Consider the following 81,142-nt stretch of genomic DNA (forward strand, 5'->3'; position numbering starts at 1 on the left):
TCCTCTTTCAGAGTCAACCCTGAATTTCAGGATTTTTTCTCTTCAACCGACCGGGCTGTTTGTGAAGTGATTCACATCCGCCGTGTCGATGGAGGCGCATTATAGGGGGCCTCCGGGGAATGACAAGCGGAAATATGCATTTTTATTTCAACCGCTCATCTTTTCGCCAAAAAGCCTATTTTTGGTGCTTTTTGATCGCTTCAGGCAGCTCGGCCAGGCTATTAATCACCCAATCCGCTGCAGTCTCTGCTTCTGGCGTCACGGGTTTGCCGGTGCGAACTAATACTTTGGTACCCACACCCGCCGCGGTTGCCGCCTGCATATCTTCCATTTTATCGCCCACCATATAAGAAGCGGCCATATCAATATGCAGAAATTCCTGCGCCGAGATAAACATCCCCGGGTGCGGCTTACGACAATCACAGGTCTGGCGATACTCTTCTACCGTTCCCTGCGGGTGATGAGGACAATAATAGATGCCATCAAGATCAACACCGCGGTCGGCAAGAGACCAGTCCATCCATTCCGTCAGCGTTTCGAATTGCGCTTCGGTAAATTTGCCACGCGCGATACCAGACTGGTTGGTGACAACCACCAGCGCATAGCCCATCTCTTTTAGCTGGCGCATGGCATCGATAACGCCTTCGATAAATTCGAACTCGTCAATCTCGTGAACATAACCGTGATCCACATTAATAGTGCCATCACGATCGAGAAAAATTGCGGGTACTGATTTTGCCACCGGTTTGCTCCTGAAAAAGGCGTGTTCAGCTAGTATCTCATGAATCGCAGCGCAATAAAGTGCTCATCGCACAGAGTTGGATTGATTTAGACGTCTGGATGCCTTAACATCCGTTTTGTTTACGGGCATCACCCGTATCTGGCAGACGAAAATGCCACGGCTAACTTACATACGATAAAAATAATCTAATGATTAAACTTTCCAATATCACCAAAGTGTTCCAGCAGGGGAACCGAACCATTCAGGCGCTGAACAATGTCAGCCTGCATGTTCCTGCTGGTCAGATTTATGGCGTCATTGGCGCATCGGGTGCAGGTAAAAGTACACTGATCCGTTGTGTTAACCTGCTTGAGCGCCCAACCCAGGGCAGCGTAGAAGTTGGCGGACAAGAACTGACCGCGCTCTCAGAAAAAGAACTGACCAAAGCGCGTCGCCAGATTGGCATGATCTTCCAGCACTTTAACCTGCTGGCGTCACGCACGGTGTTCGGCAACGTCGCCTTACCGCTGGAGCTCGACAACACGCCTAAAGATGAGGTTAAGCGTCGCGTAACTGAGCTGCTGGATCTCGTGGGTCTGGGTGATAAACATGATAGCTACCCGGCCAATCTGTCTGGCGGACAAAAACAGCGTGTAGCCATTGCCCGTGCGCTGGCAAGCAATCCCAAAGTGCTGCTGTGCGATGAAGCCACCAGCGCATTAGACCCGGCCACCACCCGTTCTATTCTGGAACTGCTGAAAGACATTAACCGTCGTCTCGGCCTGACGATCCTCCTTATTACCCACGAGATGGATGTCGTAAAACGCATCTGTGACTGTGTTGCCGTGATCAGCAACGGTGAACTGATTGAGCAGGACACGGTAAGTGAAGTGTTTTCACATCCTAAGACCCCGCTGGCGCAGCAATTTATTCAGTCCACACTGCATCTGGATATTCCGGAAGATTATCTGGAACGTTTGAAAACCGAACCCACGACGGACAGCGTCCCGATGCTGCGAATGGAGTTCACCGGTCAGTCCGTTGATGCCCCGCTGCTTTCCGAAACCGCGCGCCGCTTCAATGTGAACAACAACATCATCAGCGCGCAGATGGATTACGCCGGTGGCGTGAAGTTCGGCATCATGCTGACGGAAATGCACGGCACACAAGAAGAAACCCAGGCGGCAATTGCCTGGCTGCAAGAACATCACGTAAAAATAGAGGTACTGGGTTATGTCTGAGCCGATGATGTGGCTGCTGGTTCGCGGCGTTTGGGAAACGCTGGCAATGACCTTTGTATCCGGTTTCTTTGGTTTTGTGATTGGCCTGCCGGTCGGCGTACTGCTGTACGTGACGCGTCCGGGTCAAATCATTGAGAACGCGAAGCTGTACCGTACGCTCTCTGCGCTGGTGAATATCTTCCGTTCTATCCCGTTTATTATTCTGCTGGTATGGATGATTCCATTCACCCGCGTGATTGTCGGCACCTCTATTGGTCTGCAGGCGGCCATTGTTCCCCTGACGGTCGGCGCCGCGCCGTTTATCGCGCGTATGGTGGAAAACGCCCTGCTTGAAATTCCAACCGGGTTGATCGAAGCTTCCCGCGCAATGGGCGCCACGCCGATGCAGATCGTGCGCAAGGTTCTGCTGCCGGAAGCACTGCCAGGCCTGGTGAATGCGGCAACTATTACGCTTATCACCCTGGTCGGTTATTCCGCGATGGGCGGTGCCGTTGGCGCTGGCGGTTTAGGCCAAATTGGTTACCAGTACGGCTATATTGGTTATAACGCTACCGTAATGAATACCGTTCTGGTATTGCTGGTTGTACTGGTTTATCTCATCCAGTTCTCTGGCGATCGCATCGTCCGGGCTGTTACGCACAAATAACGTTACACACAACACAAACTCGACGAGTTAAGGATAAAAACATGGCGTTTAAATTAAAGACCTTTGCTGCAGCAGGCGCGCTGATCGGCTCTCTGGCACTGGTGGGTTGTGGTCAGGACGAAAAAGATCCAAACCACATTAAAGTGGGCGTTATCGTGGGTGCAGAACAACAGGTTGCTGAAACCGCTCAGAAAGTGGCAAAAGAGAAGTATGGCCTTGATGTTGAGCTGGTGACCTTCAACGATTACGTTCTGCCGAACGAAGCGCTGAGCAAAGGCGATATTGACGCCAACGCCTTCCAGCACAAACCGTACCTGGATCAGCAGATTAAGGATCGCGGCTACAAACTGGTTGCGGTGGGTAACACCTTCGTTTACCCAATCGCGGGCTACTCCAAGAAGATTAAATCGCTGGACGAACTGCAGCCAGGCTCTCAGGTTGCTGTGCCAAACGATCCAACTAACCTGGGCCGCTCCCTGCTGCTGCTGCAGAAAGTGGGCCTGATTAAACTGAAAGACGGCGTTGGCCTGCTGCCGACCGTTCTCGACGTGACCGAGAACCCGAAAAATCTGAAAATTGTTGAGCTGGAAGCGCCACAGCTGCCACGCTCTCTGGACGATGCGCAGATCGCCCTGGCTGTTATCAACACTACCTACGCCAGCCAGATTGGCCTGACCCCGGCAAAAGACGGCATCTTTGTTGAAGACAAAGATTCCCCGTACGTTAACCTGATCGTGACCCGTGAAGACAACAAAGACGCGGAAAACGTGAAGAAATTCGTTCAGGCTTATCAGTCTGAAGAAGTTTACCAGGAAGCCAACAAAGTGTTTAACGGCGGCGCGGTTAAAGGCTGGTAATCTGACCTCAGTGTAATATCATCAAGACGGGCTTCTGCCCGTCTTGTCATTTGTGCAGTCAACTGATTCAATATCTGACGTTTTGATTATCCACTGAGGAATTATTATGCGTGCTTTACCGATCTGTCTTTTAGCACTGATGCTGAGCGGCTGTTCTATGCTAAGCAGATCTCCAGTTGAACCCGTTCAAAGCACTGCAACCCCGCCAAAAGCAGAGCCCGTTAAACCTAAAGCGCCTCGCCCTGCGCCGGTACGTATCATTACCAAAGCCGACGAACTTGTGGGCAAGCCTTTCCGTGAGCTCGGTGAGGTGAGCGGTGAATCCTGTCAGGCTACCAATCAGGACTCCCCACCCAACATTCCGACAGCCCGTAAACGTATGCAGATCAACGCGGCCAAAATGAAAGCTAACGCGGTACTGTTGCACAGCTGTGAAGTCACCAGCGGGACACCTGGCTGCTATCGTCAGGCGGTGTGTATTGGTTCGGCGCTGACCATTTCGGCGAAATGAGTGCCTTTCATTTCGAACAGATAGGCGTTATCCGCTCTCCTTACAAAGAGAAGTTTGCCGTGCCACGCCAGCCGGGTCTAGTCACCAGCGGCAGCGGTGAACTTCACTTGATTGCGCCCTATAATCAGGCCGATGCGGTGCGCGGGCTTGAGGCGTTCAGCCATTTATGGGTTGTTTTTGTGTTTCACCAGACGATGGACGGTGGCTGGCGTCCTACGGTGCGCCCTCCTCGTCTGGGCGGAAATGCCCGGATGGGGGTATTCGCGACCCGCTCAACCTTTCGTCCAAACCCGATCGGCATGTCGCTGGTTGAACTGAAAGGAATACGCTGTCAGAAAGATCAGGTGATACTGGAGTTAGGCAGCCTTGACCTGGTTGATGGCACCCCGGTTATCGACATTAAACCCTATCTGCCTTTTGCCGAAGCGTTGCCGGACGCCAGGGCCAGCTACGCCCAGCAAGCACCGCAGGCGGATATGCCTGTTCACTTTACGCCAGAACTGCTTACGCAAATTGGCCAACTGGAAAAGCGCTATCCCCGTTTGCGGGACTTTATCGTAGACGTTCTGGCGCAGGATCCGCGTCCAGCCTACCGTAAAGAAGAGGAAGCCGGGAAAACCTACGCCGTCTGGCTGCTGGATTTTAATGTCCGCTGGCGCGTGACAGAGACCGGTTTTGAAGTGTTTGCCCTGGAACCCAGGTAATTTTCTTCTCCTCTCTTTTGGCATCTTTGCCACACTGGTAAACTAAACCACTTTTTTTGTGTCAGGCTGGCGTTTCAGCCTGTTCCAATCGTCGAAATGGAACCGTAACAACATGCGTACTAGCCAATATCTGCTCTCCACACTGAAGGAGACACCTGCCGACGCCGAAGTCATCAGCCACCAGCTGATGCTGCGCGCCGGGATGATCCGCAAGCTGGCCTCCGGGTTGTACACCTGGCTGCCGACCGGCGTGCGCGTCCTGAAAAAAGTCGAAAACATCGTGCGTGAAGAGATGAATAACGCCGGTGCTATCGAGGTGTCCATGCCCGTGGTTCAGCCCGCTGACCTGTGGCAGGAGAGCGGCCGTTGGGAGCAATATGGCCCTGAACTGCTGCGCTTCGTTGACCGTGGCGAGCGTCCGTTCGTCCTCGGCCCGACGCATGAAGAAGTGATCACCGATCTGATTCGCAATGAGCTGAGCTCTTACAAACAGCTGCCGCTGAACTTCTTCCAGATCCAGACCAAGTTCCGTGACGAAGTTCGCCCGCGTTTCGGCGTTATGCGTTCTCGCGAATTCCTGATGAAAGATGCTTACTCTTTCCATACTTCTCAGGAATCTCTGCAAGAGACCTACGACAAAATGTACGAGGCTTACAGCAAAATCTTCTCCCGCATGGGTCTGGATTTCCGTGCTGTGCAAGCCGATACCGGCTCTATCGGTGGTAGCGCGTCCCATGAGTTCCAGGTTCTGGCGCAGAGTGGTGAAGACGATGTGATCTTCTCTGACTCCTCTGACTACGCGGCAAACATTGAATTTGCTGAAGCACTGGCACCAAAAGAACCACGCGGCGCGGCAACCCAGGAAATGACGCTGGTTGACACGCCAAATGCCAAAACCATTGCCGAGCTGGTTGAGCAGTTTGCGCTGCCGATCGAAAAAACCGTTAAAACGCTGCTGGTGAAATCTACTGAAGGCAGTGCATATCCGCTGGTTGCCCTGCTGGTACGTGGTGATCACGAGCTGAACGAAGTGAAAGCTGAGAAGCTGCCACAGGTTGCCAGCCCACTGACCTTCGCAACGGAAGCAGAAATCCGCGCCGTCGTAAACGCAGGCCCAGGCTCTCTGGGTCCGGTGAATATGACTGTGCCTGTTGTGATTGACCGCACGGTTGCGGCGATGAGCGACTTCGCTGCAGGCGCTAACATTGATGGTAAACACTACTTTGGCATCAACTGGGATCGCGATGTGGCAACGCCAGAAGTGGCGGATATCCGCAACGTCGTTGCAGGCGATCCAAGCCCGGATGGCCAGGGCACCCTGATGATTAAACGCGGCATCGAAGTGGGCCATATCTTCCAGCTGGGCGATAAATATTCCCGTGCGCTGAACGCTGCCGTTCAGGGTGAAGATGGCCGTAACCAGATCCTGACCATGGGTTGCTACGGTATCGGGGTCACGCGCGTGGTGGCTGCGGCGATTGAGCAGAACTACGACGAGCGTGGCATTGTCTGGCCGGATAACATCGCGCCGTTCCAGGTGGCGATCCTGCCAATGAACATGCACAAGTCTTACCGTGTGCAGGAGCTGGCTGAGAAACTGTACGCAGAGCTGCGCGAGCAGGGTATCGAAGTGCTGATGGACGACCGTAAAGAACGTCCGGGCGTGATGTTTGCTGATATGGAACTGATTGGTATTCCTCATACCATCGTTATCGGTGACCGTAACCTCGACAGCGACGAGATTGAATATAAATACCGTCGTAGCGGCGAAAAACAGATGATCAAGACCGGTGATATCCTTGATTACCTGGTAAAAGCCATCAAAGGTTAAATAAAAAACCCCGCTCAGGCGGGGTTTTTTCATGGCGCAAAGCCAGCGTTATTTACTGTTACAGTCTTTGCCTGCCGCGAACTTCGCGTCTTTATCTGCCACAAGGGTTTTCACCAACTCGCCGCTATCCGGGTTTGGCTCCAGCGTAAAGTGACCGTCGACCGTCAATAATACCGGCTTACTGTCATTTCCGCGTGCGACCGCATAATCTCGTTCCAGCTGGGCATTGTTCGCCACGCTCACTTTCTTACCCGTTGCGCAATCTGTAAAGATGGCCGCATCAGCCATATAGAAATACATGCCCCGCATCGGCATCGGCGTGGCCGGCAGCGCCGCTTTCACCGGAGCCAGCGTGTAGTTGAACTGGGATTCAATCGGGTTGCCTTCACGGTCGAGCATCTCCATCCCCTCGCCTTTGGCGCGGAAATACGTTTTATCGCCGCTCGTATCGGTCAACACCAGCTTCTCGGCCGTGCGTGCCCATGTCCCGTAAGTCGCAAAAGAGGAGGGTTCTTTCGCGCCCTGATACCGCTGATTCATGACCCACGTACCGTCTTTTTGCAGGAACAGCGACGTCTCAATGCCTTCACAGTCGGCACAAGGCAGGACGCCGCGCCAGCTCTGCTGCATTGGCTTTAATTCTTCATTTTGAGTGGGCTGCAGGACCTGCGTTTCCGAACGGTTGTTACATCCGAAAAGCGCAAAGAGCGTACTCACTGCCAACGCTGACCATAATGCTTTTTTCACAATGAATTCCTTATGAAATAGTGTTCCTTTTCGTCAATCCAAAGGGCGACGAACTTTACCGCGTAGTGCTTTCACTGTGGATTTCTGAGCCTTTGACGACAACCGACGCTCTTTCGATGCGCGGGTTGGCCGCGTTGCCCGACGGCTTTTTTGCACCGCAGTTAATTCTTTTATCACCGCCACCAGTCTGGCAATTGCCGCTTCCCGGTTTAACTCCTGGCTACGGTACTCCTGCGCCTTGATCACAATGACACCGTCGCTGGTGATCAGATGATGGCTGGCAGCGAGCAGACTTTCCTTATAATACTCTGGCAGGCTTGAGGCCCGAATGTCAAAGCGCAAATGGATAGCGGTTGAAGCCTTGTTAACGTGCTGTCCCCCCGCCCCCTGCGCACGGATGGCGGTGATCTCCAGCTCATTGTCCGGGATGCTGACGTTTCGGGACAACACGATCATGAAGCAGGCTGCCACGCCGTCAGATGAATTTCCAGATTATTCTGAGAGTCAGAAAGCCAGATTGCGCCGTCCTGGATCGTCGCCTGCAGAGTCATCGTCCGGCAGGCAAATTCGCTCAGCTGCGCCAGTTGTTCATCATCCAGATACCAGACCGTAAGGTTTTTAAACTGACCGCTCTTGCTCTTGTTTTGCTGCCACCAGATTTCCGCAGCGCGTTGGTTGTACGCGAATAGCGCCACTTCCGCAGACTGGGTACACGCCTTTTTAAGGCGGCGCTCATCCGGCAGACCAAGTTCAATCCATAAATCGATACCCAGATGATCGTTACGCAGCCAGGCTTCCGGCTCGTCTTCTGCGCTTAAGCCACGGGTAAACTGCAGACGCTCGTCGGCATATTTAATCCACGCCAGCAGGCGCAGCATCATGCGCTCCTGGGTTTCAGAGGGGTGACGCGCCAGCGTCAGTGACGCATCCAGAAACTGGTTGCGGTCAAGGTCAGCCACATTGACCACCGCTTTATAAATTGTCGCTTTCAGCGCCATGGGAGAACTCCTTTCGAATCAGGCGCACATTGTAGCGAAAACAGCAGCAAAAGGCTGTTACGCCGTGATGAATACGGCGCCATCAAGGCTCTGATATTGCTTAAATGAGTATGGTATAGTCACCTTGCTAAACCGAGTTTATCTTCGTAGGCTTAATGATATCTCACAGTAAGTCAGTGCGCTGGCGGGAGGGGATGTGAATAATTATTGTGAGCTAATTCGCAAACGGTATGCGGAAATCGCCAGCGGAGATCTGGGATATGTCCCGGATGCGTTGGGCTGTGTATTGAAAGTGCTTAATGAAGTGGCCTCTGATGAGAGCCTTTCAGAATCGGTCAGGGAAAAAGCAGCGTATGCTGCGGCGAATTTACTGGTGAGCGATTATGTCGATGAATGATACTTATCAACCCATCAATTGTGATGACTATGACAACCTCGAACTCGCCTGCCAGCATCATTTAATACTGACGCTGGAGTTAAAAGATGGCGAAGTGTTGAAAGCGAAAGCCAGCGACCTGGTTTCACGTAAGAATGTGGAATATCTGATAGTGGAAGACGCCGGTGCGACGCGTGAGCTACGCCTGGACAAAATTGCCAGCTTCAGCCACCCGCAAATCGGCACCGTCGTGGTGAGCGAATCCTGATGACACTAACGGGCAGCCTGGCTGCCCGTTACGCTTTCCACTCCAGACCCACGCCCGATTCTGCCCAGCCCTCTTCTGTAATGAATACCCCTGCCGCAGCAATCAGCGTTTCACCGTAAAAAAGTAACGGCGTGGTATCGCGCAACCAGGGCGGCACATTGCACTCCTGCCAGATTTTTTTGAGCTTCCTTCCACCGTTACGTCCGACAATGTGCAGCATACCGCTGGCCTTAAAGCGCACGGTGACCGGTTCATCGGCTTTCGGTAAACGCACATGGCCTGGCGTCTCCAGAGACAAGCTTCCCATATCCCAGGGCAACAGCAGCGGTTTCACAGGCGATGGCCAGCCGAGCACCACATCTGCAAGCGAGGGGGTTGATTTCACCCACCACAGCTGGCCTTTATAGCGCCTGACGTCAAAACCGTTCAGGTGCACGCACGGCGTTGCATCCTCCCGCGCCTGGGCGACTTCGTCCCAGATACGTCCCAGCATGGCACGCGATGGCATCGTGGCACGGTGAGAGGCCAGCCAACGGCGCAGCAGCGCGGCCCGACGAACCGGACTCATCGCCTCCAGCGGTGCGATCGCCAACGCCCCGTTAACCGAAATCAGTTCAGCCAGTTCTTCACTCAGCAGTTCATCCAGCAGGCTCTCCTGTTCGGCACACAGCAGGGCGCTTCGTGCTGTTGCGTCTGCAAAGTGCGGCCAGCGTGCGGTCAGTAACGGCAAAACACGCAGACGCAGGAAATTACGATCGTAGCCATCGTCCTGATTGCTTTCATCTTCAATCCAGCTCAGCTGATATTGCTGCGCCCAGGCTTCCAGCGATGCGCGCGACTCGCCAAGCAGCGGACGCAATAATTGCGTCCCGGCAAAATCAGAGCGTTCAGGCATGGCGGAGAGCCCCGCCGGGCCACTTCCCCGTTTTAACGCCAGCAAAAAGGTTTCGCACTGGTCGTCAAGGTGCTGTGCCGTGACCAGCGCTTCACCGGGCTGTAATGCCGCGGTAAATGCGGCATAGCGCGCTTTACGCGCGTGCGCTTCAATACCGAGCCCCTCATCTCTGAGCACAACCCGTTTAATCTCAAGCGGGATCGCCCATGCGGAACACACCGCTTCACAGTGCGCAACCCAGGCGTCGGCGTGAGGACTCAGCCCATGATGGATATGCATCGCCCGGAGCTGAACGTCAGGTTGCTGATCGCGCCAGAGCTTGAGGCGATGGAGCAACACCGTGGAATCCAGGCCACCGCTAAATCCCACCAGCAGCTGGCGATACGGTGAAACGGCTTGCGCAATAGCGGGTAGGGTCATAGAGAATTACACATAAAAAATGCCCGAACAGAGCGGGCATTATCACACAGGATGGCGCTTACTGCTGGTAAAGCTCCAGCGGAAGACCGTCCGGATCGTTGAAAAAAGTAAAACGCTTGTCGGTAAACGGATCGACACGAATCGCTTCGCACTTCACGCCATGCTCTTCAAGATGTTTTACCGCACGGTCAAGATCATCCACGCTAAAAGCCAGATGGCGCAGGCCGCAGGCTTCCGGACGGGACGGACGCGCAGGCGGGAAAGGAAAAGAGAACAGTTCAATGACATACTGCCCGTTTAACGCCAGATCGCCTTTCCAGGAGTCGCGCTCCACACGATAGGCCTCACTTAACAGCGTAAAGCCCAGAATGTCGCAATAAAAGGCCTTACTTTTGGCGTAATCGGTGGCAATGATCGCAATATGATGAACCTGTTTTAAACCCAGCATAGCTTCTCCTTTTTATGATGCCTGAACGTTACAACCGAAAACCCGCACCTGGCAAGCAGCCACCTTTATTTTAGGACTCGCACCCAGTAAACCCCATTTTCATCACGTTTCGCACCGTGGATATCCGTCTCGAAGCCCGGGTAGTGACGCCCCACAGAACAGAGCATCAGCAGAAAATCGAGCACCGCACGGCTCTCTTCGGTGATCATCTCTCCCGGCATCAGCAGCGGTACGCCCGGCGGATAAGGCAGGATCATATTGGCCGAGACGCGTCCCACCAGATTTTCCAGCTCAACGGTTTCTACCTCCCCTTTCACCTGTCGCTGCCAGGCTTTGTGCGGCGTCAGTTTCATCTCAGGCAAGACGTCAAACGCCTGCAGCATCAGGCGCGGCAGATCGTGCTGGCGGATCAGTTTGTGGATCCCCTGGGCCAGATCCTGTATACGCATATTGCGATAAAAATCAGGATCCTCCGCATAGAGATCCGGCAGCATGTTCTTCACGCGCAGGTTCAGATCGTACGCACGCTTAAACTCCATCAGCCCACGTAGCAGACCCATCGCGCGGGTTTTATCAATCCCAATGCTGAACAGGAACAACAGGTTATACGGTCCGGTTTTCTCCACCACCACGCCGCGCTCATCAAGGAATTTCGCCACCAGCGCGGCCGGAATACCTTCGTCGCTCATGTTACCCTGTTCATCCATGCCCGGCGTCAGGATGGTCACTTTTACCGGGTCGAGGAACATGTGGTCGGCATCGGCATCACGGAAGCCGTGCCACTCTTCACCCGGCGCGACCGGCCAGCACTCCGCCTCGTCAATCTCTTCCGGCTGCCAGATATCAAAGAACCAGCCCTCAGCCTCATCTTTTAACCGCTGAACCTCTTTGCGGAAATGCAGCGCGCGCTCTACAGAACGATTAATAAGACGTTTACCCGGATTGCCGCGCAGCATCGCCGCAGCCGTTTCAATGGAGGCCACCAGCGGATAACTTGGTGAGGTGGTGGTGTGCATCATAAACGCTTCGTTAAACGTCTCTTCGTCGTACTCACCTTTGATATGGATAAGCGAGGCCTGGGAAAACGCAGCCAGCATTTTGTGCGTCGATTGCGTTTCGAAAAACACTTTGCCCGGCACACGTTCGCCACTCATTCCACTTTTACCCGCGTAGATGGGGTGAAAATTGGTATAAGGCACCCACGCGGAATCAAAGTGGATCGAGGGGACATCCAGCGTCTGTTTGATCCAGTTGGTGTTATACAGCAATCCGTCATAGGTGGAGTTGGTGATCACCGCGTGGATCGGCCAGCTTGCGCCGGGGATCGCCGCCACCTTATTTTCTATGGCTGAATGGGTGAATTCACGGCGCGGAATTCCCCCCAGGATCCCCAGCGCGTTACGCGTGGGTGACAGCCAGAGCGGTACGACATCGCTCATCATAAGCAGATGCGCCAGCGACTTATGGCAGTTACGGTCGATGAGTAACGTACTTCCGGCCGGGGCGGCATACATGCCGACGATTTTGTTTGACGTCGACGTACCGTTGGTCACCATATAGCTCTGCTCGGCCCCAAAGGTGCGGGCAATGTACTCTTCGGCTTCCAGATGTGGACCGGTGTGATCCAGCAATGAGCCAAGCTCGGTAACCGAAATCGACACATCCGCTTTCAGGGTGTTGCCGCCGAAGAAATCATAAAACAGACAGCCAACAGGGCTTTTTTGATAAGCCGTCCCCGCCATATGACCAGGCGTGCAAAAGGTGTACTTTCCTTCCTTCACATAGGTAAACAGCGCCCGGGTAAACGGTGGCGTGATGTTATCCAGATACTCGCCGGTATATTGCTGAATGCGGGCCGCAATATCTTCGGCCACGCCGAGTGAGTATTCGAAAAACCACAGCGCCATCCGCATATCCTGGGCACTGACGTCCATGGTCGAGTGGGTATTGATAAACGCATACAGCGGGAGATATTCATTCAGCTTGTTGATATCGCTGCACAGCTCCAGGTCGTACTCATCCCAGTCGAAGATCACGCCACAGATCCGCGGGTTGTGCTCAATGAACTTCAGCAGGTCAGCGCTGTTGTGCGGCCAGATCAGCTGATAGCCACGTGACTGCAGGGCCTGCTCCAGCTCCTTGATGGGCTCATCTTTATAAAAGACGCCGTGTGGCCCCATAATGGCAATAATATTCACGGGCTTCCTCCTTAAAAAACATTAGCTAAGCATAGCCAGGGTAAACCGCACGTATAAAAAAAGCCGCAACAGTGTGCGGCTTTTCAGATAATTGTGAAGCTTACGCGTAACCGTAGGTCATCAGACGCTGGTAACGACGATTGAGCAGGTCTTCTTTGCTCAGCACATCCAGGTCCGCCAAATCGGCCAGCAGTTGCGCTTTCAGGGAAGCGGCCATCACTTCCGGCTTACGATGCGCACCACCCAGAGGTTCAGGGATGACGGTATCGATCAGCTTCAGCTCTTTCAGGCGTGGGGCAATGATGCCCATCGCTTCTGCAGCCAGCGGCGCTTTATCGGCGCTCTTCCACAGGATAGAGGCACACCCTTCCGGAGAGATAACGGAATAGGTGCTGTACTGCAGCATATTCACTTTATCGCCCACGCCAATCGCCAGCGCACCACCGGAACCACCTTCACCGATGACGGTACAGATGACAGGCACCTTCAGGCGAGACATCTCACGCAGGTTACGTGCGATGGCTTCAGACTGACCGCGCTCTTCCGCGCCCACGCCAGGGTAAGCACCCGGGGTGTCGATAAAGGTGATGATGGGCATATTGAAACGCTCAGCCATCTCCATCAGACGCAGGGCTTTACGGTAGCCTTCTGGTGCCGGCATACCAAAGTTACGACGGATCTTCTCTTTGGTTTCACGGCCTTTCTGATGGCCAATGATCATCACCGGACGTCCATCCAGACGAGCGATACCGCCGACGATAGCTTTATCGTCAGCGTAAGCGCGGTCGCCTGCCAGTTCGTCAAATTCGTCAAACGCCAGGCGGACATAATCCAGGGTGTACGGACGCTGTGGGTGACGCGCCAACTGGGCGATCTGCCATGCGCCGAGATCGGCAAAGATTTTGCGCGTCAGTTCTACGCTTTTCTCGCGCAGACGATGCACTTCTTCGTCGATGTTAATATCCAGTTTTTCATCCTGACGGCTTACCGCTGTCAGAGAATCGATTTTCGCTTCCAGCTCAGCAATCGGCTGTTCGAAATCAAGGAAATTCAGACTCATAGTATTCCTGTATTAGTCAAACTCCAGTTCCACCTGCTCCGAACCAATGAGGCCACGGAGATCGTTCAGTAAACGATCGCTCGGAGAGACACGCCACGTTGCACCAAAGCGCAACCGCGCACGTGCATCCGCCCTCTGATAGTAGAGATGTACTGGAATTGTCCCCGAGCGGTGGGGTTCCAGAGACTGACGGAGTCGGTTTAAAAGCTGGTCATCAATTTGCCTGTCCGTCAGCGAGATAGCAAGCCCGCGAGCATATTTTTCCCGGGCTTCGTCAATGTCCATCACTTCGCGGGCGGTCATTTTAAGCCCCCCGCTGAAGTCATCAAAGCTGACCTGTCCGCTGACGATGAGTATGCGGTCTTTTTCCAGCAATTGCTGGTATTTATCCAGCGCGTCGGTGAATAACATCACCTCCAGACGCCCGGAACGGTCATCCAGGGTACAGATGCCGATACGATTGCCGCGCTTGGTGACCATAACCCTTGCAGCAATCACGAGCCCCGCAGCCGTGGTGATTTTACCACGTTCTGTCGGATGCATGTCTTTCAGCCTGTAGCCTCCGACATAGCGCTCAATTTCTTTGATGTACTGATTGATCGGGTGCCCCGTCAGGTACAAGCCTAACGTTTCACGCTCACCATCCAGCACCACCTGTTCTGGCCATGGCAGACAGCTGGCGTAAGACTGCTCGATCTGCTCTGGCTCTTCCGCCAGCACGCCGAACATGTCCGCCTGGCCAATGGCTTCCGCTTTTGCATGCTGATCCGCGGCTTTCAGCGCGTCGCCAAGCGAGTTCATCAGCGCGGCGCGGTGCGGCCCCAGCCTGTCGAACGCACCGGACATGATCAGTTTTTCCAGCACGCGGCGGTTCAGTTTTTTGGTATCGGTACGGGCGCACAGATCAAACAGCTCGCGGAAATAACCACCGTTATTACGCGCTTCGATGATTGCCTCGATCGGCCCTTCACCTACGCCTTTGATCGCGCCGATCCCGTACACGATCTCCCCGTCGTCGTTAACGTGGAAATGGTAAAGACCCGAGTTAATATCCGGCGGCAGGATCTTCAGTCCCATGCGCCAGCACTCATCCACCAGGCCAACCACCTTCTCGGTGTTGTCCATATCGGCGGTCATTACCGCCGCCATAAATTCAGCGGGATAGTGCGCCTTCAGCCACAGGGTTTGATACGACACCAAAGCATAGGCGGCAGAGTGCGATTTGTTAAATCCGTACCCGGCGAATTTCTCCACCAGGTCGAAGATTTTCATTGCCAGCTCGCCGTCAATGCCGTTTTTCTTCGCGCCATCTTCAAAAATAGAGCGCTGCTTGGCCATCTCCTCCGGCTTTTTCTTACCCATTGCACGACGCAGCATATCCGCGCCGCCGAGGGTATAGCCGGAGAGCACCTGAGCAATCTGCATGACCTGTTCCTGATACAGGATGATGCCGTAGGTTGGCTCCAGGACCGGCTTCAGGCTTTCGTGCTGCCACTGAACGTCCGGGTAGGAAATCTCTTCCCGACCATGCTTACGGTCGATAAAGTTATCTACCATCCCTGACTGCAGCGGTCCCGGACGGAACAGCGCCACCAGTGCGATCATATCTTCGAAGCAGTCAGGCTGCAGACGTTTAATCAGATCTTTCATGCCACGGGATTCAAGCTGGAAGACCGCGGTGGTCTCCGAGCGCTGCAGCATGTCGAAACTTTTCTTGTCATCCAGTGGGATGGCCGCGATATCCAGCGGCGGCTCGCCGTTCTTCTCGCGGCGGGCGTTGATCATCTCCAGCGCCCAGTTGATGATGGTAAGCGTACGCAGACCAAGGAAGTCGAACTTCACCAGCCCGGCGTATTCAACGTCGTTCTTATCAAACTGGGTAACCGGGTGCTGCCCCGCTTCGTCACAATAGAGCGGCGCAAAGTCGGTAATTTTGGTCGGGGCGATAACCACACCACCCGCGTGTTTACCGGCGTTACGCGTGACGCCTTCCAGCTTACGCGCCATGTCAATCAGCGCTTTGACTTCTTCGTCAGCTTCGTAGATTTCCGGCAGCTGCGGCTCGGCTTCAAACGCTTTTGCCAGCGTCATCCCCGGATCGGGCGGCACCAGCTTAGAGATGCGATCGACGAAGCCGTACGGATGCCCCAGCACGCGGCCCACGTCGCGGATAACCGCTTTCGCCGCCATCGTACCGAAGGTAATGATCTGCGAAACCGCGTCACGGCCATACATATCCGCCACGTGCTCAATAACCTGGTCACGTTTTTCCATACAGAAGTCGACGTCGAAGTCGGGCATGGAGACACGTTCCGGGTTAAGGAAACGTTCGAATAGCAGGTCAAATTCCAGCGGATCGAGGTCAGTGATCTTAAGCGCATAGGCCACCAGTGACCCGGCACCGGAACCACGTCCTGGACCAACCGGCACGCCGTTATCCTTCGACCACTGGATAAACTCCATTACGATCAGGAAGTAGCCCGGGAAGCCCATCTGGTTGATAACCTGAAGTTCGATATCCAGGCGCTCGTCATACTCCGGACGGCGTTTTTTACGCTCTTCTTCATCCGGGAAAAGGAATTCAAGACGTTCTTCCAGACCTTCTTTGGATTTCATGACCAGGAAGTCTTCCGTGGTCATTTCCCCGGTCGGGAACTGCGGCAGGAAATACTCACCCAAACGCACGGTAACGTTACAGCGCTTGGCGATTTCAACGCTGTTTTCCAGCGCTTCCGGGATGTCAGAGAAGAGTTCACACATCTCCTCTTCGCTGCGCATGTACTGCTGAGCAGAATAATTACGCGGGCGCTTGGGATCGTCGAGGGTGAAGCCATCATGGATCGCCACGCGAATCTCGTGAGCGTCGAAATCCCCGGCCTCAAGGAAGCGTACATCGTTGGTTGCCACCACGGGCAGCCCGCGCGCTTCCGCAAGCGCGACAGCGGCATGGAGATAACTCTCTTCATCCGGGCGACCGGTGCGGATCAGCTCCAGATAATAACGATCCGGGAAGTACTCTTCATAGAATGATACGCACTGATCCACCAGCGCACTATTGCCGCGCAGCAGGCATTTGCCCACATCACCCATGCGGCCGCCGGAGATCAGCAATAGCCCTTCGTTCAGCTCCGCCAGCCAGTCCCGGTCAATCCATGGCCCCAGGGCGCCGTAGCCTCGCTGGTAGGCTTTGGAGATAAGCAGGGTGAGATTCTGATAACCCGTGTTGTTCATCGCTAACACGGAAATTTGCGTCATTTCGTCGCCGAGCAGTTCGCTCTGCACATGAAAATCAGCTCCGACGATGGGTTTCATCCCCGCGCCATGCGCCGTTCCGTAGAACTTCACCAGACCACACAGGTTGGTAAAATCGGTGATCGCCAGCGCAGGCATACCCAGTGAGGCCGCCTTTTTTACCAGCGGCCCGGTTTTCGCCAGCCCATCGATCATGGAGTAGTCGCTATGCACCCGCAGGTGTACGAAACGTGGTTCAGCCATCTTCAGATTCCGCGTTACTTAATTGCTTGCGTATTGATTCAGGACACCAGTCCCAGCGCGCGTTTCACCGGGCCAAAACTGCGCCGGTGATGCTCGGTTGCGCCATGTTCAGCCAGCTTTTCCAGGTGGAAGGCTGTAGGATACCCTTTATGCTGAGCGAAGCCATACTGAGGGTAAGTGAGATCCAGCGCGGCCATTTCAGCATCGCGAGTCACTTTGGCAATAATAGAAGCCGCACTGATTTCCGCGACCCGGCTATCCCCTTTTACTACTGCCATGGAAGGCACTGGTAATGCAGGGCAACGGTTGCCGTCAATAAGAACATACTCCGGGGCAATTTTCAGCCCCGCCACCGCACGCTGCATCGCCAGCATTGTGGCATGCAGGATGTTTAGCTCGTCAATTTCATGCGGCTCAGCACGCCCAAGGCTCCAGGCTAATGCTTTTTCCTGAATCTCATCAAATAACGCCAGTCGGCGCTTTTCTGAAAGCTTTTTGGAGTCATTCAACCCGATAATCGGACGGGCAGGATCGAGGATCACCGCCGCGGTCACGACAGCGCCCACTAACGGGCCACGGCCCACTTCGTCCACACCCGCAACAAGGTGGGTGTGAGGATAAATAAATTCCATCATCTTGCTAACTCCAGCACCGCATCAGCCGCTTGCTCATCGGCATTACAGCGGATCTGCTGATGCAGTTCGCGGAACGTATCATGCATCTGGTGGCTGGTCTTGCCGTTGGCAAGCAGCGGTAGCAGCGCATCGGCCAGCGCCTGAGGCTGACATTCGTCCTGCAGAAGCTCTTTCACCAGTTCACGCCCGGCGAGCAGGTTTGGCAGCGAAACGTACTCCGTCTTCACCAGGCGTTTGGCCAGCCAGAAGGTGAACGGCTTCATGCGATAGCCTACCACCATCGGACATTTCGCCAGCATGCACTCCAGGGCTGCCGTACCGGAGGCCAGCAGCGCGGCGTCGCTCGCAACCATCGCCTCACGGCCTTTTCCATCCAGCAGATGGATGTGAAGATCCGGTGCAACCTCGGCTTTGATACGCTCAAACTGCTCCCGGCGCTTGGCGTTCACCAGCGGCACAACCACTTCGAGATCGGGATAGGTATCGCGCAGAATTTGCGCGGTTTTCAGGAAGTCCGCGCTAAGCATCTCTACTTCTGCGCCACGGCTACCCGGCAGAAGAGCCAGACAGTGCGCATCGTGAGGGATCCCCAGCACGTCACGCGCTGCGTTTTTATCCGGATCCAGCGGCATCGCATCCGCCATGGTATGCCCGATAAAACGGCACGGAACGTTAAATTTGTCGTAAAACGCTTTTTCGAAAGGCAGGAAAGCCAGCACCAGATTGGTTGACCGTCCGATTTTGAAAACGCGTTTCTGTCGCCACGCCCAGACGGACGGACTGACGTAGTGAATTGTTTTAATGCCCTGCTTTTTCAGATTCCCTTCGAGGGTAATGTTGAAGTCAGGCGCATCAATACCGACAAAGACATCGGGTTTGAGCTCGGTGAAGCGGCGGGTAAGATCGGCGCGGATATGCAGCAGACGACGCAGTCGCCCCAGCACCTCAACAATGCCCATCACGGCCAGCTCTTCCATTTCGTACCAGGCTTCGCAGCCTTCAGCCTGCATTAGCGGGCCTGCAACGCCAACAAAGCGAGCATCAGGTACGCGAGCCTTAAGCGCGCGGATAAGACCGGCACCAAGAATATCGCCGGAGGTTTCTCCGGCGACCAGGGCTATCGTAAGCGGACGACTGTCGACCATTAACGAATCAGACCCCTTGTGGAACGGTCAAAGAATTCCATGAACGCGTTCACTTCAGGGTGCTTTTCCGCCAGTTCGGCAATTTCCGGCTTCGCCTCTTCCAGCGTTTTGCCGCTACGGTACAGTAACTTATACGCGTTGCGGATAGCCGTAATCGCTTCGCGACTAAAGCCACGACGCTTGAGGCCTTCGATGTTCACGCCGAATGGCGTGGCATGGTTGCCCTGCGCAATTACATACGGTGGGACGTCCTGCGCCACACCGGAGCATCCGCCGACCATCACGTGTGCACCAATGATGCAGAACTGATGGACTGCGGTCATACCGCCAATAATTGCGAAATCATCAACCGATACGTGTCCTGCCAGCGTTGCGTTGTTGGCAAGAATACAGCGGTCACCTACGGTACAGTCGTGCGCGATGTGCGCATTAACCATAAACAGGTTATCGCTGCCCACCTTCGTCAACCCACCACCCTGTACTGTTCCACGATGAATGGTGACGCTTTCGCGGATACGGTTACGATCGCCAATTTCCAGACGGGTCGACTCACCAGCATATTTTAAATCCTGGTTAACTTCGCCGATGGAGGCGAACTGATAGATCTCATTGTTGCTGCCAATGGTCGTATGACCATTCACGACAACGTGAGATTTCAGTACTGTACCCTCACCAATTTCGACATGGGGACCAACAATACAGAACGGGCCAATGTGGACATTAGCACCAATAATGGCGCCGGTTTCCACAATAGCGGTAGGATGAATAAAGGCAGATTTATCAATCACGTATCAGGACTCCCGGCTACGAGCACACATCATCGTCGCTTCGCAAACAACTTTGCCGTCAACCAGCGCTACGCCTTTAAAGCGAGTCAGGCCACGACGCGTTTTTTCAAAAGTGACTTCCATGATCATCTGATCACCAGGCACGACAGGACGCTTGAAGCGCGCTTCATCGATACCCGCGAAGTAGTACAGTTCACCCGGCTCCAGTTTGCCTACGCTTTTAAACGCAAGAATACCGGTTGCTTGTGCCATCGCTTCCAGGATCAACACACCCGGGAAGATGGGTTTACCAGGGAAGTGCCCCTGGAAGAATGGCTCGTTAACGGAGACATTTTTCACTGCGCGCAGAAAACGACCTTCTTCAAAATCCAGCACACGGTCTACCAGCAAAAACGGGTAGCGGTGCGGCAGAAGTTCTAAAATCTCTTCAATATGCAGAGTATGAGTGTCGGTAGTCAAAATACTCTTCCTGTCAAAATGTACTGATTAGCAATAATAACACGGCCTGCCGGTTTAAAAGAAAGCCGACAGGCCGGGAAATTAAGCGTTAAAAAGATGAACGCTTAGTCTTGTTGATCGATCTTACGCTCAAGGGACTTGAGTCGCTTGCTCATATCATCAATATTCATCACCAGAGCTGCTGTTTTACGCCATACCTTGTTAGGTTGCAGTGGGATGCCGGAGGAATAGACGCCTGGCTCAGTGATAGGACGCATTACCATGCCCATTCCCGTCACGGTGACCTTGTCGCATATTTCCATATGACCATTGATCACGCTGGCACCGCCAATCATGCAGTAACGGCCAATTTTCAGGCTGCCTGCCATGATGACGCCACCTGCAACCGCGGTATTGTCGCCAATCACAACGTTATGCGCAATCTGGCACTGATTATCTATAATAACACCGTTGCCGATAATGGTGTCGTCAAGCGCACCACGGTCAATGGTGGTACAGGCTCCGATCTCAACGCGATCGCCAATGATAACGCGACCAAGTTGCGGGATCTTAACCCAATTACCACGATCGTTAGCGTAGCCAAAACCGTCAGAACCAATCACTGTGCTGGACTGAACGAGGCAATTTTCGCCGATTTCAACTTCGTGGTAGACGGACACATTGGCCCACAAACGTGTCCCGGCGCCGATTTTTGTGTTTTTCCCAACGAAGCAGCCCGGGCCGATGACGACGTTATCGCCCAGTACGACGCCAGACTCGATCACGGCATTTGCGCCGACTGCTACGTTGTTACCCAGCTGAGCCGTCGGATCGATTGCTGCACTGGCAGCAATGTTTTGCGCCGGCTGCGGCGTGGTATCAAGAATTTGTGCCATGCGAGCATACGTCAGGTAGGGATTTTTCACTACCAGTGCCGCACCAGTGGCAAACGGAAGATCGTCCTGCGTCAGAACAACAGCCGACGCCTGGCATTGAGCCAGATGTTCACGGTACTTAGGGCTTACCATGAAGGTAATATTGCCAGCTTTAGCAGATTGCATGGACGCAACAGCGGTGATGACGATATCGCCATCACCGTGTAATTCTGCATCCAACTGCTGAGCTAAATCAGCCAGTCGAATTGAAGGCATTACTTATTTAACCTGTTTCAGAACATCAGCGGTGATGTCTTTAACATCGCTGCTGTTGAAAGCAACGGCGTTCGCATCAACAACCAGATCGATGTTCTGATCGGCAGCAACTGCTTTAACAGCAGTCTGAATGCGAGTCACCAGCTTGCCACGCTCTTCGTTAGAACGACGCTGACGATCCTGCTCGAAAGCCTGTGCTTTCTGGGAGAACGTCTGGCGCTGAGCCATTACGTCTTTTTCCAGTTTGCTGCGCTCGCTTGATTTCATGGTAGAACCATCACGCTGCAGACGCTGCATTTTGGACTGAAGATCGTTTTCCATACCCTGCAGTTCGCTTGCACGGCCTTTGAATTCGTTTTCCAGAGTCGCAGAAACGCCAGTTTTCTGTGCAACCTGCTGGAACAAATTACCCATGTTGACGATTGCAATTTTGTCTGCTGCCTGAGCAGAAGTTGCCATCGCTAAACCGAGACCTGCAGCTAATAACCACTTTTTCACAATTAACTCCTTACCATCCCATTGGCACCAGAAGGTACCGTTCTTTGCGTGGCAAGGCGATCGTTTTACCGATCGCCGGTTGTCAGCGCTACACTGCCAACGCATTCCTTTGCCGCGGAGAATTACCAGGTTTTACCAATGTTAAACTGGAATTGCTCCGACTTATCTCCATCATATTTCTTAAACGGCTGGGCGTAAGAGAAGACCAACGGCCCCAGCGGTGACATCCATTGTAATGCGATACCTGCAGACATGCGAATATTGCCCGGATCGCTGTAGTCTGGAACACCTGCCGCACGCATCTGGGCAGTGTTCTCCCAGTTGGTATCCCACACGGTACCGGCATCCCAGAAGAAGGACGTACGGACTGAGTTGGCGTATTTATCACTGATAAATGGCGTTGGCGTGATGAACTCAAGGCTCGCCACGGCCATGGCGTTACCGCCTACCGCATCATCAGAGCTACAAACCTGTTTTGGATCCCGGCTTGCGCAGTTATCTTCGTCATTACCGCCGTAATAAACCGCTTTCGGACCAATGTTGTTGGACTGGAAGCCACGAACGGTACTGGAACCACCGGCGTAGAAGTTCTCATAGAACGGCATCTCTTTGCCGCCTAAACCATCGCCATAGCCCCAACGGGTACGACCCAGAACCACCCACTTATGATCGTCATCGATCGGGAAGTACGAGGCAGTATCGAGCGTTAACTTGTAGAACTCGTTATCAGAACCAGGAATAGTCACTTTACCATTCAGGTTGACACGTGAACCTTCCGTTGGGAAGTACCCACGGTCAAGGCGGTTATACGTCCAGCCGTAGTTGAAGGTGAAGTCATCCGCCGCAAAACCGTTGTTATCGCTGGAGGTGCTCGCCGACTGGCCGATAGAGTCGAGATAACGCCACATTGCCACCTGCGGTTGCATATTGGACAGGTCGTTATGCACGTAACCTAAGCCCGCACGCAGGGTGTTGTATTCGTTAACCGGGAATCCAAGCGTACCGTCTACACCGTAGCTCTTGTTGGTGTACGAGGACAGATCCGCGTCGTCTGCTTTAAAGTCGTTATAGAAGATACGACCACCCAGGCTCACACCGTCAACGGTGAAGTATGGGTTAGTGACAGAGAACTCAGAATAGGTCTGGTAGTCGTTTTTGGTACCGTTGATACCCACCGAGTAACCCGTACCCAGCCAGTTATCCTGCTGAACGCCAACCTGGAAGCTCACGCCGCTTTCAGTACCGTAGCCCACACCGAAGTTAAAGCTACCGGTATTACGCTCTTTCACTTTGTACACGACATCAACCTGGTCCGGGCTGCCTGGCACACGCTGGGTATCGGTATCAACCGTCTCAAAATAGCCCAGTCGGTTCAGACGTTCTTTACCCTGGTCAACGAGGTCGCTACCCAACCATGCCCCTTCCATCTGGCGCATTTCGCGACGCAGAACGGAATCTTTGGAGGTGTCGTTACCTTCGAAGCGGATCTTACGCACGTAGAAACGGTTGCCCGCATCAACGTTGACGTGAAGCTTAACGGTTTTATCCGCGTCGTTGATTTCCGGCTGAGTTTGCACACGCGGATAGGCATAACCATAGCGGCCGAGCAGCTTTTTAATGCCGTCTTCCATTTTGGTTACTTTAGAACCGCTGTACAGATCGCCTGGCTGAATTTTGGTCAGCGATTCGATCTCGGCAGAATGCCCCGCCAGGTTGCCACTTACTTCAACACCCGAAAGCTTGTACTGATCGCCTTCTGTAATGTTAATCGTAATGTAGATCCCTTTCTTGTCCGGGGTCAGACTCACCTGAGTCGAGTCGATGTTGAAACGGGCATAACCGCGATCCAGATAGTAGCTGCGCAGGGTTTCGAGGTCGCCCGCCAGTTTCTGTTTCTGGTATTTGCGATCGCCCACCACGTTCCACCACGGCACTTCGTCACGCAGCTGGAAGGTGGAGATCAGTTCGTCGGTAGTGAACGCGTGGTTCCCGACGATGTTGATCTGTTGGATCTTCGCCGAGACGCCTTCCTGGAAGACCAGCTTCAGGTCAACACGGTTACGCGGCAGCGGAGTCACCACCGCTTTCACGCTGGCGCTGTACTTACCGACGCTGTAATAGAAGTCTTCCAGACCTTTTTCAATGTCTGAAAGGGTGGTGCGGTCCAGAGATTCCCCCACACGAACACCGGATGCTTCAAGGTTTTGCTTGAGCATGTCATCTTTCACCGACTTGTTACCGGAGAAAGTGATACTGGCGATCGTTGGACGTTCTTTTACCTGAACCAGCAGCGTATCACCATCGCGCAGGACGCGGACATCCTCAAAGTTGCCGGTGGCAAACAGAGCACGGATGGTGTTACTGATGTCATCATCATTAACCGTATCGCCGGGGCGCACAGGCATACTGAGGAGGGCCGCACCAACGGCGACACGCTGAAGGCCTTCGAAATGAATGTCTTTCACTACGAACCCGTCAGCACCGTATACGGTGGCGCTGCTAAACAGCAGCGACGCTATGAGCAACTTTTTCATCGCCATCGTTATTATGCGTTCTTCCTAACTAACTCTCTTACAACCGAGAGAAATCATTGAAAAGTGCAAGCCCCATTAACAGCACCAGCAAAATCGAGCCAATGCGATAACTAAAGTCTTGAACTCGCTCGGATACCGGCCCGCCTTTTAGCTTTTCAATCGCTAAAAACAGCAGATGACCCCCGTCTAAAACGGGAAGCGGGAACAGGTTGATGATCCCAAGGTTCACGCTAATGAGCGCGAGAAACATGAGATAGTAAATCACCCCGAACTCCGCTGACATCCCAGCCCCCTGAGCTATCGAAATTGGCCCACTGAGGTTGTTCAGTTTCACATCACCGGTTATCAATTTCCCCAACATGTTTACCGTCAGCTTCATCAGTTGCCATGTTTTATCCGTGGCTTCAAGGATGGCGCTAAACGGCCCATACTGGCGTATTGTCTTATACTCATCTGGCAGCGGGATCACTTTAGGCACAACGCCTGCAAACCCTTCTGCCTTTTTGCCGACCGATTTGCTATCCGGGATCAGCGTCAGCGAGAGTGGACTACCCTGCCTTTCAACTTCCAGCGCGAGCGACGTACCCGGATTATCGCGCACCAGAGTAACAAAGGTCATCCACTGTGTTAATGGCTGACCATCGACTTTAACGATCCTGTCGCCAGCTTGCAAACCCGCTTTGCTCGCCGCCGAATTTGCCTGAACTTCGGCTAATATCGGTTCGATCTGCGCACCACGTGGGCGAATCCCCAGCGCAGAGACGGGATCTTCTTTGTCTGGCTCGAAACTCCAGTGACGCAAATCCAGCACTTTATTCTGTCGCTGGTCAGAACCAAACGGTGACACGCTGACCGTGGTCTGCTCATCACCGATTTTGGCTACCAGTTGCAGTCGCACGGCATCCCAATCAGGGGTTTCGATACCATCAATCGCTTTAAGTTCCATCCCCGGCGTAATTTGCGCACTCGCCGCGATGGAATTGGGGGCGATTTCACCGACAACCGGACGCACGCCCGGAACGCCGATGATAAACACCAGCCAGTAAGCGAAGATAGCAAAGATGAAATTGGCTACCGGTCCGGCAGCAATGATGGCGGCACGTTGTCCAACGGTTTTGTTGTTAAACGCGCTGTGTCGAAGCTCAGGGGCCACAGGCTCAACACGTTCGTCGAGCATTTTGACGTAGCCACCGAGCGGGATAAGGGCGATGACAAATTCCGTGCCGTGACGGTCAGTACGCGTCCAGAGTGATTTGCCAAAACCGATGGAGAACCGCTCTACGCGCACACCGCAACGGCGAGCAACCCAGAAATGGCCAAATTCATGCACGGTAATCAGTACACCCAGTGCAACAATGAACGCCGCCAGATTCCAGAGAATGCTCAGCATAAAACCTTCCGTTAAATCGTCCCGAATACCAGTAAAAGCAGACAAGCAAACACGGGAACAGCCGCTGTCAGGCTGTCAATGCGATCCAGTATCCCGCCATGCCCTGGAATCAGGTGTCCGCTGTCCTTAATCCCTGCTTCTCGCTTGAACATACTTTCGGTTAAATCACCGAGTACCGAGGCCAGCGCGGCAAAAATCGAACACACCAGCAGTATTGACGGTGCAATGTCCAGATTCGCCCAGACGCCATAGCCCCAGGAGATAATCGCTGCCGTAAACAGGCCGCCGATGAATCCTTGCCAGGTTTTACCAGGCGACACCTTCGGAGCCAGTTTATGTTTGCCGAACAGTTTACCAAACATATAGGCCCCAGAGTCAGCCCCCCAGACCAGAATCATCACATAAAGCAGCCAAATCGCACCGCTGTAGTGGTTTTCGTCGTAGTGCCAGGCGCGCAGAGCCACCATGCCCCAGAAAAAAGGCACGATGGTAAGAAGACCAAATATAAGGCGCAGCACTTTTGAATTGCGCCACAACGCCGCGGAGCCTGGATAAAAAAGCACCAAAACAAGGGCGGCGATCCACCAGGCCAACGATACCCACAGGGACCCGGCAACCAGTGGTTGGTGAATATCATGGTGATATTCAGGCAAGGTAAACAGCATCAGGGCCAGGATCAAGCCACAGAGTACCGCCAGCCATACCCGCTGACTGCGCGACGTAAAGCCGCTAAACTGTCCCCATTCCCACGCGGCCAGCATACACACCACCAGCGTGACAATAGCAAATCCCACCGGGGGCAGTAAAAACAGCGCCGCAATGACAATGGGTATTAATACAAAAGCGGAAATCAGGCGATACTTCAGCAAAAGCTACCCCCATCAGGCTTTGTCGCCACCAGGCTCGGTGCCGCCGAAACGACGCTCTCGATTGGCAAAGGCATGCAGCGCACCTTCAAAGTCTTGTTCATCAAAATCGGGCCAAAGCACATCCGTAAAGTAAAGTTCGGCATAGGCAATTTGCCACAGCAAAAAGTTACTTATGCGATGTTCTCCCCCTGTCCTAATTACCAAATCCACAGGTGCCAGTTCATTCATGCAGATTTGCTTGCTCAGCGCGTCTTCATCAATTTGGTCGGGTCTCAACAACCCTTCCTGAACCTGTTCGGCCAGGTGCCGAACCCCCTGGATAATATCCCAGCGTCCACCGTAATTCGCCGCGATATTCAGCGTCAGACCCGTGTTATTTTCAGTCAGCGCTTCTGCTTTACGAATCCGTTCCTGCAAACGTGAGTTAAAACGACTGGTTTCGCCAATGACACGCAGGCGCACGTTGTGGCGGTGCAGGCTTTTTACTTCGCTGTCGAGCGCCCACACAAACAGTTCCATCAACGCAGTCACTTCCTGCGCAGGTCGATTCCAGTTTTCACTGCTAAAAGCATAGAGCGTTAACGCATCAATGCCGTTATTGGCGGCAAAAGAGACGGCGCGGCGAACAGATTTCGCCCCAGCTTTATGCCCAAAGGCTCGTATCTTCCCTTGTCTTTTCGCCCAGCGGCCATTGCCATCCATGATGATTGCTACATGACGGCAGCCATGAGCTGGCAAGTTTTCGCTTATTGGTTGATTCGCAGACAACATAACGCGTTTTTAGTCCCTGAAAAGGATTTAACGGTACTCAGGAATACTGAAGCCTATACGTAAAAAAGCCGTGTCAAACCACGGCTTACCTGACCACTTAAAGTCAAATACCTGCGATCAGGTGGCGCAGACTATATCACCGAAGCCCAACGCTAACAAATAGCACGACGACTAGTGCTTGCTTTATCACCAGCTTGCGAGACGTGTCACCTGTTTGCGCGCAATAATACGAGCCTGCTCATCCACCGCCAGCACCTCTTCCACGCTTTGTGGTTCGCGCAGATCCATCAACTCCAGTACCGACAAATTCAGCATAGCGATATCGGTGAAACGGATCTGCTGATTCAGAAATGCTTCAACGGTAATTTCATTGGCTGCATTGAGTGCCGTCGTCGCCGCCTGCCCCTGGTCAAAGGCATTCATTGCAAGCTTAAGACACGGATAACGATCGTAGTCAGGTTCACTGAACGTCAGGGAACTCAGCTTGCAAAAATCGAGTGGCTTCACGCCAGATTTCACGCGTTCAGGCCATGCCATTGCATGTGCAATTGGCGTACGCATATCCGGCTCTCCCAGCTGTGCCAGCACGCTGCCGTCCTGATAGCGTACCATCGAGTGAATCACCGATTGCGGGTGGATCAGCACTTCCATCTGTTTCGCCGACGCGTTAAACAGCCAGCGAGCTTCAATGTATTCCAGACCTTTGTTCATCATAGTGGCAGAGTCAACGGAGATCTTACGCCCCATTGACCAGTTCGGATGACGGCACGCCTGATCCGGCGTCATTGTGCTCAGTTCAGACAGTGGCGTTTCACGGAACGGGCCACCAGACCCGGTAAGCAAAATCGATACAACCCCATTCTGCTCCAGGTCAGCGTACCCCAGGTTCTGCTGAAAAGGTTGCGGTAAACTCTGAAAAATGGCGTTGTGCTCGCTGTCGACCGGCAAAAGACGTGCTCCGCGCTGCTTAACCGCCTCCATAAACAGACGTCCGCAGGTTACCAGCGACTCTTTATTCGCCAGCAGAACATCTTTACCGGCATCGATGGCGGCCAGCGTCGGCAGCAACCCGGCCGCGCCAACAATGGCGGCCATCACCTGATCGACCTCGTCCAGCGCGGCCATCTCACAGGCAGCCTGCTGCCCGCTCAGAACCTCAGTACGACTGCCCTTCTCTTGCAGAGCGGCTTTCAGCTGGCGGGCACTCTCTTCGTCATCCATTACCGCATAGCGGGGCGTAAACTCCAGACACTGCTCGACCATTCGCTGCACATTCTTCCCGGCCACCAGTGCTGTCACGGTGTAAAGCGCAGGGTTGTGGCGTACAACGTCGAGAGTGCTGCAACCGATAGATCCGGTTGAGCCAAGGAGAGTTAAATGCTTCATGAGATGCCCGAAAAAAGTTAGACCAGATAAAAGCAAAACGCCGCCAGCAAGACCCGAAGTCCCTCTGAACGGCGTTTATCAGTGTAAGACAGAAATCAGAACTGCATCAGTTCCGCTTCTTTATCTGCCAGCGCCGCATCAATTTTCTTGATGGCAGCGTCAGTCATTTTCTGAATATCGTCCTGTGAACGACGATCGTCATCTTCACTGATCTCTTTTTCTTTCAGCAGCGCTTTCACTTTATCGTTAGCGTCGCGACGGACGTTACGCACGGAAACACGACCCTGCTCAGCTTCGCCACGCACGACTTTGATCAGGTCTTTACGACGCTCTTCGGTCAGTGGAGGCAGTGGAACACGGATATCAGCACCCGCAGAGCTTGGGTTCAGACCGAGGTCAGATGCCATGATCGCTTTCTCAACTGCCGGGCCCATAGAGCGATCGAACACGTTGATTTTCAGCGTACGGGTATCTTCCACGGTCACGCTCGCCAGCTGGCGCAGAGGGGTAGGCGTACCGTAGTACTCTACGATGATGCCATCCAGCAGGCTTGGAGAAGCACGGCCAGTACGGATTTTGCTGATTTGGGTTTTGAACGCTTCTACGCATTTTTCCATGCGTACTTCAGCATCTTTTCTGATGTCGTTAATCACGTTACGAATCCTTGAAAACTTGTCTCAGGCAGACTATCCGCCAGCACAGTGCTACAGGTGTGCTAAGTATAGTCGCGTTTAATTCATGACAACGCCAATGGCGCGTCCGGGTAAGATACCACTTCAAAATAAAGCGGAATCTTACCTGTATTTATCGCCGACGGAAATTATTCCGTGATCAATGTGCCTTCTTTTTCGCCCATGACCACGCGGCGCAGTGCGCCAGGCTTATTCATATTGAAGACACGGATCGGCAGTTTGTGGTCGCGAGCCAGCGTGAAGGCGGCAAGATCCATCACTTTCAGCTCTTTTTCCAGCACTTCGCTGTAGGACAGCTGATCGTACATGGTGGCAGAGGGATCTTTTGCCGGGTCGGCGGTAAACACGCCATCCACTTTGGTTGCTTTCAGCACCACATCGGCTTCGATTTCGATACCGCGCAGGCAGGCAGCGGAATCGGTTGTAAAGAACGGGTTACCCGTACCGGCGGAGAGGATCACCACGCGGTTGTTGCGCAGCAGGCTGATCGCTTCTGCCCAGCTGTAGTTATCGCAAACGCCATTCAAAGGAATAGCGGACATCAGGCGGGCATTCACATAGGCACGATGCAACGCATCACGCATTGCCAGACCGTTCATCACGGTTGCCAGCATACCCATATGGTCGCCCACAACGCGGTTCATCCCCGCTTTCGCCAGACCAGCACCACGGAAAAGGTTGCCACCGCCAATGACCACGCCGACCTGAATACCCAGTTCGACAAGTTCTTTGATCTCCTGTGCCATGCGGTCGAGAATGCTTGCGTCAATACCGAAGCCTTCCGATCCCTGCAGCGCTTCGCCACTCAGCTTAAGCAGAATGCGTTTGTACACGGGTTTTGCATTGGTAGCCATGTTTCTTTCCTGAGACTGTCAACGATTAAGATGGGGGTTAATTCTGGCGACATAGTATGTCGCATACCAGCACAGCGATACGGGATCCTGTCTGATTTTCGTCTGACGGGTGACAAAAAGAAGCCGCCCTCAGGCGGCTCCTTTTTCATCATTAAGACTGCTTGGACATTGCAGCAACTTCTGCTGCGAAGTCAGTCTCAACTTTCTCGATGCCTTCGCCCACTTCGAAGCGGATGAAGCCAGTTACGTCAGCGTTGTGCTCTTTCAGCAGCTGAGCAACGGATTTGCTTGGATCCATAACGAAAGGCTGGCCAGTCAGAGAAACTTCGCCGGTGAATTTCTTCATGCGGCCTTCAACCATTTTCTCTGCGATTTCTTTTGGCTTACCAGACTGCATCGCGATGTCCAGCTGAACCTGGTACTCTTTCTCTACCACTTCAGCAGACACGTCTTCTGGTTTAACGAATTCTGGTTTGCTTGCAGCGATGTGCATTGCCAGCTGTTTAACCAGCTCTTCGTCAGCGCCTTTAGCCGCAACCAGAACACCGATACGCGCACCGTGCTGGTAAGAACCCAGAACGTCGCCTTCCAGGGAAGCTACGCGACGGATGTTGATGTTCTCACCGATTTTAGCAACCAGCGCAACACGTTCTTCTTCGAACTGTGCTTTCAGAACTTCAACGTCAGTGATTTTGCCAGCAACAGCTGCGTCCAGAACTTTGTTAGCAAATGCCTGGAAACCACCATCTTTAGCAACGAAGTCAGTCTGGCAGTTAACTTCCAGAATGATGCCGTAGTTGCCGTCGATTTTAGTGATGATCACGCCGTCAGCAGCAACGTTGCCTGCTTTTTTAGCTGCTTTGATCGCACCGGATTTACGCATGTTTTCGATTGCCAGCTCGATGTCGCCGTTCGCTTCAGTCAGCGCTTTTTTGCAATCCATCATGCCTGCGCCAGTACGCTCGCGCAGCTCTTTTACCAGGGATGCGGTAATTTCAGCCATTCTTAAATCCTCGGGAGATGTGAACTGCCCGGCCTGCGGCCAAACAGTATAAATTGAAAAAAGGGGCCGATAATGGGCCCCTATTCATACACGGTACTAATAAGGGGTGAAACCTTATTATTCAGCTTCTACGAAGCTTTCTTCCGCCTGAGAAGCCAGATCCTGGGAACGGCCTTCACGAACGGTAGCAGCTACAGCGCTCAGGTACAGGCTAACAGCACGGATTGCGTCGTCGTTACCCGGGATAACGAAGTCAACACCGTCCGGATCGGAGTTGGTATCAACGATAGCGAATACCGGGATACCCAGGTTGTTAGCTTCTTTGATTGCGATGTGCTCGTGGTCTGCATCGATTACGAACAGCGCGTCTGGCAGGCCGCCCATATCTTTGATACCGCCCAGGCTGTTTTCCAGCTTGTCCAGCTCACGAGTGCGCATCAGCGCTTCTTTCTTAGTCAGCTTGTCGAAAGTACCGTCCTGAGACTGGGTTTCCAGATCTTTCAGGCGCTTGATGGACTGACGAACAGTTTTCCAGTTGGTCAGCATGCCGCCCAACCAGCGATGGTTCACGAAGAACTGGTCGCAGCTGTTAGCAGCATCTTTCACAGCTTCGCTTGCAGCGCGCTTAGTACCAACGAACAGAATCTTACCTTTACGGGAAGCGATCTTGTTCAGCTCAGCCAGGGCTTCGTTGAACATTGGTACAGTTTTCTCAAGGTTGATGATGTGAACTTTGTTACGCGCGCCGAAGATGAAAGGCTTCATTTTCGGGTTCCAGTAACGGGTCTGGTGACCGAAGTGAACACCAGCCTTGAGCATGTCGCGCATGGAAACAGTTGCCATGTTTAAAACCTCTATATTGAAAGTTGGGGTTATGCCTCCACGTATCCCATATTACCGACCCCGAAGGGCACCCCGGAATATGTGCCGATACGTGTGTGTTGTTACACAAAGTGAGATATATCGCTCCCGTCCAGCCTGTGTATCTGAGATGGATCGGAAGTCCGGCGCGCTTTATACCACAAATCACGACCAGAAACCAATAATTGTTGGCGTAGTGTGCTGTTAATGATTCTCAGTTTGGCACGGGGTGCGCCTGACTGATACCATTGACGGTACTTAGACTAGTATTGTCGAAAAAATCGACACCGATGGACAGATTACATGGCTATCTCTATTAAGACCCCTGAAGAAATTGAAAAGATGCGCGTCGCCGGTCGTCTGGCCGCGGAAGTGCTGGAAATGATCGAGCCGTTCGTGAAACCGGGCGTCAGCACCGGCGAGCTGGACCGCATCTGTAACGACTATATCGTTAACGAGCAGCACGCGGTCTCCGCCTGCCTCGGCTACCACGGTTTCCCGAAATCCGTCTGCATTTCTATAAATGAAGTGGTGTGCCACGGTATTCCGGATGACGAAAAACTGCTGAAAGATGGCGACATCGTCAACATCGACGTCACCGTCATTAAAGATGATTACCACGGTGACACCTCGAAGATGTTTATCGTGGGCAAGCCAACCATCCTGGGTGAGCGCCTGTGTAAAGTGACGCAGGAGAGCCTCTACCTGGCGCTGAAGATGGTGAAACCGGGCATTCGCCTGCGCACCATTGGTGCCGCTATCCAGAAGTTTGTCGAAGCGGAAGGTTTCTCCGTGGTTCGCGAATATTGTGGTCACGGCATTGGCCGCGTCTTCCACGAAGAGCCGCAGGTTCTGCACTACGATGCGGATGACGGCGGCGTGGTGCTGCAAAAAGGGATGACCTTCACCATCGAGCCGATGGTCAACGCGGGTGACTACCGTATCCGTACCATGAAAGATGGCTGGACGGTGAAAACCAAAGACAGAAGCTTGTCTGCACAGTACGAGCATACTATTGTGGTAACAGACAACGGCTGCGAAATTATGACGTTGCGCAAGGATGACACCATCCCGGCAATACTGACGCACGATGAATGATAAAAAAGCCGGCAAATGCCGGCTTTTTTAATGGCGATAGCTTTTTCTTATGGGTGGCGCACGATGAGTAATCTATTACCCGAACAGTATGCTAACACAGCACTTCCCACCCTTCCCGACCAGCCCGATAACCCGGGCGTCTGGCCGCAGCACGAGCTGAGCTGTGCCGGCATCAAAGCCCATATGGATGTCTTCCAGCGCTGGCTGGGAAGCGCGTTTGATGCGGGCATTTCCGCCGAACAGCTCATTGAAGCGCGCACCGAATTTATTGACCAGCTTCTGCAACGCCTGTGGATTGAGTACGGATTCGGGCAGGTCAGCGACGTGGCGCTGGTTGCCGTCGGGGGCTATGGCCGCGGTGAGCTGCATCCGCTTTCCGATATTGACCTGCTGATCTTAAGCCGCAAAAAACTGCCGGACGAACAGGCGCAGAAGATTGGCGAATTGCTGACGCTGCTCTGGGATGTGAAACTGGAAGTCGGCCACAGCGTACGCACCCTGGAAGAGTGCCTGCTGGAGGGGCTATCGGATCTGACCGTTGCCACCAACCTGATTGAAACCCGCCTGCTGATCGGCGACGTCGCGCTGTTCCTGGAACTGCAAAAACACATATTCAGCGACGGCTTCTGGCCATCAGAAAAGTTCTTCGCCGCTAAGGTCGAGGAACAAAATCAACGCCACCAGCGCTATCACGGCACAAGCTATAACCTTGAACCGGATATCAAAAGCAGCCCCGGCGGCCTGCGCGATATCCACACATTACAGTGGGTAGCCCGTCGCCACTTTGGCGCCACCTCGCTGGATGAAATGGTGGGTTTTGGCTTTTTAACCGAAGCCGAGCGAAACGAGCTCAACGAGTGTCTGCATCTACTGTGGCGCATTCGTTTTGCCCTCCATCTTGAACTTAATCGCTACGATAACCGTCTGTTGTTCGACCGCCAGCTCAGCGTGGCCCAGCGCCTTCACTACAGCGGTGAGGGTAACGAACCGGTTGAGCACATGATGAAGGATTTCTTCCGCGTGACCCGACGCGTTACCGAACTCAACCAGATGCTATTGCAGCTGTTCGACGAAGCTATTCTGGCGCTGACGGCCGACGAAAAACCGCGCCCCATTGATGACGAGTTCCAACTACGCGGCACGCTTATCGATCTGCGCGACGAAACGCTGTTTATGCGCGAGCCGGAAGCGATCCTGCGGATGTTCTATACCATGGTCCGCAACAGCACGATCACCGGGATCTACTCCACCACCCTGCGCCATTTGCGCCATGCGCGCCGCCATCTGACGCAGCCGCTGTGCTATATCCCGGAAGCGCGTTCGCTGTTCCTGAGCATGCTCCGCCATCCGGGCGCCGTCAGCCGCGGACTGCTGCCAATGCACCGTCACAGCGTACTGTGGGCCTATATGCCGCAGTGGTCGCACATTGTCGGGCAGATGCAGTTCGATCTGTTCCATGCCTATACGGTGGATGAACACACGATCCGTGTCATGCTCAAGCTGGAGAGTTTTGCGAAAGAAGAGACTCGCTCCCGCCACCCGCTGTGCGTTGAGCTGTGGCCACGGTTGACCCATCCGGAGCTAATCCTGATTGCCGCCCTGTTCCACGATATCGCCAAAGGGCGCGGGGGGGACCACTCGGTGCTCGGCGCGCAGGACGTCCTGAAATTTGCCGAACTGCACGGTCTGAACTCACGTGAAACACAGCTGGTGGCCTGGCTGGTGCGCCATCATCTGCTGATGTCAGTCACCGCACAGCGTCGTGACATTCAGGACCCTGAAGTGATCAAGCAGTTTGCAGAAGAGGTACAAACAGAAAACCGTCTGCGCTATCTGGTCTGCCTGACGGTGGCCGATATCTGCGCCACCAACGAAACGCTGTGGAACAGCTGGAAGCAGAGCCTGCTGCGTGAACTGTACTTTGCGACCGAAAAACAGCTGCGTCGCGGAATGCAAAACACGCCGGACATGCGCGAGCGCGTGCGCCACCATCAGCTGCAGGCTCTGGCCCTGCTGCGGATGGACAACATTGATGAAGAGGCGTTGCATCAGATTTGGGCCCGCTGTCGTGCCAACTACTTTGTCCGTCACAGCCCAAACCAACTCGCCTGGCATGCGCGGCATCTGCTGCAGCATGATTTGTCGCAACCGATGATCCTGCTCAGCCCGCAGGCGACGCGCGGTGGTACCGAGATCTTTATCTGGAGCCCGGACCGCCCTTATCTGTTTGCTGCGGTATGCGCTGAACTGGACAGACGAAACCTGAGCGTGCACGACGCGCAGATTTTCACCACCCGCGACGGCATGGCGATGGACACCTTTATTGTGCTGGAGCCGGACGGCAGCCCGCTGTCGTCGGATCGTCATGAGGGGATACGTTTTGGTCTGGAGCAGGCCATCACTCAGCGCAGCTGGCAGCCGCCGCAGCCGCGTCGTCAGCCCGCGAAACTGCGCCACTTTACCGTCGATACCGAGGTCAATTTCCTGCCAACCCACACCGATCGTAAATCGTTCCTGGAGCTCATTGCCCTGGATCAGCCAGGTCTGCTCGCCCGCGTCGGCCAGGTCTTTGCCGATCTGGGAATTTCGCTCCACGGGGCCCGAATTACAACCATTGGCGAGCGAGTAGAAGATTTATTTATAATCGCAACAGCGGACCGGCGTGCCCTTAATAATGACCTGCAACTTGAAGTGCAACAACGGTTGACAGCAGCCCTCAATCCAAACGATAAAGGGTGACGTGTTTTTTAGTGAAATGGAAAGAGTAAACAATGCAGCAGTTACAGAACGTTATTGAGTCCGCTTTTGAGCGTCGCGCCGAGATTACCCCGGCAAATGTGGATACCGTTACCCGCGAAGCGGTTAACCAGGTGATTTCTCTGCTGGATTCCGGCGCGTTGCGTGTAGCAGAAAAAATCGACGGTCAGTGGGTCACTCATCAATGGCTGAAGAAAGCCGTGCTGCTCTCTTTCCGTATCAACGATAATCAGGTTATCGACGGAGCTGAAAGCCGCTACTTCGATAAAGTGCCAATGAAATTCGCTGATTACGACGAAGCGCGTTTCCAGAAAGAAGGCTTCCGCGTAGTGCCACCTGCTGCGGTGCGTCAGGGCGCGTTCATCGCCCGTAACACCGTACTGATGCCATCCTACGTAAACATCGGTGCCTATGTAGACGAAGGTACCATGGTGGATACCTGGGCTACCGTGGGCTCCTGCGCGCAGATCGGTAAAAACGTTCACCTGTCCGGCGGCGTCGGCATCGGTGGCGTACTGGAACCCCTGCAGGCTAACCCAACCATCATCGAAGACAATTGCTTCATCGGCGCGCGCTCTGAAGTGGTAGAAGGCGTGATCGTTGAAGAAGGCTCAGTAATCTCTATGGGCGTTTACATCGGTCAGAGCACCCGTATTTATGACCGTGAAACCGGCGAAATCCATTACGGCCGTGTTCCGGCAGGCTCCGTGGTTGTTTCCGGCAACCTGCCGTCTAAAGATGGTAAGTACAGCCTGTACTGTGCGGTTATCGTGAAGAAAGTGGACGCGAAAACCCGCGGTAAAGTGGGCATCAACGAATTGCTGCGCACCATCGATTAATCGGATATAACAAAAAGCGGGGGCAACCCCGCTTTTTTCATATCTGAGGGTGGCGAAAATAGATTTTTTCGTTAATTATTCAAAGGTTATGTTGAGATCAAGGGTACCGCTATGTACGATAATCTGAAAAGTCTGGGCATTACCAATCCTGATGAAATTGATCGTTACAGCCTTCGCCAGGAAGCCAACAACGACATTTTAAAAATCTATTTTCACAAGGACAAAGGAGAGTTTTTCGCCAAGAGCGTGAAGTTTAAATATCCACGCCAGCGTAAGACCGTCGTCGCAGACGGTGTAGGACAGGGATACAAAGAGGTTCAGGAAATCAGCCCCAACCTGCGCTATGTGATCGATGAACTCGATCAGATCTGCCAGCGCGACCGTACCGAAGTCGATCTCAAGCGTAAGATCCTTGACGATCTGCGTCACCTTGAAAGCGTTGTGACTAATAAGATCAGCGAGATTGAAGCGGATCTTGAGAAATTAACGCGTAACAAATAAGTTGGGTGCGGCCTGATGCCCTCACCCCGGCACTCTCCCACAGGGAGAGGGAGAAAACCATCATGTAGGCCGGGTAAGGCGAAGCCGCCACCCGGCAAACAGCATCATCGCTGTTCATCCAGCTGCAACGCCACATACAGCAGCAGCCTGTCGTCAAAACTTCCCAGATCCAGCCCTGTCAGCTCCGAAATCCGGTTGAGCCGATACTCCAGCGTGTTGCGGTGAATGAACAGCGCTTTCGACGTCGCCAGCGGCTGCACGTTATGCCGGAACCACGCCTGTAGCGTCCGGCGCAGCAGGCCATTGTTGTCCATCGCTTTCAGACGCGCGAGCGGACGCGCCAGCTCATTGGCCTGCCAGCCACCGCGCAGGCTGTCGAGCAGTACCGGCAGCATCAGATCCTGATAAAAATAGCTGCGGCTTTCCGGCATTCGCTGTTTACCCACCATCATCGTGGTACGCGCCGTACGCCATGAGCGGGCGATACTGCCAGGCCCGGTAAAGTAATTCCCCAGGGCGACGCGAAAACGCAGCTGACCATTCTCTTTCATACGGGAAATTAACTGCTCCACACGACGACGGTGATCTTCCGCATCCCAGCGACCGAACGCGTTAAGCGCCGGCTTGAGTACCACCATTTCCGTCAGGGATACAATCGCCACCAGGTTGTCGCGCTCCGGCGTTGCCAGCGCGTTTTGTAGCTGCTGCAATTCAGCCATCGCGCTATCGACCCCCAGCTGGCCGCTATCCACCTCAATCACCGCCACGACGCGCGGTTGGTTCAGGTCAATACCCAGACGCTGCGCCCACTCGCTCAGCGCAGGCGTATGCTCCTCTGCCTGAATCAGGTTCATCACCAGCTCTTCGCGCAGACGGCTGTCCTGGGCCAGCAGGTGCATCAGGCGCGACTGCTCCAGCATCATCTCCGCCGTCATGCAGACCAACTCGCCATATTTACGCAGTGATTCGGGTTCACCGGTCAGGCCTATTACGCCAACAATTTCCCCTTCAAGGCGCAGCGGTAAATTGATGCCCTGACGGACGCCGTGCAGGTGTTTCGCCACGGCATCATCGATATCCACGACCCGCCCCTGGGAAAGCACCAGCAGTGCACCTTCGTGCAATTCCCCAATACGCTCGCGATCGCCGCTGCCAATAATGCGCCCGCGGGCATCCATTACGTTAATATTGGTATCGATGATGCGCATGGTGCGCGCCACGATATCCTGCGCCATTTTGGTATCAAGATGCCAGCCAGCCATGTAACCCTCCTGTGAGCAGAGCTCAAGCATAGGGGAGTTCGGTTACGGTCGCATTGTGCGAATGCACAAAATCAGGCAGTGAAGTATGGACTTGTGGGAAGGGTCACAGAAACAAAAAAGCCCCTGCTTACATCACGCAGGGGCTTACGAGGATTACTGCATCAGGAGGTAGATAGAGGTATCACCACGCTGAATATTCAGCGCCAGCACGGATGGTTTGCTGTCGAGAATTTTACGCAGTTCAGCGATGTTTTTCACTGGCTGCTGGTTAGCACCCATGATCACATCACCTTTTTTCAGGCCGATACGGGCTGCCGGGGAATTCGCTTTCACGTTATTCACCACCACGCCTTTATCTGCACCTTTGTTGCTCATCTCCGCCCCTTCAATACCGCTGAAGATGGTGCTGGAATCAACCTGATTCTGGCTGCTCTGCTGCAGCTCCAGACTCACGTTAACCGCCTTACCGTCACGCAGCAGGCCAAGGGTGACTTTGCTGCCAATTGGCATTGAACCCACTTCGGCACGCAGGGCGGCAAAGCTGCTGATCGGTTTACCGTTCAGGGAGGTGATCACATCCCCGGCTTTAATCCCCGCTTTTGCTGCGGAGGAGTTCGGCATAACCTGGCTCACGAACGCGCCGCGCTGGGCGTCAACTTTCATCGCTTTCGCCAGCTCAGAGTTCAGCTCGGTACCCATGATACCCAGCTCACCGCGTTTCACCTGGCCGTACTGCACCATCTGCGCGGTCAGGTTTTTCACCATATTACTTGGGATAGCAAAACCGATACCGATGTTGCCGCCGTCCGGTGCCAGAATAGCGGTGTTGATACCGATCAGCTCGCCGTTCAGGTTCACCAGCGCACCGCCGGAGTTACCGCGGTTGATCGCTGCATCCGTCTGGATGAAGTTTTCATAGTTTTCCGCGTTCAGGCCGCTACGGCCCAGCGCTGAAACAATCCCCGAGGTCACGGTTTCGCCCAGACCGAACGGGTTACCGATGGCCACGGTGTAGTCACCGACACGCAGCGCGTCGGAGTCGGCAATTTTAATCGCCGTCAGGTTTTTAGGATCCTGAATCTGGATCAGTGCGATATCAGAGCGTGGGTCCTTGCCCACCACTTTGGCGTCAAATTTACGCCCGTCGCTCAACTGAACCTTAATGCTGTTGGCGTTATCCACCACGTGGTTGTTGGTAACGACATACCCTTTCGCGGCATCAATAATAACCCCCGAGCCAAGCGCCATGAATTTCTGCTGCTGGCCGCCGCCCTGGCCGTCATCCCCTGCACCACCGCCCTGACAGAACGGAGAACTCTGGAATGGCGAACCGTCCTGGCAGAACGGCGAGTTATCGCCGAAGAACTGCTGGAAGTTACGCGGCATACGCGGCGTATTGACGGTCGTGCTGCCCTCAACGTTAATACTCACCACCGATGGCATCACTTTTTCGAGCATCGGTGCCAGGCTTGGCATCTGCTGCGCGGTTGCTGCCGACGACGCGGTCTCGGCTGCAGTAGCAGTCAGAGGAGACAGCGCTAAACCTAAACTCAGAGCCAGTGCACTCATTGCTAATGTGGTTTTTTTCATGTTTCTCAATCTCGATTTACAGATAACGCAAAATTGCTGTGTAACTCAGATTCGTTTTATACCGCTTAGTTCCGGCGATAAGTTTATGGAAAAAGTAAAAATTTATTGGTCGTCTTTACAAAACTCCGGGATTATTCCACCGCCATCAGCTTGCGGTACTCATCCCAGGCATACAAATCGTTCATTCCGCTGATATAGTCCTGGATGAGACGACAGCGATAATAATATTCGAGCACCGGCCACTGCGGTGAGTGGCGATCCAGTTTGCCGATGGCTTCAACGTAAGCCAGACGATGACGGGTAGAAAGTTTCTGATAAAGCCGGGACTCAATCGGTATTCGTCGCACGCGCTCTTGTTCCACCAGCTCGCTGAATTCATCGACCGACAATTGCAGCAGAGGGCGATATATTTCCAGTAAGCCGCTGATTACCCGGTATCCCTGCAGCTCTAACTGTTCGACATCGGGGTGGCTGAATACATGACGCATCGCGACATGTTTATATAACTCAAGCAACTGGCTGAAGCTACTGTCATCCTCCAGCAAGGCATGATTGAACTCGCCGCTAAAAATCATCGGCAAATTATCAATAAAGCGCGAGGCGGCGTAAGGCACCAGTTTATTTAATGTATTGACCCGCAAATACATAAAGAACTGATCTTCGGTGCTCCGGCTTAATGTATTTGCACGCGATTTTTCCCAGGCATTTTCGACCACCTGGGCAAACAGCGAACCTTTTTCATGTTTCCCCCATGCATCATAAAGATGCTGATAAAGCTCCTCGACGCTAAATATTCTTTTTTCAACCGCGTCTTCCAGGTCAGCAACGCAATAGGAGATGTCATCGGCGGCTTCCATAATCCACGTCAACGGGAAGCGGCCATTTGCAGTCAATGAAAGTTCTTTACGTAACCGCTCAATATAGGTCTCTTCGGAGAGGTAATAGCCCGGCTTTTTCATCAGATAGCTGTGCGAAGCGGGCGTTTCGCCCATCCACCAGGCCGGACGGGTATATTTGAGGATGCATCCCACCTGTGCCCAGGTCAGATTCATGCGCATCAGGGAGTGCACCAGTCGTATCCCCTGCGCATTGCCTTCAAAATGACAGAGATCCTGACGCACCTTACGACGCAGATCGTTTAGCCCATCTTCGCCTTCACGCAGGCGTAAATCCCGCACCACGCAGCGGTCATCACTGAGTGGCTGGCTGACGGCATCCGACGGGAAGAGTCGCTGCCTGAACCAGTCGTTGATCGCCGCCTCGCCAAAGTGACCAAACGGGGGATTGCCGATGTCGTGCATCAGGCAGGCCATCTCAACAATACTTTCAAAGGGCCCGGTCAACTCATCCAGACCGTAGGTTTCCAGCAAGCGCTGCTCTTTGAGACGGCTTAAAATCTCTTTGGCAATGTAGCGCCCCACCTGCTGAACTTCCATTGAGTGGGTAAGGCGTGTGCGCACGGCAGCGTTACGCTCAAGCGGAAACACCTGGGTCTTTTGCTGCAGACGACGAATGGCAGGCGAGTTAATGATCCGCCCGCGATCGCTTTCGAAGATACGCAGGATCTCATGTTCGCTCTTTTCACCCTGCGGCGAACGGAAACGTCGGTGCCAGTTAATTTTGGTGCGAAAATCGATCTGTGACATGTGCTCCCCCGCGTGAGAATGCGTTTCCCCTTAAGCGCATGATAGACTATGCATCTTAACAAGGCACATCGCGAGTAAATCTATGAAAATCGGCATTATTGGTGCAATGGAAGAAGAAGTTACGCTGCTGCGTGACAAAATTGAGAACCGTCAGACTCTCTCTCTGGGGGGTTGTGAGATCTATACTGGTCAACTGAACGGTGTTGACGTGGCTCTGCTGAAATCAGGCATCGGTAAGGTTGCTGCTGCGCTGGGCGCAACGCTGTTGCTTGAGCGCTGCAAACCAGACGTGATCGTTAACACCGGCTCTGCGGGCGGTCTGGCACCGACCCTGAAAGTGGGTGATATCGTCGTCTCCGATGAAGCGCGTTACCACGACGCAGACGTTACCGCATTCGGCTACGAATACGGTCAGCTTCCAGGTTGCCCGGCCGGCTTTAAGGCCGACGATAAGCTGGTTGCGGCGGCAGAAGAGTGCATTGCTGAGCTGAACCTCAACGCCGTACGCGGCCTGATTGTGAGCGGTGATGCCTTCATCAATGGCTCCGTCGGCCTGGCAAAAATCCGTCACAACTTCCCGCAGGCTATCGCCGTTGAGATGGAAGCGACCGCGATTGCCCACGTTTGCCATAATTTCAACGTCCCGTTCGTGGTGGTCCGCGCCATCTCTGACGTGGCCGATCAGCAGTCTCATATCAGCTTCGACGAATTCCTGGTTGTCGCGGCAAAACAGTCCACCGTGATGGTGGAGAGCCTTGTGCAGAAACTGGCTCGTGGCTAAACATGCCATCAGGGCGCTGGTCGCCCTGCTTCTGCTCGCACCGGCCTGGCTCTGCGCCGCGCCGCGTGTGATTACCCTCTCCCCCGCTAACACCGAACTGGCGTTTGCTGCCGGTATCACCCCGGTTGGTGTAAGCAGCTTTTCCAATTACCCACCGCAGGCCGCGCATATTGAACAGGTCGCAACCTGGCAAGGGATGAACCTTGAGCGCATCGTGGCGCTTAAGCCCGATCTCGTGCTCGCCTGGCGTGGCGGCAATGCAGAGCGGCAGGTTAATCAACTGACGTCGCTTGGGATCAAAGTCATGTGGGTGGATGCCGTGAGCATTGAGCAGGTCGCTCAGGCGTTACGCGCTCTGGCGCCCTACAGCCCAACCCCGGCTAAAGCCGAGGATGCGGCAAAACAACTGCTCAGCGACTATGCGGCACTCAAAGCAAAATACGATACCCCCGTTAAAAAGCGCATCTTTCTGCAGTTTGGCAGCCAGCCGCTGTTCACCACCGGAAAAGGCTCCATTCAGAATCAGGTCCTGGAAGTTTGCGGCGGAGAAAATATCTTTGCGGCCAGCCGGATACCGTGGCCTCAGGTCAGTCGGGAACAGGTACTGGCTCGCCGACCACAGGCGATCGTTGTGGTCGGAAATGCGAGCGAGATTCCTAAAATTGAACAATTCTGGCAAAGCCAGCTAAAAATTCCGGTGATCCCTCTCACCAGCGACTGGTTTGAACGCGCCAGCCCGCGTATTATCCTCGCCGCAAAACAACTCTGTGCCGCACTGGCCGAGAGTCATTAACATAAGACCCCCTTCGAGGATTTAACGATGCTCGTTTATTGGCTGGATATTCTTGGCACAGCCGTTTTTGCTATCTCCGGCGTCCTGCTCGCCGGAAAGCTGCGCATGGATCCGTTTGGCGTGCTGGTGCTTGGCGTGGTGACCGCCGTAGGCGGTGGAACGATCCGCGATATGGCGCTGGATAATGGCCCGGTATTTTGGGTGAAAGATCCCACCGATCTGGTGGTGGCGATGGTCACCTGCCTGTTAACCATCGTGCTGGTTCGCCAGCCCCGCCGCTTACCAAAATGGATCCTCCCGGTGCTGGATGCCGTCGGGCTGGCTGTGTTTGTCGGCATTGGGGTGAATAAAGCCTTTAATGCGGGTACAGGGCCCATGGTTGCCATCTGCATGGGCGTGCTGACTGGCGTAGGCGGCGGGATTATTCGCGATATTCTGGCACGAGAAGTGCCGATGATCCTGCGTACCGAAATCTATGCTACGGCCTGCATTATTGGCGGGATTGTACACGCCACGGCGTACTATACCTTTGCGATACCGCTGGAAAATTCAGCCATGCTGGGAATGGTGGTGACGCTGGCGATACGTCTGGCGGCGATACGCTGGCACCTTAAATTGCCGACGTTCGCGCTGGATGAGAATGGAAGATAAACGCAAAACGGTAACCGCAAGGTTACCGTTTTTAATCTTTTCTCCCTCTCCCGGTGGGAGAGGGCCGGTGTGAGGGCATCAGCCTGCCCCCGCTTAAATACTGAACGAAGACCCACACCCGCAGGTGCTGGTGGCATTTGGGTTCGTCACCACAAAGCGTGAACCTTCCAGACCTTCTGTGTAATCTACCGAACCGCCCACCAGATATTGCAGGCTCATCGGGTCAACCACCAGCGCGACGCCCTGTTTCTCGATAGTCATATCGCCGTCGTTAACCTGGTCGTCAAAGGTAAAACCATACTGGAAGCCGCTGCAGCCGCCACCGGTAATATAGACACGCAGTTTCAGATCCGGATTGTCTTCGTCGGCAATCAGGGTTTTCACTTTGTTGGCTGCTGCTTCGGTAAACTCCAGCGGCAACGCTACGTCATCACTCATCTTATGCTCCCATGAATACTGCTACTGCAATTGGGTAAAATTCACCCAATTCTTTTTGTCATTATCTAATACCCTGGTAATTCATTCAAGTATTCTGCATTGCGGCCCGTTCTGCCTCCTGCTTCGCCAGGGTGCGTGCAAGAATGGTGGAGTATAGCGGTTTTCCACCCAGGAATTGGGCTAATAGTGTCGCGCCGAGACAGGTAATGATCATTGGCAAAATGAGCTGGTAATTATCCGTCATCTCCAGCACCAGCACGATGCCGGTGAGCGGCGCGCGCAGGGAGGCCGCCAGCAGCGCTCCCATCCCGGCAACGGCAAAGGTACCCGCATCCAGATGGTATGCCGGAAAACCGACCTCAGCGGCCATGCCAAAGGCAGTACCAAGCAGCGTCCCCAGCGCCAGCATCGGGGCAAAGATACCGCCGGGCGCACCGGAGGAAAAACAGAGCACCGTCGTGATGACGCGAGAAATAAACATAAACAGAAGCAGACCCACGCTGAAGTTGCCCGCAGCTGCAATCGGGATCAGCCCGAACCCGCCCCCCGCCGCGTTCGGTTCAATGAACCCCAGCACGCCGCACAGGCCGCCCAGCAGACCGCCCATCAACACCCACTTCGTGGTATTCCCGCCGTGGATGCGCTGGAACATATCCTGCATACGCAGAATAAAAGTGTTAAACAGCGGGCCGACAATGCCGAATATCATGCCGAGGATCAGGTACAGCCACAGCGTGTTGACCGGCGCATTGGTCAGTTTGCCCACTTCGATCACCGGGCTTTCGCCATTGAAAATGCGAAACACAATGCTCGACATGATCACACCGGTAAAGACCGCTTTGATCGAGATAAGGTTGTAACGGAACTGGGCGCGCATCTCTTCGATGATAAACAGGATCCCCGCCAGCGGCGCGTTAAACGCCGCCGAAAGCCCCGCTGCGGCACCTGTCGCCAGCAGCGTATGGCGCGCTTCCGCGCTGCGCATCCGGAACAGATCCCCCACCATGCGCCCGACGTTCCCGCCCAACTGCACGGTTGGCCCCTCTCGGCCCAGTACCATACCCGCACCAAGCGTTCCCATGCCGCCGATAAACTTCACCGGGATGACGCGCCACCAGCGCACCGGGCGCAGCTCTTCCAGCGCGCCTTCGATTTCAGGGATCCCGGAACCGCCCGCTTCCGGCGCAAATTTACGCACCAGAAAGTAGCCCACCATGGCAAATAGCGCGGACAACCCGAACGCCCAGACCCAGACCAGCCATCCTTTGTCGGCGAAACCGGCCACCTTACCAATACGCCAGTTCAGCACCGCATTGACTGCCTTTTCAAAGGCGACGCCCGCCAGCCCGGCGAGCGTACCGACTACAGCGGCGGCCAGTAAAATTGCCAGCGGTGTCTTATCGCGGTTAAGCAAGCGCCGGATACTGATCCGGTGTTGCGTGCGCCGGAACTGTTGTTCTTCAAAAGAGGGAGAGTCTGCTTTCATTACCATGTCTTTTCGTCATACAAATCGCCGCAGGGATTTTACCAGAGTGCATCAGGTCGTCCCGTGAAAAATACTTAAAAATTGTTTAGCAATGAAAGGGGGCAAAAATTTCATTACCTTCCGCGGATCACTTAGAATAGTGTGCTTAATCATTTTATACGAACCAGGAACGACGCCATGAGCAAGTCTGAAAACCTCTACAGTGCAGCCCGCGAGCTTATCCCGGGCGGCGTGAACTCGCCTGTTCGCGCCTTTACCGGCGTAGGCGGAACGCCGCTGTTTATTGAACGTGCTGATGGCGCGTACCTGTTTGATGTCGACGGCAAGGCCTATATCGATTACGTCGGCTCCTGGGGCCCGATGGTGCTGGGTCACAACCACCCTGCCATCCGCAATGCGGTGATTGAAGCGGCCCAGCGCGGCCTGAGCTTCGGCGCGCCTACCGAGATGGAAGTCAAAATGGCGGAGCTGGTGACCGAGCTGGTGCCAACCATGGACATGGTGCGTATGGTGAACTCCGGTACCGAAGCCACCATGAGTGCTATTCGTCTGGCGCGCGGCTTTACCGGTCGCGACAAAATCATCAAATTTGAAGGCTGCTACCACGGCCATGCGGACTGCCTGCTGGTGAAAGCGGGTTCCGGCGCACTGACCCTTGGCCAGCCAAACTCCCCGGGCGTACCGGCTGATTTCGCGAAACACACCCTGACCTGCACCTATAACGATCTGAACACCGTTCGTGCGGCATTCGAGCAGTATCCACAGGAGATCGCCTGCATCATCGTTGAACCTGTTGCGGGCAACATGAACTGCATTCCACCGCAGCCCGATTTCCTGCCGGGCCTGCGTGCCCTGTGCGATGAATTTGGCGCGCTGCTGATTATCGACGAAGTGATGACCGGTTTCCGCGTCGCGCTCGCGGGTGCCCAGTCATATTATGGCGTAGAGCCGGATCTGACCTGTCTCGGCAAAATCATCGGCGGCGGTATGCCAGTGGGCGCATTCGGGGGGCGCAAGGATGTGATGGAAGCCCTGGCACCAACGGGGCCGGTTTACCAGGCGGGTACGCTCTCCGGTAACCCGATTGCCATGGCGGCGGGCTTCGCCTGCCTGAAAGAAGTCTCCCAGCCGGGCATTCACGAAACCCTGACTGAGCGCACGACGCAGCTGGCAAACGGTCTGCTGGAAGCGGCAGAAGAGGCGGGTATTCCGCTGGTGGTAAACCACGTGGGCGGGATGTTCGGGATCTTCTTCACGGAAGCCCAAACCGTGACAAGCTATCAGGACGTGGTGAAGTGCGACGTTGAACGCTTCAAGCGTTTCTTCCACCTGATGCTGGAAGAAGGCGTCTACCTGGCGCCGTCTGCTTTTGAAGCTGGTTTTATGTCCGTGGCGCACAGCGAAGAGGATATCAATAACACCATCGACGCGGCGCGTAAGGTGTTTGCGAAGTTGTAAGCACGTGCGGCGTGATGCCCTCACCCCGGCCCTCTCCCCGTGGGAGAGGGAGCAAACCCTAAAACGTCAATCTTAGGATTGACGTTTACTTTTATTACCGACTCTGCTTTCTCAACAGATAAATAAAATACGGCGCGCCGATAAAGGTCGACAGCAAACCCGCCGGGATCTGATACGGGAACAGCACCATTCTTCCGCACCAGTCCGCCACCACCAGCATCACCCCGCCCGTCAGGGCAGACATCACGATATGCGGCATTGTCCGACGGAATCCCATCATTCTGGCGATATGCGGCGCCATCAACCCAACAAAACTCAGTGGACCAATGGTCATGGTGGCCGTGGCCGTCAGGCACGCCGCCAGCAGTAACAGCGCGACGCGCGTTGGCGTTAACGCCATGCCGACCGCACGTGCGGTTTCGCCCCCCAGCGGCAGGATCGTCATCCAGCGGCGGCACAGGGGCACAATCGCCAGCAGCACGATCATCACGATCCCGGAATGCACCACCTGACTGCCGGTGGCGTTGTACGTTGAGCCGGAGATCCAGGTCAGGATCTTCGCCATCCGCGGATCGCCGCTCGCCTGCAACATCATCAGCAGCATGGTAAAGGCGGTGCTGAGCGCCATCCCGGCCAGCAGCATCCGGTGAGGCGAAAACCCGCCGCGGCCTGACGCAATCAGAATGATCATCAGCGTCACCGCCGCCCCGATGCTTCCGGCAGGCATCAGCCAGCCAAAGGCATTTCCCGGCACAAGGAACAGCATCAGCACCACGCCAAACGCGGCTCCCGAACTGATACCCAGCACTTCCGGGCTGGCCATCGGGTTGCCGGTCAGGCGCTGGATAATACAGCCCGCGACCGCCAGCATCACCCCGGCAATCAACGCCGAGAGGATCCGCGGCCAGCGCCACTGCAGCAGTTCCTGGAGCAAATCGCCCGTTGCCCAGTGCCAGCCCGTCGCATCGCGCCCGAAAGCAAGCGCCACAAACGAGACGATAATCAGCACCGCCAGCCCGGCGAGGCTGAACCACAGCACCGACTGACGCTCGGCATAAACTTTATCCCCAGCGTCCATCGCGGGAGCGCTCATGCTGCGCAGACGTGGCAACAGCCACAGCAACAGCGGCGCGCCAACCAGTGCCGTTACCGACCCGGTAGAGACTTCCATCCAGACACGCGCCAGCCAGAGAATGATTTGATCGGAAAGCCAGAGGATCAGCGCTCCAATTAGCGGGGCCAGCAGCAGTCGCGCCAGCAGGCGACGCGCACCGAGCATTTTTGCCAGCAGCGGGGCAAACAGCCCGATAAAGCCGATAATCCCAACCGCATTAACCAGCAATGCGCTGAGGACAATCGCCAGCGTCAGCGCCGCCAGACGCGCCAGGGAGAGCGCCAGCCCCAGATTGCGGGCTACACCGTCATCCAGCCCCATCAGCGTCAGCGGACGTAACAACAGCAGCGTCAACATGGCGCCGCCAACAAGCTGCGGCCACAGACGCTGCACAATACTCCAGTCGGTCTGGGTCAGCGTGCCGGTACTCCACAGAAACATGCTTTGCAGCTGATCGTGATGAAACAGCACCAGCAGCTGGTTGATTGCCCCACAATAGAGGCTCACCACCAGCCCTGCGAGGATCAGCGTCACTGGCGAGAGGCGTTTCCCCCACGCCACGCCGAAGACCAGCGCGCCTACCACGCACGCGCCCGCAAGCGCGGCAAACTGCGAGGTTAACGCCCCAGGCAGTGCCCACAGCGTGGTCACCGTGATCCCAAGCTGGGCACCGGTCGCGACGCCAAGCGTTGTAGGCTCGGCCAGCGGGTTACGCAAAACCTGCTGGAACAGGACGCCCACCAGCCCTAACCCGGCCCCGACCAGCAGCGAAATCGCCAGACGCGGCAGCAGGCTGTAGTGGAACAGCATTTGCTGAATATTATCGATATCCGGCGCAGCCAGGGCCGCGCCCCACTGCCCGCGCGGTAAGGCGGTCGAGAGGTTAAACCAGGTCAAAGCCAGCGCGGTCAGGAAAATCAGAGCCAGCAACAGCGCCGGGAAACGGGCAATACGCGTACTCATGCTTTTCCCCCCAGCGCGTTATCCAGCACCCGGGCGAAGTGCATGGCCGACAGCGTCGCGCCGTAGAACCAGACCGCCGGTGCACGCGTAAAGCGTTGCTCACGCACGAACGGCATCGCCTGCCACAACGGTGTCGCCATCAGCGCCTGCATTTCACGCTCGTTGCCGTGATCGAAGCACAATACGTCCACATCGCGGAACGCCGCCAGACGGTCGATACCGACGGCGGTGCTGCCCCAGAAGGTCATCTCCCCTTCCCAGGCATTAGGAATGCCAAAGCTATCGAGCACTTCCTGGAACAGACAGTTTTTGCCGAAGACCAGCATATGGCGCGCATCCAGCAGCGTCACCATCAGCAGCGGGCGGTCTCCGCGATGGGCAAAACGCGGCTTCAGGGCGTCAATCAGAGCATCAAACTCTGCGAAATGTTGTTTGGCTTCCGCCTCACGGTTGAGGAAATGCGCCATCTCGTTGATGGATTTTTTCGCCATCGTCAGCGGTTTTTTACCGTCACTGAAGGAGAACCCCCGCCCAGGGGCAATACGCGCCATTGTCTCTTCTGACGGGCCATACCCCGCGGACCAGAACAGAAATGACGGCTTCATCTGCGTCAGCAGCTCAAGGTTAGGCTCCGTACGCAAACCAATATCAATGACCGAATCGGGTAGCGCCGGCTCGTTCACCCACAGCCGGTAGTTGGGAATATCGGCCACGCCATACGGCGTGACGCCCAGCGCCATCATCAGTTCAACAGGCAGCCACTCCAGCGCCACAATACGGTGCGGATCGACGGCAGCAGCCCGCGCGAGGTTCATCTTTAACAGCAGCGGTGAAAGTGCCATGGCCGTCAGCAGGCGACGGCGGCTCAACAAGGTAGAATTCAGCATCAGTAAACAAAGCTCACCGGAGCAGCCCCGCCAGGATGAGGCAGGATCCCCATAGGAATACCGTAGATGTGTTCCAGCGTTTCGCTCCGCATCAGTTCAGACGGCGAACCCTCGGCAATCATCTCCCCGCCGCGAAGAGCGACAAGATAATCACAATAGCGCGCCGCCATGTTGATATCGTGCAGCACCGCAATAACCGTCAGGCCACGCTGCTGGCTCAGGCGATGAACCAGCGCGAGAACATCAACCTGATGAGCGATATCCAGTGCGGAAGTGGGTTCGTCGAGCAGCAGGCAGCGGCTGTCCTGCGCGACCAGCATCGCAATCCACGCGCGCTGACGTTCGCCCCCGGAAAGGCTGTCGACCAGACGGTGCGCCAGCGGCTTTAATCCCACCAGCGCAATCGCTTCTTCCACTTTCTCTCTGTCGGCGACACCGAAGCGCCCGAGTGCGCCATGCCACGGATAACGCCCGATCGCCACCAGCTCACGCACCGTCATCCCTTCTGCCTGAGGCAATTGCTGCGGCAGATAGGCGACTTTGCGCGCAAAGGCTTTACTGCTCCAGCTCTCCAGAGGCTGTTCGTCCAGCAAAATATCCCCTTCAGAAGGCGGCTGATGACGGCCCAGCATTTTAAGTAACGTCGATTTACCGGAACCATTGTGACCAATCAGGCCGGTAACTTTACCTGCGGGGAACGTCAACGAGAGCGGATGCAGCAAGGTGCGCCCGGGAACACGAAAGGAGAGTTGATTGAGCGTAAAGGTGGTATCGGATTGCGTTTTATTATCCTGCATATCAGCCAACTTAAATAAAAAGGGCACGGCGAACCGTGCCCGAAGAGAGATTAGAAGCGGAAGGTCGCGGTAGCCACAACCTGACGCTCAGCACCCCAGAAGCAACCGTAGGTGTTAAAGCAGCTGGCAACGTACTCACGATCGAACAGATTGTTCACATGCAGCGCCACGTTTGACCCCGCCATGCCAACGCGTGCCAGATCGTACCTGACCAGCGCATCAACGACGGTGTAGCTGCCCACTTTGAAGGAGTTAGCCGGATCACCATAGCTTGAGCCCGTATAACGCACGCCGGTGCCCAGCGTCAGACCAGACAGCGGACCATCATACATTGTGTAATCACCCCATACAGATGCCATGTGTTTCGGCACCTGGGCTGGTGTGTTGCCTTTGTAGTTAGTATCTGTCGTGTATTCCGCATCGGTGTAGGTATAGGAGCCAACAACGTTAACGCTCGCAGAGAGGGCTGCTTTCGCTTCCAGCTCTACGCCACGGGCACGGATTTCACCACCTTCAACCGAGAAGAAAGAACCCGCCGGGTCCGCCATCAGGTTGTTAGTTTTGGTCAGCTGGTACAACGCACCGGTGACAACGATCGGACGATCGCTCGGAACGTATTTCACGCCCGCTTCGTATTGCTTGCCTTTAGATGGCGAGAACAGTTTACCCTGTGCATCAGTCTGCGAAGCCGGTTCAAACGATTCGCTGTAGCTAAAGTAAGGAGTTACACCGTTATCAAACAGGTAGTTAACACCGCCACGCCAGGTGAACTGGGTATCATCACGTTTGGAGGTGGTATTGGTCACACGGTTATAGGACTCCTGATCGGCCCAGTCATAACGACCGCCCAAGGTTACCAGCACTTTATCCCACTGCGCCTGATCCTGAACATACAGACCCGTCTGTTTCTGGCGATTAAGGATTTGATAAGGACCTGAATTAGCCGGATCTTTTGAACCGAAATCAAAATCGCTGTTCACAGGATTATAGAGATCCAGCAGCGGAACAGAATCGTCATAACCAAACCAGGAATTGATGTCATTCCGCATACGCATGAAGTCAACGCCAGTCAGCAGTATGTGGTCCACCTCGCCGGTAGAGAATTTGCTTTGCAACTGGGTATCAACGGTGAAGTTCTGCAATTTCTCATTATCGACAACATATTTACGCGCCAGATAATGGCCTTTATCAGCAGGCGCAAGCGCCGCACACTGTTTGTTGCCAGCATTTGCCGGATCGGTGCAGACGCCATAGCCGTAAACGCTGTTTTGCGAAGTTTTGTTCTCGGCAAAGCGCAGATTCTGACGCACGGTGAAGGTATCGTTAAATTCGTGGTCGAAGCTATACCCCACCATTTTCTGGTTCCGGGAATAGGTATTATTCTTCGCCCCTTCATTGAAGTTAGTCGGCAAACGCTCACCGTTTGGCAGTGGCTCCACTGTTCCCTCTTTTGGCAACCAGCCGTAGTAACCCGTTTCAGGCTCGTTCTGGAAATAAGAGAGGAAGGTAAATGTGGTTTTATCATCCGGACGCCATGAGAAAGATGGCGCGATAGCATAACGCTGCTCTTTCGCACGCTCCTGCTGAGCGTTATTTGAACGCGCAACCCCCGTTAAGCGATAAGAATAAACACCGTCGTCATCAATCGCATCGCTAAAGTCAAACCCGGTCTGGAACAGGCTATCCGTGCCCACTTTGAACTGGATCTCTTTCAGGGGATCGGTTGTTGGGCGCTTACTGACCATGTTCAGCAAACCGCCAGGGCTGCTTTTGCCGTACAGAACGGAAACCGGACCGCGCATGATCTCGGCGCGCTCCAGCATATAAGGATCAATAACGGCGTCGTTATAGAAGTTCCCCTGCATTTTCATGCCATCGAGGTAGTTATTTTGAGACTGACCATCGGCCGCAAAACCGCGAATAATCAAGTAGTCATAGGTGTTTGATGCACCACGGGTGCCTACCGCAACGCCAGGGGTGTAACTCAATGCTTCTTTAACCGAGCGCGGTTGATGCAGTGCCATCTCTTCGGCTGTTACCACTGAAATAGATTGCGGTACCTTTTGAATGGGGGTGTCCGTTTTGGTCCCGGTCGCGGATTGTCTTGCTGCGATGGTAGCAGCTGGCCCCCAGGCACTTTCCTGTGCAGCCGGAGCGGCAGTGACAGTGATGGTTTCTTCTTTTTTCGGGGTTTCGGCAGCATGGGTATAAGCAGACATGCCGGCAACCGCTGTGGCTACGACAACTGCGATTTTACGCAGCGACGTGTTAATTGGCTGAGCAGTATTGGAAAGCGCCATGGTGTATCTCTGATAGAAAAGTGAATGATAACGTAAACGAGAATTATTATTATGACCGCAGCATAATAGGCGAAACGTTGGCTGCATAGCAAGCAGGAAGCGGCCCTACGAGAATTAAGGGTTTAAGAAATAACCAGGAGAAAACGAAGGGTTAATCAGAATTAAAACGAGGGTTAATAAAATGGGGAAAACGGGTAAAAAAATCCCCCCTTTCGGGGGGACCTTGAACGGTTAGTTACCGCCGAACATATCTCTAATCCAGCCCGCGACACCGTCGCTGTCTTTCTTCTCGTTCTGCTGCTGCGGCTGTTGTTGCTGCGGCTGCTGAGGCTGAGAAGACTGGTCGAACGGGTTGCCCGTCGGCTGCTCTGGCTGACTCTGCTGGCACAGGGAATCCGGGTTCGTTGTCCAGACAGGCAAGGTACGCATACCGCCGCCACAGACAAAGTTTCCGGAACTGTCCACGCCCATATCCACGATATCCTCCGGCGCAACCAGGTTTAGCGGCACCGGAGACTGATTCGCCAGATAACGCTGGTAAATCGACATCGCCCCGCTCGCACCATACAGTTTGGTTGGCTGGTTGTTGTCGCGGCCCACCCAGGTGATCACCACTTCACGACCATCGATACCGGCAAACCAGGTATCGACGTTGTTGTTGGTCGTCCCGGTTTTGCCCGCCAGATGCAGGCCCGGATACTTCGCCCCCAGCTGACGGCCGGTACCACGCTGCACAACCTGCTGCATCGTCCACAGCGTCATGTAGGCTGCCTGCGCCGGAACGGCGCGTTCCGCCTGCGGGAAGCTCTGATACAGCACGGAGCCATCTTCGGCAATCACCGAGCGCAGGGCTGACAGCGGTGCACGGTTACCACCGCTGGCAATGGTCTGGAACGCCTGTGCCACTTCGATTGGCGTCAGGTTTAACGCCCCCAGGATCATGGCTGGCACAGGGTGCAGCTGATCTTTAGCGACGCCCAGCTTCTGCCAGGTATCAACTATCGCAGGCAGACCCAGTGCCATCCCAAGGTTTACCGTCGGCACGTTCATGGAGCGGGTCAACGCATCCACCAGCATTACCTGGCCGCTGAACTGTTTATCATCGTTCTGCGGTGACCAGACCTGGCCGTTAGGCTGACGCAGGGAGATCGGCGCGTCGGCAATCCAGGTATTCAGGCGATACAGATTTGGCTGGCTCAGGGCAGTGAGATAGGTTGCTGGCTTCGCCAGTGAACCGATCGAACGACGCGCCTGCATAGCACGGTTGTAACCTGCAAACTGCGGCTCAGCCCCGCCCACCATCGCACGGACTTCACCCGTGTTACGGTCAACCACCACCATCGCGGTTTCCAGATCGCTCAGCTTACGCTGTTTCTTCAGCGCCGGAATGCCCTCAACGGCCGCTTTTTCTGCCGCATCCTGCGCCACGGAGTCAAAGGTGGTAAAGATCTTCACGCCGGAGAGATCTTTCACTTTATCACCGAGCTTGCTCTGCAGCTCCTGACGCACCAGCTGCATAAACGCAGGCTGAGGCGAAATTACACCGCCGCGCGGCTGGACGCCAAGCGGACGTGCGCTCAGCATGTCGTACAGCTCCTGGTCAATCACCTGCTGTTGTTGCAGCAGACGCAGCACCAGGTTACGACGCTCCAGCGCCAGTTTCGGGTTACGCCACGGGTTATAGATGGACGCCCCTTTCACCATACCCACCAGCAGCGCCTGCTGGTCCAGGCTCAGCTCTTCCACCGGACGGCCAAAGTAGTACAGGCTCGCCAGCGGGAAACCGCGGATTTCGTTATCACCGCTCTGACCGAGATAGACCTCGTTCATATACAGCTCAAGGATACGATCCTTGCTGTAACGCGCATCCATCAGCACGGCCATGTACGCTTCGTTGGCTTTACGCCAGTATGAGCGCTCGCTGGAGAGGAACAGGTTCTTCACCAGCTGCTGGGTAAGCGTACTCGCCCCCTGTACCGTACGGCCCGCCGTCAGGTTGGCCAGCACCGCACGACCAATGGAGTAGAGGCTGATACCATCGTGCTCATAGAAGTGACGGTCTTCGGTTGCCAGCAGCGTGTCCACCAGCAGGTCCGGGAAACCGTTACGGGCGACGAACAGACGCTGTTCACCATTCGCCGAAGAGAGCATGGTGATAAGACGCGGATCGAGACGGAAGAAACCGAACTGGCGGTTGTTATCCATGTTCTCGATGGTTTCCAGACGATCGCCGTCAAAAGTCAGACGCGCACGCACCTGCCCCTCTTTGCTGTCCGGGAAATCGAACGGACGACGGATCATCTCAATGCTTTTCGCCTGCACGGTAAATTCGCCAGGACGCGTCATTTTCGACACCTGACGATACTGGGTGGCCTCCAGCAGTTTCACCATCTCGTTCTTACTGATCGACATTTCAGGCTCAAGGTTTACCATGCGGCCATACACTGCCGCAGGCAATTGCCAGACTTTTCCGTCGATACGGCTGCGGATCTTCTGATCCAGATAAACGCCGTAGATCGCCATCAGTACAACAAAAACAATGAACAGCTTCAGCAGCAGCCAGAACCAGCCGCGTTTACCCCGAGGCTTACGCCCTTTGCCTTTTCCTTTACGCGGCATCGGTTCTTCATCCTCATAATCGTCTTCATAGTCATCGTCATAATCCTCATCTCTGAGGCGACGACGGCTCACCTTTTCTTTGGCCGGACGCGTTGGTTTTCCCTTACGCCCAATTGGCTCGCGGTCATTCCCCGCCATGCTTTTTCTCCGCAACGTTCAGGCGCAAAGGCCCGATTCTCATTTCTTCCACTGACCTGTGAAAGAAGAAATCTCTCAAAATTGCTTTTCTCCCTCTCCCTGTGGGAGAGGGTCGGGGTGAGGGCATCAGGCCGCACTCCCCTTTACGAATATTTCTTCGTCCGCCGTGTCGGTGCCGTATTCGCCGGATCGTCCGGCCAGACATGTTTGGGATAACGCCCTTTCATCTCTTTTTGCACTTCACGGTAGCTCCCCGCCCAGAATGCGCCCAGATCGCGGGTAATCTGCAGCGGGCGATGCGCAGGTGACAACAGCTCAAGCACCACGGGCACGCGCCCTTCGGCAATGGATGGCGTGGTCGCCTCGCCAAACATCTCCTGCATCCGTACCGCCAGCGCCGGTGGATTATCCTCGTGATAACGAATGGCAATCCGGCTGCCGGTCGGCACAGTGTAATGCCCTGGCAGTTCACTATCCAGACGTTGACGTAACGACCAGTCGAGTAAATTCTGTAACGCGACCTTAACATCAAGCGCTTTTAACGCCCGCAGCGAGTGTACACCGCTCATTTGCGGCAGAAGCCAGCTTTCCAGCGACGCAAGTAACGTGTCATCATCCACCGCCGGCCAGGCATACTCGGGCAACCAGCGCGCGGCGCAGTGCAGACGAATACGGTACTGCTCGGCCTCCGGGGTCCAGTTCAGAACACCTAAACCTTTTTCACGAATACCGTTCAGCATTGCCTGGTGCAACTCCTCTTCCGATGGCTTTGCCAGCGGCTTCGTCCCCAGGGTCAGTTTACCTATCTGGCTACGACGAAATGCCTTCAGAGTGCCCTGCGCATCATCCCACTCGACGATGTCGGACTGCTGAAGCAGCTGCGGACAGGCGCGCGTGAGGGCATCGATATCCACAGCCACGGCCTGCAAAATTCGGGCATCGGGCGAGTGGCTACCCTGCAACAAGAGCGGCGCAATCAGCCATTCATGGCGCGTCAGGGCGTCATCGCTGTCCAGCATCGCACCCATGCCGTTTGCAAGCTGATAGCGTCCATCCAGCCCGCGACGACGCGCGATCCTGTCGGCAAATGCCTGCGCCAGGAGAGGCGCAATGCTGTCAGCGTCCGGCGTACAACCACGACTGTTAAGCCGTTTACAGAGCTGCTGCGCGCGCTGCTGCCAGTTCCCCTGATTACGTGAAAAAGCCTGCGCCAGATCGCAATTTGCACCACGAGGCGGCTCCTCAAGGATAGCCGCCAGTTTCGCCGCCGTGGCAATTTCATCATCCCCCTGCGCGGCCACCAGCATCGCCGCCAGCCGGGGATCGTTACCCAGCGCGGCCATTTTCTGCCCACGTGATGATAGCCTTTCGCCGTCCAGCGCCCCTAGCTGGGTCAGCAACGCGCGCGCCGCCGCCAGGTTTACCGCGGGAGGTGCATTGAGCCAGGTTAACTGTGCGGGATCGGGGCAACCCCACTGCAACAGTTCCATGATCAGCCCCGAAAGATCGCTTTGTAAAATTTCCGGCGTGCTCTGCACAGCCGCGCGTTCGGCCTGTTCTGCGCTGATGAGATGTAAACAGATGCCCGGCTCAAGACGCCCGGCACGGCCAGCTCGCTGAACCATCGACGCCTGGCTGATGCGTTGCGTCAGCAGCTTTGTCAGACCGGTGCGCGGGTCAAAACTGGCCACCCTCTCCTGGGCGCTGTCCACCACCAGGCGAATGCCTTCAATGGTCAGACTGGTTTCGGCAATATTGGTGGCCAGTACCACTTTACGCTGCCCCGTCGGCGCGGGAAGGATGGCCTTGCGCTGGTCACTCAACGACAGTGCGCCGTAGAGCGGGCAGAGCAATACGTCGCTGCCCACCCGGGCGGCAAGCTGCTCCTGCACCCGCTGGATTTCGCCAACGCCCGGCAAAAACAGCAGCAGCGAACCGGATTCCTGACGAAGCAAGTCAGCCGTGGCGATCGCCACCGCTTCATCGAAACGCTGATGGGCAGGAAGCGGCTGATAGCGGCGTTCAACCGGAAACGCGCGCCCTTCGGAGGTGATGACCGGCGCATCCGGTAACGTCTGCTGTAGCCGCTCGTTATCCAGCGTGGCCGACATGATGAGCAGTCGGAGATCGTCCCGTAACCCCTGCTGGACGTCCAGCAACAGCGCCAGCGCCAGATCCGCCTGCAGGCTGCGCTCGTGGAACTCATCCAGAATCACCAGCCCGATGCCGGACAGTTCCGGATCGTTTTGCAGCATACGGGTGAGGATCCCTTCGGTCACCACTTCAAGCCGCGTGGACGGGCCGACGCAGGTTTCGGCGCGCATACGGTAGCCTACCGTCTCGCCCGGTTTTTCATTCAGCAGTTCCGCCAGGCGCTGCGCCACGTTGCGCGCGGCCAGCCTGCGCGGCTCCAGCAGGATAATCTTCCCGCTGATAATGCCTGCATTGAGAATGTGCAGCGGTAGCCAGGTGGATTTACCGGCACCCGTAGGGGCGTTAAGTAAAACCTGCGGGGCATCCTGCAAGGCAGCGAGCAGTTCAGGAAGGACGACGGCGACCGGCAATGAGGACACTAACAGCTCCAGAGGGTTAACATTAGTCGGCGTACATTGTAGCATCGGCGCATATCATTACCGAGTCCCCTGTATGTCTGAGTCGAAACGACTGTTTTTCGCCATTGAGCTGCCCGCGCCGATCCAACGGCAAATTGTTCGCTGGCGCGCCGAACACTTCCCGCCCGAAGCGGGCCGCCCGGTTGCTGCGGCAAACCTCCACCTGACGCTGGCTTTTCTGGGCGACGTCAGCGGCGAGAAACAGCGCGCCCTGGCGGCGATGGCCGGTCGGATTTCCCAGCCGGGATTTACGCTGACCCTTGACGATGCGGGGCAGTGGCTCCGCTCCCGCGTCGTCTGGCTGGGCACGCGCCAGCCGCCGCGCGGATTATTACAGCTTGCAAATATGCTGCGCGCCCAGGCGGCACGTAGCGGCTGTTACCAGAGTCCGCAGCCGTTTCATCCTCACATTACGCTACTGCGCGATGCCGGTCAGGCCGTTGCTATCCCGCCACCGGGCTTTCACTGGGCCTTTCCGGTGACCTCTTTCGCGCTGTACGAATCTGTTTTTTCACAAGGACGCACCCGCTATACGCCGCTCCAGCGCTGGACGCTGGGCGATACCCTAAGGAATTCTGATGAAGTTTAGTCCTGCACTGCAACACGCCACGCTTATTCAACGCTACAAGCGTTTTCTCGCTGATGTCGTCACCCCTGAAGGGGAGCCGTTAACGCTGCACTGCCCCAACACCGGGGCAATGACGGGATGTGCGACACCGGGTGACACGGTCTGGTATTCCACTTCAGAAAATACTAAACGCAAATATCCTCACACCTGGGAAATGACGCAAACCCAACAAGGGGCTTTTATTTGCGTAAACACCCTGCGCGCGAATCAATTAGTTAAGGAGGCTCTGACGAACGGAACCCTTCCCGAACTGGTGGGTTATGGCACCCATAAATCTGAAGTGAAATATGGCGATGAAGGCAGCAGAATTGACTTTATGTTACAGGCGGAAGACCGTCCCGAGTGCTATATTGAAGTCAAATCAGTCACGTTAGCGGATCAGGAAAATGGCTATTTCCCGGATGCAGTCACGCTACGGGGACAAAAGCATCTGCGGGAGCTGATGAGTGTTGCGGCGGCGGGCAAACGCGCCGTACTGCTGTTTGCGGTTTTGCACTCAGCCATTGAACGGTTTTCTCCAGCCCGCCATATTGATCTCAAATACGCGCAATTGTTGAATGAGGCACAAAAGCAGGGGGTAGAGGTTTTGGCTTATAAAGCGGAACTTTCTGCCGATGATATGACTCTGAGATCCTCTCTTCCCATTGTCTTATAAGGGAATAGACGATTGATGAATAAGTGTTCTGGCCGCGTGCGCAAATACGCTTTTCCTCACAGGCTTGTCAAGTGTTACGTTTAGATAATTGCCATACGGAAAAGCATCTGCTATTTATAGCGACCTGATTTTTCCCCCAACACGGGGATCGATAGTGCGTGTTAAGGAGAAGCAACATGCAAGAAGGGCAAAACCGTAAAACATCGTCCCTGAGTATTCTCGCCATCGCTGGGGTGGAGCCGTATCAAGAGAAACCGGGCGAAGAGTATATGAATGAAGCCCAGCTGTCGCACTTCAAGCGTATTCTTGAAGCATGGCGTAATCAACTCAGGGATGAAGTCGATCGCACCGTTAGTCATATGCAGGATGAAGCGGCTAACTTCCCGGATCCGGTAGACCGTGCCGCTCAGGAAGAAGAGTTCAGCCTTGAACTGCGTAACCGTGACCGCGAGCGCAAACTGATCAAAAAGATCGAAAAAACGCTGAAGAAGGTCGAGGACGAAGATTTTGGCTACTGCGAATCCTGTGGTGTTGAAATTGGCATTCGTCGCCTGGAAGCGCGTCCGACCGCCGATCTGTGCATCGACTGTAAAACGCTGGCAGAAATCCGCGAAAAACAGATGGCGGGTTAATCCCGGTCCTGTTTACCCACTCCAAAGGCGGGAGTCTCTCCCGCCTTATTACTGTTGATATGTCTGAATCTCACTATATCGGGCGCTTCGCGCCATCCCCCTCCGGTGAATTACATTTCGGCTCGTTAATTGCCGCTCTCGGCAGCTACCTGCAGGCTCACGCACGCCTGGGTAAATGGCTCGTCCGCATTGAAGATATTGATCCTCCACGTGAAGTTCCCGGTGCAGCAGACACCATTCTGCGTCAGCTGGAACATTACGGTCTTCACTGGGACGGCGAAGTTGTCTGGCAATCAACACGTCACGACGCCTACCGGGAACGTCTGGCCTGGCTCGCTGAGCAAGGGCTCTCATATAACTGCACCTGTACCCGCGCGCGCATACAGAGCGTGGGGAGCGTCTATGACGGCCACTGCCGCACGCTCAACCACGGCCCGGAAAACGCCGCCGTTCGCCTGATCCAGCGTGCCCCTGTGCTCCACTTTAACGACCTGCTCTCTGGCGACATTCATGCGGATGAACGGCTGGCGCGAGAGGATTTTATTATCCACCGCCGTGACGGGCTGTTTGCCTATAACCTGGCGGTGGTGGTGGATGACCACTTTCAGGGCGTCACCGAAATTGTGCGCGGAGCCGATCTGGTTGAACCTACGGTGCGGCAAATAGCGTTGTATCACCAGTTTGGCTGGACGGCACCGGATTACATTCATCTGCCGCTGGCCGTCAACGAGCGGGGCGATAAGCTGTCGAAGCAAAACCACGCCCCCGCCCTGCCAGAGGGCGATCCGCGCCCCGTTTTGATCGACGCGTTACGATTTCTCAACCAGAATGTAACCAACGAATGGCAGGATCTTTCCATTGACGAATTGCTGAAACTGGCCGTTGCCACCTGGTCGCTCACGAGCGTGCCAAAAATCCAGCATTCTCAAATGCGTTGCGCTGAGCTATGATTAGCCGCTTTTTTCATAACAAAACACACTACGAGGTGTACCATTTTTACCCGAGTCGCTAATTTTTGCCGTAAAGTGCTAAGCCGCGAAGAGAGCATGGCGAATGACGCTATTGCGCAACCACAGATGTCGGTTATCCCGCGTGAGCAGCACAATATTTCCCGCAAAGATATCAGTGAAAATGCCCTCAAGGTGCTCTATCGTCTGAATAAAGCGGGCTACGAGGCCTATCTCGTTGGCGGTGGAGTACGTGATTTACTGCTGGGCAAAAAACCCAAAGATTTCGACGTGACGACCAGCGCCACGCCCGAACAGGTGCGTAAATTATTCCGCAATTGCCGTCTCGTTGGCCGCCGTTTCCGTCTGGCACACGTCATGTTTGGGCCGGAAATTATTGAGGTGGCGACGTTCCGTGGTCACCACGAAGCGGGCGCATCCGATCGCACAACTTCCCAGCGTGGCCAGAACGGTATGCTGCTGCGCGACAACATCTTCGGTTCGATCGAAGAAGATGCCCAGCGTCGCGATTTCACCATCAACAGCCTTTACTACAGCGTGGCGGATTTCACCGTGCGTGATTACGTCGGCGGCATGCAGGATCTGAAAGAGGGCCTGATTCGCCTGATCGGCACGCCGGAAACCCGGTATCGCGAAGATCCAGTGCGTATGCTGCGCGCCGTGCGTTTCGCCGCCAAGCTGGATATGCGCATCAGCCCGGAGACGGCAGAGCCGATCCCGCGTCTGGCGACGCTTATCAATGACGTACCGCCAGCCCGCCTGTTCGAAGAAGCGCTCAAACTGCTGCAAGCCGGTCACGGATTTGCCACCTATAACCTGCTGCGCGAATACAACCTTTTCCAGCCGTTATTCCCGTCCATTACCCGCTACTTCACCGAAAATGGTGACAGCCCAATGGAACGCATGATTGCGCAGGTGCTGAAGAATACCGACACCCGTATCCGCAACGATATGCGCGTGAACCCGGCGTTCCTGTTTGCGGCGATGTTCTGGTATCCGCTGCTGGAAACGGCTCAGCGTATTACCCAGGAAAGCGGCCTCGCCTATTATGACGCTTTTGCCCTGGCGGCAAACGACGTGCTGGACGAAGGCTGCCGTACGCTGGCCATTCCGAAACGTATTACCACGCTGGTGCGTGATATCTGGCAGCTTCAGCTGCGTATGTCCCGTCGTCAGGGCAAACGCGCCTGGAAGCTGATGGAGCATCCTAAGTTCCGCGCGGCCTTTGATCTGCTCTCTCTGCGTGCTGAAATTGAACGCAACCAGGAGCTGCAGCGTCTGGCGCAGTGGTGGGCCGAGTTCCAGGTCTCCGCACCGCCGGAGCAGAAAGACATGCTCACTGGCCTTGATGAAGAGCCGGCGCCGCGTCGTCGTCACCGTCGTCCGCGCAAGCGCGCACCGCGTCGCGAAGGCACGGCATGACCCTCGCGTATATCGCTATCGGCAGCAATCTGGCCTCTCCTCTGGAGCAGGTTAATGCTGCCGTTCGGGCGCTGGGTGAGATCCCCCAGAGCCGCATTGTGGCAGTCTCCTCGTTTTACCGTACACCGCCGCTCGGCCCGCAGGATCAGCCTGATTACCTGAATGCCGCCGTGGTGCTGGACACCGCGCTGGATGCCGAAACGTTGCTGGATAACACCCAGCGCATTGAGCTGCAACAGGGTCGCGTGCGTAAAGCAGAGCGCTGGGGGCCACGTACCCTTGACCTCGACATCATGCTGTTTGGTAATGAGGTGATTAACACTTCACGCCTGACGGTGCCGCATTACGACATGAAAAATCGCGGATTTATGCTCTGGCCGCTGTTTGAAGTCGCCCCCGATCTCACTTTCCCGGACGGCATCCCGCTCAGGGAGATACTGGACAACCTCCACGCAGAAAAACCCGCTCGCTGGTAAGCCTGTGCCCCCGCGCATTAGCCACAAAATAATTGTGGCTAATAGACGACCTAAAATCATTGTTCCCTCGAATGTTACTGTTAGAATGCGCAAAGATTCGCTTTGGGTTATCAGGAAACAGTATGAAACCAACCACCATCTCCTTACTGCAGAAATGCAAACAGGAAAAGAGACGCTTCGCCACCATCACCGCATATGACTACAGCTTCGCCAAACTGTTTGCCGAAGAGGGGATCAACGTCATGCTGGTCGGGGACTCGTTAGGGATGACGGTACAAGGACATGACTCCACCCTGCCGGTCACGGTCGAGGATATTGCTTACCACACCCGTGCCGTGCGCCGTGGTGCACCTGCCTGCCTTCTGCTTTCCGATCTGCCGTTTATGGCCTACGCCACGCCAGAGCAGGCTTTCGACAATGCGGCGGCCGTGATGCGCGCAGGTGCTAATATGGTCAAAATCGAAGGCGGCGCCTGGCTGGTGGAGACGGTAAGAATGCTTACCGAGCGCGCCGTGCCGGTGTGCGGACATTTGGGCCTCACACCACAGTCCGTCAATATCTTTGGCGGTTACAAGGTGCAGGGTCGCGGTGATGCCGCGCAGACGCTGTTTGACGATGCCCTCGCGCTGGAAGCGGCGGGCGCACAGCTGCTGGTGCTGGAATGTGTACCGGTTGAGCTGGCAAAACGCATCACCGACGCGCTGTCTATTCCGGTCATCGGGATTGGGGCTGGCAACGTGACCGACGGTCAGATTCTGGTGATGCACGACGCCTTTGGCATCACCGGCGGCCATATCCCGAAATTCGCCAAAAATTTCCTTACTGAAGCGGGCGACATGCGCGCCGCGGTCAGGCAGTATATTGCCGACGTCGAATCCGGTGTTTACCCGGGTGAAGAACACAGTTTCCATTAAGGAGTCTCGTTGTGCTAATCATTGAAACCCTGCCGCTGCTTCGCCAGCATATTCGCCGTGCACGACAGGAAGGTAAACGTATCGCACTGGTCCCGACCATGGGTAACCTGCATGACGGCCATATGAAACTGGTCGACGAAGCGAAAGCCCGTGCAGATATCGTGGTGGTCAGTATCTTCGTTAATCCGATGCAGTTTGACCGCGCGGACGACCTGGCGCGCTATCCTCGTACGCTGCAGGAAGATTGCGAGAAGCTGAAAAAGCGCCATGCGGACTTCGTCTTTGCGCCGGCACCTGCAGATGTCTACCCTCAGGGTACAGAAGAGTCCACGTACGTTGATGTCCCGGGCATTTCGACCATGCTCGAAGGGGCCAGCCGTCCAGGCCACTTCCGCGGCGTGTCTACCATCGTCAGCAAGCTGTTCAATCTGGTGCAGCCGGACGTTGCCTGCTTTGGTGAGAAAGATTTCCAGCAGCTGGCTCTGATCCGTAAGATGGTTGCCGACATGGGTTATGATATCGAGATCGTGGGCGTGCCGATTGTACGTGCCAAAGACGGTCTGGCGCTCAGCTCCCGTAACGGCTATCTGACCGCTGACCAGCGTAAGATTGCCCCAGGATTAAGCAAAGTCATGAATACCATGGCAGAGCAACTGTCGGCGAAAGAGTTGACCGCTGAAGAGATCGTGGCCCTGGCTGAACAAGCGCTGAACGATAAAGGCTTCCGCGCTGACGATATTCAAATCCGTGATGCTGACACGTTGCTTGAGTTAACCGACGCCAGCAAGCGCGCGGTTATTCTGGTGGCTGCATGGCTCGGCCAGGCGCGCCTTATCGACAACAAAGTGGTTGAACTGGCATAACCTTCTTACCCTCCCCTCTTACAGGAGGGGTTAACGCATGATTAAAGGTACACGTAATGATTCGCAAAATGCTGCAAGGTAAGCTTCACCGTGTGAAAGTCACGCAGGCCGACCTGCACTATGAAGGCTCCTGCGCGATCGATCAGGATTTTCTCGACGCGGCGGGTATTCTTGAAAACGAAGCGATTGACATCTGGAACGTGAACAACGGCAAACGCTTCTCCACCTACGCGATTGCCGCAGAGCGCGGGTCTAAGATCATCTCCGTTAACGGTGCCGCCGCGCACTGTGCAGACGTAGGGGATATTGTGATCATCGCGAGCTTCGTCATGATGTCCGACGAAGAGGCGCGCCGCTGGCAGCCTAAAGTCGCCTATTTTGAAGGCGACAACGAGATGAAACGCACCGCGAAGGCAATTCCGGTGCAGGTTGCCTGATGCTGCCAGGAGCGGAGCCTTCAGGTTCCGCTCCTCAAAGGTAAAGAAAACATCCTTTTTTTGTATACATAGCCTCTCCTCTATTTATTTCCCCTATTTTCTCCTCTCTCAGCGTTTCTCTTGGTTTAAAAAAAACATTATTCTGAATGATATAATTAAAGGAATGATCTTTGTCATTTATAATCTAAACAATCCAATATAATTTGGCTGCAATAAAAATCGTCTCTCTCCGTTCATTCAAAACAAATTTAAAGATCATTTTCAATAACTTATCAAACATTCAATTTTTCTAATAATGGCTTTTAGCAATTTTAAATACCCAACCCATTCATAGATCCCTATCATCATTTTGCTTAAATTAAATCTGCACAATGTTTTTAAATGGAATTTAAATTATGTTAAAAAAAACGTTATTAGCTTCAGCTGTAACTTTGTTTGCAATGGGTTCTTTTTCAGCAATAGCAGACACCGATATCGGTTTAATCACCTTTGACGGTGCGGTAACAGACACAACGTGTAATATTTCCACCGCCAATGGTGAATCACAAAATAATATTACTATTACCTTACCGGTTGTTAAAAAATCTGATGTTGAATCAACCACCGTCGATACCGGTGTCGGCTCTAAGAATTTTGAACTGCTGCTCACCAACTGCCCTGGAACATTAAAGACTGCTTCAGCAAGCTTTATGTCAAAAAATATGGGTGCCATTGCAAACGGTACCATTGAACCTGACGCCAGCGTAGCAGGCGCAGCAACCAACGTTGCACTTGCCTTGTATAATAATGCCCCTACCGAATCTTCTCGTATTATGGTCGGCCAGCCTGCTAATAATACGCAGAAAGCCAATCTCACCGCCGGTTCCGGCAAGCTGTTCTATCGCGTTGCATACGTTCCGGGTTCCAACTGGGTGAAAGACACGAACCCAGTGCAGTCAGGTAAAGTCAGCGCCAACGCGTACTTCACCATGAGCTACGAATAATTTTATCCCTCCCGTTAATGTGCCCTGCTGGGCACATTTTTGCCTATTTTTTGAGAGTAGACATGCACGTACTGAATATTAAGAGCGGACTAAAAGCCCTGCTGCTGGCCTCGATGAGCGTGTTTGCTCTTAATGCCAGTGCAGATATTGTGATTTCCGGCACCCGTGTTATTTATCCTGAATCGGCAAAAGACGTAACGGTGTCAATGGATAACCGTGGCACCCGGCCTCTGCTGGTACAGACCTGGCTCGATGATGGAAGAGATACCACTAACCCTCAGGAGCTGAAACTGCCTTTTATTGTGACGCCGCCTGTTTCGCGTGTTGAACCGCAAAAAGGGCAAACCGTCAGAATCACCTGGCTGGGTCAGGCATTGCCAAAAGATAAAGAGTCGCTGTTCTGGTTTAACGTTCTGGAAGTTCCGCCGAAGGCTAAGGAGAGCGATAACCAAAGTATGCTGCAGCTTGCTTTCCGTACCCGCATTAAACTCTTTTTCCGTCCCACAGGATTAAAAGGGGAACCGACAGACGCGGCCAAAAATCTTAAGTGGTCCCAAACCCGACAAGGGCAAAAAATCGTTTTAAGTGCGAAAAATGATTCGCCTTATTATGTGTCGCTGGCAAGTGCGGCGCTTATTTCAGGCGGTAAAAGTTACGAGATCGAAACGCATTTTATTGAACCGTTCTCAAGCCAGACGATGAATGTGAAAAATTACACCTCATCCGGAAATAGCAAAATAACCTGGCAAGCCATTAATGATTTCGGTGGAATTGATAAGTATGAGTCTATACCGCATTGATTCCCTGTCAGCTTCAGAACATTCACAAAAACTATAATTAGCGTTGCCCTGGGACAGAGTTCATCATGCACTTTAGACGTTCGCTACTATGTTTATCGATAAGTGCGGTATTGCCGTTATGTGCATTTGCTGCTGAAAATAATAACGAAGAAGACGTGCAATTTAACGAGCAGTTTCTTTATAACACTGGCGCATCCATTGATATCAGTCGTTTTTCAAAAGGCAACCCTGTTATTGCCGGAACCTATAAGGTGAAGATGATCGTTAACGGGAAACCTTCCGTTACCACGGATCTTCTGTTTAAGGAGAATGGCACACCGCGCGCCACTCCTTGCATCACCCCGAAACTACTCACGCAGGCAAATGTCACCACCGAGCAACTGAAACACTCTGAGGAGGATTCTACTGACACCTGTGTCTCTATGCCAGACGCCTATCCCGGCTCGCGTGTGGCTTACGATCCCTCCACACAGGAGTTAGACCTTTCCATTCCTCAGGCTTTCGTCATTCAGCGTCCAGCGGGATTTGTCGATCCTTCACTGTGGGAAGACGGGATCCCGGTGGCCATGCTCTCATGGGATCTTAACGGCTGGCACGCAGACATGCCGGATTCCAGCACTGATACGGCCTATGCAGGTCTGCGCTATGGGGCAAACCTGGGGCCATGGCGACTCCGGGCGCGAGGCAACCTGAACTGGGATCAGGATTCCGGTACTCATTACGCCAGCCAGGATATCTATCTTCAGCGTGATATCACGCCGCTGAAAGCGCAGTTTATCGCCGGCGATTCCTATACCCGTGGCGACGCCTTCGATTCCATTAGCCTGCGCGGGGCGCGTTTATATAACGATGACCGTATGCTTCCGAATGGTATATCGACCTATGCGCCGGTGATCCGAGGGGTTGCAAACAGCAACGCCAAAGTCACGATCGCCCAAAGCGGCAATACGATTTACGAGACCTCCGTCCCCCCAGGACCGTTTGAAATCACGGATCTCAGTACAACAGGTTACGGTAGCGATCTCATCGTCACGGTAGAAGAGACGGATGGGAGCAAACGTTCCTTCTCAGTCGCCTATTCTTCCGTCGCACAAATGCTACGTCCTGGCTACTCCCGATGGGATGTCGGCGTGGGTGAACTGCGTGACGACAGCCTGCGCGACAAACCAAAGGTGGGATATGCAACGGGCTACTATGGCTTAACCAATACCTTCACGGGGTATGCGGGCCTGGAATATACCGATAGCGATTTCTACGCCACATTGTTGGGTATTGCCATGAATACCGGAGTCGGCGCATTCGCTCTTGATGTCACGCATTCGGATGCCCGGATCGACGGCTTACGACATCTCACGGGCGAAAGTTATCGCGTCTCCTACAGCAAACTTATGGAAGCCACGAATACCTCTTTCAACGTCGCCGCCTACCGGTTTTCAACGTCTGACTATCTCAGCCTGAACGATGCGGCCTCGTTGACCAATGAGATCAAATACCGTGACAGGGAGCGTAACCCGGAACGTAACAACAGCGACGTGTATCAGACCTTCCAGCGCATGAAAAACCAGATCCAGGTGAATATCAGCCAACCGCTGAATATTGCCGATCTTGATTTGGGATCGCTGTATGTCAACTCAACCTGGCAGGACTACTGGAATGAAAGCAGTTCGTCGGCGCAATACTCGGTTGGCCACAGTCATTCGCTAAGCTGGGGAAGTTATAGCCTCACCGTGCAGCGCACCTACAATGAGTTTGGGGAAAAAGATGACAGCGTCTATCTGAACCTCACGATTCCATTCGACACGCTGATGGGTAACAGCAAGCGAGCGGGTGGATTCTCCTCACTCACGACGGGCATCGGCAGCGATTTAAAAGGCGGCAGTAGCTTTAACGCCAGCGCTAACGGCAACACCGAAGATAACCGCTTCAGTTACAGCATTACCGAAAGCACCACGCGTTACGACGATACGTTAAATCAGTTAAGCGGGTACGGCAGTTACAACGGCCCGCATGGACCGCTAAGCCTTTCCGTCTCCGCCTCAGATGACGGTACACGACAATATTCTGCCAGCTATAGCGGCGGGATGGTTCTGCACTCCGGTGGCGTAACACTCGCCCCTGGCAGCATCAGCGAAAGCGATACGCTTGCCTTAATTAAAGCTGAGGGGGCAGAAGGCGCCCGCGTCTCTATCGGAAACGGTGAAATCGGCGCCTCAGGCTATGCCCTTATGCCCTATCTTTCCGCCTACCGTGAAAACAGCGTTGGTCTTGATATCAGCGAAATGCACTCTGACGTGGAAGTGAAAAATACCCGCTCCACCACCATCCCCCGTAGCGGTGCCGTTGTGCTGGTTAACTTTGAAACCGATCAGGGGCGCTCAGTGTTAATGGAACTGATGCGTGACGATGGCGGGTTTATCCCGTTAGGCGCCGATGTGCAAACCGACCAGGGCGTATCCGTGGGTAGCGTGGGTCAGGCCGGGCAGGCATGGATCCGCGGAATTGAAGATAAAGGGACGTTAAACATCGTCTGGGGAAATGAGCCCGGCACATCCTGTACCGTCTCCTACCACATCCCACCGGATGCGAAAAAGATTGGACCGACAACGCTGCTGACGGGCCAGACCTGCCGCGTCACAGCCTTATAAAGGGAGTTAAAACATGCTTTTTAGAGCCTGGAAAAAAACAGGGTTAGTTATTTTAAGCACGGGGCTAATGGCGCTGTCGCTGGAAACACATGCCGATAATCTCGATATTACTTTTACCGCGAATATCCGTGACACCACCTGCGATATGAAAATCGAAGGCGGCAGCGGTGATGGCACCAGCAACGTTATCCCCATTGGGACTAACGGCAAGGTGCGCCTGGATTACATCATCCTGAAAAATGCCAAAGCCACGACCAACTTTAAACTCAAAATGGTCTCATGCCCGCCGAGTCTGGCATCGCTGAAAACCACCATCAGCGGTAGCGCCAGCCCGCTGACGACGGCAATTAAGAACTCACTCTCCGGCGACGGCAGTGCGGAAAATATTGGCGTGGCGATTTCCCGTACCGCCACCCCGAATACCCCCTTCGTCATTAATTCATCCACCGATACACAGCGCCTCGTCTGGTCGAGCGGAGAGATAAGTGCTGGCGAGGTACCACTTCTGGCAACGCTGGTGGAAACCGCAAACGGCCAGGGCACGACCGGCAATTTTAGCGGTATCGCTACGTTTAATTTCACCTATGAATAACTGGCAGCAATGCGGAGCGTTGATATGAAAATGAAAATGACATTACTGGTGCTTGCAATGACTGCCACCCTGCCTTCCGTTGCGTTAAGTGCGATTACGGGGACGACGAGCGTGCAGGCAACGTTTACATCCACCATTGAGGCCGGGACCTGTAACGCGGAGATTCAAAACGCCAGCGGAGCCCCGATTGACATTTTGCCGTTTGGCGATGTGTTTAAGTCTGACCTGGTGAGCCAGAGCCGACGAGAAACCTTCAAAATTGCCTTCACGAACTGTGCCGGGGTAAAAAACGCCGCCATTCAGGCCATGCCGGGTGCAGGCGGGTCGTGTACCGGTAACGCATATGCAGCCGGGCATAACGTCGGCTTTGAAATCTGGAAAGGCTCTGTCGACTCAGGCTCCATATTGAACTGCGCCACTGTCCCGACGTCTGTCATCAACCTGTCTAACGGGACGGGGAATTTTGAGATGGATGCGCGCATCGTCATTGCAAATGGTAAAACGATTTCGGACGTGACGACAGGTTCGGTCAATGCGCCCGTGACGTTTACCGTGACCTATCAATAATGTTTATTCAGACAGGTAGCTTAAACAGGATGTTCCAGTCCCGCTTAATCTTAAGAAATGCGATGTCATGGCTGGCCCTCTGCCTGGGGTTTCCCGCAGCGGGTTTTGCCTCCAGCCTGGAAATGGATATGACGGCAAACATTATCAACAATACGTGCCAGGTCAGTATTCCAGAAAGTGGAAACGTAACGCTGCCAAAGGTGGGAAAACCGTGGTTTTACACCGCGGAGGGCACCGATCGACTTCAACCAGCAGACCCCGCGGGAGGAACACGCTTTATGATTCAGGTTGTGGACTGCAGCGGGGATGAATCGGGATCCGGGCAAGCGCTGCACTTTACCTTTAAACCGCAGTCTGCCCACATTGATGGGATTTCAAAACAGATATTCAGTAATGAAACATCCGCCCTTGCTGGCGGCGCTGAAAACGTGGGGATTGTTATTTTTTCTGAATCCAATAATCAAAACGTCCTCGACAGCGAGGGGCAGTCTGATGTGGAGGTCAAAATAGCGACCCCATCAGACCAACAAAGCTATTTGAAAGCGTATAACTTTTACGCCCGCTACCAAAATTACGGCCCGGTCAGCGCAGGAAAAGTGACCGCGCGCGCATTAGTCAGCGTGACATATCGCTAACAGGCAACGCTAAAAGGAATAACTATGGCACAGCGTCCTGGGATAACTGTTTCCCCACGTTTTTACGGTTTTATCATTTTATTTATGTTTTTAACCATGAACGCTTTTTACGCCCATGCAGATATTGAGTGTAAATTTCGATTTGGCGACACGCAGTCCATCGGCGACTTTAATGGCGCAAAGCCGACCCTGCAAATCGTGGATAATGTCGCTGTTCCTACAAAAATCAGCTCGCTATATCGCCTGAATCTGAGCCCCGGATTAAGTAGTAAATGCACGTTAGGAAAACATGGCGAAAACATTTTCACCCTGGCAGACGCCAGTCTGTTAGTCGGCAGTATTGATGGTAAAGCTTTATTCAAAACCAATGTAACCGGAATAGCCTATGCTCTGGCTTTTGGCACAGTAGACAATACTGCCACGGCCTATTTCGCTCCCAGTACGAGCTGGTTTCTTGCATTACACATGAATGACCAGGATGAGCTGCTGGATAATCGCGCCTGGCGGGCCATGGTCGAATTTTACCAACTTCCCACGTTTGCCGGTATTCCAGCTAACGTAGTATCTATTGGCCCGGTTGGTGGAACAATTGGAAAAATTACCATTGGAGACCCGGTGGGAACCGATCCAGACGATCATCCCAAACCGACCATTACCATAGCCAATATGGCCTTCATTACACCAATAGCAAAACCCACCTGCACGCTCACGGCTCCCAAAACCGTAGACCTGGGGGATTATGGTGTATCCGATATCGAGAACGATAAAACCATAAACGCCGATTTTGGGGTGACAGGGAATTGCACCAACACCCGTAAAGTCACCGTGAAGTTGACCACCAGTAAAACAACCGGGACCGATGGCTCATTACTCGCCAACACCGCACCGTCGAACGCGGCAAAAGGCGTGGGCGTGTTACTGAAGTGGCCGAACAACAGGCAGATAGTGCCTAATTCAACTAGCAGCTATACCGCACAAGATAATACTACCCTCACGATATTCAGTTGGTTACTTACGGCCCGGTTAGTTAAGTCTGATACAGAAAAAGTCACCTCTGGCACGTTCAGCGCCATCGGCACCCTGCAGTTTACCTACGAATAGCTTAGCCCTGCGGCTGGTTGCTGATCAGCCGCGACATGGTCTCCAGCGAATCCGTTCTTAAGATGTACAGGCGTTTCAGTAAGAACGGATTATCCCCCGGCTTGACCTTCCCTTTTACCGTTGTCACTGCGAGGTGAAAACCGGCGTCATTCGCGGCTTTTATGGCTTTATTGTCATAGCCACCAAACGGATAAGAGAGATACAGCACGCGCGGGTTAAACTGCGCCAGCGCCCGGCGCGAGCGTTCGAAATCAAACAAAATCACGTGGTAGCTGCGGCTCAGTAGAATCGGATGCTTGTTACCATCCACGCGGTGCAGGAAGTGCGTGTGGGACTGAATGTCAAACACGTCCTGGATGCCCTTCAACTCCTGAACGCTCATAAACTGCAGTGATTTCGGATCCCACTTCTGCGGATGTCGCTTAATGCGGGATGAGATGATAAACGCCGTGGCGTTAAACCCGTACTCTTTCAGAATCGGGTAAGCATAGCGGCTTACGGATTTCAGCCCGTCATCAAACGTAATCACCACCGATTTGGCCGGCAGGTTCAGTTTGTTACGCACATACCCTTCCAGCTGATACATCGTCAGGGTGGTATACCCCTGGTCACGCAGCCAGGCCATCTGGTTATTGAACGCGCGCACGCTGGTGGTAGTAGAGGTATGCCGGAAGCGCGTGTTCTCTTCATCACGCAGAATATGATGGTAGGTCAGCACCGGGAGGCCATTATCTTCCTGCGCGTCCAGGCTGCTGATCCATGCCAGGCGATTACCGATACGGATCTGGTACCACGTCTGGTTTAAGCGGTCTTTGAGTTTGCTTAAAACCGGATACCGCAGATTGGCGCTCAGCGTACCGAATGGCGCACTGCCGCTGGACGGCGCGTTGTAGACCGGTGTGTCTTTCCAGGTGATCAGGTTTTGATTACTGAGCGGCTTATTAAGATCGCCAAGGCTGTCCTCAACGCGCTGCTTTCCCTGCACCTGCTCCAGATGGCCTTTATCGATAAATCCCGTCCCGAAGCCGAAGCGAAACTCGTAATAATCCGCAGCGGTAGGCACAACGGCAAGGATCTGTCCAGCTCTGACATGGCCGACGTTAACGACCTCGTTTCCCACCTGCGCCCAGATAGCCGCATCTTCAGTGGTTTGCATGTACTGGGCTGGAAGACCTTGCTGACTTAATAAACTGGCTGATGCCCCGCCAGAGAGAACCAGCAGGCACAGGAACAAAATACGCGTGAACATGTATGTGATATCGGTACGAATAAACTGGTGCCATTGTAACAAATGCACCATCAATACCAATGTTTAATTCTTATACAGGTCGTGAAGAAGAACGAAGGGGGGATTTTTCTGCTGCTGATGCCACAAGCTGCTGACGCCCGGCTCACCCTGCGCCACGATGGCATCGCGAAACTCTGCGCTGCTTAATAATTCACGCCGTGGATACATTAACTCAAGCAGGGGAAGATCAATACCGGAGATCACTTCGCAGCAGTCGTGTTTGTGGCTCAACAGAGCAGCCGCACGATACGGCGCAGCGCCAGATTTATCGGTGAGAAAGATAATGCCTTCGCCAGTGTCGGTTTCATGCAGGGCATCACACATCATCCGGCTCAGCATGTTGGTGCTCAGCCCTTGCCAGTAATTCACCGCACGACACTGCGCCAGTGGACCAAACCTGGCTTCAAGCTTTATCAACATCTCCTGCGCCTGTTCATCGTGGCAGGTAATGACCCATCCCAGCATAACTCTCTCCTTAGCAGGCGAGTAGTTTAGCGAAGTGAAGATTAGCTTACGGTGATAACAGTCAAAGAAAAGGCCCGGCAACCAGAAAGTCACCGGGCGGAAGGTTAGCTGCGCAGTCCGCGTCCGCGCTGGATTAAGTACCAGCACAGCAGGTAGAAGGCGACGATAAATACCACCAGCACCGCAACGGTAGTGAACAGCGGTACGTCAGTAATGCCGAGAAAGCCGAAGCGGAAACCACTGATCATGTAGACAATCGGGTTCAGGTGTGACAACGCCTGCCAGAACGGCGGCAGCAGCGTCAGGGAATAAAACACCCCACCCAGATAGGTCAGCGGCGTCAGCACAAAGGTCGGGATCAGGCTGATATCGTCAAACGTTTTGGCAAACACCGCGTTCAGCAGACCGGCAAGCGAAAACAGGATCGCCGTCAACAGCAGCGTCAGCCCCACGAACAGCCAGGAGTGCACCTGGAACGGCACGAAGAACAAGGAGATAGCCGTCACCAGGATCCCGACGCACAGGCCGCGCGCCACACCACCGCCGACGTAACCCGCGATGATTACATGCGTTGGCACCGGTGCCACCAGCAGCTCCTCAATGTTGCGCTGGAACTTAGCGCTAAAGAACGACGAAGCCACGTTGGCATAGGCGTTGGTGATCACCGCCATCATGATCAAACCCGGAACGATAAACTGCATATAGGTAAAGCCATGCATCTCACCAATGCGGGAACCAATCAGATTACCGAAGATGATGAAATAGAGCGTCATGGTGATCACCGGCGGCACCAGGGTTTGTACCCAGATGCGCATAAAGCGGTTAATCTCTTTCGCCCAGATGCTTTTCAGCGCGACCCAATATAGATGCGTCATGCCTTGTCTCCTTGTTTATCCTGCACCAGAGAGACAAACAGCTCTTCCAGTCGGTTCGCTTTGTTACGCATACTTAAAACCTGAATGCCCTGAGCACTCAGCTGGGAGAAGACGCTGTTAATGCCCTGCTCCCGCAATACTTCCACCTCCAGCGTGGAGGTGTCGACCAGGCGATACTGGTACCCTTCAAGCTTCGGCAGCGCGCTTTTTGCCGCCAGATCCAGAATGAACGTTTCTGATTTGAGCTTCGAGAGCAGATCCTTCATTGAGGTGTTTTCCACCAGCTCGCCGTTCTGAATGATGCCGATGTTGCGGCACAGCATTTCCGCTTCTTCAAGGTAGTGCGTCGTCAGAATAATGGTGGTGCCTTTGTCGTTGAGATCTTTCAGGAACCCCCACATTGATCGACGAAGCTCAATATCTACCCCAGCGGTGGGCTCGTCGAGGATCAACAGTTTTGGCTCATGCATCAGCGCACGGGCAATCATCAGACGCCGCTTCATACCGCCAGACAACATACGCGCACGTTCGTTACGTTTTTCCCATAGATCAAGCTGCTTCAGGTACTTTTCGCTGCGTGCCAACGCTTCTTTTCGCTCAACGCCGTAGTAACCCGCCTGGTTGACGACGATCTGCTGCACCGTCTCAAACGGGTTGAAGTTGAACTCCTGCGGTACCAGACCGAGCTGACGTTTGGCGTTGACCACATCTTTTTGCAGATCGTAGCCAAACACGCAGACCCGGCCAGAGGTCTTATTGACCAGCGAGCTGATAATGCCGATGGTCGTCGATTTCCCCGCGCCGTTCGGCCCCAGAAGCGCATAGAAATCCCCCGCTTCTACTTTGAGATCTATCCCGCGTAGCGCCTGAACGCCGCCCGGATAGGTTTTTTTAAGCTGCTCAAGCTCCAGTGCAATCGCCATGAATTAAACTTACCTTAGGTTCTGACACACGTTGTGTGGTTTCATTAAAAGTCGGGTTACCCTATAGTAGCGCAACGCAATCACTTGGTTACAGGTCGCTAACCTCCATGAACAACATAGATACACTCATCAGCAACAATGCACTATGGTCAAAAATGCTGGTGGAGGAAGACCCCGGTTTTTTTGGAAAGCTCGCGCAAGCGCAGAATCCACGCTTTCTCTGGATTGGATGTTCCGACAGCCGTGTTCCGGCTGAGCGACTGACGGGCCTTGAGCCCGGCGAACTGTTTGTTCACCGTAACGTTGCCAACCTGGTGATTCATACCGATCTCAACTGCCTGTCTGTCGTTCAGTACGCCGTAGACGTCCTGGAGGTCGAGCACATCATTATTTGCGGTCACTACGGCTGCGGCGGCGTGCAGGCCGCTGTGGAAAACCCGGAACTGGGGCTCATCGATAACTGGCTGCTGCACATCCGCGATATCTGGTTCAAACATAGCTCACTGCTGGGTGAAATGCCGCAGGAGCGCCGGATGGACACGCTGTGTGAACTGAACGTGATGGAGCAGGTGTATAACCTGGGTCATTCAACGATCATGCAGTCAGCGTGGAAGCGCGGTCAGAAGGTCTCTATCCACGGCTGGGCGTACGGCATTCACGACGGCCTGCTGCGCAATCTGGAAGTGACCGCCACCAACCGCGAAACGCTGGAGCAGCGTTACCGTTCGGGCATTGCCAACCTCAAGCTTAAGCATGTGAACCATAAATAAAGCGGGGATTTTCTCCCTCTCCCACAGGGAGAGGGCTGGGGTGAGGGCACCAGGCCGCACTACTCGTCCAGAAGCACAACCTTCCCAACATACGGCAGATGGCGATAACGCTGCGCGTAGTCAATACCGTAACCGACGACGAACTCGTCCGGAATAGAGAAACCAACAAACTCCACCGGTACCTGCACTTCACGGCGGTCTGGTTTATCCAGCAGAGTACAGATGGCCAGGGATTTCGGCTCACGCAGGCTCAGGATCTCGCGCACTTTAGAAAGCGTGTTACCGGAGTCGATGATGTCTTCGACGATCAACACATCTTTGCCACGAATATCTTCATCCAGATCTTTCAGGATTTTCACATCACGGGTTGTGGACATGCCGCTGCCATAGCTGGAGGCGGTCATAAAATCGACCTCATGTGACACCTGCACTTCACGGCACAGGTCTGCCATGAACATGAAAGAGCCACGCAACAGACCAACCAGCACCATTTCGCTGCCGCTGTCCTTGTAATGTTCGGTGATTTGACGACCCAGTTCGGCGATACGCGCTTTGATCTCGGCTTCCGGGATCATCACTTCAACAGTATGTTTCATATTACTAACCATATGATTTTAATGAAAATCTCTCAATGCGGATGAGTGTTATTCCGGCATCGATACGCAAGCCAGCCATTATATCAGCAAATGGCTAAGCCTGGCGTATGAGTTATAAAAAGCAAATATTGTGATTCCGATCACACTTGTTAATACCTATAATTAGTTGCTAGCAAATTATTAACAAAAACTGACGAGTACACTTTCTATGGCTGAAACAAACTCTAAACAGCCGCGTCTACTGGTGACACTAACAGCGTTATTCGCCGCCTTCTGCGGCCTGTACCTGTTAATCGGTGGCGTCTGGCTGGTCGTAATTGGCGGCTCCTGGTACTACCCCATTGCGGGCCTGGTTATGCTTGGCGTAACTGTTCTGCTCTGGCGTAGAAAACAATCCGCACTGTGGCTTTATGCGGCATTACTCCTCGCAACCATGATCTGGGGCGTCTGGGAAGTCGGGTTCGACTTCTGGGCACTGACGCCACGCAGCGACATTCTGGTCTTCTTCGGTATCTGGCTGATCCTGCCGTTCGTCTGGCGTCGCCTGATTGTGCCTTCCAGCGGTGCCGTTGCAGCGCTGCTTGTCGCTCTGCTAATCAGTGGCGGTATCCTGACCTGGGCCGGCTTTAACGACCCGCAGGAGATCAACGGTACGCTGAATGCAGAATCCACCCCTGCGGCGGCTATCTCGCAGGTGGCTGACGGCGACTGGCCAGCGTATGGCCGTAACCAGGAAGGTCAGCGCTACTCCCCGCTGAAGCAGATCAACGCGGACAACGTGAAAAACCTGAAAGAAGCCTGGGTATTCCGTACCGGCGATCTGAAGATGCCAAACGATCCGGGTGAACTGACCAACGAAGTGACGCCAATTAAAGTGGGCAACATGCTTTATCTGTGTACGGCGCACCAGCGACTGTTCGCGCTCGACGCGGCCACCGGTAAAGAGAAATGGCACTTCGATCCGCAGCTGAACTCCAACCCGTCGTTCCAGCACATCACCTGCCGCGGTGTCTCTTACCACGAAGCGCGTGCGGATAATGCCAGCCCGGACGTCATTGCCGACTGTCCTCGCCGCATTATGCTGCCGGTGAACGATGGCCGCCTGTTCGCGATTAACGCCGAAACGGGCAAGCTGTGCGAAACCTTCGCCAACAAAGGTATCCTGAACCTGCAGACCAACATGCCGGACACCACGCCGGGTCTGTATGAACCCACCTCACCGCCAATCATCACTGATAAAACCATCGTGATTGCTGGTTCGGTCACGGATAACTTCTCTACCCGCGAAACCTCTGGCGTTATCCGTGGTTTCGACGTGAATACCGGTAAACTGCTGTGGGCCTTCGATCCGGGCGCGAAAGATCCTAATGCGATCCCGTCTGATGAACACACCTTTACCTTCAACTCGCCAAACTCCTGGGCACCGGCTGCGTATGATGCGAAGCTGGATCTGGTCTACCTGCCAATGGGCGTGACCACGCCTGATATCTGGGGCGGTAACCGTACCCCTGAGCAGGAACGTTATGCCAGCTCCATTCTGGCGCTGAACGCGACCACCGGTAAACTGGCGTGGAGCTACCAGACCGTACACCACGATCTGTGGGATATGGATATGCCGTCCCAGCCAACGCTGGCGGACATTACCGTTAATGGCAAAACCGTTCCGGTGATTTATGCTCCGGCGAAAACCGGTAACATCTTCGTACTGGACCGTCGTAACGGCGAGCTGGTTGTGCCTGCACCGGAAAAACCGGTTCCTCAGGGCGCGGCTAAAGGCGATTACGTCACTAAAACGCAGCCGTTCTCCGAACTGAGCTTCCGTCCGAAGAAAGACCTCAGCGGCGCAGACATGTGGGGTGCCACCATGTTTGACCAGCTGGTGTGCCGCGTAATGTTCCATCAGCTGCGCTATGAAGGCATCTTTACCCCGCCTTCTGAGCAGGGCACGCTGGTCTTCCCGGGTAACCTTGGGATGTTCGAATGGGGCGGGATCTCCGTTGACCCTAACCGTCAGGTAGCGATCGCCAACCCGATGGCGCTGCCGTTTGTCTCTAAACTGATCCCACGTGGTCCAGGTAACCCAATGGAGCAGCCGAAAGACGCGAAAGGCAGCGGTACCGAAGCCGGTATTCAGCCGCAGTATGGCGTACCGTTTGGCGTGACCCTGAATCCGTTCCTGTCTCCGTTTGGTCTGCCGTGTAAACAGCCTGCCTGGGGATATATCTCCGGTCTGGATCTGAAAACCAACCAGATCGTGTGGAAAAAACGTATTGGTACCCCGCAGGACAGCATGCCGTTCCCGATGCCGGTTCCGGTGCCGTTCAATATGGGTATGCCAATGCTGGGTGGCCCAATTTCCACCGCCGGTAACGTGCTGTTCATCGCGGCAACCGCAGATAACTACCTGCGCGCGTACAACATGACCAACGGTGAGAAACTGTGGCAAGGCCGTCTGCCAGCCGGTGGACAGGCAACGCCGATGACCTATGAAGTGAATGGCAAGCAGTACGTAGTCATCTCTGCGGGCGGTCACGGTTCGTTTGGCACGAAGATGGGCGACTATATTGTCGCGTATGCGTTGCCGGATGACGCAAAATAAATGCAAAACGGCAACCTCGGTTGCCGTTTTTTATGTTTGTTCCCTCTCCCTGTGGGTGTACAGTCCGGGGACATGGTTGACAGGTGTTCGGGGACATGGTGAACACTTTTTAACATCCTTTACCCATGGTGATCGACTTTTTCTTCA

74 protein-coding genes are annotated in these 81,142 nt (G+C 54.4%); 34 read left to right on the forward strand and 40 right to left on the reverse strand.

The window, feature by feature from the left end:
• Positions 1–175 precede the first annotated feature (175 nt).
• Entirely contained in the window at positions 176–742 is a 567-nt protein-coding gene (gmhB, locus tag ACOTX3_RS16890; protein ID WP_020688563.1) for a D-glycero-beta-D-manno-heptose 1,7-bisphosphate 7-phosphatase, read from the reverse strand.
• Between the two features lie 188 nt (positions 743–930).
• Between gmhB and metN the strand changes: the two genes are divergently transcribed.
• The 6 genes from metN (at position 931) to proS (ending at position 6,511) form a co-directional block, all read left to right on the forward strand.
• Positions 931–1,962: a methionine ABC transporter ATP-binding protein MetN gene (gene metN / locus ACOTX3_RS16895; RefSeq protein ID WP_023621751.1), complete on the forward strand. Its 1,032-nt coding sequence runs from the start codon at positions 931–933 to the stop codon at positions 1,960–1,962.
• On the forward strand, positions 1,955–2,608 hold the full coding sequence (locus tag ACOTX3_RS16900) for a methionine ABC transporter permease MetI (RefSeq protein WP_003856130.1): 654 nt from the start codon (positions 1,955–1,957) through the stop codon (positions 2,606–2,608). The genes metN and ACOTX3_RS16900 overlap by 8 nt, the downstream gene beginning before the upstream one ends.
• Before the next feature lie 41 nt (positions 2,609–2,649).
• Positions 2,650–3,465, forward strand: coding sequence for a methionine ABC transporter substrate-binding lipoprotein MetQ (gene metQ, locus ACOTX3_RS16905; RefSeq protein ID WP_013095678.1), 816 nt, complete (start codon positions 2,650–2,652; stop codon positions 3,463–3,465).
• Between the two features lie 106 nt (positions 3,466–3,571).
• Positions 3,572–3,976 carry an Rcs stress response system protein RcsF gene (gene rcsF / locus ACOTX3_RS16910; RefSeq protein WP_014830728.1) on the forward strand — a complete coding sequence of 135 codons (405 nt, stop codon included), beginning with the start codon at positions 3,572–3,574 and terminating at the stop codon, positions 3,974–3,976.
• Positions 3,973–4,680, forward strand: coding sequence for a tRNA (N6-threonylcarbamoyladenosine(37)-N6)-methyltransferase TrmO (tsaA, locus tag ACOTX3_RS16915; protein WP_020688560.1), 708 nt, complete (start codon positions 3,973–3,975; stop codon positions 4,678–4,680). Before rcsF ends, tsaA begins: the two co-directional genes overlap by 4 nt.
• A gap of 112 nt (positions 4,681–4,792) precedes the next feature.
• The gene (gene proS, locus ACOTX3_RS16920) at positions 4,793–6,511 is read left to right on the forward strand and encodes a proline--tRNA ligase (RefSeq protein ID WP_058679219.1); all 1,719 of its coding nucleotides are present in this window, start codon (positions 4,793–4,795) and stop codon (positions 6,509–6,511) included.
• Between the two features lie 48 nt (positions 6,512–6,559).
• Here proS and nlpE read toward each other — a convergent pair whose 3' ends face one another.
• The 3 genes from nlpE to ACOTX3_RS16935 are packed head-to-tail and all read right to left on the reverse strand — an operon-like array spanning position 6,560 to position 8,256.
• Positions 6,560–7,258 (reverse strand): envelope stress response activation lipoprotein NlpE, encoded by a 699-nt coding sequence (gene nlpE / locus ACOTX3_RS16925; protein ID WP_058679218.1) that lies wholly within the window; start codon positions 7,256–7,258, stop codon positions 6,560–6,562.
• A gap of 33 nt (positions 7,259–7,291) precedes the next feature.
• Positions 7,292–7,714: an alternative ribosome rescue aminoacyl-tRNA hydrolase ArfB gene (arfB, locus tag ACOTX3_RS16930; RefSeq protein WP_020688557.1), complete on the reverse strand. Its 423-nt coding sequence runs from the start codon at positions 7,712–7,714 to the stop codon at positions 7,292–7,294.
• Positions 7,711–8,256 carry a YaeQ family protein gene (locus ACOTX3_RS16935; RefSeq protein ID WP_058679217.1) on the reverse strand — a complete coding sequence of 182 codons (546 nt, stop codon included), beginning with the start codon at positions 8,254–8,256 and terminating at the stop codon, positions 7,711–7,713. The genes arfB and ACOTX3_RS16935 overlap by 4 nt, the downstream gene beginning before the upstream one ends.
• A 196-nt stretch (positions 8,257–8,452) precedes the next feature.
• On the opposite strand from ACOTX3_RS16935, the gene ACOTX3_RS16940 reads away from it, so the two are divergent.
• Positions 8,453–8,653 (forward strand): YaeP family protein, encoded by a 201-nt coding sequence (locus ACOTX3_RS16940; RefSeq protein ID WP_008501889.1) that lies wholly within the window; start codon positions 8,453–8,455, stop codon positions 8,651–8,653.
• Positions 8,640–8,900, forward strand: coding sequence for a Rho-binding antiterminator (gene rof, locus ACOTX3_RS16945; protein WP_014830722.1), 261 nt, complete (start codon positions 8,640–8,642; stop codon positions 8,898–8,900). Before ACOTX3_RS16940 ends, rof begins: the two co-directional genes overlap by 14 nt.
• Before the next feature lie 28 nt (positions 8,901–8,928).
• Here the strand turns inward: rof and tilS are convergent, their stop codons facing one another.
• From tilS to rpsB, 20 genes are all read right to left on the reverse strand, one after another.
• Positions 8,929–10,215, reverse strand: a complete 1,287-nt coding sequence (gene tilS, locus ACOTX3_RS16950) for a tRNA lysidine(34) synthetase TilS (protein ID WP_058679216.1) — start codon at positions 10,213–10,215, stop codon at positions 8,929–8,931.
• A gap of 58 nt (positions 10,216–10,273) precedes the next feature.
• Positions 10,274–10,663 (reverse strand): VOC family protein, encoded by a 390-nt coding sequence (locus tag ACOTX3_RS16955; protein WP_013095668.1) that lies wholly within the window; start codon positions 10,661–10,663, stop codon positions 10,274–10,276.
• Positions 10,664–10,728: 65 nt separating this feature from the next.
• Positions 10,729–12,861, reverse strand: coding sequence for a lysine decarboxylase LdcC (locus ACOTX3_RS16960; protein ID WP_029883819.1), 2,133 nt, complete (start codon positions 12,859–12,861; stop codon positions 10,729–10,731).
• A gap of 100 nt (positions 12,862–12,961) precedes the next feature.
• Positions 12,962–13,921, reverse strand: coding sequence for an acetyl-CoA carboxylase carboxyl transferase subunit alpha (gene accA / locus ACOTX3_RS16965; protein ID WP_013095666.1), 960 nt, complete (start codon positions 13,919–13,921; stop codon positions 12,962–12,964).
• Between the two features lie 12 nt (positions 13,922–13,933).
• Positions 13,934–17,416: a DNA polymerase III subunit alpha gene (gene dnaE, locus ACOTX3_RS16970; protein WP_013095665.1), complete on the reverse strand. Its 3,483-nt coding sequence runs from the start codon at positions 17,414–17,416 to the stop codon at positions 13,934–13,936.
• A gap of 38 nt (positions 17,417–17,454) precedes the next feature.
• Complete coding sequence (gene rnhB, locus ACOTX3_RS16975; RefSeq protein ID WP_013095664.1) at positions 17,455–18,051, reverse strand: ribonuclease HII; 597 nt, start codon at positions 18,049–18,051, stop codon at positions 17,455–17,457.
• The gene (gene lpxB, locus ACOTX3_RS16980; RefSeq protein WP_013095663.1) at positions 18,048–19,196 is read right to left on the reverse strand and encodes a lipid-A-disaccharide synthase; all 1,149 of its coding nucleotides are present in this window, start codon (positions 19,194–19,196) and stop codon (positions 18,048–18,050) included. The genes rnhB and lpxB overlap by 4 nt, the downstream gene beginning before the upstream one ends.
• Positions 19,196–19,984, reverse strand: coding sequence for an acyl-ACP--UDP-N-acetylglucosamine O-acyltransferase (lpxA, locus tag ACOTX3_RS16985; RefSeq protein ID WP_013095662.1), 789 nt, complete (start codon positions 19,982–19,984; stop codon positions 19,196–19,198). Before lpxA ends, lpxB begins: the two co-directional genes overlap by 1 nt.
• Before the next feature lie 3 nt (positions 19,985–19,987).
• On the reverse strand, positions 19,988–20,443 hold the full coding sequence (gene fabZ / locus ACOTX3_RS16990; RefSeq protein ID WP_010426706.1) for a 3-hydroxyacyl-ACP dehydratase FabZ: 456 nt from the start codon (positions 20,441–20,443) through the stop codon (positions 19,988–19,990).
• Between the two features lie 104 nt (positions 20,444–20,547).
• Positions 20,548–21,573: a UDP-3-O-(3-hydroxymyristoyl)glucosamine N-acyltransferase gene (gene lpxD, locus ACOTX3_RS16995; RefSeq protein ID WP_013095661.1), complete on the reverse strand. Its 1,026-nt coding sequence runs from the start codon at positions 21,571–21,573 to the stop codon at positions 20,548–20,550.
• A gap of 3 nt (positions 21,574–21,576) precedes the next feature.
• Positions 21,577–22,071: a molecular chaperone Skp gene (gene skp / locus ACOTX3_RS17000; protein ID WP_013095660.1), complete on the reverse strand. Its 495-nt coding sequence runs from the start codon at positions 22,069–22,071 to the stop codon at positions 21,577–21,579.
• Positions 22,072–22,193: 122 nt separating this feature from the next.
• Positions 22,194–24,611 (reverse strand): outer membrane protein assembly factor BamA, encoded by a 2,418-nt coding sequence (gene bamA / locus ACOTX3_RS17005; RefSeq protein ID WP_013095659.1) that lies wholly within the window; start codon positions 24,609–24,611, stop codon positions 22,194–22,196.
• A 31-nt stretch (positions 24,612–24,642) separates the two neighbouring features.
• Positions 24,643–25,995 carry a sigma E protease regulator RseP gene (rseP, locus tag ACOTX3_RS17010; protein ID WP_014830712.1) on the reverse strand — a complete coding sequence of 451 codons (1,353 nt, stop codon included), beginning with the start codon at positions 25,993–25,995 and terminating at the stop codon, positions 24,643–24,645.
• Positions 25,996–26,006: 11 nt separating this feature from the next.
• Entirely contained in the window at positions 26,007–26,864 is an 858-nt protein-coding gene (gene cdsA, locus ACOTX3_RS17015; protein WP_013095657.1) for a phosphatidate cytidylyltransferase, read from the reverse strand.
• A gap of 12 nt (positions 26,865–26,876) precedes the next feature.
• Positions 26,877–27,635, reverse strand: a complete 759-nt coding sequence (gene ispU, locus ACOTX3_RS17020) for a (2E,6E)-farnesyl-diphosphate-specific ditrans,polycis-undecaprenyl-diphosphate synthase (protein WP_028028110.1) — start codon at positions 27,633–27,635, stop codon at positions 26,877–26,879.
• A gap of 186 nt (positions 27,636–27,821) precedes the next feature.
• Positions 27,822–29,021, reverse strand: coding sequence for a 1-deoxy-D-xylulose-5-phosphate reductoisomerase (ispC, locus tag ACOTX3_RS17025; RefSeq protein WP_058679215.1), 1,200 nt, complete (start codon positions 29,019–29,021; stop codon positions 27,822–27,824).
• A 95-nt stretch (positions 29,022–29,116) separates the two neighbouring features.
• Positions 29,117–29,674 carry a ribosome recycling factor gene (gene frr, locus ACOTX3_RS17030; RefSeq protein WP_008501909.1) on the reverse strand — a complete coding sequence of 186 codons (558 nt, stop codon included), beginning with the start codon at positions 29,672–29,674 and terminating at the stop codon, positions 29,117–29,119.
• Positions 29,675–29,841: 167 nt separating this feature from the next.
• A complete protein-coding gene (pyrH, locus tag ACOTX3_RS17035; protein ID WP_003856194.1) occupies positions 29,842–30,567 on the reverse strand; it encodes a UMP kinase in 726 nt (241 codons plus the stop codon).
• 151 nt (positions 30,568–30,718) lie between these two features.
• Positions 30,719–31,570, reverse strand: a complete 852-nt coding sequence (gene tsf, locus ACOTX3_RS17040) for a translation elongation factor Ts (RefSeq protein WP_008501911.1) — start codon at positions 31,568–31,570, stop codon at positions 30,719–30,721.
• A gap of 117 nt (positions 31,571–31,687) precedes the next feature.
• Positions 31,688–32,413: a 30S ribosomal protein S2 gene (gene rpsB, locus ACOTX3_RS17045; protein ID WP_013095653.1), complete on the reverse strand. Its 726-nt coding sequence runs from the start codon at positions 32,411–32,413 to the stop codon at positions 31,688–31,690.
• Positions 32,414–32,734: 321 nt separating this feature from the next.
• Between rpsB and map the strand changes: the two genes are divergently transcribed.
• The 4 genes from map (at position 32,735) to ACOTX3_RS17065 (ending at position 37,626) form a co-directional block, all read left to right on the forward strand.
• Positions 32,735–33,529: a type I methionyl aminopeptidase gene (gene map / locus ACOTX3_RS17050; protein ID WP_013095652.1), complete on the forward strand. Its 795-nt coding sequence runs from the start codon at positions 32,735–32,737 to the stop codon at positions 33,527–33,529.
• A gap of 63 nt (positions 33,530–33,592) precedes the next feature.
• Positions 33,593–36,268, forward strand: a complete 2,676-nt coding sequence (glnD, locus tag ACOTX3_RS17055; RefSeq protein WP_013095651.1) for a bifunctional uridylyltransferase/uridylyl-removing protein GlnD — start codon at positions 33,593–33,595, stop codon at positions 36,266–36,268.
• A gap of 32 nt (positions 36,269–36,300) precedes the next feature.
• Positions 36,301–37,125: a 2,3,4,5-tetrahydropyridine-2,6-dicarboxylate N-succinyltransferase gene (gene dapD, locus ACOTX3_RS17060; RefSeq protein ID WP_013095650.1), complete on the forward strand. Its 825-nt coding sequence runs from the start codon at positions 36,301–36,303 to the stop codon at positions 37,123–37,125.
• 111 nt (positions 37,126–37,236) lie between these two features.
• Entirely contained in the window at positions 37,237–37,626 is a 390-nt protein-coding gene (locus tag ACOTX3_RS17065) for a DUF3461 family protein (RefSeq protein ID WP_008501916.1), read from the forward strand.
• Between the two features lie 104 nt (positions 37,627–37,730).
• Here ACOTX3_RS17065 and cdaR read toward each other — a convergent pair whose 3' ends face one another.
• The 3 genes from cdaR to dgt all read right to left on the reverse strand — a co-directional run bounded on the left by cdaR (position 37,731) and on the right by dgt (position 42,124).
• Positions 37,731–38,888 (reverse strand): DNA-binding transcriptional regulator CdaR, encoded by a 1,158-nt coding sequence (cdaR, locus tag ACOTX3_RS17070; RefSeq protein WP_013095649.1) that lies wholly within the window; start codon positions 38,886–38,888, stop codon positions 37,731–37,733.
• A gap of 153 nt (positions 38,889–39,041) precedes the next feature.
• On the reverse strand, positions 39,042–40,478 hold the full coding sequence (degP, locus tag ACOTX3_RS17075; protein ID WP_013095648.1) for a serine endoprotease DegP: 1,437 nt from the start codon (positions 40,476–40,478) through the stop codon (positions 39,042–39,044).
• A gap of 131 nt (positions 40,479–40,609) precedes the next feature.
• Positions 40,610–42,124 (reverse strand): dGTPase, encoded by a 1,515-nt coding sequence (gene dgt, locus ACOTX3_RS17080; protein WP_058679214.1) that lies wholly within the window; start codon positions 42,122–42,124, stop codon positions 40,610–40,612.
• 82 nt (positions 42,125–42,206) lie between these two features.
• On the opposite strand from dgt, the gene mtnN reads away from it, so the two are divergent.
• From mtnN to ACOTX3_RS17095, 3 genes are read left to right on the forward strand one after another with little or no spacing between them, the layout of a single operon-like run.
• Positions 42,207–42,905 (forward strand): 5'-methylthioadenosine/S-adenosylhomocysteine nucleosidase, encoded by a 699-nt coding sequence (gene mtnN, locus ACOTX3_RS17085; protein ID WP_013095646.1) that lies wholly within the window; start codon positions 42,207–42,209, stop codon positions 42,903–42,905.
• The gene (btuF, locus tag ACOTX3_RS17090; RefSeq protein WP_023620756.1) at positions 42,898–43,698 is read left to right on the forward strand and encodes a vitamin B12 ABC transporter substrate-binding protein BtuF; all 801 of its coding nucleotides are present in this window, start codon (positions 42,898–42,900) and stop codon (positions 43,696–43,698) included. The genes mtnN and btuF overlap by 8 nt, the downstream gene beginning before the upstream one ends.
• Before the next feature lie 27 nt (positions 43,699–43,725).
• On the forward strand, positions 43,726–44,349 hold the full coding sequence (locus ACOTX3_RS17095) for a TRIC cation channel family protein (RefSeq protein WP_013095644.1): 624 nt from the start codon (positions 43,726–43,728) through the stop codon (positions 44,347–44,349).
• A 93-nt stretch (positions 44,350–44,442) separates the two neighbouring features.
• On the opposite strand, the gene erpA is transcribed toward ACOTX3_RS17095, so the two are convergent.
• Positions 44,443–44,787, reverse strand: coding sequence for an iron-sulfur cluster insertion protein ErpA (gene erpA / locus ACOTX3_RS17100; RefSeq protein WP_013095643.1), 345 nt, complete (start codon positions 44,785–44,787; stop codon positions 44,443–44,445).
• Between the two features lie 85 nt (positions 44,788–44,872).
• On the reverse strand, positions 44,873–46,273 hold the full coding sequence (gene clcA / locus ACOTX3_RS17105) for a H(+)/Cl(-) exchange transporter ClcA (protein WP_058679359.1): 1,401 nt from the start codon (positions 46,271–46,273) through the stop codon (positions 44,873–44,875).
• Positions 46,274–46,450: 177 nt separating this feature from the next.
• Between clcA and hemL the strand changes: the two genes are divergently transcribed.
• A complete protein-coding gene (hemL, locus tag ACOTX3_RS17110) occupies positions 46,451–47,731 on the forward strand; it encodes a glutamate-1-semialdehyde 2,1-aminomutase (RefSeq protein WP_040022761.1) in 1,281 nt (426 codons plus the stop codon).
• A 94-nt stretch (positions 47,732–47,825) separates the two neighbouring features.
• Here hemL and fhuB read toward each other — a convergent pair whose 3' ends face one another.
• From fhuB to hrpB, 6 genes are all read right to left on the reverse strand, one after another.
• Positions 47,826–49,808: a Fe(3+)-hydroxamate ABC transporter permease FhuB gene (fhuB, locus tag ACOTX3_RS17115; protein ID WP_013095640.1), complete on the reverse strand. Its 1,983-nt coding sequence runs from the start codon at positions 49,806–49,808 to the stop codon at positions 47,826–47,828.
• Positions 49,805–50,695, reverse strand: a complete 891-nt coding sequence (gene fhuD, locus ACOTX3_RS17120; RefSeq protein WP_058679361.1) for a Fe(3+)-hydroxamate ABC transporter substrate-binding protein FhuD — start codon at positions 50,693–50,695, stop codon at positions 49,805–49,807. The genes fhuB and fhuD overlap by 4 nt, the downstream gene beginning before the upstream one ends.
• Entirely contained in the window at positions 50,695–51,492 is a 798-nt protein-coding gene (fhuC, locus tag ACOTX3_RS17125; RefSeq protein WP_023620747.1) for a Fe3+-hydroxamate ABC transporter ATP-binding protein FhuC, read from the reverse strand. Before fhuC ends, fhuD begins: the two co-directional genes overlap by 1 nt.
• A 50-nt stretch (positions 51,493–51,542) precedes the next feature.
• Positions 51,543–53,792 carry a ferrichrome porin FhuA gene (gene fhuA, locus ACOTX3_RS17130; protein ID WP_013095637.1) on the reverse strand — a complete coding sequence of 750 codons (2,250 nt, stop codon included), beginning with the start codon at positions 53,790–53,792 and terminating at the stop codon, positions 51,543–51,545.
• A 231-nt stretch (positions 53,793–54,023) separates the two neighbouring features.
• Entirely contained in the window at positions 54,024–56,549 is a 2,526-nt protein-coding gene (gene mrcB, locus ACOTX3_RS17135; protein ID WP_058679362.1) for a bifunctional glycosyl transferase/transpeptidase, read from the reverse strand.
• A gap of 143 nt (positions 56,550–56,692) precedes the next feature.
• Complete coding sequence (hrpB, locus tag ACOTX3_RS17140; protein ID WP_058679363.1) at positions 56,693–59,122, reverse strand: ATP-dependent helicase HrpB; 2,430 nt, start codon at positions 59,120–59,122, stop codon at positions 56,693–56,695.
• A gap of 73 nt (positions 59,123–59,195) precedes the next feature.
• Between hrpB and thpR the strand changes: the two genes are divergently transcribed.
• The 16 genes from thpR (at position 59,196) to ACOTX3_RS17220 (ending at position 73,479) form a co-directional block, all read left to right on the forward strand.
• Positions 59,196–59,750 (forward strand): RNA 2',3'-cyclic phosphodiesterase, encoded by a 555-nt coding sequence (thpR, locus tag ACOTX3_RS17145; RefSeq protein WP_013095634.1) that lies wholly within the window; start codon positions 59,196–59,198, stop codon positions 59,748–59,750.
• Positions 59,740–60,444: a DNA/RNA nuclease SfsA gene (sfsA, locus tag ACOTX3_RS17150; protein ID WP_127869120.1), complete on the forward strand. Its 705-nt coding sequence runs from the start codon at positions 59,740–59,742 to the stop codon at positions 60,442–60,444. Before thpR ends, sfsA begins: the two co-directional genes overlap by 11 nt.
• A 176-nt stretch (positions 60,445–60,620) precedes the next feature.
• Complete coding sequence (dksA, locus tag ACOTX3_RS17155; RefSeq protein ID WP_013095632.1) at positions 60,621–61,076, forward strand: RNA polymerase-binding protein DksA; 456 nt, start codon at positions 60,621–60,623, stop codon at positions 61,074–61,076.
• Between the two features lie 59 nt (positions 61,077–61,135).
• A complete protein-coding gene (gluQRS, locus tag ACOTX3_RS17160) occupies positions 61,136–62,026 on the forward strand; it encodes a tRNA glutamyl-Q(34) synthetase GluQRS (protein ID WP_058679364.1) in 891 nt (296 codons plus the stop codon).
• A gap of 42 nt (positions 62,027–62,068) precedes the next feature.
• On the forward strand, positions 62,069–63,466 hold the full coding sequence (gene pcnB, locus ACOTX3_RS17165; protein ID WP_072193776.1) for a polynucleotide adenylyltransferase PcnB: 1,398 nt from the start codon (positions 62,069–62,071) through the stop codon (positions 63,464–63,466).
• Positions 63,463–63,942 (forward strand): 2-amino-4-hydroxy-6-hydroxymethyldihydropteridine diphosphokinase, encoded by a 480-nt coding sequence (gene folK / locus ACOTX3_RS17170; RefSeq protein WP_058679365.1) that lies wholly within the window; start codon positions 63,463–63,465, stop codon positions 63,940–63,942. The genes pcnB and folK overlap by 4 nt, the downstream gene beginning before the upstream one ends.
• Positions 63,943–64,064: 122 nt before the next feature.
• The gene (gene panB, locus ACOTX3_RS17175) at positions 64,065–64,856 is read left to right on the forward strand and encodes a 3-methyl-2-oxobutanoate hydroxymethyltransferase (RefSeq protein WP_038418704.1); all 792 of its coding nucleotides are present in this window, start codon (positions 64,065–64,067) and stop codon (positions 64,854–64,856) included.
• 11 nt (positions 64,857–64,867) lie between these two features.
• A complete protein-coding gene (panC, locus tag ACOTX3_RS17180) occupies positions 64,868–65,719 on the forward strand; it encodes a pantoate--beta-alanine ligase (protein WP_013095627.1) in 852 nt (283 codons plus the stop codon).
• Between the two features lie 56 nt (positions 65,720–65,775).
• Entirely contained in the window at positions 65,776–66,156 is a 381-nt protein-coding gene (gene panD / locus ACOTX3_RS17185) for an aspartate 1-decarboxylase (protein WP_003856284.1), read from the forward strand.
• 395 nt (positions 66,157–66,551) lie between these two features.
• Positions 66,552–67,139, forward strand: a complete 588-nt coding sequence (locus tag ACOTX3_RS17190; protein ID WP_058679366.1) for a fimbrial protein — start codon at positions 66,552–66,554, stop codon at positions 67,137–67,139.
• Between the two features lie 62 nt (positions 67,140–67,201).
• Positions 67,202–67,939: a fimbrial chaperone gene (locus tag ACOTX3_RS17195; RefSeq protein ID WP_058679367.1), complete on the forward strand. Its 738-nt coding sequence runs from the start codon at positions 67,202–67,204 to the stop codon at positions 67,937–67,939.
• 65 nt (positions 67,940–68,004) lie between these two features.
• Positions 68,005–70,584, forward strand: a complete 2,580-nt coding sequence (locus ACOTX3_RS17200; protein ID WP_058679368.1) for an outer membrane usher protein — start codon at positions 68,005–68,007, stop codon at positions 70,582–70,584.
• A gap of 13 nt (positions 70,585–70,597) precedes the next feature.
• The gene (locus ACOTX3_RS17205) at positions 70,598–71,176 is read left to right on the forward strand and encodes a fimbrial protein (RefSeq protein ID WP_047023393.1); all 579 of its coding nucleotides are present in this window, start codon (positions 70,598–70,600) and stop codon (positions 71,174–71,176) included.
• A gap of 24 nt (positions 71,177–71,200) precedes the next feature.
• The gene (locus ACOTX3_RS17210) at positions 71,201–71,743 is read left to right on the forward strand and encodes a fimbrial protein (protein WP_058650414.1); all 543 of its coding nucleotides are present in this window, start codon (positions 71,201–71,203) and stop codon (positions 71,741–71,743) included.
• A gap of 29 nt (positions 71,744–71,772) precedes the next feature.
• Positions 71,773–72,378 carry a fimbrial-like protein gene (locus ACOTX3_RS17215; RefSeq protein ID WP_072205177.1) on the forward strand — a complete coding sequence of 202 codons (606 nt, stop codon included), beginning with the start codon at positions 71,773–71,775 and terminating at the stop codon, positions 72,376–72,378.
• 24 nt (positions 72,379–72,402) lie between these two features.
• Positions 72,403–73,479 (forward strand): fimbrial protein StkG, encoded by a 1,077-nt coding sequence (locus ACOTX3_RS17220; RefSeq protein WP_058679370.1) that lies wholly within the window; start codon positions 72,403–72,405, stop codon positions 73,477–73,479.
• A gap of 1 nt (position 73,480) precedes the next feature.
• Here ACOTX3_RS17220 and ACOTX3_RS17225 read toward each other — a convergent pair whose 3' ends face one another.
• From ACOTX3_RS17225 to ACOTX3_RS17240, 4 genes are all read right to left on the reverse strand, one after another.
• Positions 73,481–74,728 carry a polysaccharide deacetylase family protein gene (locus ACOTX3_RS17225; protein WP_029883642.1) on the reverse strand — a complete coding sequence of 416 codons (1,248 nt, stop codon included), beginning with the start codon at positions 74,726–74,728 and terminating at the stop codon, positions 73,481–73,483.
• Positions 74,729–74,791: 63 nt separating this feature from the next.
• Entirely contained in the window at positions 74,792–75,232 is a 441-nt protein-coding gene (locus tag ACOTX3_RS17230; protein WP_058679371.1) for a PTS sugar transporter subunit IIA, read from the reverse strand.
• A gap of 104 nt (positions 75,233–75,336) precedes the next feature.
• Complete coding sequence (locus tag ACOTX3_RS17235; RefSeq protein WP_013095617.1) at positions 75,337–76,107, reverse strand: ABC transporter permease; 771 nt, start codon at positions 76,105–76,107, stop codon at positions 75,337–75,339.
• The gene (locus ACOTX3_RS17240; RefSeq protein WP_013095616.1) at positions 76,104–77,030 is read right to left on the reverse strand and encodes an ABC transporter ATP-binding protein; all 927 of its coding nucleotides are present in this window, start codon (positions 77,028–77,030) and stop codon (positions 76,104–76,106) included. The genes ACOTX3_RS17235 and ACOTX3_RS17240 overlap by 4 nt, the downstream gene beginning before the upstream one ends.
• A 107-nt stretch (positions 77,031–77,137) precedes the next feature.
• Between ACOTX3_RS17240 and can the strand changes: the two genes are divergently transcribed.
• Positions 77,138–77,800, forward strand: a complete 663-nt coding sequence (gene can / locus ACOTX3_RS17245; RefSeq protein ID WP_013095615.1) for a carbonate dehydratase — start codon at positions 77,138–77,140, stop codon at positions 77,798–77,800.
• Between the two features lie 59 nt (positions 77,801–77,859).
• Here the strand turns inward: can and hpt are convergent, their stop codons facing one another.
• Positions 77,860–78,396, reverse strand: a complete 537-nt coding sequence (gene hpt / locus ACOTX3_RS17250; protein ID WP_013095614.1) for a hypoxanthine phosphoribosyltransferase — start codon at positions 78,394–78,396, stop codon at positions 77,860–77,862.
• Positions 78,397–78,604: 208 nt separating this feature from the next.
• On the opposite strand from hpt, the gene ACOTX3_RS17255 reads away from it, so the two are divergent.
• Positions 78,605–80,995: a glucose/quinate/shikimate family membrane-bound PQQ-dependent dehydrogenase gene (locus ACOTX3_RS17255; RefSeq protein WP_058679372.1), complete on the forward strand. Its 2,391-nt coding sequence runs from the start codon at positions 78,605–78,607 to the stop codon at positions 80,993–80,995.
• Positions 80,996–81,142 lie beyond the last annotated feature (147 nt).

This window comes from Enterobacter cloacae complex sp. IR5384, assembly GCF_049237265.1.
Taxonomy (GTDB): domain Bacteria; phylum Pseudomonadota; class Gammaproteobacteria; order Enterobacterales; family Enterobacteriaceae; genus Enterobacter; species Enterobacter cloacae.

Bases quoted from the DNA above. Each gene is read 5' to 3' on its own strand.
- accA (WP_013095666.1), bottom strand. From the start codon at position 13,921: ATGAGTCTGAATTTCCTTGATTTCGAACAGCCGATTGCTGAGCTGGAA.
- ACOTX3_RS17190 (WP_058679366.1), top strand. From the start codon at position 66,552: ATGTTAAAAAAAACGTTATTAGCTTCAGCTGTAACTTTGTTTGCAATG.
- bamA (WP_013095659.1), bottom strand. From the start codon at position 24,611: ATGGCGATGAAAAAGTTGCTCATAGCGTCGCTGCTGTTTAGCAGCGCC.
- dksA (WP_013095632.1), top strand. From the start codon at position 60,621: ATGCAAGAAGGGCAAAACCGTAAAACATCGTCCCTGAGTATTCTCGCC.
- tsaA (WP_020688560.1), top strand. From the start codon at position 3,973: ATGAGTGCCTTTCATTTCGAACAGATAGGCGTTATCCGCTCTCCTTAC.
- proS (WP_058679219.1), top strand. From the start codon at position 4,793: ATGCGTACTAGCCAATATCTGCTCTCCACACTGAAGGAGACACCTGCC.
- cdaR (WP_013095649.1), bottom strand. From the start codon at position 38,888: ATGGCTGGCTGGCATCTTGATACCAAAATGGCGCAGGATATCGTGGCG.
- ispU (WP_028028110.1), bottom strand. From the start codon at position 27,635: ATGTTGTCTGCGAATCAACCAATAAGCGAAAACTTGCCAGCTCATGGC.
- gluQRS (WP_058679364.1), top strand. From the start codon at position 61,136: ATGTCTGAATCTCACTATATCGGGCGCTTCGCGCCATCCCCCTCCGGT.
- ACOTX3_RS17065 (WP_008501916.1), top strand. From the start codon at position 37,237: ATGTACGATAATCTGAAAAGTCTGGGCATTACCAATCCTGATGAAATT.
- mrcB (WP_058679362.1), bottom strand. From the start codon at position 56,549: ATGGCGGGGAATGACCGCGAGCCAATTGGGCGTAAGGGAAAACCAACG.
- ACOTX3_RS16935 (WP_058679217.1), bottom strand. From the start codon at position 8,256: ATGGCGCTGAAAGCGACAATTTATAAAGCGGTGGTCAATGTGGCTGAC.
- fhuB (WP_013095640.1), bottom strand. From the start codon at position 49,808: ATGAGTACGCGTATTGCCCGTTTCCCGGCGCTGTTGCTGGCTCTGATT.
- fhuA (WP_013095637.1), bottom strand. From the start codon at position 53,792: ATGGCGCTTTCCAATACTGCTCAGCCAATTAACACGTCGCTGCGTAAA.
- metQ (WP_013095678.1), top strand. From the start codon at position 2,650: ATGGCGTTTAAATTAAAGACCTTTGCTGCAGCAGGCGCGCTGATCGGC.
- lpxD (WP_013095661.1), bottom strand. From the start codon at position 21,573: ATGCCTTCAATTCGACTGGCTGATTTAGCTCAGCAGTTGGATGCAGAA.
- dapD (WP_013095650.1), top strand. From the start codon at position 36,301: ATGCAGCAGTTACAGAACGTTATTGAGTCCGCTTTTGAGCGTCGCGCC.
- thpR (WP_013095634.1), top strand. From the start codon at position 59,196: ATGTCTGAGTCGAAACGACTGTTTTTCGCCATTGAGCTGCCCGCGCCG.
- map (WP_013095652.1), top strand. From the start codon at position 32,735: ATGGCTATCTCTATTAAGACCCCTGAAGAAATTGAAAAGATGCGCGTC.
- pyrH (WP_003856194.1), bottom strand. From the start codon at position 30,567: ATGGCTACCAATGCAAAACCCGTGTACAAACGCATTCTGCTTAAGCTG.
- dgt (WP_058679214.1), bottom strand. From the start codon at position 42,124: ATGTCACAGATCGATTTTCGCACCAAAATTAACTGGCACCGACGTTTC.
- ACOTX3_RS17210 (WP_058650414.1), top strand. From the start codon at position 71,201: ATGAAAATGAAAATGACATTACTGGTGCTTGCAATGACTGCCACCCTG.
- clcA (WP_058679359.1), bottom strand. From the start codon at position 46,273: ATGAAAGCAGACTCTCCCTCTTTTGAAGAACAACAGTTCCGGCGCACG.
- ACOTX3_RS17255 (WP_058679372.1), top strand. From the start codon at position 78,605: ATGGCTGAAACAAACTCTAAACAGCCGCGTCTACTGGTGACACTAACA.
- tsf (WP_008501911.1), bottom strand. From the start codon at position 31,570: ATGGCTGAAATTACCGCATCCCTGGTAAAAGAGCTGCGCGAGCGTACT.
- folK (WP_058679365.1), top strand. From the start codon at position 63,463: ATGACCCTCGCGTATATCGCTATCGGCAGCAATCTGGCCTCTCCTCTG.
- ACOTX3_RS17200 (WP_058679368.1), top strand. From the start codon at position 68,005: ATGCACTTTAGACGTTCGCTACTATGTTTATCGATAAGTGCGGTATTG.
- sfsA (WP_127869120.1), top strand. From the start codon at position 59,740: ATGAAGTTTAGTCCTGCACTGCAACACGCCACGCTTATTCAACGCTAC.
- mtnN (WP_013095646.1), top strand. From the start codon at position 42,207: ATGAAAATCGGCATTATTGGTGCAATGGAAGAAGAAGTTACGCTGCTG.
- lpxB (WP_013095663.1), bottom strand. From the start codon at position 19,196: ATGGTCGACAGTCGTCCGCTTACGATAGCCCTGGTCGCCGGAGAAACC.
- fhuD (WP_058679361.1), bottom strand. From the start codon at position 50,695: ATGCTGAATTCTACCTTGTTGAGCCGCCGTCGCCTGCTGACGGCCATG.
- ACOTX3_RS16900 (WP_003856130.1), top strand. From the start codon at position 1,955: ATGTCTGAGCCGATGATGTGGCTGCTGGTTCGCGGCGTTTGGGAAACG.
- ACOTX3_RS17215 (WP_072205177.1), top strand. From the start codon at position 71,773: ATGTTCCAGTCCCGCTTAATCTTAAGAAATGCGATGTCATGGCTGGCC.
- ACOTX3_RS17230 (WP_058679371.1), bottom strand. From the start codon at position 75,232: ATGCTGGGATGGGTCATTACCTGCCACGATGAACAGGCGCAGGAGATG.
- rof (WP_014830722.1), top strand. From the start codon at position 8,640: ATGTCGATGAATGATACTTATCAACCCATCAATTGTGATGACTATGAC.
- ACOTX3_RS17220 (WP_058679370.1), top strand. From the start codon at position 72,403: ATGGCACAGCGTCCTGGGATAACTGTTTCCCCACGTTTTTACGGTTTT.
- hemL (WP_040022761.1), top strand. From the start codon at position 46,451: ATGAGCAAGTCTGAAAACCTCTACAGTGCAGCCCGCGAGCTTATCCCG.
- ACOTX3_RS17240 (WP_013095616.1), bottom strand. From the start codon at position 77,030: ATGGCGATTGCACTGGAGCTTGAGCAGCTTAAAAAAACCTATCCGGGC.
- hpt (WP_013095614.1), bottom strand. From the start codon at position 78,396: ATGAAACATACTGTTGAAGTGATGATCCCGGAAGCCGAGATCAAAGCG.
- ACOTX3_RS17095 (WP_013095644.1), top strand. From the start codon at position 43,726: ATGCTCGTTTATTGGCTGGATATTCTTGGCACAGCCGTTTTTGCTATC.
- ispC (WP_058679215.1), bottom strand. From the start codon at position 29,021: ATGAAGCATTTAACTCTCCTTGGCTCAACCGGATCTATCGGTTGCAGC.
- tilS (WP_058679216.1), bottom strand. From the start codon at position 10,215: ATGACCCTACCCGCTATTGCGCAAGCCGTTTCACCGTATCGCCAGCTG.
- ACOTX3_RS17235 (WP_013095617.1), bottom strand. From the start codon at position 76,107: ATGACGCATCTATATTGGGTCGCGCTGAAAAGCATCTGGGCGAAAGAG.
- ACOTX3_RS17195 (WP_058679367.1), top strand. From the start codon at position 67,202: ATGCACGTACTGAATATTAAGAGCGGACTAAAAGCCCTGCTGCTGGCC.
- ACOTX3_RS17205 (WP_047023393.1), top strand. From the start codon at position 70,598: ATGCTTTTTAGAGCCTGGAAAAAAACAGGGTTAGTTATTTTAAGCACG.
- glnD (WP_013095651.1), top strand. From the start codon at position 33,593: ATGAGTAATCTATTACCCGAACAGTATGCTAACACAGCACTTCCCACC.
- ACOTX3_RS16955 (WP_013095668.1), bottom strand. From the start codon at position 10,663: ATGCTGGGTTTAAAACAGGTTCATCATATTGCGATCATTGCCACCGAT.
- rpsB (WP_013095653.1), bottom strand. From the start codon at position 32,413: ATGGCAACTGTTTCCATGCGCGACATGCTCAAGGCTGGTGTTCACTTC.
- can (WP_013095615.1), top strand. From the start codon at position 77,138: ATGAACAACATAGATACACTCATCAGCAACAATGCACTATGGTCAAAA.
- rnhB (WP_013095664.1), bottom strand. From the start codon at position 18,051: ATGATGGAATTTATTTATCCTCACACCCACCTTGTTGCGGGTGTGGAC.
- panD (WP_003856284.1), top strand. From the start codon at position 65,776: ATGATTCGCAAAATGCTGCAAGGTAAGCTTCACCGTGTGAAAGTCACG.
- ACOTX3_RS17225 (WP_029883642.1), bottom strand. From the start codon at position 74,728: ATGTTCACGCGTATTTTGTTCCTGTGCCTGCTGGTTCTCTCTGGCGGG.
- fhuC (WP_023620747.1), bottom strand. From the start codon at position 51,492: ATGCAGGATAATAAAACGCAATCCGATACCACCTTTACGCTCAATCAA.
- degP (WP_013095648.1), bottom strand. From the start codon at position 40,478: ATGAAAAAAACCACATTAGCAATGAGTGCACTGGCTCTGAGTTTAGGT.
- dnaE (WP_013095665.1), bottom strand. From the start codon at position 17,416: ATGGCTGAACCACGTTTCGTACACCTGCGGGTGCATAGCGACTACTCC.
- arfB (WP_020688557.1), bottom strand. From the start codon at position 7,714: ATGATCGTGTTGTCCCGAAACGTCAGCATCCCGGACAATGAGCTGGAG.
- rseP (WP_014830712.1), bottom strand. From the start codon at position 25,995: ATGCTGAGCATTCTCTGGAATCTGGCGGCGTTCATTGTTGCACTGGGT.
- erpA (WP_013095643.1), bottom strand. From the start codon at position 44,787: ATGAGTGATGACGTAGCGTTGCCGCTGGAGTTTACCGAAGCAGCAGCC.
- rcsF (WP_014830728.1), top strand. From the start codon at position 3,572: ATGCGTGCTTTACCGATCTGTCTTTTAGCACTGATGCTGAGCGGCTGT.
- metN (WP_023621751.1), top strand. From the start codon at position 931: ATGATTAAACTTTCCAATATCACCAAAGTGTTCCAGCAGGGGAACCGA.
- panB (WP_038418704.1), top strand. From the start codon at position 64,065: ATGAAACCAACCACCATCTCCTTACTGCAGAAATGCAAACAGGAAAAG.